This window comes from Lachnoclostridium sp. An131 (assembly GCF_002160825.1).
In the GTDB taxonomy this organism is placed as follows: domain Bacteria; phylum Bacillota; class Clostridia; order Lachnospirales; family Lachnospiraceae; genus Laedolimicola.
Genome location: NZ_NFLI01000002.1, coordinates 115,343 through 230,685, shown reverse-complemented (window position 1 = coordinate 230,685; position 115,343 = coordinate 115,343). Strand labels below are relative to the sequence as shown.

General features: G+C 51.1%; 98 protein-coding genes (1 of these 98 cut by a window edge). 4 read left to right on the top strand and 94 right to left on the bottom strand.

What is annotated here, in order from left to right:
- From purE to rfbB, 45 genes are all read right to left on the bottom strand, one after another.
- Nucleotides 1-157: the beginning of a 5-(carboxyamino)imidazole ribonucleotide mutase gene (gene purE, locus B5E77_RS02640; protein ID WP_087163839.1), read on the bottom strand. Its footprint begins 344 nt before the window's first position; the window shows 157 of its 501 coding nt (coding positions 1-157); its start codon is at nucleotides 155-157; the stop codon falls past the left edge of the window.
- Nucleotides 158-272: 115 nt separating this feature from the next.
- Entirely contained in the window at nucleotides 273-2,348 is a 2,076-nt protein-coding gene (locus B5E77_RS02635) for an aminopeptidase (RefSeq protein WP_242963558.1), read from the bottom strand.
- A 12-nt stretch (nucleotides 2,349-2,360) separates the two neighbouring features.
- Entirely contained in the window at nucleotides 2,361-2,672 is a 312-nt protein-coding gene (locus tag B5E77_RS02630; RefSeq protein ID WP_087163838.1) for a DUF6142 family protein, read from the bottom strand.
- Entirely contained in the window at nucleotides 2,653-3,126 is a 474-nt protein-coding gene (locus B5E77_RS02625; protein WP_087163837.1) for a VanZ family protein, read from the bottom strand. Before B5E77_RS02625 ends, B5E77_RS02630 begins: the two co-directional genes overlap by 20 nt.
- A 16-nt stretch (nucleotides 3,127-3,142) precedes the next feature.
- On the bottom strand, nucleotides 3,143-3,295 hold the full coding sequence (locus B5E77_RS17055; RefSeq protein ID WP_204248003.1) for a hypothetical protein: 153 nt from the start codon (nucleotides 3,293-3,295) through the stop codon (nucleotides 3,143-3,145).
- Between the two features lie 14 nt (nucleotides 3,296-3,309).
- Complete coding sequence (pyrE, locus tag B5E77_RS02620) at nucleotides 3,310-3,990, bottom strand: orotate phosphoribosyltransferase (RefSeq protein ID WP_087163836.1); 681 nt, start codon at nucleotides 3,988-3,990, stop codon at nucleotides 3,310-3,312.
- Between the two features lie 115 nt (nucleotides 3,991-4,105).
- Entirely contained in the window at nucleotides 4,106-5,020 is a 915-nt protein-coding gene (locus tag B5E77_RS02615) for a dihydroorotate dehydrogenase (RefSeq protein WP_087163881.1), read from the bottom strand.
- A 60-nt stretch (nucleotides 5,021-5,080) separates the two neighbouring features.
- Nucleotides 5,081-5,851 carry a dihydroorotate dehydrogenase electron transfer subunit gene (locus B5E77_RS02610; protein ID WP_087163835.1) on the bottom strand — a complete coding sequence of 257 codons (771 nt, stop codon included), beginning with the start codon at nucleotides 5,849-5,851 and terminating at the stop codon, nucleotides 5,081-5,083.
- Nucleotides 5,848-6,783 (bottom strand): orotidine-5'-phosphate decarboxylase, encoded by a 936-nt coding sequence (pyrF, locus tag B5E77_RS02605; RefSeq protein WP_087163834.1) that lies wholly within the window; start codon nucleotides 6,781-6,783, stop codon nucleotides 5,848-5,850. Before pyrF ends, B5E77_RS02610 begins: the two co-directional genes overlap by 4 nt.
- Nucleotides 6,784-6,846: 63 nt before the next feature.
- The gene (hflX, locus tag B5E77_RS02600) at nucleotides 6,847-8,112 is read right to left on the bottom strand and encodes a GTPase HflX (RefSeq protein WP_087163833.1); all 1,266 of its coding nucleotides are present in this window, start codon (nucleotides 8,110-8,112) and stop codon (nucleotides 6,847-6,849) included.
- Nucleotides 8,105-9,082, bottom strand: coding sequence for a glycosyltransferase family 2 protein (locus B5E77_RS02595; protein ID WP_242963557.1), 978 nt, complete (start codon nucleotides 9,080-9,082; stop codon nucleotides 8,105-8,107). Before B5E77_RS02595 ends, hflX begins: the two co-directional genes overlap by 8 nt.
- A 71-nt stretch (nucleotides 9,083-9,153) precedes the next feature.
- Nucleotides 9,154-10,380 (bottom strand): LCP family protein, encoded by a 1,227-nt coding sequence (locus tag B5E77_RS02590; RefSeq protein WP_087163832.1) that lies wholly within the window; start codon nucleotides 10,378-10,380, stop codon nucleotides 9,154-9,156.
- Between the two features lie 29 nt (nucleotides 10,381-10,409).
- On the bottom strand, nucleotides 10,410-11,819 hold the full coding sequence (locus tag B5E77_RS02585) for an undecaprenyl-phosphate glucose phosphotransferase (protein WP_087163831.1): 1,410 nt from the start codon (nucleotides 11,817-11,819) through the stop codon (nucleotides 10,410-10,412).
- A 6-nt stretch (nucleotides 11,820-11,825) separates the two neighbouring features.
- Nucleotides 11,826-12,785 (bottom strand): glycosyltransferase family 2 protein, encoded by a 960-nt coding sequence (locus B5E77_RS02580; RefSeq protein ID WP_242963556.1) that lies wholly within the window; start codon nucleotides 12,783-12,785, stop codon nucleotides 11,826-11,828.
- Nucleotides 12,772-14,226 carry a glycosyltransferase family 2 protein gene (locus B5E77_RS02575; RefSeq protein ID WP_087163829.1) on the bottom strand — a complete coding sequence of 485 codons (1,455 nt, stop codon included), beginning with the start codon at nucleotides 14,224-14,226 and terminating at the stop codon, nucleotides 12,772-12,774. The genes B5E77_RS02580 and B5E77_RS02575 overlap by 14 nt, the downstream gene beginning before the upstream one ends.
- Nucleotides 14,227-14,236: 10 nt before the next feature.
- Nucleotides 14,237-14,911, bottom strand: coding sequence for a DUF4956 domain-containing protein (locus B5E77_RS02570; RefSeq protein ID WP_087163828.1), 675 nt, complete (start codon nucleotides 14,909-14,911; stop codon nucleotides 14,237-14,239).
- Nucleotides 14,912-14,979: 68 nt separating this feature from the next.
- Nucleotides 14,980-15,675 carry a polyphosphate polymerase domain-containing protein gene (locus B5E77_RS02565; protein WP_087163827.1) on the bottom strand — a complete coding sequence of 232 codons (696 nt, stop codon included), beginning with the start codon at nucleotides 15,673-15,675 and terminating at the stop codon, nucleotides 14,980-14,982.
- 31 nt (nucleotides 15,676-15,706) lie between these two features.
- Nucleotides 15,707-17,350, bottom strand: a complete 1,644-nt coding sequence (locus tag B5E77_RS02560) for a CotH kinase family protein (protein WP_087163826.1) — start codon at nucleotides 17,348-17,350, stop codon at nucleotides 15,707-15,709.
- Nucleotides 17,347-18,939 carry a CotH kinase family protein gene (locus B5E77_RS02555; RefSeq protein WP_087163825.1) on the bottom strand — a complete coding sequence of 531 codons (1,593 nt, stop codon included), beginning with the start codon at nucleotides 18,937-18,939 and terminating at the stop codon, nucleotides 17,347-17,349. The genes B5E77_RS02560 and B5E77_RS02555 overlap by 4 nt, the downstream gene beginning before the upstream one ends.
- A gap of 25 nt (nucleotides 18,940-18,964) precedes the next feature.
- Nucleotides 18,965-19,393, bottom strand: a complete 429-nt coding sequence (locus tag B5E77_RS02550; protein ID WP_087163824.1) for a GtrA family protein — start codon at nucleotides 19,391-19,393, stop codon at nucleotides 18,965-18,967.
- Nucleotides 19,394-19,430: 37 nt separating this feature from the next.
- Nucleotides 19,431-19,760, bottom strand: coding sequence for an EamA family transporter (locus tag B5E77_RS02545; protein WP_087163823.1), 330 nt, complete (start codon nucleotides 19,758-19,760; stop codon nucleotides 19,431-19,433).
- 1 nt (nucleotide 19,761) lies between these two features.
- The gene (locus B5E77_RS02540; RefSeq protein ID WP_087163822.1) at nucleotides 19,762-20,121 is read right to left on the bottom strand and encodes an EamA family transporter; all 360 of its coding nucleotides are present in this window, start codon (nucleotides 20,119-20,121) and stop codon (nucleotides 19,762-19,764) included.
- Nucleotides 20,105-21,046, bottom strand: coding sequence for a glycosyltransferase family 2 protein (locus B5E77_RS02535; protein ID WP_087163821.1), 942 nt, complete (start codon nucleotides 21,044-21,046; stop codon nucleotides 20,105-20,107). Before B5E77_RS02535 ends, B5E77_RS02540 begins: the two co-directional genes overlap by 17 nt.
- Before the next feature lie 21 nt (nucleotides 21,047-21,067).
- Nucleotides 21,068-22,249, bottom strand: a complete 1,182-nt coding sequence (locus B5E77_RS02530) for a hypothetical protein (RefSeq protein WP_087163820.1) — start codon at nucleotides 22,247-22,249, stop codon at nucleotides 21,068-21,070.
- Nucleotides 22,239-23,726, bottom strand: a complete 1,488-nt coding sequence (locus B5E77_RS02525; protein WP_140393126.1) for a hypothetical protein — start codon at nucleotides 23,724-23,726, stop codon at nucleotides 22,239-22,241. Before B5E77_RS02525 ends, B5E77_RS02530 begins: the two co-directional genes overlap by 11 nt.
- 119 nt (nucleotides 23,727-23,845) lie before the next feature.
- Entirely contained in the window at nucleotides 23,846-24,904 is a 1,059-nt protein-coding gene (locus tag B5E77_RS02520) for an acyl-CoA reductase (protein ID WP_442911323.1), read from the bottom strand.
- A 136-nt stretch (nucleotides 24,905-25,040) separates the two neighbouring features.
- Nucleotides 25,041-26,132: a LuxE/PaaK family acyltransferase gene (locus tag B5E77_RS02515; protein ID WP_087163817.1), complete on the bottom strand. Its 1,092-nt coding sequence runs from the start codon at nucleotides 26,130-26,132 to the stop codon at nucleotides 25,041-25,043.
- 39 nt (nucleotides 26,133-26,171) lie between these two features.
- Nucleotides 26,172-27,584 (bottom strand): AMP-binding protein, encoded by a 1,413-nt coding sequence (locus tag B5E77_RS02510; RefSeq protein ID WP_242963564.1) that lies wholly within the window; start codon nucleotides 27,582-27,584, stop codon nucleotides 26,172-26,174.
- Complete coding sequence (locus tag B5E77_RS02505) at nucleotides 27,568-27,807, bottom strand: acyl carrier protein (RefSeq protein ID WP_087163816.1); 240 nt, start codon at nucleotides 27,805-27,807, stop codon at nucleotides 27,568-27,570. The genes B5E77_RS02510 and B5E77_RS02505 overlap by 17 nt, the downstream gene beginning before the upstream one ends.
- Before the next feature lie 20 nt (nucleotides 27,808-27,827).
- Complete coding sequence (locus B5E77_RS02500) at nucleotides 27,828-28,805, bottom strand: transketolase family protein (protein ID WP_087163815.1); 978 nt, start codon at nucleotides 28,803-28,805, stop codon at nucleotides 27,828-27,830.
- Nucleotides 28,798-29,607: a transketolase gene (locus tag B5E77_RS02495; protein WP_087163878.1), complete on the bottom strand. Its 810-nt coding sequence runs from the start codon at nucleotides 29,605-29,607 to the stop codon at nucleotides 28,798-28,800. Before B5E77_RS02495 ends, B5E77_RS02500 begins: the two co-directional genes overlap by 8 nt.
- 1 nt (nucleotide 29,608) lies before the next feature.
- Nucleotides 29,609-30,355, bottom strand: coding sequence for an SDR family NAD(P)-dependent oxidoreductase (locus tag B5E77_RS02490; protein WP_087163814.1), 747 nt, complete (start codon nucleotides 30,353-30,355; stop codon nucleotides 29,609-29,611).
- A gap of 102 nt (nucleotides 30,356-30,457) precedes the next feature.
- Nucleotides 30,458-31,183, bottom strand: a complete 726-nt coding sequence (locus tag B5E77_RS02485) for a hypothetical protein (RefSeq protein ID WP_087307485.1) — start codon at nucleotides 31,181-31,183, stop codon at nucleotides 30,458-30,460.
- Between the two features lie 40 nt (nucleotides 31,184-31,223).
- The gene (gene rffA / locus B5E77_RS02480) at nucleotides 31,224-32,351 is read right to left on the bottom strand and encodes a dTDP-4-amino-4,6-dideoxygalactose transaminase (protein WP_087163812.1); all 1,128 of its coding nucleotides are present in this window, start codon (nucleotides 32,349-32,351) and stop codon (nucleotides 31,224-31,226) included.
- Nucleotides 32,348-34,051: a hypothetical protein gene (locus B5E77_RS02475; protein ID WP_087163811.1), complete on the bottom strand. Its 1,704-nt coding sequence runs from the start codon at nucleotides 34,049-34,051 to the stop codon at nucleotides 32,348-32,350. Before B5E77_RS02475 ends, rffA begins: the two co-directional genes overlap by 4 nt.
- Nucleotides 34,048-35,886 carry a hypothetical protein gene (locus B5E77_RS02470; protein ID WP_087163810.1) on the bottom strand — a complete coding sequence of 613 codons (1,839 nt, stop codon included), beginning with the start codon at nucleotides 35,884-35,886 and terminating at the stop codon, nucleotides 34,048-34,050. Before B5E77_RS02470 ends, B5E77_RS02475 begins: the two co-directional genes overlap by 4 nt.
- 25 nt (nucleotides 35,887-35,911) lie before the next feature.
- On the bottom strand, nucleotides 35,912-36,874 hold the full coding sequence (locus tag B5E77_RS02465) for a glycosyltransferase family 2 protein (protein ID WP_087163809.1): 963 nt from the start codon (nucleotides 36,872-36,874) through the stop codon (nucleotides 35,912-35,914).
- Nucleotides 36,862-38,814 carry a DUF6020 family protein gene (locus B5E77_RS02460; protein ID WP_087163808.1) on the bottom strand — a complete coding sequence of 651 codons (1,953 nt, stop codon included), beginning with the start codon at nucleotides 38,812-38,814 and terminating at the stop codon, nucleotides 36,862-36,864. The genes B5E77_RS02465 and B5E77_RS02460 overlap by 13 nt, the downstream gene beginning before the upstream one ends.
- 15 nt (nucleotides 38,815-38,829) lie before the next feature.
- Nucleotides 38,830-40,791 carry a glycosyltransferase family 2 protein gene (locus tag B5E77_RS02455; RefSeq protein ID WP_242963555.1) on the bottom strand — a complete coding sequence of 654 codons (1,962 nt, stop codon included), beginning with the start codon at nucleotides 40,789-40,791 and terminating at the stop codon, nucleotides 38,830-38,832.
- A 75-nt stretch (nucleotides 40,792-40,866) separates the two neighbouring features.
- Nucleotides 40,867-41,616: an ABC transporter ATP-binding protein gene (locus B5E77_RS02450; protein WP_087163806.1), complete on the bottom strand. Its 750-nt coding sequence runs from the start codon at nucleotides 41,614-41,616 to the stop codon at nucleotides 40,867-40,869.
- A 9-nt stretch (nucleotides 41,617-41,625) separates the two neighbouring features.
- Nucleotides 41,626-42,414, bottom strand: a complete 789-nt coding sequence (locus tag B5E77_RS02445; protein ID WP_275532748.1) for an ABC transporter permease — start codon at nucleotides 42,412-42,414, stop codon at nucleotides 41,626-41,628.
- A complete protein-coding gene (locus B5E77_RS02440; RefSeq protein WP_087163805.1) occupies nucleotides 42,401-43,222 on the bottom strand; it encodes a hypothetical protein in 822 nt (273 codons plus the stop codon). Before B5E77_RS02440 ends, B5E77_RS02445 begins: the two co-directional genes overlap by 14 nt.
- 18 nt (nucleotides 43,223-43,240) lie before the next feature.
- Entirely contained in the window at nucleotides 43,241-43,792 is a 552-nt protein-coding gene (rfbC, locus tag B5E77_RS02435; protein WP_087163804.1) for a dTDP-4-dehydrorhamnose 3,5-epimerase, read from the bottom strand.
- Between the two features lie 24 nt (nucleotides 43,793-43,816).
- Nucleotides 43,817-44,686, bottom strand: a complete 870-nt coding sequence (gene rfbA, locus B5E77_RS02430; RefSeq protein ID WP_087163803.1) for a glucose-1-phosphate thymidylyltransferase RfbA — start codon at nucleotides 44,684-44,686, stop codon at nucleotides 43,817-43,819.
- Between the two features lie 56 nt (nucleotides 44,687-44,742).
- A complete protein-coding gene (gene rfbB, locus B5E77_RS02425) occupies nucleotides 44,743-45,825 on the bottom strand; it encodes a dTDP-glucose 4,6-dehydratase (RefSeq protein WP_087163802.1) in 1,083 nt (360 codons plus the stop codon).
- Nucleotides 45,826-46,055: 230 nt separating this feature from the next.
- Between rfbB and B5E77_RS02420 the strand changes: the two genes are divergently transcribed.
- A complete protein-coding gene (locus tag B5E77_RS02420) occupies nucleotides 46,056-47,570 on the top strand; it encodes a DUF6056 family protein (protein WP_087163801.1) in 1,515 nt (504 codons plus the stop codon).
- Nucleotides 47,571-47,624: 54 nt separating this feature from the next.
- Here B5E77_RS02420 and B5E77_RS02415 read toward each other — a convergent pair whose 3' ends face one another.
- The 4 genes from B5E77_RS02415 to hydG form a co-directional block, all read right to left on the bottom strand.
- On the bottom strand, nucleotides 47,625-49,106 hold the full coding sequence (locus B5E77_RS02415) for a glycosyltransferase family 39 protein (protein ID WP_087163800.1): 1,482 nt from the start codon (nucleotides 49,104-49,106) through the stop codon (nucleotides 47,625-47,627).
- A gap of 17 nt (nucleotides 49,107-49,123) precedes the next feature.
- On the bottom strand, nucleotides 49,124-50,056 hold the full coding sequence (gene arcC / locus B5E77_RS02410; RefSeq protein ID WP_087163799.1) for a carbamate kinase: 933 nt from the start codon (nucleotides 50,054-50,056) through the stop codon (nucleotides 49,124-49,126).
- 254 nt (nucleotides 50,057-50,310) lie between these two features.
- Entirely contained in the window at nucleotides 50,311-50,583 is a 273-nt protein-coding gene (locus B5E77_RS02405) for a hypothetical protein (RefSeq protein ID WP_087163798.1), read from the bottom strand.
- Nucleotides 50,558-51,976 (bottom strand): [FeFe] hydrogenase H-cluster radical SAM maturase HydG, encoded by a 1,419-nt coding sequence (gene hydG, locus B5E77_RS02400; protein WP_087163876.1) that lies wholly within the window; start codon nucleotides 51,974-51,976, stop codon nucleotides 50,558-50,560. Before hydG ends, B5E77_RS02405 begins: the two co-directional genes overlap by 26 nt.
- Before the next feature lie 273 nt (nucleotides 51,977-52,249).
- Between hydG and B5E77_RS02395 the strand changes: the two genes are divergently transcribed.
- A complete protein-coding gene (locus B5E77_RS02395; RefSeq protein ID WP_087163797.1) occupies nucleotides 52,250-53,503 on the top strand; it encodes a DNA polymerase Y family protein in 1,254 nt (417 codons plus the stop codon).
- A gap of 14 nt (nucleotides 53,504-53,517) precedes the next feature.
- Here the strand turns inward: B5E77_RS02395 and B5E77_RS02390 are convergent, their stop codons facing one another.
- From B5E77_RS02390 to B5E77_RS02220, 35 genes are all read right to left on the bottom strand, one after another.
- A complete protein-coding gene (locus tag B5E77_RS02390; RefSeq protein ID WP_087163796.1) occupies nucleotides 53,518-54,282 on the bottom strand; it encodes a type III pantothenate kinase in 765 nt (254 codons plus the stop codon).
- 1 nt (nucleotide 54,283) lies between these two features.
- Nucleotides 54,284-56,392, bottom strand: coding sequence for a penicillin-binding transpeptidase domain-containing protein (locus tag B5E77_RS02385; protein ID WP_087163795.1), 2,109 nt, complete (start codon nucleotides 56,390-56,392; stop codon nucleotides 54,284-54,286).
- Nucleotides 56,393-56,570: 178 nt separating this feature from the next.
- Nucleotides 56,571-57,764 carry a hypothetical protein gene (locus tag B5E77_RS02380; protein ID WP_087163794.1) on the bottom strand — a complete coding sequence of 398 codons (1,194 nt, stop codon included), beginning with the start codon at nucleotides 57,762-57,764 and terminating at the stop codon, nucleotides 56,571-56,573.
- Between the two features lie 13 nt (nucleotides 57,765-57,777).
- Nucleotides 57,778-60,042 carry a M56 family metallopeptidase gene (locus B5E77_RS02375; RefSeq protein WP_087163793.1) on the bottom strand — a complete coding sequence of 755 codons (2,265 nt, stop codon included), beginning with the start codon at nucleotides 60,040-60,042 and terminating at the stop codon, nucleotides 57,778-57,780.
- Complete coding sequence (locus B5E77_RS02370) at nucleotides 60,039-60,416, bottom strand: BlaI/MecI/CopY family transcriptional regulator (RefSeq protein ID WP_087163792.1); 378 nt, start codon at nucleotides 60,414-60,416, stop codon at nucleotides 60,039-60,041. Before B5E77_RS02370 ends, B5E77_RS02375 begins: the two co-directional genes overlap by 4 nt.
- Before the next feature lie 287 nt (nucleotides 60,417-60,703).
- Nucleotides 60,704-61,777, bottom strand: a complete 1,074-nt coding sequence (locus B5E77_RS02365) for a glycosyltransferase (RefSeq protein WP_087163791.1) — start codon at nucleotides 61,775-61,777, stop codon at nucleotides 60,704-60,706.
- Entirely contained in the window at nucleotides 61,764-62,762 is a 999-nt protein-coding gene (locus B5E77_RS02360) for a glycosyltransferase family 2 protein (protein WP_087163790.1), read from the bottom strand. Before B5E77_RS02360 ends, B5E77_RS02365 begins: the two co-directional genes overlap by 14 nt.
- Entirely contained in the window at nucleotides 62,755-63,792 is a 1,038-nt protein-coding gene (locus B5E77_RS02355) for a glycosyltransferase family 2 protein (RefSeq protein ID WP_087163789.1), read from the bottom strand. The genes B5E77_RS02360 and B5E77_RS02355 overlap by 8 nt, the downstream gene beginning before the upstream one ends.
- The gene (locus B5E77_RS02350) at nucleotides 63,789-65,345 is read right to left on the bottom strand and encodes an MATE family efflux transporter (RefSeq protein ID WP_087163788.1); all 1,557 of its coding nucleotides are present in this window, start codon (nucleotides 65,343-65,345) and stop codon (nucleotides 63,789-63,791) included. Before B5E77_RS02350 ends, B5E77_RS02355 begins: the two co-directional genes overlap by 4 nt.
- Before the next feature lie 18 nt (nucleotides 65,346-65,363).
- Nucleotides 65,364-68,096, bottom strand: coding sequence for a DUF2142 domain-containing protein (locus tag B5E77_RS02345; protein WP_162609623.1), 2,733 nt, complete (start codon nucleotides 68,094-68,096; stop codon nucleotides 65,364-65,366).
- Entirely contained in the window at nucleotides 68,089-68,352 is a 264-nt protein-coding gene (locus B5E77_RS02340) for an HPr family phosphocarrier protein (protein ID WP_087163786.1), read from the bottom strand. The genes B5E77_RS02345 and B5E77_RS02340 overlap by 8 nt, the downstream gene beginning before the upstream one ends.
- A gap of 56 nt (nucleotides 68,353-68,408) precedes the next feature.
- Nucleotides 68,409-69,971 (bottom strand): CdaR family protein, encoded by a 1,563-nt coding sequence (locus B5E77_RS02335; RefSeq protein WP_087163785.1) that lies wholly within the window; start codon nucleotides 69,969-69,971, stop codon nucleotides 68,409-68,411.
- Nucleotides 69,937-70,836 (bottom strand): diadenylate cyclase CdaA, encoded by a 900-nt coding sequence (gene cdaA, locus B5E77_RS02330; RefSeq protein WP_087163784.1) that lies wholly within the window; start codon nucleotides 70,834-70,836, stop codon nucleotides 69,937-69,939. The genes B5E77_RS02335 and cdaA overlap by 35 nt, the downstream gene beginning before the upstream one ends.
- Nucleotides 70,837-70,860: 24 nt before the next feature.
- Nucleotides 70,861-71,874 (bottom strand): hypothetical protein, encoded by a 1,014-nt coding sequence (locus B5E77_RS02325; protein WP_204248001.1) that lies wholly within the window; start codon nucleotides 71,872-71,874, stop codon nucleotides 70,861-70,863.
- Complete coding sequence (locus B5E77_RS02320) at nucleotides 71,852-72,307, bottom strand: hypothetical protein (protein WP_087163783.1); 456 nt, start codon at nucleotides 72,305-72,307, stop codon at nucleotides 71,852-71,854. Before B5E77_RS02320 ends, B5E77_RS02325 begins: the two co-directional genes overlap by 23 nt.
- A gap of 91 nt (nucleotides 72,308-72,398) precedes the next feature.
- Nucleotides 72,399-73,133, bottom strand: a complete 735-nt coding sequence (locus B5E77_RS02315) for a ComF family protein (RefSeq protein ID WP_087163782.1) — start codon at nucleotides 73,131-73,133, stop codon at nucleotides 72,399-72,401.
- Entirely contained in the window at nucleotides 73,054-75,348 is a 2,295-nt protein-coding gene (recD2, locus tag B5E77_RS02310; RefSeq protein ID WP_087163781.1) for an SF1B family DNA helicase RecD2, read from the bottom strand. Before recD2 ends, B5E77_RS02315 begins: the two co-directional genes overlap by 80 nt.
- A gap of 152 nt (nucleotides 75,349-75,500) precedes the next feature.
- On the bottom strand, nucleotides 75,501-76,502 hold the full coding sequence (locus tag B5E77_RS02305) for a rod shape-determining protein (RefSeq protein WP_087163780.1): 1,002 nt from the start codon (nucleotides 76,500-76,502) through the stop codon (nucleotides 75,501-75,503).
- Nucleotides 76,503-76,842: 340 nt separating this feature from the next.
- Nucleotides 76,843-77,841 (bottom strand): lipoate--protein ligase, encoded by a 999-nt coding sequence (locus tag B5E77_RS02300; protein WP_087163779.1) that lies wholly within the window; start codon nucleotides 77,839-77,841, stop codon nucleotides 76,843-76,845.
- Between the two features lie 239 nt (nucleotides 77,842-78,080).
- The gene (locus B5E77_RS02295; RefSeq protein WP_087163778.1) at nucleotides 78,081-78,296 is read right to left on the bottom strand and encodes a hypothetical protein; all 216 of its coding nucleotides are present in this window, start codon (nucleotides 78,294-78,296) and stop codon (nucleotides 78,081-78,083) included.
- Nucleotides 78,297-78,848: 552 nt separating this feature from the next.
- Nucleotides 78,849-79,616, bottom strand: coding sequence for a DeoR/GlpR family DNA-binding transcription regulator (locus tag B5E77_RS02290; protein ID WP_087163777.1), 768 nt, complete (start codon nucleotides 79,614-79,616; stop codon nucleotides 78,849-78,851).
- A 13-nt stretch (nucleotides 79,617-79,629) separates the two neighbouring features.
- On the bottom strand, nucleotides 79,630-80,232 hold the full coding sequence (locus tag B5E77_RS02285; RefSeq protein WP_087163776.1) for a KpsF/GutQ family sugar-phosphate isomerase: 603 nt from the start codon (nucleotides 80,230-80,232) through the stop codon (nucleotides 79,630-79,632).
- Nucleotides 80,233-80,474: 242 nt separating this feature from the next.
- Nucleotides 80,475-82,955: an alpha-ketoacid dehydrogenase subunit alpha/beta gene (locus B5E77_RS02280; RefSeq protein ID WP_087163775.1), complete on the bottom strand. Its 2,481-nt coding sequence runs from the start codon at nucleotides 82,953-82,955 to the stop codon at nucleotides 80,475-80,477.
- A 153-nt stretch (nucleotides 82,956-83,108) separates the two neighbouring features.
- A complete protein-coding gene (locus B5E77_RS17180) occupies nucleotides 83,109-85,130 on the bottom strand; it encodes a 2-oxo acid dehydrogenase subunit E2 (protein ID WP_242963553.1) in 2,022 nt (673 codons plus the stop codon).
- A gap of 56 nt (nucleotides 85,131-85,186) precedes the next feature.
- The gene (locus B5E77_RS02270) at nucleotides 85,187-85,945 is read right to left on the bottom strand and encodes a DeoR/GlpR family DNA-binding transcription regulator (protein ID WP_162609622.1); all 759 of its coding nucleotides are present in this window, start codon (nucleotides 85,943-85,945) and stop codon (nucleotides 85,187-85,189) included.
- A 185-nt stretch (nucleotides 85,946-86,130) separates the two neighbouring features.
- On the bottom strand, nucleotides 86,131-87,168 hold the full coding sequence (locus B5E77_RS02265; RefSeq protein WP_087163772.1) for a galactose ABC transporter substrate-binding protein: 1,038 nt from the start codon (nucleotides 87,166-87,168) through the stop codon (nucleotides 86,131-86,133).
- A gap of 53 nt (nucleotides 87,169-87,221) precedes the next feature.
- On the bottom strand, nucleotides 87,222-88,193 hold the full coding sequence (locus B5E77_RS02260) for a sugar ABC transporter substrate-binding protein (protein ID WP_087163771.1): 972 nt from the start codon (nucleotides 88,191-88,193) through the stop codon (nucleotides 87,222-87,224).
- Complete coding sequence (locus tag B5E77_RS02255; protein WP_442911320.1) at nucleotides 88,190-90,013, bottom strand: cache domain-containing sensor histidine kinase; 1,824 nt, start codon at nucleotides 90,011-90,013, stop codon at nucleotides 88,190-88,192. Before B5E77_RS02255 ends, B5E77_RS02260 begins: the two co-directional genes overlap by 4 nt.
- Entirely contained in the window at nucleotides 89,994-91,604 is a 1,611-nt protein-coding gene (locus tag B5E77_RS02250; protein WP_087163769.1) for a response regulator, read from the bottom strand. Before B5E77_RS02250 ends, B5E77_RS02255 begins: the two co-directional genes overlap by 20 nt.
- 159 nt (nucleotides 91,605-91,763) lie before the next feature.
- A complete protein-coding gene (locus B5E77_RS02245; protein WP_087163768.1) occupies nucleotides 91,764-93,419 on the bottom strand; it encodes an ABC transporter permease subunit in 1,656 nt (551 codons plus the stop codon).
- A gap of 18 nt (nucleotides 93,420-93,437) precedes the next feature.
- Nucleotides 93,438-94,946: a sugar ABC transporter ATP-binding protein gene (locus B5E77_RS02240; RefSeq protein ID WP_087163767.1), complete on the bottom strand. Its 1,509-nt coding sequence runs from the start codon at nucleotides 94,944-94,946 to the stop codon at nucleotides 93,438-93,440.
- Nucleotides 94,947-95,124: 178 nt separating this feature from the next.
- The gene (locus tag B5E77_RS02235; RefSeq protein WP_087163766.1) at nucleotides 95,125-96,459 is read right to left on the bottom strand and encodes a substrate-binding domain-containing protein; all 1,335 of its coding nucleotides are present in this window, start codon (nucleotides 96,457-96,459) and stop codon (nucleotides 95,125-95,127) included.
- Nucleotides 96,460-96,675: 216 nt separating this feature from the next.
- Nucleotides 96,676-98,184, bottom strand: a complete 1,509-nt coding sequence (gene galT / locus B5E77_RS02230; protein WP_087163765.1) for a UDP-glucose--hexose-1-phosphate uridylyltransferase — start codon at nucleotides 98,182-98,184, stop codon at nucleotides 96,676-96,678.
- Nucleotides 98,185-98,215: 31 nt separating this feature from the next.
- Entirely contained in the window at nucleotides 98,216-99,493 is a 1,278-nt protein-coding gene (locus B5E77_RS02225) for a galactokinase (protein WP_087163764.1), read from the bottom strand.
- 381 nt (nucleotides 99,494-99,874) lie between these two features.
- Nucleotides 99,875-100,363, bottom strand: coding sequence for a QueT transporter family protein (locus B5E77_RS02220; RefSeq protein WP_087163763.1), 489 nt, complete (start codon nucleotides 100,361-100,363; stop codon nucleotides 99,875-99,877).
- A gap of 341 nt (nucleotides 100,364-100,704) precedes the next feature.
- Here B5E77_RS02220 and B5E77_RS02215 point away from each other — a divergent pair, with 341 nt between their 5' ends.
- Complete coding sequence (locus B5E77_RS02215; protein ID WP_087163762.1) at nucleotides 100,705-102,075, top strand: sodium-dependent transporter; 1,371 nt, start codon at nucleotides 100,705-100,707, stop codon at nucleotides 102,073-102,075.
- Between the two features lie 108 nt (nucleotides 102,076-102,183).
- Here B5E77_RS02215 and B5E77_RS02210 read toward each other — a convergent pair whose 3' ends face one another.
- The 3 genes from B5E77_RS02210 to B5E77_RS02200 all read right to left on the bottom strand — a co-directional run bounded on the left by B5E77_RS02210 (nucleotide 102,184) and on the right by B5E77_RS02200 (nucleotide 106,612).
- Nucleotides 102,184-102,747: a hypothetical protein gene (locus B5E77_RS02210; protein ID WP_162609621.1), complete on the bottom strand. Its 564-nt coding sequence runs from the start codon at nucleotides 102,745-102,747 to the stop codon at nucleotides 102,184-102,186.
- A gap of 143 nt (nucleotides 102,748-102,890) precedes the next feature.
- The gene (locus tag B5E77_RS02205) at nucleotides 102,891-103,319 is read right to left on the bottom strand and encodes an ureidoglycolate lyase (RefSeq protein WP_087163760.1); all 429 of its coding nucleotides are present in this window, start codon (nucleotides 103,317-103,319) and stop codon (nucleotides 102,891-102,893) included.
- The gene (locus tag B5E77_RS02200) at nucleotides 103,316-106,612 is read right to left on the bottom strand and encodes a DUF5107 domain-containing protein (RefSeq protein WP_087163759.1); all 3,297 of its coding nucleotides are present in this window, start codon (nucleotides 106,610-106,612) and stop codon (nucleotides 103,316-103,318) included. The genes B5E77_RS02205 and B5E77_RS02200 overlap by 4 nt, the downstream gene beginning before the upstream one ends.
- A 165-nt stretch (nucleotides 106,613-106,777) precedes the next feature.
- Here B5E77_RS02200 and B5E77_RS02195 point away from each other — a divergent pair, with 165 nt between their 5' ends.
- Complete coding sequence (locus B5E77_RS02195; protein ID WP_087163758.1) at nucleotides 106,778-107,626, top strand: helix-turn-helix transcriptional regulator; 849 nt, start codon at nucleotides 106,778-106,780, stop codon at nucleotides 107,624-107,626.
- Nucleotides 107,627-107,716: 90 nt separating this feature from the next.
- On the opposite strand, the gene B5E77_RS02190 is transcribed toward B5E77_RS02195, so the two are convergent.
- The 7 genes from B5E77_RS02190 to B5E77_RS02160 form a co-directional block, all read right to left on the bottom strand.
- Nucleotides 107,717-108,817 carry a substrate-binding domain-containing protein gene (locus tag B5E77_RS02190; protein WP_242963551.1) on the bottom strand — a complete coding sequence of 367 codons (1,101 nt, stop codon included), beginning with the start codon at nucleotides 108,815-108,817 and terminating at the stop codon, nucleotides 107,717-107,719.
- A gap of 100 nt (nucleotides 108,818-108,917) precedes the next feature.
- Complete coding sequence (locus tag B5E77_RS02185; RefSeq protein WP_087163757.1) at nucleotides 108,918-109,922, bottom strand: ABC transporter permease; 1,005 nt, start codon at nucleotides 109,920-109,922, stop codon at nucleotides 108,918-108,920.
- Between the two features lie 7 nt (nucleotides 109,923-109,929).
- Nucleotides 109,930-111,432 carry a sugar ABC transporter ATP-binding protein gene (locus tag B5E77_RS02180; protein ID WP_087163756.1) on the bottom strand — a complete coding sequence of 501 codons (1,503 nt, stop codon included), beginning with the start codon at nucleotides 111,430-111,432 and terminating at the stop codon, nucleotides 109,930-109,932.
- Nucleotides 111,433-111,599: 167 nt separating this feature from the next.
- The gene (locus tag B5E77_RS02175; RefSeq protein WP_087163755.1) at nucleotides 111,600-112,244 is read right to left on the bottom strand and encodes a corrinoid protein; all 645 of its coding nucleotides are present in this window, start codon (nucleotides 112,242-112,244) and stop codon (nucleotides 111,600-111,602) included.
- A 36-nt stretch (nucleotides 112,245-112,280) separates the two neighbouring features.
- Nucleotides 112,281-113,288, bottom strand: a complete 1,008-nt coding sequence (locus B5E77_RS02170; protein ID WP_087163754.1) for a uroporphyrinogen decarboxylase family protein — start codon at nucleotides 113,286-113,288, stop codon at nucleotides 112,281-112,283.
- A 35-nt stretch (nucleotides 113,289-113,323) separates the two neighbouring features.
- Nucleotides 113,324-114,388, bottom strand: a complete 1,065-nt coding sequence (locus B5E77_RS02165) for a uroporphyrinogen decarboxylase family protein (RefSeq protein ID WP_087163753.1) — start codon at nucleotides 114,386-114,388, stop codon at nucleotides 113,324-113,326.
- Entirely contained in the window at nucleotides 114,385-115,272 is an 888-nt protein-coding gene (locus tag B5E77_RS02160; protein WP_087163752.1) for an AraC family transcriptional regulator, read from the bottom strand. Before B5E77_RS02160 ends, B5E77_RS02165 begins: the two co-directional genes overlap by 4 nt.
- Nucleotides 115,273-115,343 lie beyond the last annotated feature (71 nt).

Genomic DNA, 115,343 nt, shown 5'->3' with positions numbered 1-115,343 from the left:
CCGCGCTCTTTGCGTACTCAAAAAATACATCCGGCTCCCTGTGAGCAGAAATGATCGTCATTTCAAACTCTACGCCCAGCTGCTCCAGCACCTCAGCCGCCTTTTTCATCACGGGCATATCAGAATCGCTGCCCATTACAATACCTACCTTTGCCATAACAGATACCTCCCTATAAATATTTATTAGTTTTACTTATAACTTCTTGCTTTTTATCATGTCACACTTATAAATGAGTTTACAGGCCCGGGCTTCATCTGTCAACAGGAAAAGCTCATTTTTCATCAAAGGGCCGGTTCAGCTCCTCCGTTCCCGGCAGGACAAAGCGTCCGTTCTCAATCAGCGTGATCCCGCTTCCGTCAGCCCGGACGACCCGGATGCTTTCCAGCTCGTCATACGGAATCGTAATATCTGTGTGACAATTGAAATATGCCTTTGACACATCCTCCTTCCGGAGCATCGAGCATTCATTGTCCTTGGCAATGATCCGCTTTCCGTCCGGATTATAAGTAGGATTATCCTCCGACCAGGAAAAACAGGTATCCCCCACCGCAAAATGAGGCCCCATCTTTTCTGCTATCAGAATCGGGAGCTTGGAAGCGATTCCATATTTCCCGGCCACCATATAAGCGGTCGTATTTGTGCCAATCGCAAACTCTCCAAGCGGCAGGGTCTCATGATTGAAGAGCACATTGTTCCTGATATACTTGCGGTTTTCCTCTTCCTCTTCAAAATTCGCGCAGGAATAGGAAGCGACCCGCCCATCCTGGAAGGTAAGCTCCAGATCCAGATATTTCAGATCATTCAGATAAACCTCACTTACGTGCAGCGTGCCTTCCGTACCTGTAAGCTTCGGTGAAGTAAAGACCTCTCCCACAGGAATATTCACATCCGCTACGCAGTTTTCGAAAATAGTCTCTTTTTCCGGATTCTCCACGCTCCAGAGCTGCACCTTCATATCCGTTCGGTTCTTCCCGGCCCCTTTGATATGCACATAGGCTCCCTGATCCAGAGCGTCGATAAGCTTCTGCTGAATCCCCTGATACAGGCGGTAATCCAGATTGTTGATCTTCACCGTCTCAGCGAAAATCTCTTCAAAATTCTCCCCTATCTCCGGAATCGGCCAGGCGATAATTGTAAAGCTCCTCTCATCTCCCGGAATGTACCGGTTCACCAGCTGCCCTGCCTCATTGTTGTACCAGACGCTCAGCTCCTGCTGCTTTTCGCTGAGGCGGAGAGCCTCGCTGCAGCTTTTGGGCAGAAACGGCCGTTCTCCGAAGATCTCCATGACAGCCGGCCCCGCATGGACCGCCGCCAGCTCCTTATATTCCTCATAGGCCGCGTGGAGTACAGACAGCCGGCGCTCTGCCAGCTTCCTGTCCAGGTAAAGGGCCGCATCCTCCTTGTGGTCAAACACATACTGCTTGCTGGGCGGAGTGCTGCAGTATCCCGGGTTTCCCTGGGGCCTGCGGCTGACGCTGTGCCGGGCCTCCCGGTAGATAATGCTTTGAAGCCCCATTTTTTCAAACTGAGCCACCGCAGCGCGGACCACCCGTTCAAATCCAAGCGAATAACGGATATTCACGGTCTTTTTCCTGCCCAGATCGATGCCTGCATTCTCAAACCCTATCCGGTACCCCTCTGTAAAGGTAGACGCCATGGCGTCAATCTCTTCCTGGGGAAGCCCTGCCAGAAACCGGCTCGTCCCAAGCTCATTTTCTGAAATGTATTCTCCGAAACGGTACAGATATCTGGGATCGTCCAGATCCGCCCCACAGATGATATCTCTTGCAAAGGAAAGAGAGGGATCCAGCTGCTCCCGGATCCGCTCTGGAATCAGCCGGTCGCAGTAATCGCTCACATACCAGTAAACCATTTCACGCAGGCTTTTCCCGGACGGAAGCTCTTCTTCAAATGCATTGTAGACTTCGATAAACAGCTCCGCTGCTATCGTTATATCTGTGTACCGCTGTTCCGCCGCCCAGGCGGTCATACCGCGTATTTCCGTGTAGAGAAAGCTTAGAATCTGTCCGTAATCCTCTCCCAGAAGCCGGACCGCATACGCTGGGCTGGCATAGCTCTGCTCATATGCTTCCCCGGCAATGTCTCCATAAAGCCTCCGGTTCTGCTCCTGAAGCTCCGAAAGGCTCATCTGCTCCAGCCGCCCTTCTTTCACATCCGCCGCCAGGCGCCCCGCTTCCAGAATAAAATCTGCTGTCCTCTGAAAATAATCATAAAAAGGAGCCGACACGGCGGTCTCCTCCTTCATCGCCTGTATCCGCTCCATAGAGAGCTCATATCTCTCCCGTATCTCTTCCGCTTCCTCCATACGGCTTCTCTCCAGCTCCATCTTCACTGCCTCCTACATTCCTATCATGCAAACCAGCACCCATCCGATAAACAGAACGCCGTTCAGAACCGCTCCCACCTGGGAGGTGAGATAATAGACGTCCTCTTCCTGAAAGCCTCTGACCGCCAGGACAAACCCTGTAATACTGGCCAGAAAAGACAGAATTCCCAAAAGGCCCACCATGCTTCCTGCCTCGCCCGACATTCTGTAAGCCATCATCAGGCAGACAGCCGTGAGAATGATGGATGCCGTTGCCAGTGCCAGGGACACAAGCCCCTGTCTGGTATGTTTTTTATCTGTAAATTTATAGCTTCTTCTCGCCATGCTTTCCCCTCCAGTACTGCCGGAGCGCCACAAATACCAGGTATCCGATGCACCCGCCGATGGTGTTCAGCAGCAGATCGTCCACATCGAAGCTGCCTACCCGGAATATCAGCTGCATCGTCTCTGCCAGCAGGCTTGTCGTAAAGGAAAGGATCAGGACACGAAAAAAGCTCTGAAGGCGCTCAAACAGCAGCGGCAGGCCACAGCCGTACGGAATAAATACCACAACGTTTCCGACCACGTTGATCAGCACCGCCGGCAGGCCAAGAATGTCGCGATACCGCAGGAAACGCCGGATCTCCTGGAACAGTACCAGATTGTACCGGTACTCTGCATGGAATTCCGTTCTCCCGTAGCTTTCCGAAAAAAACATGAAATAAATCAGGCACGCCAGATAAAGAACCAGCAGAACCTTCCCCCCTGCCTTAAGCTTCTTTATGGAATTTTTGCTCATTCTATCCGCCTTTTCTCTAAAAAATCAGATCGGATCGGGACTTCAGCAGCTTTGCTCCATTTATAATCATCAACACGCCGGCGGCCAGACCTGTCACCAGCAGAATAATTCCAAGAACCAGGCTGCCCGCCCCCGTATTCGTCATCGTCTTATATGCTTTTTCGTTCATCTGCATACCTCCTGCTATTTCACTCCATACTGATCGTAGTATGCGTCAATCGCTTCCTTTAATGCATCATCAATGATGACTTTTCCTTTGTATGGACGGTTATACAGATGCTCCACTACGTCTGCCATCGTTACAATGGCAGCTGTATCAAAGCCATAGAGATCCCGGATTTCCTCCAGAGCGCTCTTTTCTCCGCCCTTTCCTACCTCCATACGGTTCAAAGAGACCATCAGCCCCCGGATCTCCACATTGGCGGCTCCCCTTACTTTGGGCACCGTCTCCTCCATAGACTTGCCTGAGGTGGTTACATCCTCAATCATGATCACCCGGTCGCCGTCCTTTAAGCTGCTTCCCAGAAAGCTTCCCTTGTCCGCGCCGTGATCCTTTTCCTCCTTCCGGTCGGAGCAGTAGCGGACCTCCTTTCCGTACAGCTCGCTGTAGGCCACAGCTGTCACGACGCTGATTGGAATCCCCTTGTAGGCCGGTCCAAACAGCACGTCAAAGTCATCCCCGTAGACACCGTGAATGGCCTTCGCGTAGTATTCCCCCAGCTTTTTCAGCTGAGAACCCGTCACATAGGCGCCCGCATTCATGAAAAACGGGGACTTTCTCCCGCTCTTCAGCGTAAAGTCACCGAATTTCAGCGCCTGACAGTCTATCATAAATTCAATAAATTCCTGCTTATACTGTTCCATAGCCTTCCTCTCCTCCTGCTTCCTGTTCTATTTTCCAATTCTATCATAAGTTTCATATATTTTCAATTGAAGCAAGATATTCCATCCTCAGCAGCTCCGCACAGCTGCCGTCCGCTCACCCTGCGGAAACGGCTCCGATCAGCTCCCGGATATCCTCCACCTGATATTTCTTCATGTAATCCAGAATTCCCTCCGCCGTCTCCTTTGCCGCAAAGGGATTCGCAAAGTTCGCGGTGCCCACCGACACGGCTGTGGCTCCCGCCAGGATGAACTCCATGGCGTCTTCCCCGTTCATGATCCCGCCCATGCCGATGATGGGCAGGGATACCGCCTGGGCTGCCTGGTAGACCATCCGCACGGCCACAGGCTTTACCGCCGGGCCGGACAGGCCGCCGGTCTTATTGGCGATAGCAAAGGCTCTCTTATGAATATCTATCTTCATTCCCGTGATCGTATTGATCAGGGAAAGCACATCTGCGCCGCCGGCCTCGGCGGCGCGGGCCATTTCCGCGATATCCGTCACGTTCGGGCTGAGCTTCATAATAACGGGCTGCTTCGCATGGCGCTTTACTTCCTTCGTGATGGCCTCCAGGGCTTCCGGCTTCTGGCCGAAGGCGATCCCGCCCTCCTTTACATTGGGACAGGATACGTTAATCTCCAGCATATCTACCGGCTGATCTGAAAGGCGTTCCACCACCTCGCAGTAATCCTCTGTAGTCTTTCCGCAGACATTGACGATAATTTTCGTATCATATTGTTTTAAGAGCGGTATATCCCGTTTGATAAACACATCAATCCCCGGATTCTGCAGGCCAATGGCGTTCAGCATGCCGCTCTTCGTCTCGGCAATACGGGGCACCGGATTTCCGGGCCAGGGTACGTTCGCCACTCCCTTGGTAACGACAGCGCCCAGACAGCCCAGATCGTAAAACTCTCCGTATTCCGCGCTGGATCCGAAGGTTCCGGATGCGGTCATCACAGGATTTTTCAGCTCCACGCCTGCAAGATTTACACTTGTCTTATATTCCATCTCTTTATCCCCTTCCGGTCTGTCCGCGCAGTTCCTTCGCCTGCCGCAGACACACACCTCCTAGATCTCGATCTCCTCCGCCGCAAAGACGGGACCGTCCTTGCAGATCCGCTTATTCTTTACATTCGTATGCTCGTCCACATCCTTAGAGGTGCAGACGCAGGCCAGGCAGGCGCCGATTCCGCAGGCCATCCGTTCCTCCAGGGACAGGTAGCAGTCCATTCCCTGTTCTGCGGCGTAAGCCTTCAGAGCCCGCAGCATGGGCGAAGGACCACAGGCAAAGATCGCCTCTGCCTCCAGCTTATTCTCCCGGATAGCGTCCAGCACGTTTCCCTTCGTGCCCACGCTTCCATCCTCCGTAGCTATATAGAGGGCCGCGTTCCGGGAAAGCTCCTCCTTCAGAAACAAATCGCTGTTCCGGTAGCCGGACACCACCATCTTCTCTCCCGGGAGCTGCTTTGCCAGCTCCACCATAGGCGGAACGCCGATTCCGCCGCCCACCAGAAGCACCCTTTTATATCCCCGGTCCAGCGGAAAGCCGTTTCCAAGAGGGCCGACAAGCTCAAGACTGTCTCCGGAGCCGTAGCCTGAAAACTCTTTCGTCCCTGCCCCCGCAGTCCGGTACACGAGCCGGATCCTGCCGCTCTCCTTATCAATCTCGCAGATGCTGATAGGACGGGGCAGAAGCCTGCTCTCGTCGCGGCAGTAAACTGACACAAACTGCCCGGGACGGGCTTCTCCTGCGATATCGTCCGCATGCAGCCACAGGCTGTAGATATGCTCCGCAATCTCACGCTGTTCTATGATGACAGCTGTCTCCCTGTATTTCATAAAGGCCTCCTTGCTTCCAGCGCCTGGCGGATGTCCGCAGCCATATCCTCCACAGCCGCTCTCGAAGCGTCGCCAAAGCTCTCCGCCCCAAAGGACGCATATTTCTCCTGCTTATAGGCGGCAATGATTCCCCGGGAGGAATTTACGATAGCTCCCAGCCCGTCCTCATTGAAGAAATTCACCAGATCCTTTCCCTGGCCGCCCTGGGCGCCGTAGCCCGGCACCAGAATAAAGGTCTTCGGCATCAGCTTCCGGAGCGCCGCGCCCATCTCCGGATAGGTCGCGCCCACAACAGCGCCGATATAGCTGTAGGTATCTCCCATATGCTCCTCGCCCCATTCGGCTACCTTCTCTCCTACCAGCTCATAAAGGGGCCGTCCGTTTACCAGCTGATCCTGGAACTCGCCGCTGGAGGGATTGGAGGTCTTCACCAGAATGAAAAGGCCCTTTCCCTCCTCCTGACATACCTCAATAAACGGCTTCACACCGTCGCTTCCAAGGTAAGGATTCACTGTCGCGAAGTCTTCATCAAAGGGCACGTAGCATTTGCTTCCTACCTGCACCTTTCCCAGATGGCCTGCTGCATAGGCTGCGGAGGTAGAACCGATATCGCCGCGCTTGATATCCCCGATCACAACCAGATCCTTGGACTTGCAGTAATCAATCGTCTTTTTATATGCCTTCAGGCCTTCGATGCCAAACTGCTCATACATGGCAATCTGAGGCTTCACAGCAGGAATCAGGTCATAAGTCTTGTCCACGATCTCCTTATTGAACTGCCAGATAGCCTCCGCCGCGCCTTCCAGCGTCTCGCCGTACTCTTCAAAGGCTTTCTTCTGAATATGCTCCGGAATATAGGAGAGCATGGGATCCAGTCCCACTACAATGGGAGCCTTCGTCTTCTGTATCTTCGCAATCAGCTTGTTAATCATATTGATATCCTCCTTGGAATTATTACCATCATAAAATAAATGTACCTTAAACCCTCCGGATAGTCAAGCTCCTGCGTCCCCGGGCTGCTTCTTTCCTCCAGCATCCCCGGAAGGCGCGTAATACCGGATATAGATCCCGTCCTCCCTGTACTCCTCTTCAATAATCTGCCCATAGCGGCGCACACGCGCGATATCGCCTGCCTGGGCATAAGGATAGACCTTCTCTACCAGCACACAGCTTTCCAGCAGCGTCTCCTCCAGAAGCTCCCGAAGCTCAGAGAGCCCCTCGCCGGAAGCTGCCGAGATTCCCAGAATGCGGCTGGCCTTCAGATCCTTGGGAAGCTCCATATCCTTCGCCAAATCACGCTTGTTAAAAAGAGTGATGACCCGTTTTCCGGTGATCCCCAGCTCCTGAAGGGTCTCGTAGACTACCTCCATCTGCGTCTCCATCTGGGGGCTGGCGCTGTCCACCACATGAAGAATCAGGTCTGCATAGCGCGCCTCCTCCAGTGTACTTTTGAAGGCTTCCACCAGGTGATGAGGCAGCTTCCGGATAAAGCCTACCGTATCTGTCAGAAGAAGCTCCTGCCCTCCCGGCAGAACCGTCCGCCGGGTCGTCGGATCCAGCGTGGCGAACAGCTTATCCCGAGCAAGGATATCCGCCCCTGTCAGAGCATTCAGAAGCGTAGACTTCCCGGCGTTTGTATAGCCTACAATAGCCGCCACCGGAATAGAGCGTTCCAGCCTCTGCTTTCTTGCCGTGTCCCTGTGAAGCTGCATCTGGCGGAGCTCCCGGCGGAGACATGCCATACGGCTTTTGATCAGCCGCCGGTCCGTCTCCAGCTTCTTCTCTCCCGGTCCCCTCGTTCCGATGCCTCCGCCCAGGCGGGAGAGGGATTTTCCAAGCCCGGAAAGCCGGGCCAGGCGGTAGCCCAGCTGCGCCATCTCTACCTGAAGCTTTCCTTCCCGTGTCGTAGCATGCTTTGCAAAAATATCCAGGATCACAAGCGTCCGGTCCATTACCTTCAGCTCCAGCTCCTTCTCCAGGCCCCGGAGCTGAGCCGGCGTCAGCTCATCGTCACAAATCACTCCGTCCGCGCCCAGCTCCTCTGCCAGGGCGCGTACCTCCTCTATCTTACCCTTCCCGATGTAAGTGCCCGGATGCACAGACTCCCGGTTCTGAATCACGCGCCCCAGAACCACCGCGCCAGCCGTATCGGCCAGCTCCGCCAGCTCGTCCAGGGAGGCCTCCATATCCTCCTCCTGCGTGCTTACGCCAAGCAGGAGCACCTTTTCCTCCAAATCCTGATTTTCATACAGTTCAGCCAAAATCTTCCTCCTGCCGCCAGTAGGCCCTGTTCATTGTGCAGCGAAGCACCAGCCAGCGCGGAAGCCTCCGCCAGGCCTTTCCAAGACGATAGCCCAGATATTTGCAGCCGCTCTGCCAGGCCAGCTGCGCAAGCAGCCAGGGCTTCCCGATATGCAGGCAGTGGGCCGCCGTCCGTTTCACCAGACGGATTCCTTCTCCCTCTGAAGCGATTCCCGCGAAAATCTCCGGATGCTCCGCCTGAGACACCGCCAGATCAAAGTTGCGGTGGAACTGCTCCCGGCCGCTGTAATTATGGGAATGGATTACCTTTGCATCCGCCGCATAGGCAACCGCATATCCATTCTTTATCAGGCCGCCCGCATAGATCATGTCTTCATTGAAAATGGTTCTCTTCGCAAAGCCGCCCTGCGCCAGATAGGTCTCCCTCTCATACATCGCGCACACATTGGAACAAAAAAAGGTCTTGATTCCAAGCTCCGGCAGATCCTCCGCTGTCTTAACCCTGCTTTCCTCCGGATAGTTGAAGGCCCTCGTATAACGCTCCAGCTCCCGGCAGTCCGGCTTTGGAAGCTGTCTTGCATATGCCGCCTTCACACGTTTATCCGAAAAAGGGGAAAAAAGCCGTTCCACCAGATATTCATCCGCCGGAAGCGCGTCCTGGGTCAGAAACAGCAGATAATCTGCGTCCGAAAGCCTGGCCGCCCGATCCCGCGTGCCCCCATGATCGAATTCTTCCTTTTCCAGCGAAACGGTCTGAATCCCCGGCCGGCCCTCCAGCATTTTCTCCACATCCGTTTTGGAACGTGTATTCATCACAAGAAGCTTATGAACCGGCAGCGTCTGCCGTCCAAGTCTTTCCAGCAATGCTTCAAATTCCGCTCCGGGATTGCATACCGGTATAATCACATCGATCTTCATGATATTCTCCATTCCAGAAAAATGGACGAGGCGCATTCCTTCCCCGTCCATTTCTTATCCCTTCGTCTCGGCCGCTGAAGTTTCTTTCCGAAAAGCCGGAAGACCCAGATCCTTCTCCGGCCTTATTCTGTGCTGCTGCCCTCCGTCTCCTTTGCCGTCACGCCCGTATCTGCAATGATTCTGTCATTGATCTCAAGCACAGTCGGCGACGGATAATAATCATCCTCATCAAACAGGAAGCGATGCAGCTCTTCCACATTTGCCACCAGATCTGCCGGGACTACCATATCCTGCCCATCTATTATAATTCCGCCTTCCCGCATGCTTGGGAAACCGCTTGTCTCACCCAGCTCATAGGACATCATGCTGGCCGCCATTCCAATCAGCGTAGTCTTCGGAATATTTGTCGCTGCCAGCGGGAAGACCTCATCGATCATAGAATTGATCGTTCCCAGGCCTGCTGATTTGGCCTTTTCCACAATCTGCTCTATCACGCGGCGCTGACGCTCTGTTCTTTCATAATCATTGTTTCCGACCTTACGGATACGGCAGTAGGCAGTCGCCTGTACGCCGTACAGCGTCTGCAGGCCCGGCTCCTCTATAAAGCTGTTGTAGGGATTGACTTCGCCGTCCGCCTTCTCAGCGATCGCCGTCGTCTCATACATATAGCTGTTGATCGCCTCTACCTCTTCCTCTTTGACATCTATCTCCACGCCGCCCAGCAGGTCTACTGTTTTGATCAGCGCGGTAAAATCTATGCTCACGTAATACTTAATATTCAAATCCAGATTGGTATTCAGCATCTCCATGGCCTGCTTCGGACCGCCCTTGGAATAAGCGGCGTTGCATTTTCCATAGGTGTCGTCTGCCCGGTTCAGATACGTGTCACGGTAGACGGATACCATACGCACTTCCTTGGTCTCATTGTTGATGCTGGCGATGATAATGGTGTCGCTCAGTTCACCTTCGCCAAGGCTTCCGGGCGTTCTGGAACCGAGACCAAAGAGGGCGATATTCGTATAGCCCTTCAAAAGCTCTGCCGTGTTCTCATCCATATCCTCATTTGTGCTGACGTCACCGGGGTCAACGCCCAGATTCTGCAGCCTTCCAAGCTTACTCAGCACAAAGGCGCCGACGCAAAGCACCAGAATCAGTAGAAATTCCACAGAGAGTATCAGAATCAGCTTTCTCTTACGCTTTGCCTTTTTGATTTTTTTCTGCTCCTTCCGGCTCAGCTTATACTCATCATAGTCGTCCCGGTCTTTTCTCGTGCCGCGTTCCTTGGCCTTATATCTTCCGTTTCCCGAGTTTCTTTTTCCTGCATTTCTGCCTTTCGTATTGGTTGCCATAGCATATAACCCTTTCTGTTTCCCAACATTTAATAGGCGTTCTTGTTGATAAAGCCTTTGAAAATTGTCAGAAATAAGATTTTTATATCAAACCCCAGCGTCCAGTTCTCGATGTAATAAAGGTCATACTCGATCCGCTTTCGAATCGAAGTATTTCCGCGGTAACCGTTGATCTGTGCCCAGCCGGTCATACCCGGACGCACCTGGTGTTTAATCATATAACGCGGGATCTCTTCACGGAACTTCTCCACAAAAAACGGACGCTCCGGACGCGGCCCTACCAGGCTCATATCCCCTTTTAAAATATTAAACAGCTGAGGGAGCTCGTCAATGCTCGTCCTCCTGATGATTTTTCCTACCTTTGTAACCCTCGGATCATCCGGCACGGTCCATGCGCCGCGCTCTTTCTTCGGCGACTGTACGTCCATGGAGCGGAATTTATACATCCGAAACGTCTTATTGTGAAGCCCTACCCGCTCCTGAGTATAAATAAGCGGCCCAGGCGATGTCAGCTTAATCGCGATGGCCGTCACCAGCATAACAGGTGAAAACAGAATAATTGCGAAAACGCTTCCCACCAAATCCATCGACCGCTTCATAAACGCATTGAAGGTATTGGTCAGTGGCACATGGCGGATATTAATGACCGGGAGTCCCATCAGATCTTCCGTATAGGGGCGGGTCGGAATGATGTTATTGTAATCCGGAATGAATTTTGTATGCACACCGGATTTTTCGCACACAGCCACGATATGCTCCAGCTTGGAATACTCACTTAATCCCAGCGTAATCGCTATCTCGTCGGGCTTCGCCGCCTCCAGCACCTCCGCTATCTCTTCTGTCCGGCCAAAGACCTCGACTCCCCGGTATTTCATTCCAGACTGTACGTTGTCGTCCAGAATTCCCATGATATCATAGCCCCACTCCGGATTGGCCTTAATGCGGTCGATATACTCCTCCGCCGCCCGGCTGTAGCCCACGAGAATCATATGCTTCTGATTGAAGCCCTTTTCCCTTATATGCTGAAGCGCCAGACGGATAAAATTGCGGAACAGACATTCCAGAGCGATATTAATCAGATAAAACCATACCAGCATCAGACGGGAGAAGTTTGTCGTAAACTCCACATTATCCCTTGCCAGGAACATGGCCGTCATAAACAGAACGATACCGATGGTATTCGCCTGAATAATCTTCTCCACCTCTACGCGCTTCCGGCGCACGCTCTTCGTCGTATACAGTCCGAATACGGCATAAAGGATCAGATAGCCCGGGACAAGAAATACCAGCATGCTCATATAATGCCGGAACACAAATCCCGATACCCTGTTCAGCACCTGGAACTGCACTGTCCAGGCCAGCATATAAGACACTGCGATAATAAACGCGTCTATTATCACATGCAGCCGGTTAAAATGACGCTGGTTGTCCTTAATCACACTCTCTCACCCAAATCTTCTTGCAATATTAACCCACAATTCTATCTGAATTCTAACATATGAGGGCAGGTTTTTCCAATAAAACTTTACCCTTCCGCCTTTCCGGCCCATCCGCAGGCCTTCCAGCAGGCCGCAGGCATAGACGCCGCCCATTCCCTTTTTTGCGAAAAAAAGCAGCTTCAGCCCAAATCCGGCAGCAAGAAACGGCAGATTCACCAGAAGCTGAAAAGCCGGCATATTTTTCCAAATCAGATATACATTGTTACGGGAGCTTAAACGAACCTTGAACTCATTGTATCGGGAACCGCTTGTGCCGCTCCCCGCATGAAGAACCCTTGCCGCCGGAGCATACAGGTTCCGGTATCCCGCGATTCTCGCCCGCCATCCGATATCAATGTCTTCCAGGTATGCAAAATGCGCTTCGTCAAAATACCCGATTTTTTCAAAAATATCCTTCCGGTAGATAGCCGCGCCCGCGCAGGCCGCAAAGACTGCTCCCGGTCTTTCATAGTATGCCGTCTTTCGGTCCTTTCCTCTCGCAAAAGCCCAGCCCAGGGCACAGTAAAAATTGCCTGCATCGTCAATTTTTTCCGGATTATAAAGAGAAATCAGCTTCGCCTGAGCGGAAAAGGCCCGGCTGTCATGCGAAAGCGCATCCGAAAGCGCGTCTGTAAAGCCAGGGAGAACCTCTGTGTCATTGTTCAGAAGAATCACATAAGGGCGCGCAGCTGCCCGGATTCCTTCATTCACCGCCCGTGGAAATCCGTAATTCTGATTCAGGGCGATGACCTTTACCTGGGAAAAGCTTTCTTCCACAAGCTCTCTGCTCCCGTCCTCAGAACCATTATCAACCACCAGGATCTCTGCTCCGGGCGCGTCCTCCAGCAAAGCCTTCAGACAGGCCTCTATAAATCTTTTTCCATTGTAATTGGGTATCACGACAGATACCATCCTATCTGCTCTCATACATCACCGCCCAGGGCTCGTAATAAATGGGATACCCTTTTTCCTTCATCCGCCTGCAAAGCTCCGGAATGGACACGGTGCTTTCTTCTCCCAGGAGCTCCCTTCGAATCAGGAAGCAGTCCGTGGGGCTTTCCAGCTCCTGCTGCAGAAGAGCCCTGTGAAAATACCCGGAATACCCTGCCTTCAGTCCTTTGGTTCCCTGCGAAAACGGATCCTGCACTCCAGCCATGCGAATATCGCCGCAGAGCCTTCTGTCCTTCCCGTAGACCCGCGCGCAGGCCATACCTGTCTCCGGCCTCCCGCAGCAGGCCAAAAGCTCTCTCCAGAACCCTGCGTTTACCTTCGCTCTGCGGACACAGGTAAAAAGCACATAATCTTCCTCCCCCAAAATTGTTACAGAATTATTACATGCCTTATCATAATATACAACGTTTACTCCCGTTTGTCCATCAAAATTTTCAAAAGATTTTATTAATAATTTCGAACTGCCCGGATACTGCACCCTGTAAAATCCATAATTTTCCGTATCCAGGACCGTTCCCGTCTTTCCTGTGCGCTCCAGATGCGCCGCCACCACGCGTTTCCCCGCCTCATAGGCGTAGAGCTTGCTCTCGGGATTTGCCGCTGTGGAAGCCGCATGACAGCGCCAGGAATACAGTACCTTCGGAATGTGGACGATCTTTTGTGCCTTCTCCGTACAGCGGAATATGAAATCATGATCCTGGGCCCCGTCAAATTCTTCACGGAAGCCTCCTGCCGCAGCCGCGATCTCCCGCTTCACTGCAAAGAAATGGCAGATATAATTATTGCTTCTCAAATATTCCGGATTGAAATCCGGTTTGAAATGGGGCTGGAAATGCCGGTTCTGCTCCGGATCCAGCTTATCCTCATCCGTATAAACAGCGTCTGCCGGCTGTCCGTCGTTCAGCGCCCGCACGATCTCAAAAAGGGCCCCCGGAAGCAGCAGATCGTCATGATCCAGAAGGCCCACATAAGCCCCGGCCGCATTTGCCAGGGCCGCGTTTGTATTTCCAGAAATTCCAAGATTTTTTTCCAGCTTCTGATAGCGGATCCGGGAATCCCGCGCCGCATACTCTTCCGCTGTCCTCTTTACCTGTTCAGAAGGGCTTCCGTCCGCTATGCACAGCTCCAGATTCCCGTAGCTCTGCTTCAGTACAGATTCTATCATTTGCCGCAGAAAAGGCTCCGGCGTTTCATAGGCCGGTACCAGGATACTGATCAGCGGAGAGAAGGGAAACTCCGTTTCCCGCTGTCTCCTGTCCTCCTCCTGGTCGGGAAGCTGGTGGAAAAGCCACTCTTCGTATCCCTTTTCCGCCAGATTCCTCTCTCTTCTCTCCTTCACCTTCCGGTAAAGCCGAACAAATCCATACTGTCTTACAAAGCGCCAGGCGCGTCCCAGGGACCCGATCAGCTTCCGCATACATCCACCTCTAGAACGTCACTTCGCCGTCATGAGCGATGAGAGACGCAGACTGTACAGAGCCAAGGGCACAGACCTCTTTGACAAAGGCGCTCTCATCCTTCACCCGGACCTCCACAATCATGTCCATGCTGCTGCCGGAAATGTTGCGGGAACGCACCTTATAAAAGCGGCTGAATTTTTTTGCAATCTCCAGCACCTGAGACTCTGCCTCCGTGTCGGACAGGTTTACCACCAGCATCATGGGAGCTCTTGACGCCGGAATGTTCTCCAGCACAAGCACGAGCACCGTCACGACAAGGCAGGTCAGAAGCGCTACCTCGTAAAGTCCCGCGCCGCAGATAATTCCGATACTGATGGACCAGAACAGAAATACCAGATCCATCGGATCCTTGATGGCCGTACGGAAACGAACGATAGAAAGGGCGCCGACCATACCGAGGGAAATCACAAGGTTGGACTGCATAGCCAGGATAATCGCTGCCGTGATTACGGAAATCGCAGCCAGGGATACGTTGAAGCCCTTGGAATAGAAGGACTTCCGGGTCATCAGCCGGTAGATCAGAAAGATGTAGCAGGCCAGGATGCAGGTCACCGTAAAGGTCGCCATAATCCGGCCGGCCGAAATGTCCATGCTTGTAAAGCCCTCCAGGAATGAGTTTTTAAATACGTCTTGAAATCCCATGTATTATTCCTCCAATTTCTCTATATATGAATATCCGCTGCGTCTGCCTGCAGCCGTTATTCCCGTATTTAAGCGCGGATCCCCGAAAGAGAATACCGCCTGCAAAGATAGTATTTTGAAAAAGTTGTCTGCCGCAGATGCGAAAGCTGCAGATTCCGGTACAGGTAATCCGGAAGGAACTCATCGTATTTGACCTCCAGAATCTGTTTCCCTGCCGGCATAATCGGCCTTGCCGGCACCCTCTTCTCCAGGAAGGAGGCCACCGCGTTCGAAGACCGGATATTGCGGTCCAGCGTCACCCGCGTATTTCCCAGCTTTTCCACAAAAGGCGTTCTGTCATACTCTACGATCACCTTTGGCTTAAGCAGCCGCGTCTTCATCAGTAAATTCATCTTCTGAAGCACCGGGGGATAAGAGGGATCCGCCGGAAGCGGCCGGCCCGCCATCAGCTCCCGGCACTGCTCTTCCGTCAGCAGGCAGGAAAGCTTCTGCGTCATGCCGTGCTGCTTCTTTTTCAACTCCAGGCTGATACGCCCCGGATCCCCATTATAAATCCGGATACGGAATTTTTCCCTGGGGTCCGTCCCCATCTCGTTTTCCCGGTAATAAGTGTTTTCGAAATCGTCAAAATACAGGCTGCGGATCTGATAGGTTCCATCCGCCCCCGCATGGCGGTCGGGCTGAATCAGATTTCGTATCCGGTTTTCCAGGAGCACAAGCTGCGTCTCCGATACCAGGTATTTTATCTCATTCCGATAATCCACTCACACACTCTCCCTTCTCCAAGGCCTGCCCTTATTCATAGCCCAGGCCCATATATTCTTCCAGATTTCCATCAAAATAGTAATCCAGAATTTTCATACGGTAAAGCGCCATCCGGACAAACAGCTCATAATCCTGTCCGGAATTGCTGTCAGGCCAGCGTCCCGCGTCACGCGCAAGCGCTCCTGAATCCTGCACCTGATGCGCCAGCTCCCGGGTGGCCTCTGTCAGGCTTTCATCAGACAGGACGCCCCTTCGGAGCTCTTTCCATGTCTCCTCCACGTAGGCACGGGAGCCATCTACATCAAGCTCGATCAGCCGGTCCCCAAAGCTCCAGTTGATCCGCTCGGAGTAAAGGGCTGTATTGAGCCCCACATCCCACACATTTCCGCTCGTTCCGGCGCTCAGGGCGTCTCCCCAGGTGATATCCATATCCCAGGGGGCAAAATATATTTTCTGGGCATTTCCCCTGTTTTTTGCCACATAATACATGTTTTTTCCACGATTGTCAATTCCCAGCACTGCCTGAAGGTAAATCCAGACATCCAGCGCTCCCTCCCGGTCTGTAAGCTCCGACGCTTTCTCGGCAAATTCCTGATCGTCTGCCAGATCCCGGAGCTCAAGATAGGACAAAAGCGCTTCCCAGGAGCTTCTGTCAATCGTTGTATGGCTGCCCTTCAGCTCGTAGCCCGACAGCGTCTCCCCATATTCCTCCTGGTTCAAAAGCTCCTCTGTGGACTCGCTCTGAGGGGTCACAGATTTATAGGAATACTCCTCCTGTGCCGGCTCTCCTTCCTTCGTCCGGTCAAGCTGCTTGGAGTCCACCGGCTCCATCAGGACATAAAGCCCCCAGTACTCATGGTTGAAAAAGACCTCCACATAGGTCATCCGCGTGCCGAAATATGCTTCCGGAAATTCCTCCTGAGAAGCACCTATCTGCTGCCAGATATCGGCGCTCAGCTTATCCCTGATTTTTGAGGAATCGCTGTACATGGCGTTCAGCAGCCATTCATCATCCCTCCGGAGGCCAAACAGGGATTTTTTATCCTCTACAATCTCCCCGTCCTTATTCTGCTTCTTCAGGCTCAGCTTATACCCCTTCTTCTCGTAGGTGCGGCTGGTATTTCCTCGAATGTTCGCCTCCAGGATGCTGGAGGACGTCCAGTCCGTCTTGGTTTCGCTGTCCCAGAAATATACGCTGCCGCCGAAGACCTCCATGTCAGCCGTGGCTTCCGTCTCAATCGAAATGACAGGCAGCCCGGTGGCTGTCAGCCAGCACTCCTGGTACTCCTGGCCGCGCACAGCGTAGAACCGGAATTTTGTGCCGTTTTGTATGGCTTCCTGCTTATCCGAATCCGTGAAATCCTCCTCGAACAGAAGCGTCACATCCGGAGCGGCGCTGGCCAGCTCGCCGGTCTCCCAGCTTTCCGTCTCCATGTTCAGCGGAAGATAAAAGGTCGAGGTGTTTTTATCATAGGGGAGCTTTTCCCCGGAAAAGCTCAGCTCCGTAAAAAAGGGCTCCTCCGCTTCTGTATGCGTCGCCAAAAGCTGCGAAAGCTCTTCTGAGCTTCCGCGGTCCAGTATTACAGGCCCCCGAATCAGCGGCCATAAAAACAAGATTGCCAGGCAGAATGCCGCCAGTATCAAATTCAGGAAAAGAGCCCTCCGTCTTCTCACTCTACATATTCCTCCAAATCCAGATAAGCAAGCGGATCCTCCATCTGTTCATCCAGAAACGCCATCCGCCCGCAGGCCAGCTCCTTCAGGCTCTCATAATCGTCATTATGTCCCCCGTTTTCCCACCGGGCCTCATCACGCGCGAAGGCTCCGGAATCCACAACCTGATGTGCGTACGAATCGATCTGCTCCGTAAGCCACTCGTCCGAATAGACGGTCTGCCTTAGCTCCTTCCACCGGGCCTTCACCTTCTCCTGCGCATTGTCCACATTCAGCCGGATCAGCCGGTCTCCCAGCTTCCAGGCTATCCGCATGGTCAGGATTTCTTCTGAAAAACGGGTCCGGTTTCCCGCGTCAAAATCATGTACGTTTCCCCAGGTATAATCCATATCCCAGGGCATAAACCGTATCCGGTACTGTCCGTCCTCCCAGACTGCCGGATAGAAAATATTTCTCTGTATATTATCCATGCCGATGACCGCCTGCAGATACAGCCAGACATCCAGCGCATTGTCCACGTCAATAAGCTTCGGCATCTCTTCCGCAAAGACCTCGTCATCTGCGTCGAGATATGCCAGGTACGTATTCAGCACCTCAAAATCTTCCTCTGTCTGAGCCGTCCAGCTTCCCTTCAGCTCAAACACCTCCGGATCCTTCTGTTTATACAGATATTCCACCGGCTGCGCTTCATTCTCCCTGGTGAGATCCAGCTGCTTGTAGTCCACCGGCTCCATGAGCCCGTAGATCCCCCGGTATTCTCCGTTCTGGAACACTTCGATATATTCCATATGATATCCGTAAAAGCCCTGTTCGTCAATCTCCAAAGCTCCGGATTCATTCCAGATATCCAGAGACAGCTTATCACGCACCTTGCTGTCTTCGCTGTACATGGCATACAGAAGCCATTCGTCATCCTCCCGCATTCCCAGAAGAGAGACCTTATTCTCCCTGAGAGCTCCGCTTCCCGTCTGGTTTTTTTTGTACAGCGTGATTTTATATGATTTTTTGGGATTCAGCCTGCTGCTTCCGCCACGGATATGAGCGCTCATGACGCTTTCCGTCACCCAGTCTGTCTTCGAATCCGCCTCATAAAAGCGCATGCTTCCATAAATCTCATCATAGCGGATTTCTTCTCCCGTATCCGTATCGAGCACCAGCATCGGAAGCCCGGAAAACACCAGCGCATATTCCCGATAGCTCTCCCCGTCCGCTGCCAGCAGCCGGTAGCTTTTCCCTGTCCGTATAGCCTCCTGCTTGTCATCCTCCAGCGGATTGTCCAGCAGATATACCTTTACACCGGAATCCTTCGCGAGAAACGTGCCTGTCTCCCAGGCCGGGTTCTCCATATCCACCGGCAGGTAAAAGGTTCCGGAAGCCTTATCCCAGGGCAGCTCCTCTCCGGCAAATAAAAGCCCGGAAAGCAGCTCCTCCTCCGTCTCTGTCCGGCGCTCCTTGAGCGCTTCTGCTTCCTGTCCGGTCAGCGCCTGCGTCCCCATATCCGGCTCCTTCAGCGGAAAAAACACAAACCGCAGGCATCCGCAGATAAGCAGAAGCAGTCCGATTCCAAGCGCTGTCCTTCTATTCCGCATATCCACTCCTTTCCTTCTCCGGTTTTCAATGCTTCTCAATAAAAATCTTTCTCGTAATGAAATTATATACCATAACTATGGCTGTCGCAAAGATTTTTACAACCATATAAGCATATTGTGAATACGACGCGAGGGCCTGGCTCTGCTCCATAAGGCTTTCCAGCCAGGCGGTGCCTCCCCACATGCACAGCTGATTGATGCCCAGGCCAATCAGGCTTAAGATTACAAAGACAATAAACTGTACGGCCTTGTTGGCTCCTTTGTCCGCGTCAAACACAATTGTGACGCTTAAAATATAGTTCACGATCGTCGAAATCGTATAGGAACAGCCGCTGGAGATCAGCGACGGAATTCCCACCAGCTCTGTCAGGCCGACCATGATGGCATAGTCGATGAAGAAGCACAAAAAGCCTACAGCTCCGAATTTGATGATTTGTGCGAATAGTTTTTTCATGATTTTTCTCCGTTTTCTTTTTAACCCGTAAATAAATTTACAGGTTAAAAATTACAATACCTGCAATGATAATCACAAGTCCCAGAAGCTTCTTTTTTCCGATTTTTTCTTTCAGGATGAAATATCCCATCACCGAAACAAACACATACCCGCTGGCTTCCAGAACCGGTCCCAGCGAAAGAGGTACAAATTTATATGCATATACGGTCAGAAGGCTTGAAAGAAAAAAGAGGCCATACGCAAAGATTACCCTGAAATTCAGATACTCATCTATCCACCTGTCATATTTCCGGTCGGCGCTCTTTTTCAGCATAATCTGCGAGATCGAAGCCACCAGCACCGATCCCAGAAAGATTGCAATTCCCATACTATTTCTCCTCTTCCGATACCACCAAAAGAATTCCCGCAATGATGACGGCTGCTCCTATCACATTCATTACTGTGATATGTTCTTTAAACACCAAAGCGCCCCATACCACTCCCCAGATTACTGTAACCGCTTTAGACGCATAGGCAGTAATCAGGGGTAGTCTTTTGATGACCTGCTGCCATCCAAGCGCGTAAAGAGCCAGAATGAAAAGCACCCCTCCATAATACAGGACATACTCTCTGGATAAAAACGGCTGTCCTGCCGCCATTTTTGAGAAGATTCCACTCAGGGAATAAATCAGCAGAAGAAGCTGCAGTCCAAGAAATGTCATTTTTTCGCTTTTAGTCAGTTTTTTCATCGCTGCCTCCGATTGTCTCCCGTATCACATACTGCGGCGCATTATTGATACTGATATAGATTCTTCCGATATATTCCCCTATAATTCCAAGCAGAACCATGATAATTCCGCCTATAAACAGAATCACGGTGATCAGAGAACTGTAGCCAAGCACTGTCGTATAGCCAAGCAGTTTGCGCAGCACCATAACTACGCCATAGATAAAGCCTGCAGCTGCGCACAAAAATCCTACCACTGTAGCCAGCCGGAGAGGCTTGACCGAAAAAGCGGTGAAACCGTTAAACCACAAAGCAAGAAGCTTGCCAAGAGAATATCCGGATTTCCCTTCCATTCTCGCCCGGTGGTGTACTGGCACATTCGCTATATTCTTTGTACTTCTCAAAACCAATCCGCCTACATACGGATAGGAATTTCTGTACCGCAGCATCTCTTCAATGATAAATCTTCTCGCCGCGTAATAGCTGGTACATTTCAGTTCCCTGGGCTTTCCCAGAAGCACCTCTATCATTTTCTCATTGACCCAGCTTCCGAAGATTCGGAAATGGGACTGCTTGATCTCCGGATAACATCCGTATACCACGTCATATCCTTCTTTGATTTTATCGATCAGAAGAAAAGCCTCGTCCGCCGGCGTCTGTCCGTCGTCATCCAGTGAAACCACAATATCGCCGCTGCAGCTTCTGTATCCCGCCATCAGCGCGGCGTGCTGTCCAAAGTTGCGGGCCAAGGAAATTCCCTTCATATTGCTATATGTCTTTACAAGCTTCTGTATCACTCCCCAGACCTGATCCGGAGAATTGTCATTGACCAGAACAATCTCATAGCTGCATTCCGGCCTCTGCGCCATCGTAGTCCTCAGCTCATCCACAACCTTCTCTATGGTATGCTCTGAGCCATAACATGGTATTACAAACGATACGTCCATTTCTTTCTCTCCTTCACCGATCTATCCGACCGGAATAAAAAAAGTGCTTATGTAATAAATCCCTATAAACAGCTGCAGCGCAAAAATCACCCAGCCGCCCAGGACAAGGATTCGGTCCTTCAGATTCTGATAGTCATATTCCCGGTTGCGCTTCAAAAAATACCGGAATGTCATTACATACACCAGAAACGTCGCCAGCACATATCCCCAGCCAAAGTTCCCGTGATAGCGCCGGTAGCCTGTCTCCGCCAGCGCCGCCGCCTCCAGAAAACCGGCAAGCCACATAAAAAACGTCACCTGCATATCCCGCTCTTTCATGATACACAGATTGGTCAGAATAATATAAAGCGGGAACAGGTATCCCAAAAGCATGGAAAAGGGGATGCTGGGAGAAGACGCTCCCATAACATCAAACCAGGCAATTTCAATCCCGCCCTCTGCTGAGCTGGATGTGCCAAAGGATACGATCATCTGCCACAGCATTACACAGACGCACGGTACAAATGCAGAGGCCGTCTGAAAACAGAAGCCAAATGCTTTTCCTCTGGTTCGAATCAGAAGAATAAGCAGATAAACTGCCAGTCCCGGGACAGCAATCTGAACGAAGCTCGGTTTGGCCAGGTTGCAAAGCACCAGACACGCCGCCAGCAGAAGCCATGTCTTGGCACTAAGCCTTTTCTGCTCCTCTTCATACTCCTTTAAAACTCTCAGAATCAGCAGAAAAGCCAGAAAAGCGAAGGGTCTGACACAAATCGTCGTAGGGTTGTGCCAGATATTCGGTGTCACCTGGCCATTGTATACATCAGGATTGTACCATGGAATATAAAAGGGCCCCACAAGGAGTAAAAACCAGGTGAGCGCTGCAGTCCCCAGGCGTTCTTCTTTACACTCCTTTGCCAGATAAGAAAATACCAGCACGTAAGTGAAAGCATTTAAAAGACCTCCTGCAATCGCAGATGCCTCATAAGCCGGAGCTCCAGACAATTTCATAATTCCGGCCACCAAAAAGGCCCAAAAAGGATATCCGATTTCCTTCAATACAGGTCCAAGCCCGGACTGCAGAAGCAGTTCCGCATTCTCTGCATGTCCCAAATAATCGCTGTATGGATTTCTTACTGCTCCCATAATCACCTGATAGGTAATTACAAAAAGAAATACTGCAAAAAATGTTGCTGCAATCAGGCTTCTTTTTTCATTCTTCATAGCTGCGCTGCCTCTCATTTTTCAGGACCACAAAATACTCATCTTCCAAAAGGACCTTATGCCCTTCCTCCTCGAGCTTGTTTTTCATCTCTCCAGTATACTCTTCTCCCTGTGTAATAACTGCGTATCCTGCCGTTTTATTGATTTCCAGATCAAGCATATAATTTGAACCGTAACCGGCAGGCAGGGCCAGATATCTGAAATCCACATCTCCATAAGTGGCCACTGTATTTTCCCAGGGTTCCGCGTTTACATCCAGCTCAATCACCTCTGCCAAAGCTGCTTTCTCTTCTTCGATGATATTCTCATTCTGAGAAGCTGCAAACCTTTCATCTGCCATAGAGCTGTAATATCCCCAAACACTTGTAATCTCAAACACTGTCATCAACAGGATAAGAATTTTCAAATTTTCCTTTTTTACAAAGCTCAGATAGATCAGCGCCATAATCAATCCAGTATTGATTCCCCTGCACAATGTCCACTCCTGACCTGTATAAAGCGCACAATATCCTATCAGAAAGCCGGTCATAAAAAATGCCGCCTCATAACAGTAAGATCTGTTCTCTTTGAGCTGCCTTCTTTTTCTTATCAAATCAAACAGCAGAATAAACAGGATTACCAGGTAGTTGATAAAGAACCAGGACAAGACTCCGTAAGTATCCGAGGATACCGAAAGTATGGAAAACAAGTCTGCCGTTCTCAGATTCTGCATAAAGTTTTCCAGGAAAAAGCATAGACCATGATAAATTCCATTTTCTGAAATCTGTTTGAAAATAGTTGTAATAGTGGAATCAACATAAGGCGCGCAGACGCTTGTTACCAGCCTGTTTGCAATAACTGTTACAACACCGGTAACAGCTGTAATTGCCACGATTTTCCCTGAAAATAACAAAATCTGCTTTTTTCTATCTGCATTGTCAAACTGTACTTTCCTGAAAATATACCAGCAATACACCGGAACTACAAGTACAAAAACCAGATACACCTGGATTGCATAAAAAAGGAACAGCGCAAAGGCTATACATCCGCACAATTCCCTTCTGGAAAAACGCTTTTTTTCTCTTGTACAGCGCTCCAGCCATAGCAATGCCCCTGTCAAAATAACAGCCAGAGAATATCGCAGTCCTTCCGACATAGAAGTCAGGGAGTATCCGATAGTAATAAAGCTGCAGCTGTATAACAAAATTAACCACAGGGTCTGTGTAACAGAAGGCCTCGTCATAATAACTAACAGCAGCATCGCCAGACACAGAAAGAAAATATTTGCCAAAGCCATTGACGAAAGTCCCCAGCCGAATATTTTCCCAAAAGCCGCATAAGGCAGCAGCGGCGCAATCCCCCAGGCTCCCCAGGTACCTATCTGGGCATGCGTGCCATTATACCCATAATACCCCAGAGGCTTCCCATATTCAATCACTGCGGCTACCTGATTGTACCATCCAATTTCATCGTTCCAGACAGGCTGCAGAATAGACAATTCAAATTTAAATCCATTACAAAACAGAATGCATAAAACCCACAAAAGGGGAAGCAGGACTAAAACAGCATATAATGCTGTCTGCAGTTTTTTATGCCTCATATCACAATTCCTTCCATTTATGAAATATGGATAGTTCTGGTCAGCCTCTCATACAGATTATATCCATCCCAGATCAGATCAAAGTCCATGGTTTTTCCCACCGGAACGATACGGTCAATGCCGCGGACTCCTGTCTTCAAAAGCGGCAGAAACATCTGCGGATCACCGATGTAGGAAACCGTCTGGCAGTGAGTGTCATCGCAGACAGCTTTTAAATCGCGGATATCCTGGCAGTCATATTCATAAAAATATCCGGAATCTCCCCGGAAATCCATCAATCCTTCGAAAAGATGGTCCAGGGAAATCCTGACAAGCCGGTTATCGCCGCAGGATATCATATGTGTGCCTTCCTGGGCTGCCGCTGCCAGAAAAGCATTTGTCAGCTTGTTGACTCCCTGAATAGACTGAAATTCGTACTTTTTCTGAACTCTCTCCAGAAGCAGGCTCCAGAAACGTTCCTTGGCCCGGGCAGTCTGGGAACCGCACCAGACTACAAGCCTTGGACTGGTACAGGCATTCTGGTCCGTCAGATAAGTATCGTTATAAAAATCATCCACAATCCTCGGCTGATTATCCGCTGCCAGATAGGCGTCGCTGTCAATTACCGCCAGAGAATATCTGTCCGCAAAAGTAATTTCCGACGCTCTGGGGCCAAGCGGTGATTTTCTCAGCTCTGCGATTGTACGGTCGCCGCCCCAGACAATCCGGGTATCCGCAATAGAAGAAAGCGCATCATTAATTCTCTGCTCTCTCCCGTAACGCACAAAACAGATGTAGGGCCGGCAGGCCGGATACTGTTCCAGAGCCATATTTACCGCTTTGTTGATAATGGAAATCTGCGGAAAATCTTTAGACGGAATGCGGACCACATTGGCGTTCCCCGTCATAAAACCTGCCGCAAAGGAATAGGCATAATTGACTGCCACATTGGACGGAGCAATGTGGAAAGCCACTCCTCTTCCCAGGTGTATACAGTTCTCTTCTGCCTGGAAACGCTCTGCCAGCTTTTTCACTGACGATCTGCGAATCCAGAAGGCAAAGGTTACCACATCCGGATACAGCTTTGCTTCCGGCATGGAAAGAAGTGTTTTGGACAGGAAATTCAGGAACTCTTCAATTTCTCCGCAAAAAGGCTCCCGCGCTTCCACTTCCGGCATGTGTGCAAGAATCTCTTCACTGCCTGCCAGGTATTGAATTCCCTGCAAATTTTCTTTATCTAAACTTTTCTGCATAGGTATCGCTGCACCCCCGTATCTCAGCATTTTTGAGCCTGCCGATTACTTTGAAATATTTTCCTTTTCTGCCGCAGGGGCAGTCATCCTCTCCAAGCACCACTCCCTCATCCTCTGTGAGAAGCGAATGTCCCGGATAGGATTCCGGAAGGGTGGAAACCACCTGAATGATTCCCTTTTCCCCCATTTCACATTCTGCAAAATCCAGCGGCCGTCTTACAATCACATCAGAAAAATTGCTCGCATGAAGATGTCCGCACTCACATTCCATGTAAATGCAGCCTGTCTGCTCTACCATGCCGTAATAATCGTGTACATGGCGGAGACCACAGACCTCCTGCAGACGCTGCCCGAATTCCTGCGGACTGACAGCTTCGTTTATCAGCTTTTTCCAGCCGCCGCCATGAATCAGGACTCCCTCCGACAGATCGAAAGTAATGCCTTCCTCTTTCAGACGCACCAGCTCCTTATAAAAATGCTGCCAGATCATAAATGTAAAGCCAAAAAGAAAAATTCTCTGGCCCTGATACTTCTCAAGAAAAGCCTTCAAACCATCCACATCCAGCTTCATATCATCATCCAGAGCGTAGATTCGTTTTGCGCCGAAAATGGAAAATCCCAGAATCCCGGCTCCCCGGGCGGAAAACATCTGACGGTTTTTTACCACGGATGGACAGTCCAGAATAATCATGGGCATTCTGCTGCTTCCTGTAAAATCAGAAACGATTTTTACCATAACCTTCTGCTGATTTGCGGATGTTACCCGATCCAGATAGATTTTCGAGACGGCCTGTCCGGTCGTTCCCGAAGAGGTCATGGTCTTTACCACCTCTTCCTTCGGAACGCTTCGCAGTTCCAGTTCTTTAAAGAGGCGCACCGGAAGAAACGGCAGCTCTTTATAGCTGCAAAGCTTCTGGCTGTCATAGCCTGCGCTTTCCAGCATGTTTCTGTACTGGGGGCAGCTTTCTCTGTGTTTTTCTGTAAGCTCTCCCAGCCTCTCTGTCAGAAAGCGGCCTTTTTCCTCCTTATCTAAAGAATATGGACTTGTCTGCAGCATGTCTTCAAAATTCATCTTTCTGCTCCCTTACCTTTGATACAGGGCTGTATCTGACTACTTATAATATTTTTCCAGTTCCCTGTAAAGCGTTTTTCCGGCGTCATTTTTCGGAATGCTGTCTACGACAATCACCTTAAATGCCGCCTGGTTCAGTCCGGTCTTCGCAACCACAAACTCTTTCACCTGTTCCCCATAAGCTTCGTCTGTCACAAAGAGGTACATGTGGTCATCCACTCCGGCGCTGGCACATTCCAGATTTTCAAATTTTCCCTTGATCATCCGGTCCACTTCATCCAGGTTTACACGGTTTCCATATATTTTCAGAAATCTCTTTCTGCGTCCGACGATATAATAATAGCCGTCCTCGTCAAACTGCGCCATATCTCCTGTCTGAAGGAAGCCGTTTCTTTCGTCTCCCTTACTCAGATCTTCTCCGCACTCCGCATATCCCAGAGTCACATTTTCCCCTTCATATACCAGTTCCCCGGTTACATGGGGTTCCGTGACCGCTTCTCCATTTACATCAATCAAATGGAACACGCCTCCCGGAATGGCGATGCCCATAGACCCGCATTTTTCCACAGCCTTATCCGCGGGCAGATATCCCATCCGGGCCGTAGCCTCACACTGGCCGTACATGACAATAAAACGCTTGCCCTTTTCCGCCGCATATTCCGCGAATTTCTTGTGGAGTTCCGGAATCAGCTTGCCGCCGGCCTGTGTCATTGTCTTCAGATCCGGAAGATCCATACGGAAAAATCTCAGCTTATCCAGCATTTCATAGGTATAAGGCACTCCTCCGAAAGAAGTCGCCTTCTGCTCCTTCATAAAGGACCAGAATCCTCTCTCCATCATGGTCTTATCCGTAAGCAGGATTTCTGCGCCCACCAGCAGATGACTGTTGATAATGGACAGACCATAGGTGTAATTCATAGGCAGCGTGGTGATCGCCCTTTCCTCCTGGTCAAGTTCCAGATATTCCGCGATCTGACGGGTATTTACTTCAATATTTTTATAGCTTTGTCTGACAAACTTGGGACTGCCTGTAGATCCTGACGTGGTAAGAAGCAGACCCAGTTCTTCATAAAGAGGCCAGGACTTTTCATAGTCCGTCTTCAGCAGAGAGTATCCTCTGCTCTGATAAACGCACTGAAATTCGTGGAACTTTTCCGTCATTGCATCAGGCATCCACAGAAATGCCGGATTATACTTTTCCAGAAGCGCCTCCAGCAGTTCCTGATCCAGATGGGCATTCAAAAGAACCGGAACAATTCTGTTCTGTATAAAGCTCACATATCCGATGACAGAGCCTTCCGTATTGCTGCACATGGAAAAAACAAGGCAGCGTTTCCCAATCGCCGACGCGAGCCGCCCTGTCTCTTCTCCCAGTTCTCTGTATGTCAGCTGCGTTCCATCATCAGAACGCAGCGCAGTATTATCCAAAAACTCATTAAAATTCCACATCATATTTTTCACTCAGAATTTCCATTCCCTTTTCAAAAGAGCTGAAATCAATAATGTCATCTGTGTCCATCATAATATCAAAAGCATCCTCAAGAGCTGCCACAAGAGACATGTGGCCTACAGAATCCCAGGCTGCGATCCCGGAATACTGAAGTCCCTGTGTCTCTTCCTCCGTAATATCAAAGGTCTCCGTAAAAGCATTTACATATTTTTCTTTATTTGTCATTGCTGTTTTCCTCCTGCAATTTAATCCAACTTTTTATACGCGTCCGTGATTCTGTCCGCAATGTGACGGGCTGACAATTTATGATAGTCCAGCAGCCACGCATAGGTTCCCGCTTTTCCAAAGCTGTCCGGAAGTCCCATCATCTCCAGCCGGGTATCCTTATTGTACCTTGCTTTATATTCAGCCACAGCAGAACCCAGTCCTCCGATGACTGTATGCTCTTCAATTGTCACAACAAGTCTGTGCGAATCGAACACTTCTTCCAGAATCTCCTCGTCCAGCGGCTTCACCGTGCTCATATCTATAATTGTACAGGAAATTCCGTCTTTCTGAAGCTTTCTTGTGGCACGAAGAGACTCATACACCATGGTTCCCGTGGCCACAATCGCCACATCCGTTCCCTCTCTGACCTTTGTGGCTCTGCCCAGCCGGAAATCATAATTCTCCTTATACACAGGCTGGTTTCCATTCACACCCGTCAGCCTCAGATACGCCGGTCCCTTATGCTCCAGAAGAGCTTCCACAGCCTTTGCGGTCTCCGTGCAGTCCGCCGGCGATACCACAGTCATATTCGGAATCGTCCTTGCAAGCGCCAGATCTTCCAGTCCGTAATGGGTATTTCCCGCTGTTCCCATGCTCAGTCCGCTGGCGATTCCCACTACTGTCACATTCAGATTCATATACCCCAGATAGGTGCGAAGCACTTCAAAACACCGCATGGAAGCAAACGGCGCAAAGGATACTGCAAAAACCTGATATCCTGACTTCGCCAGTCCGGCAGCAATGGCAGTCATATTCTGCTCCGCAATTCCCACATTCAGGAACTGATCCGGATGATTTTTTTCAAAATCTCCCAGACCCGCGGAGTCCGCCACATCCGCCACAAGCACCATCAGATCCGGATGCTCACAGGCCAGTTCGTCCAAAACCAGGCCAAATGTCTTTCTTGAACTTATTCTTGACCAGAGGGCAACGTTTTCCGCCGAAATATCAATCATTTTTCAATTCCTCCATCGCCTGATTATACTGCTCCTGGGTAAGTCCTGCATGATGGTATTTCACCTGATTCTCCATGAAGGAAACGCCCTTTCCTTTTACCGTATCCGCCACAATCATTTTCGGCCTGCCATCCGCCGCAAGTCCGGCAAGGGTCTCATAGACAGCCCGGATATCATGTCCGTTTACCTCAAAGACTTCCCAGCCAAAGGAACGGAAGCTTTCCGCAATATGTGCCTGCGGAACGATTTTTTCCGCTTCCCCATCCAGCTGCAGGTGGTTATTGTCCATAATCGCAATCAGATTGTCCAGACCCAGCTTGGGCGCCTGCATGACGGCTTCCCACACGCTGCCTTCGTTGCATTCTCCGTTGCCAAGCAGGACAAATGTCTTTGCCTGTGTCTCCTTCTTTTTATCCGCCAGTGCCAGGCCGATGCCGAATCCCAGGCCAAGCCCCAGGCTGCCGCTTGACAGCTCAATTCCTATCTCATCATGCATCACCGGATGAGCCGGGAACATCCCGCCATTGTCTTCAAAGGTCATCAGCTCTTCTCTGGAAATCACGCCGGTCTCGCAGAGAGCCGCATACTGAACCAGGGCACAGTGGCCTTTGCTCAACACAAAATGATCCTGCTTCCCCGGTCTGTCCATAATTCCGCAGTAGAGCACAGCAACTATGTCAGCCGAAGAAAGAGCGCCGCCTATATGAGCCCCGCTGGCTCCTGCATGCAGAGTCATTTCCAGCATATTCTCCCGCATATTATGCGCAGCAGTTTCTATCCGTTTATATAATTCTGTATTCATTTCAATCACAGTCACCACCTCCATTCACTACAATGGTCTCTCCATTTACAAAAGAGGCTTCATCCGATGCAAGAAAAACAGCCACATTGGCGATCTCCTCCGCCTTTGCCATGCGTCCCATCGCAGAGGGAAGAAGCCTGTTTTCTCCTGCATTTTCCTGTACCGCTCGTCCCATATCCGTATCGGTCAGACTTGGCGCAATAGCGTTTACCCGTATTCCATACTGGGCTGTCTCTGCCCCCAGCACCGCCGTCCAGGCTTTCACCGCAGCCTTGCTGGTTCCGTATGCAGAATTTCCCGCCCTGACATTGAGTGCCGCAACAGACGACATATTAATAATACTTCCAGATTTCTGGCGCATCATTTTTCTCAGAATAAGCTGTGTCAGCTCCATCGGCGCAAATACATTAATATCAAATACCTCCCGGATCGTCTGCATTCTAGTCATTGAAAACAATCCGCCATGGGCAATCCCTGCATTATTAATCAGGACATCTATATTTTCTCCCGATTTCAGCACCTGTTTTATTGCCGCCTTCATCTCTTCACTGTCTGTCAGTTCAAAATAAACTGGTCTAATCCATACTCCATTTTGAGACGCAATTTCAGCCATCTGGGTCTCAAACTCCTCGCTGTGCTTTCTCGCACATGCCCAGATATTACATTGCTGCTTCGCGAAAGCTTCTACAAAAGCTTTTCCAATTCCTCTGTTTGAACCTGTAATCAGAACATTCTTTCCTGTAAGCATAGGCCTCTTCTCCTGAATTCTCTTTCTCACAAACTCAGTATGATTTTAACCGCTATTATCCCTGATGTCAATTCATACCGGTCGCTATCTCCGGGTATCTGTTTACTGATGCCGAATCAGCACATACTGCATCTCATTAATCCGGTAGCCAAACTGCAGATGCAGATGAATAATTGCCTGGTTATTGGACGAAACATGTGTCTTCACTTTTACATTCCCGCGCTCTCTGGCAGAATACAGATTCGTAAAAAGAGACAGAAAGCCAAGTCCAGCCCTTCCTCCATGATTCAGCATTCCTCCCAGGACAGCGTCACAGACTGCATTTTCCTTATCAATGTTTACTCCAAAAGCAGCTGGCGTATCTTTATAATATCCAACACATACATGTCCGTTCTGCTCGAGAAGATCCCGGGACCAGTTCGCGTACCGTTTTCCAGCCATTTCTTTTCCGAAATAAGGGTCTAAAGCTATGCGGTCAGTCTCAAAAATATCTCCCGATTCTATTTCTCTCAGAATACTCTCCCTCTGTTCTCTGTCGGCTTCTTTTACAACAATTTCCTGTTCAAATCGCCTGTATACAGCAGGAAGAGTCAGCTCTCTAAGCCCAATTTCCAGCCCAATACTCATCTCTATTACCTGATATCCCTGCTCCTGCGCACATAAAAGCAGCCCCGCGGCTCCTCCGGGAACCTTACATACAGAATAAGGAGTCTTAATTCCGGCAAGCGCTTCCTTCAGTTCCTCTCTGCTGTCCGATGCTGCACACTGAATCTCTGTCACATCCACACCCAGATTTCGCTTTTCCCAGAACGCATCTGTTATCTTCATTTTCTTCAGCCTTTCTCTTTCTGCCTTCTCAGACAGTGAATTATCTATAAAAGTTTCTGATTTTTTCACAGATGAATGCTATTTTCTCCTGCTCCAGTCCATAATACATGGGCAGACGCACCAGCCGCTCACTTTCTTTCGTCGTGTACAGGTCTTTCCCGGAAAACCGCCCATATTTCAGGCCCGCAGGCGCAGAGTGCAGCGGAATATAATGAAACACTGTCAGAATTCCTTCTTCTTTCATGTACGAGATAAAACTCGTTCTCTCCTCCAGATCCCGACACTTGATATAAAACATATGCGCATTATGTACGCACCCTTCGGGTATCACAGGCAGCTCTATCCTGCCGGATTCCTCAAGACCTTTCAGTTCCTGATAATACTGATTCCAGCTGGCCATACGGTTCTCATTAATCTCATCCGCAGCACAAAGCTGAGCCCACAGATAAGCCGCGTTCAGCTCACTCGGAAGATAGCTGTCTCCAAAATCCACCCAAGTATACTTGTCTACCTGTCCGCGGAAGAACTTGGAACGGTTTGTTCCTTTTTCACGAAGAATTTCTGCTCTCTCATTGTATTCCGGATTGTTGATCACCAGAGCTCCGCCTTCTCCCATGGAATAGTTTTTTGTCTCATGGAAGGAATAGCAGCCAAAATCTCCTATGGTCCCCAGCGCACGGCCTTTGTATGTGCTCATAACACCCTGAGCCGCGTCTTCAATTACAACCAGGTTATACTTGCGGGCGATTTCCATAATCGTATCCATTTCACAGGCTACCCCTGCATAATGCACGGCGATGATGGCTCTGGTCCGCTCCGTAATGGCTTCTTCTATCTTTTTCTCATCAATATTCATCGTATCCGGCCGGATATCCACGAACACAAGTCTGGCTCCTCCCAGCACTGCTGAGGTAGCTGTACTGGAAAAAGTATAGCTCGGGAGAATCACTTCATCTCCCTCTTTCAGTTCACACAAAAGAGCCGCCATGTCAAGAGCTGTAGTTCCGCTGGTCGTCAGCAGAACCTTCTGAGCCCCAAATCTCTCCTCCAGCCAGGCGTTGCATTTTTTTGTAAACGCCCCGTCCCCGCATATCTTATGTGACTCAATCGCTTCTTTGATATACTGTAATTCTGTTCCCACACAAGGGGGTACATTAAAAGGAATCATCGTCTTTCTCCTCCTGATATTTTAAATACTGGGACCTCCATTCCATAAACCGGGGCCGTATCTGTCTCTGTCCACTGGACATCCTCGTATTTTTGTTCATAGTATGCGGTAATTCTGCTTGATGGTGTATTGAAAATCAGATACACATTGTCATTTTCGATCAGAGCCGTATTCTCATCTTCAATTCCAAATTTCTTCAATCCCTGTTCATGTACCGGAAGAAACGTGGTCCATCCCCCCAGACTGAAACCATTATCAAGCCGCGCTTCCTTTCGAATATGGAAATTCTCTGTATACCCGGCTGTCCAGGTAGCAGGTATAAAGTACACCTGTCCGGGGTGTTCGCGATAATAGGACTGTAAAAGCTCATATTCCTGATTTGCCGCTGTACTCTGAAGCTGCCTTTCACGAATAACCGTAAACTGCCACGCTGCAGCTGCCAGCAGCACTATCAGGAGTCCCGCGGTCCACCCTGGGATTTTTTTTGCCGTCTCCGGTACTGTATTTCTCCGTTCCGAGAAAAAAACTGCAAGAGCCGCCAAAAATTCTATTATCAGCAGCGCCGCCATTACTCTGGAAGGCAGTCTTCCTTCATATCCCAGATAAAAGGTCAAAGCGCCTTCACAGAGCAGGAACCCGGCATTGACAAGCCACAGCGCCTTCTTCCGGTACCGAATACCTGTAATGATATTCAGCAGGACCAGAGCTTTCGCCAGAAGGTTCAGAACCAACGTCTCTTTTCCCAGCTCTCCCTGAACTGCAATTCGGACTCCCGCCATCACCCGGGCAGTCAGACTGTTCTGTTCTCTGTAACGCTGCTCCGCGTAATCAGCTATCTGCTGCATCTTCCCATTTTCCAGATCGTCTACAAATACCAGCTGATAGCGCTCTAAATTGACAACATCATATTCCTGAAGTCCTATGCTGTCATAAAACTCTCTGTTCTCCTCATATGGAGGCACACCATAATAATCATAAATAACCGAACGCGCAGTATTATAGTCTTTGTAAGATTTCCACTCTGCGCTGGAATAAGAAAACATTTCCAGAACCATGATTCCAGCCAGACCCACACAGGCGATGGAAACCATGAGCGCTTTCTTTTTAACAGGCTCCTTTTTGTAAAGGATAATCAGACCGCCAAATGGCACTGCCATCAGCAATACATTTTCTCTGACACAGAAGGAAATCCAAATCAGCAGAATGACCAGAGCCGCCATCCTATATTCCTTTTTCCCGCTGCTGTCATCCAGACAGTAAAGAAACACCGCGGTTCCAGCCACAATTCCTGCTACTACCGTAAACTGAAAACTAACCAGATGTCCCAGGCCTGTCAGTGCAAACACCGAAAGGAACAGGATGGACGCCGCCAAAAGATTTCTTCCTCTTTTTTCACAAATAGAAAGAATCTTCCACAAAATCAACGCTGCTGATAAAATCACAAATCCCATCCACATCAGGCCATACCAGTCGATCCCTGGAAAATATCTGTAAACCGCACTCAGCAGCGCTCCAAGCGCCGCTTTCACAAACACCAGATGATAATCAGGGCTCCCAGACATAGCCCCCGAAGCAATATCCCGCATGGCTACATCATCGTTGATGGCATAAGTCACCGGTATCATCAGAAAAACAACTGCCAGGAAAATAAAAAACAGGCCAAAAGATATGATCTTTTCCCTCTTCACACTCTTATTCATTTCCTTACCTCAAAATCATACACTTCAAACACCCTTTCTCCATAATCCAGGGTGTCCACCAGCTCCCGGCCCAGATAATCGTCTCCATAGATGCTGGTATAATAGCGGTCCATATACCTCATATTTACATTTTCTAATGATATCACATATACATAATCCTTTTCAACAATATCTGTCTTGGGGTCAGATATCCCAAGCTCCCGGCACTTTTCATCTTCCAGCGGAGAAAACGTATGCCAGCCGCCCACAGACAGAAGATTGGTAAAATCAAAATCCCGGCGCAGCGTAAAATTGTCCGTATAGGTCTCTATGGAAAAGGTCGTCATAAAATAGACGTTTTCCATATGCTCTGCCATATACCGGTTGACATCGAGGAATTCTTCATTGTAGCTGCTCCGCCAGCCCACAGTTCCTTCCACAGTCTTCCATTCCTTCACCGCTCCTGATGCAAGAATCAGCAGACATGCGGCCCACGCCGCCCAGCCGATCCAGCCTGTTCTCTTTCTCAAGCGGTCTGTACCTTCCGGCACTTTCGCCGCCTTTGCCTGATCCATTTCAGCTACCCCTTCAGGCCGGCCCGAGGCCAGGCCGTGCAGAATATTCCATCCAACTGCCAGCATGCTTAAAAGCTGCAGCAGAAACATTCCATAGCAGACCCGCTCCACGATTCTTCCGCGAAATCCCAGATACAGCCAGAACAGAGCAATAATTCCGTTTATGCAGAATGCCAGCGCAAATTCTCTCCGGTTCTTCCGCAGGCCCAGTATCAGCACTGCAGCTACAGAGAGATAAGCGAGCCAGCTTAGAGGAGCATACAGTTCATTGGTCAGATGCTCCCTCACCTTTTGCACGCCCATGTACAGGCGGTCGCGGGCCGAATACTGCTGATTATACTCTTCCTGCGCATTGACTGCCAGTTCATGCATTGTCTCACTGTAAAGATCATCACAGAGATACAGAGAATACCTCTGAAGATTCTCCACCTCCTCCGGAGATAATCCCAGCGACTCATAAAATTTCTGATTTTCCTCATAGTTTTTCAGACCGTAGTAATCCATGATCGTAGAACGGTCACTGTTATATGAGAGAAACTCCTGCCATTCCGGAGAACGGTAAGCCATCCGCTCTGTTCCCAGAACCCCGATGAATCCGAGTATGAGAGCCAGCAGAATGCCCCAGTGCCGCAGACCAAAGGGCCATTTTCGGGCCCCCAGCCTTTTCCACTGAAAAGAGCCGTATTTAAACCAGAAGCACAAAGCCGCTGCAGGAAGCACCATCATAAATACAGAATCACGTACGGACAGACAAAGAAGAAGGAGAAACACGGAGACTCCCTCTTCGCACAAATTCTGAAACCTGTTTTCTGTTTTTGAAGTATAAAACAGGAAAATTCCTGCCACTCCCGCAAAGGCGGCAGTCACTGTCCACTGAAATATGACCATCTGCCTAAGCCCGATACAGGTGAACAAAAGCAGCGCCGCCGCCGTATAGACGAGCTTCCAAACCAGAGACTTTTTCTCCACAAGTCCCCGGTACAGTATCACCGTCAGGCAGAGTAAGACGATTCCTATCATGACAATTCCGTACCAGTCCCATCCCGGCAGGACATGGTACAGCCCACTGATCAGAAGGCCCAATATATATTTCACAAAAATCAGGTGCGCATCCGGTGTGCCGGTGATGACACCTGCCGCCACATTCCGCATGGCCACATCATCATTGATGTCATAGATAAATGGCAGGCTCTGATATACCAAAATAAAATACACTGCCGTTATCAGAAACGCAAGCAAAAAAGCTGCCGCCATTCGGGCTTTTGTTCCCATCCGCCGCATATCTTTCCCTCCGGGCTTTCCGCACTTACTCTACATTCTCTGCCGCCGTCTCCGTTCTCTTCCTCTCAAAGCTGTCCTTTGCCTGAAGCAGGCGCATCTCAAAATCCTGCTTGTTCTTCTGCTCCATGCTCTGAAGCACCAGCCCAGCAAACAGCGATTGAAGAGCAGCAATCAGCACAAAGCCGCACACAATCAGAGTCGGAAAACGCGGCACAAGGCCCGTCTGCCAATACTCTATCAGTATCGGAATCAGGAAAACCACCGCCAGCACGGCCAGTATCCCTGAAAGCAGAGAAAAGAAAGCCAGAGGCTTATAATTTTTGTAAAGGCTCAGAATCCGGCTCAGCACCTTCAGCCCATCAGAAAACGTATTCAGCTTCGAGACGCTGCCCTCCGGGCGGTCCCGGTAATCAATCACCACATGATCCACCTGCATGTGCTTGTCCGCCGCATGGATACTCATCTCGGTCTCTATCTCAAACCCTCTGGAGAGCACAGGGAAGGTCTTCACAAACTGATAGCTGAAGGCCCGGTAGCCTGTCATGATATCCTGAATGTTCGTGTCAAAGAACCGGTTGATGCAGTTTTTCACAAAGGAATTGCCGAAATTGTGGAAGGGACGCTTATTCTCTGTATAATAGGTAGAGGAAAGCCGGTCGCCCACTACCATATCCGCCTGCTCCTCCACGATCTTTCGCACCATCTCGAGCGCTGCCTCCGCCGGATAGGTGTCGTCGCCGTCCACCATGAGATAGACCTCCGCGTCAATCTCCCGGAACATCCTGCGGATGACATTTCCCTTGCCCTGCTGGTATTCATGGCGCACGATGGCGCCGGCCTCCCGCGCCAGTCCGGCCGTCCCGTCCGTCGAATTGTTGTCGTAGACATAGACTGCCGCCTCAGGCAGCACCCGCCGGAAATCCTCCACAACCTTTTTTACTGTTTTGCTCTCATTGTAGCAGGGGACAAGCACCGCTATCTTATCCATACATACGTCCTCCGTTTATGATGTTCCATTTTCGGGCCGCTGCCTTCCAGTCTGCCGCTTTCCAGATTACCGTTTTCCGGCCCGCTTTCCCGGCCGCCTGCTTCCTTCCATACCGTCCACATCAGATAAAGCAGAAGAGGCGCGCAGGCGATGAACGGATAATGGTAGCGCATCTTCACCACAGGGCCGAGCAGATTTGTCAGGAAATACGCTCCAAAAGGAACCAGCACCAATGCCCTTTTCCACTGTTTTCCATAAAAGGCCAGCAGGCAGGCAAAAATCCACAGCCATGTGTAAACCCCAAGGTTAAACGCTGCCGCCACAACCGGTACCTTCTGAAAGGAGGCTTCGTTTCCGATTCTCCTGTAAAACTCCGAAAGAGCTGGAAGCTTCGATTCCATCTCCACATCCACATCCTCCCGGAAATCCTTGCAGTAATATTCAAAATAATCCCTTCCATTTTCCGTATCCTCTATAGAATTTCCGGGATACCAGTATCCAAAGGTATTCGCCAGGAAGGAATCTATATAAATCTTTTTATGTCTCATGCCTGCAGAGAGCCAGGCACGCAGGAAGGGCCAGGGATCCTCTGCAAATTTTTCTCCGTGAAAATATGCCTTCACCGGATCGGCAAACCGCGACAGGTAGGACTCAAGCCCCTCTTCATCTATAATCGAAAGAAAGGCTTCCTTTTCTTCCTCCGTCAGGCCCAGGTAGTCCAGATTATAGACCCGGGCAGCGGACTGCATCAGCACACTGCACATCTCCCTGGGATCGCTTTTTTCAATATCCAGGGCGCTGTACACAGGGCCATTATAAATTCCATACAATCCCAGACAAATCAGAATCAGCAGCAGCGTTTTCTTCCAGAACCGCCGAAACACGAAAATCAGGAAGGGAGCGCAGAGCAGAAATGTATGAAATCCATTATTGCGCAGGGCAAACAGGAAAAATACATTCACACAGAACAGGGCCTGCCGCTTCCAGGAAGCGAAAAACGCCTCCTTATCTTCCGCCATGCGGAAGAGCTGTACAATAAAGACTGCAAACACAGCCGTGAACAGCGAATCCTTGGTGGCGCAGAGCGCCATCAGCCCATTCACCGGATGGAAGCCAAGGAACAGCGCGGTTCCCACAAGAAGCCAGCGTGGGACCTTCCTCTGCCGCAGAAACAGGCACACCTCAGCATAGAGAGCCGCCATTGCAAGCATTTGTACCAGCGAATAAAGAAGAGCCCCTGCCTGATTTCCTGCCTGGCCGGAACCGGCCAAGGCATGGCCCAGCATCCGGGTCACGCCCAGCAGAGCCGTGTGCAGAATCGGATGATGGCCTGTCACATCTCCATCCACAAAAGCCGCCAGCTGCCAGCCGGAATCATAGGAGAAAATCCCCGGCCAGGCCGCCAGAAGCACCGGAACCCAGGAAAGAAACAGGATTCCTGCACAGAGCAAATAAAAACGCCTGTCAGAAAGCCCGGAAAGCCAGCCGGCAGGGCTCCTGGATAAGCCGGAAGCTCCATGTTTAAGGTCTCCGGCTTCTTCCCCTTTTGCCCCTGCTGCTCTGTCTGGCTTCTGCCGCGTCAGGCCTCTTAAGCCAAAGCCTGTGCAGATTCCGAAAAACGGAGTCAGGCACAGCACAGCCGGGAAGACGTATGAATTCCAAATGGTATCTGTATAATTCAGCGAAAAGCCAAAAGCTGTCATCGCTGCGAACAGGAGGCCGCCTGCCAGAGAAAACAGAATCAGCCGCCCCGATACATGACTGGCAAAAAAACGTACTCCCAGATACAGAAAAGCTCCAAAGACCGCCATTCCAAGAACGCTGTTTGAAAGCATCGTGCTTTCACCGCGTATCTGATACAGGAGGTTAAAACCATTTACAGCCAGAAAGGCTGCGAACGCCGCTATGATATTTCCTGTCCAAGACCGTTTTTCCGTCATGCTCTCTCCTGTCCGTTATTTAATCGTATAATCTGAATAATCCAGCGAGAAATTCGGATTAAAGTAGGGATCGCCCGCATCCAAATCTGCCTTCCATTTCGTCCGGAACAGATCTACCTCGTGCTGGAACCGCTTCATCTTTTCGCCTTCCTCCATGCCTCTTGTCTTGGATTCATAGTGATACAGCTCCGCAAAGGGAGTGAACACATTCAGATAACCCGCATGGCGCAGCTTCAGACAGAAGTCCACGTCATTGAACGCCACGCTGAAGGTCTCATCCAGACCGCCCACTTCATCATACTGGGCGCGGCTGACCAGGAGGCAGGCTCCTGTCACTGCGGTCACATCCTGCGCGTAGCAGAGACGGCCCATATAGCCAAGGTGCATCTTGTCATCCTTATAATGCGTATGTCCGGCTGCCCGGTGGGCTCCCAGCCCTATGACAATGCCTGCATGCTGAATCGTATTATCTGCGTAATAGAGCTTTGCCCCCACAGCCGCCACGTCCGGGCGCTGGGCGTACATCAGCATCTCTTCCATCCATTCTCTTGTGATGACCTTCATGTCGTTGTTCAGCAGCAGCACATATTTTCCGTTGGTAAAGGTTACGCCAAAATTATTGATACGGGAATAGTTGAAATCGCCCTCGTATTTCACTACCCGTACCTTCGGATTGTGCTCCAGCGCCTTGTAGTAATCAAAGATTTCCTTTGTCTCGCTGTTATTCTCCACGATGACAATTTCATAATTTTCATAGGTGGATTTATTGATGATCGACTCCACACAGCGCGACAAATCCTCCATATGATCCTTATTGGGAATCACGATAGAGATCAGCGGACGCTCCAGAAGCGGATACCGAATCCGGAAAATCGTCGGGAAGGCTCTGGTGCTCTCCACCTTCGCATCCATGCCGTAGACGTCCATAATATGGTCGTGGACAGCTCTTTTTGCCGCATCTACCGCATAGGTCTTGGCATTGATGTCCTGCGCGACAGACGCCTTATGGGATCTCCAGTAATAAAGCGCTTTCGGCACATGATACACCTGTTTTGCCTTGGCTGTCAGCCGCAGGATCATATCATGGTCCTGGCTTCCGTCGTATTCGCTCCGGAATACACCGGTCTCATCCAGTAAATGCTTCGAAAAAGCAGAAAAATGGCAGATATAATTATTCCCCCGCAGATTGTCGATCGCAAAATCCGGTTTAAAATGAAGCACGATCATGTGATCGATGCTGTCTCCCTCGAACGTAATCTCGTCGCAGTAGAGATAATCTGCTCCCGTCTCATTGATTGCCTTCGCATATTCATAAAGCACAGCAGGATGCAGGATATCATCATGATCCAGAAGGGCGATATAGTCTCCTGTCGCCAGCTTCAGGCACTGATTTGTATTCCCCGAGATACCCTCATTGTGATCAAGCACATGGTAGATAATACGCGGATCCTCTGCCGCGTACTTTCTGCAGATCTCTCCCACATAGGCATGCTCGTGATCGCTTCCGTCTGCCAGGCACAACTCCCAGTTCTGATAGGTCTGAGCCCTTACACAGTCCAGAAGCTCCGTGAGGAACTTCTCCGGCGTATTGTAAAGGGGGGTCAGGATGCTGAATTTCACCATGTTCGGAAAGACTGCCTCTCTCTGGCGCTTTGCCTCCTCCGGCGAAGGAAAGCTGGCCGTGCCATGGCGCTTCATGTTTTTGCGCTCCTGCATCTTGCTTCTGACTTTCCGCATCAGGCCCGGAATCGAGCCGTAACGCGTCAGCCGGTCCCGGGTTTTCTCATAAAAGTGAAGCCCCTTACGGAGCGGCGTCGCAAGCTTCCAGGCAAAGCTTCCCTTAATCCGGTCCAGCTTGAAGTTCAGCTCCTCTATCTCCTTTTCACATTCCTCTATTTTGCTTACGAGAACCTCAGATTTTTCTCTCTCCGCTTCGTAAAGCTTTTTATAATCATTCTGTAATTCCTGATTGTCCATGTTCTCCCTCACTGCTGCATCCATTTCCGCGGCAGACGGCCTGCTTATGCCGCCGCTCCTTTTCAAAGCAGCCTTTTACATCAGTTTCTCGCTTGGATCCTCATAGGCGTCGCAAACCTCCTCGGCCTCGCCCATCATCCGGATATGTCCTTTATCGATCCAGATAGCTCTGTTGCAGATTTCCTTCACCTGCTCAATGCTATGGGACACGAACAGCACCGTCGTATTCCGATCCATCATCTCCCGGATACGCTTCTTGCACTTATTCTGGAACTGGTAATCTCCCACTGACAGAATCTCGTCGATGATCAGAATATCCGCATCTACGATGGTTGCGATGGAAAAGCCAAGCCTTGCCAGCATACCGGAAGAAAAATTCTTAATGGGCACATCCACGAACCGTTCCAGTCCGGCAAAGGCAATAATATCGTCAAACCGCTCCTCCAGCATCTCCTGGGGATAACCAATCAGCGCTCCGTTCAGGTAAATATTTTCCCGTGCCGTCAGATCGTGGTCGAAACCCGCTCCCAGCTCAATCATGGGCGCTATGGTTCCCGTCGTCTCCACGCTGCCCTTTGTGGGCTTCAGCACGCCGGCTATGATCTTCAGCATCGTACTCTTTCCGGAACCGTTCATTCCCACCAGCCCCACAGAATCGCCTTTCCTCACCTCAAAGCTGATATCATTCAGGGCCCAGAATTCCTCATAGAAAAGCTGGTGCTTCAGCGCTTTGATCACATATTCCTTGATATTGTCCACCTTTTGTTTGGAGAGGTTGAAGCACATGGACACGTTATTTACTTCTATCGCATTCTCTATCTTCATAGCTCTCTCCTATATTTTCAGTATAAAGCTGTCCTGAGATTTTTTGAATACCAGGGAGCCCACAAGAAGTGCCACCGCGCACCAGATAAGACTCTGCACATGCAGAATGGCAGGAGGCGTCACCCCGTCCAGCACCACCGCGCGGAAAATTTTGATAAACGCCGTCAGCGGATTGGCGTTAATGATAAAGACCACCCAGCGGGGCGCGTCTTCCAGAATGGACATGGGGTAGATCACCGGCGTCAGATACATCCAGGCCGTAGTAATCACCGTGTACAGATGCATCAGATCCCGGAAGCTCACCGCCACCGCCGACAGAAACAGGCTGACTCCCGTGGAAAACAGCAGTACATAGAGCAGAGGAAGAACCGCCAGAAGAATCGTCGGCGTCACTCTCGACCGGGTCACCACCATCACAATCACCAGCGCAATCATGGAAGCCAGCAGATTGACGCCGCTGGACATCACCTTGGTGATGGGAAACAGATATTTGGGCACATAGACCTTTTTGATCAGCTCTCCGCTGTGGACAATGGAACCCATGGCAATGCTTGTGGATTCATTGAAAAAGTTAAACACCAGCTGTCCGCAGAGCAGGTATACAGGAAAGTTCTCCACCTCTCCATAGCGCTGAAAAAAATAGGAAAAGACAATAGACAGCACTGCCATCATCAGAAGAGGATTCAGCACCGTCCAGAGTAAGCCCAGAATGGAACGCCGGTATTTGGTTTTAATATCCCTCATCACCAGCTGGTTGATGAGGGCCCTGTATTTGACAAAGACACTAAGCAAGCTCACGGCGGTATCCTTTCTGAATCACACGGTTTATGACGGCAATCAGCACAAAGGCTCCAAGCCAGATCAGGCCAAAGCGCAGAAAGCTGAAGGTCAGCACCTGGTCATTGGGACGCGGCGTGGAGTAATAGGCATTGTTAAAGATGAAAAGCTCCGTACAGAGCGCGATATAGAGAGAGGCCAGAAAAGTCAGGATATTTCCCTTCCCAAGGATTACCTTCAAAGGGCCTCTCGCATCATGCTGCAGCTTCCAGAGGCCGGAAGAATAAATATCCTCCTCTTCTATCCGAAGCCTGCGGTTCTCCTTTTCCAGTGCATGCTTCTCCTTCATGGCTGCATCCAGCTTGCCGAGCAGCTGCTCCTTTTCCTTTTCGGACACGCTGTGCTTCTTAATCTCCTGCCAGTATTCCTTTTCAGCCAGGCCGAGCTCCAGAACCCTGAAGCTCACCTTCGCTCCGGTCAGCTTCAGGCAGAGAGCCTCGTCCACAAAAAACTTCGGATCCTTATGCAGATACACAAAAATCGGCTCAAAATCCACGTCGCTGTTTGTCTTGATTCTGGAAAAATCAATCGTTTTTGTTTCCCCATCCTCATAGGTCAGGGAGATATCCACCAGCTTCACCATGCTGCTGTCTTCCAGAAGGGGATCAAAACGGAACCCGCAGGTATGCTCAAAAACGCTCAGATCAAAATCCAGCGTTACTGTTTCGCCGGGAACGCAGGTATAAGGAACCGTCAGAGAGTCCTCCGGCCGAAAATCCTTTCCCGTATCGATAAAGACCTCCGCAGTCAGCTGTATATTTTCTTCCATGTTATCGATTCAACTCCTTTAGTTCCTGAGCTCCTTTAAGCCGCCCCATTTCTGATCCTTCTCTGACATGATAAGCTGCATTCCCTCGGGAACCGGCCATTCCACTCCGATATCCGGATCGTTCCAGATGATGCCGCCCTCGTCGTTCGGGTGATAGAAGTCCGTACATTTGTAGGCGAACTCCGCATAATCGGAAAGCACCAGGAAGCCATGGGCAAAATTCTTCGGAATAAAGAACTGCTTTTTATTCTCGGCAGAAAGGCGCACGCCGTACCACTGTCCGTAGGTAGGCGAGCCCGCCCGCAGATCCACAGCCACATCAAAAACCTCTCCGCTGACTACGCGGACAATCTTGTCCTGGGGATGGTTGATCTGAAAATGCAGTCCCCGCAGTACGCCCTTCCTGGATGAAGACTGGTTATCCTGCACAAAGGTCAGATCGATGCCTGCTTCCTTAAAATCGTTGTAATTGTAGGTTTCCATAAAATAACCGCGCTCGTCTCCGAAGACAGCGGGTGTAATGACCTTCAGCCCTTCAATCGGGCAGATCTCCACTGTTATCTTTCCCATTTTTCTTTCTCTCTCTCTGCAGAATTATAAACCGTTGGCCACATCTACCAGATACTGGCCATAAGCAGTTTTCAAAAGAGGCTGTGCCAGCTCCAGCAGCTGATCCCGGTCGATGAAGCCCCGGCGGTAAGCGATCTCCTCGATACAGGAAATGTACATCCCCTGGCGCTTCTGAAACGCCGCCACAAAATCCGCCGCATCAAGAAGAGCGTCGTGATTTCCGGTATCCAGCCACGCAAAGCCGCGCCCAAGGGTTTCCACCTGGAGCGTCCCTCTGCGCAGATACTCGTTATTAATGCTTGTGATCTCAATCTCTCCCCGGGCGGAAGGCTTCACGCCCTTTGCAATCTCGATGACATCATTGTCATAAAAATACAGGCCCGGAACGGCATAATTTGACTTCGGATGCTCCGGCTTTTCCTCGATGGAAAGCGCCCTGCCGTCCGCGTCAAATTCCACTACGCCGTACTCTCTGGGATCCTTCACGTAATATCCGAAAATCGTCGCTCCATGCTCCCTTTCTGCAGCTCTTTTAAGCACCTGGGAAAAGCTCTGTCCGTAGAAAATATTATCACCCAGCACCAGGGCAACCCTGTCGCCGCCGATAAACTCTTCCCCAATCAGGAAAGCGTCCGCCAGCCCTCTCGGATACTCCTGCACCGCATAGCTCATCTGCATGCCAAGCTGTGAACCGTCGCCAAAAAGATCACGGAACACCGGCAGATCACGGGGTGTGGAAATGATCAGCACCTCCCGGATCCCTGCCAGCATCAGCGTAGACAGCGGATAGTAAATCATCGGTTTATCGTAAACAGGCATAATCTGTTTGGAAATCGCCTTTGTAAGCGGATAAAGCCTTGTGCCGGCTCCTCCTGCCAGAATAATTCCTTTCATCACATAACCTCCGTATTCAACAGTTCCAAGGGCTGAGCGCCCTTTCCTCCTGCCTGCTATTTCTCCTGGTACATTTCCTCGTAATACTTCTGATAATCCCCGCTGGTTACGTTCTTCATCCAGTCCTCATGCTCGAAAAACCACTGAATCGTCAGACGGATGCCATCCTTGAACATGGTCTCCGGGTACCAGCCGATCTCCTCCTTGATTTTATCCGGCGCGATCGCGTAGCGGCGGTCATGCCCTTTGCGATCCTCCACATACGTAATCAGATCCGTGCTCACCAGCTTCTTTCTCGGATCGTCGTCCGGAAGCATCTCCTGGAGGGTGTCCAGAATGATATGGATAATCTCGATGTTCTGCTTCTCATTATGACCGCCAATATTATAACGCTCGCCCAGGCGTCCTTTTTCCTGAACCATATCAATGGCCTTCGCATGGTCATCCACATAAAGCCAGTCGCGCACATTCTTTCCGTCGCCATAAACGGGCAGCTTCTTACCCTGCAGCGCATTATTAATAATCAGCGGAATCAGCTTCTCCGGGAACTGATAGGGACCGTAGTTATTGCTGCAGTTTGTGATATTGGCCGGGAAGCGGTAGGTATCCCAGTATGCCTTCACCAGCATGTCCGAGGAGGCCTTGCTGGCAGAATAGGGGCTGTGGGGATCGATGGGAGTCGTCTCATAAAAATAGGTATCTCCCTCCTCCAGGGAGCCATACACCTCGTCCGTAGACACATGCAGGAACCGCTTGTCCTCCTTATAGCTTCCGTCCGGCAGCTCCCAGGCCTTCTTCGCAGCGTTCAGCATCACAAGCGTGCCCAGTACATTCGTCTCCACAAAAATTTCCGGGTTGCGGATGCTGCGGTCCACATGGCTCTCCGCTGCAAAATGTACGACCCGGTCAATATCATTTTCCTCAAAAATTTTTTCAATCGCCTCGCGGTCACGGATATCAGCCTTAATGAAGGTATAGTTTTCACGATTCTCCACATCCTTCAGGTTTTCCAGATTACCCGCGTAGGTCAGAGCGTCCACATTGATGATACGGATAGAATCTCCGTATTTACGGAACATATAGTGAATATAGTTGGAACCGATGAAGCCCGCTCCACCGGTAACGAGATAGGTTCTCATTTAAAATTTCCCTCCTGATTCGTTCATTAGCCATAATTGCGCAGATTATCACCGTATAATATGCGTAATTATGGTACTTTCAGCAGTAGTATATCATTAAACGGCCGGAAGGGCAACATTTTTAAGAGCTCCATTCCGTCTCTCTTCGCTTTTTTACTTGACCGGAATGTTGATTTGGTCTATTCTGACAATAGTATTTTCTAAATTTATATAATGCAGAAGAGGTATATATGAAAAATTTAAAATTAAAGCTTCCTGATTCACTGGCAGGAAGAATCTGCCTTGTGCTTGAAATCCTGTTTATTTTGAGTCTTATTCCCCTGCTGGTCATGGCATTTTATAATCATCCTGTAGGAGACGATTTTACCTATGGAATGGCGGCGCATTTCGCATGGGAATCCTCTCATTCCCTTCTGGAGGTAGTGAAAGCGGCTCTAACTACCGCCCGGGACTCCTGGTTCAGCTATCAGGGACCTTTCGTATCTGCTTTTTTTATGGCCTTACAGCCGGCAGTTATCAGCGAACGCTTGTACCCTCTGACTACCTTCATTATGCTGGGTGCTCTGATCCTTTCCACCAGCATTTTTTTAAAGGTACTTCTCAGGGACTGGTATCAGATTCGAAAAGAATATTGCCGTATCATTACGGTTACGCTTCTTTTTCTGTGTACACAGCTCCTTCCCGCTGCTTCTGAGGCCTTTTACTGGTATTGCGGCGCTGTACATTATATTTTCATGCACTCCTGCATGCTTCTGCTTTTTGCCTACATGCTGTCATGGCTGAAAACCACAAAAAAGAGCAGAAAAATCATCTATATGCTCTGCGCCTGTCTTCTGGCCTTTATGACAGGCGGAGCCAATTTTGTCACAGGCCTTCTTACGGCTGTGCTATTTGTCGTCTTTGCCGTTTTCTGTATTTATTATAAGAAAAAACAAGCCTGCTGGCTGGTCCTTCCATGGTGCATCAACCTGTCCAGCTTTTTTATCTGTGTATCAGCACCTGGAAATCTGGTTCGTGAAGAGGGTACTGCCGGCCTTATGGAACCTCTTTCCTCCATCTATCAGGCCTTCCGGTACTGCCTGAATTATATGGGTGAATGGAATAATTCCTTTTTTATCCTCGCCCTGCTTTTCCTGATTCCGATCCTGTGGAATGCCGTTTCCCATATTCAGGCCTCCTTTCCGCTGCCAGGACTTATCCTGCTTGCTTCCTTTTGTGTATTATCCAGCGCCTTCGCTCCCAACACCTACGCATTGGGAACCTCGGTTATTTTCGATCGCACGCTTAACATTATCATGATGACCTATTATATGCTTGTCATCTTAAACCTTTTCTATCTGTTTGGCTGGCTCCACAGCAGGCTGCAGGCTTACGACGTATCCCAGAGAGATTCACTGCTGTGTTTCTGGCAATCGTTCACAAAAAAATACCATAAGGTGTTTCTGGTGTCCATTTCTGCCAGTCTGATCTTCATGATATTTTTCACTTATCATCAAGATTTGGCCACTAAATCTGCTGTACATGATCTCTCAGAAGGCTACGCCCAGTCCTATCATCAGGAAGTGTTGCACCGCATTGCCCTTCTTACTATGGAAGGTGTCGATGAAGTCTGGGTTCCCAATTTTTCAGTACGGCCGCATCTTCTAGATTTGGAGGACATCTCGACAGATCCGGAAAATTGGAGAAATCAGGCTACTGCGGAGTGGTATGGCAAGAAAATAGTTCATCTGTCTATCGTATACTAGGCAAGAAAAAATCCCCGGTCCTTGACCGGGGATAGCTTTTGCTCAGAATCTACCTTACACTTTCCGGCGCACCGGAACTATACGCTTCAGCCAGCCGGCTGCTCCCTGCGCGCCGTCCACGCCCAGCAGCAGAAAGACAGGCACAAAATTCAGCAGATACCGGGACCGGGTCTCCCAGGCGAGCAGGAACAAAAATAAGCCGAATACTGCCAGCTGCATTGCCTGAATCTCCCGGATTTTTCCCCTTTCCAGGAAATTGCGCAGCACAGAAAGCAGGATTCCTGCCAGGAGCAGAAGCTGAACCGCACTGCAGTACAGATAAGTTTTTGAATAATCTGCCCCGTCATACAGTACCCAGGAATGAAGTGGGCTTTCCTTTACCGGCTCCCGTTTCAGCTTCTCCGGTGCAAAGTACACACCGTCACCCCAGGTAAATTCTATCTTGTCCTTTAAATGCTCCAGCATTCCGGAGACGCCGTATTCCTCCAGCGTATCGCGGATAAACTGCCGGTCTACTTCTTTTTTGGCCTCTTTTCCTTCTGTGGAGGCAGTCATCCAGTACACACCCGCATTGTAACCGCCGCTGTCTACCAGCCCCATCGCCAGCCAGTGCTCCATCGGAAATTCATTTTTCTCTCTGTCTGAGGCGTCGAAAAACGGCATTCTGGCGGGTACAGCGGTCAGCAGCATAACCAGACACACAAAGGGTGTAACCAGATAAAGGCTCTTCTTCAGCCGCTCTGACACTTTTTCCTTCTGAAGCCAGAGATGAATCAGCAGAGCCACCAGAATTACTCCAAGACTCCCCTTTACCTTATAACCGACTGCAAGCACCGCCGCTGTCAGAAGCAGCCACTTCGCATCCTTTTTCCGGTACTGATAAGAGAGAAAAGTGCCTGTCACAAAGGGAAGGGCAAAGGTATCCGTATAGAAAATCGGAGCATGCATATAGAACGGCATAAAGAGCACGCAGCAGAATATGATTAAAAAAGCGGTCCTGCTCCCATACAGCTTCTCCGCCAGAAAAAAGGTGAAAACCATTCCCAGCAGAATCAGCGCAATATTCAGCAGAATCCCCAGCGTTATATAGGAGCACAGGCCGCCGAACAGCTTGAAAAAGCCTGCCAGAAGCATACAGACAGCCACATTATTGGGGTACGTCGTAAAGTACCAGTTGCTGTTGTCCGAAAAGGCCCCATTCTCAGCTATCTCTACAGCCCCCTGGTAAACCGAACCGAAATCCCAGCTCGGATATACCTTAAGCTCCATGCCTGCGTAAAAGAGGCCCGCCGCCATCAGAAGCAGGAGAAGGCAGGAGAGGCCTCTCCAGAACCGTCCCGGATTCTGGAGACTCCGGGAAATTCTTCCGGTCAGATATACCATAAGGAGCATCAGGACAAGCAAGGCTGCCGCCAGAAGGCATACAAGCTTGCTGTGATTCATATAGGATGCCGCTGTAAGCCAGAGAACCGCCCATATTACTGCAAAAACTCCAGAGAATATGAGGAGCAGGCTTTTCTGTATCTTTTCTTCCATGTTTTATCCTTCCAGCGTTATCTGATAATGGTTCCGGCCTTCTCATGGAAGGCTTCCCTGGCCTTCGTAAGCTCTGCGATAACCGCCACGCGGCCTTCTCTGCCCGATACAAAGGAGGCTCCTGCCGCCATCTTCGGAAGAATGGAAGCTCTGGGGAACTGGCCCGCCGCCGCATATTCCTCTACCTGCTCCGGACTTACCACATCCAGCTGCTTTTCCCGTTCCGTTCCGTAGTTGATAGCCATTTTCTCCTGTCCGGTCAGAATCATCAGCATATCCGCATCCAGAAGCTCCGCCATCTTTCCGCTGGCGTAATCCTTTTCAATGACTGCGCTGGCCCCTTTCAGATGATTCCGCTGGCGCAGCACGGGAATGCCGCCTCCGCCGCAGGCAATTACAATCTGATCCGCGTCAAGCAGCGTGCGGATGGCTTCAATCTCTACAATCTCCTTCGGCTTCGGGGCTGCGACAATTCTCCGGAATCCTTTGCCCTCTTCTTCCACGACGAAATTGCCCTTTTCTTCCTCTGCAGCCGCTTCTTCTGCCGTCATATAGCGTCCGATCACCTTGATAGGCTCCGCAAAAGCATCGTCATACGGGTCCACTACCACCTGCGTGATAATCGTGCTCACCGTCTTCATAATTCCCCTGGAAAGCAGCTCCTCCCGGATAGCATTCTGCAGATCATACCCGATATATCCCTGGCTCATGGCAGAGCAGACGGACATAGGCGCAAAGGTATAATCCTGGTGCTCCTTTCCAAATTCATTCAGCGCCGTATGGATCATGCCTACCTGCGGCGCATTGCTGTGGCAGATTGCCAGCTGGCAGCCCTCCTCTACCAGATCTGCTACAGCCTTCGCAGCTCCTTTTACGGCAGTCATCTGTTCCGGCAGCGTCGTGCCCAGCGCTTTATGTCCCAAAGCAAGTACTACTTTTTTCTTTTCCATATCCATTTACCTCATTCGTTTTTTAATAGTATGACAGAAACAGCCGGCGTTTTCATAGTATGACAGAAACGGCCAGACGGCAGATTAAGCTTCCCGCCTGGCCAGGCTGTTTCAAATATTACATTTATTATAATGGGTCACTGCTAAAAAAGCAACGGGCCGCCGCAACATTTTGCGGCGGCCCGCCCCGTACTGCTCCGTGCCTCCCTGCATCTGTACCTCCCCGCAGCAGCGCTGCTTCCCCACAGAGGACTTCACCGGTAATTTTCTGTGCATTTCACGCACTTGCTGTCCCTGCTGCAGCGGAAATCATCTACCATATCATCCACCCGGGTGCAGGTTGCTTTCATAAACCGTACCGTGTGGACGACCTTTGAGGCGTCCACCGGACAGCGGGAGTCAAATTTCTGCGTATAATATCTGTCGTCCTCTTCCTGCTCCTGCCCGGGAACAGCTCCTGCTGCCTGCCGGTATTTTCTTGAAGAGGCCCAGAAGTCCTGACTAGAACCTGAAATCTCTTTTTCCATGCTCAATCTCCTCCAGATTGCGGGCTGCGATCGCGCGGATCTTGTCGCTGGATACCTTCTTCAGCTCCTCCGCAATGACCACCTCTCCCTTTCTTTTTGTATCCTCAGACGCATAATCTACCAGGTATTCCTTCAGCGTCATCAGTGCATTGGGCTGGCAGCAGTTGGCTATCTGCCCGGATTTCACCAGAGACATAAACCTGTCTCCTGTCCGTCCTTCCCGGTAGCAGGCTGTACAAAAGCTCGGAATACAGCCCAGATCCAGCAGCCAGTTTACCACCTCGTCAAGGCTGCGCGTATCGCTCACATCGAACTGTGCGGAGTTTTCCTCTTCCTCCTCCGGTTCCACATAGCCGCCGACGCTGGTGCGTGATCCTCCGCTTATCTGAGATACTCCCAGCTCGAGAACCTTCTCTCTCGTGGCCTTGGACTCCCGGGTCGAAATAATCATTCCCGTATAGGGAACTGCGATGCGTATCACTGCCACAATCTTCGCAAACAGGTCATCGGAAATAGCATTTTCAAAAGTGGAGGCGTCGATATCATCCGCGTTCCGGATACGCGGGACACTGATCGTATGGGGACCGACGCCGCAGGCCGCCTCCAGGTGCTCCGCATGCATCAGGAGCCCCACGAAATCATAACGGTACATATTCAGGCCGAACAGAACTCCGATGCCCACATCGTCAATCCCGCCCTCCATGGCCCGGTCCATGGCCTCGGTATGCCATGCATAATCGTGCTTCGGGCCTGTGGGATGAAGCTTCTCGTAATTTTCCTTATGATACGTCTCCTGGAACAAGATATAAGTCCCTATGCCTGCTTCCTTCAGCTTTCGGTAATTTTCCACTGTCGTCGCAGCAATGTTTACATTGACCCGGCGGATAGCGCCGTTTTTATGCTGAATGCTGTAGATCGTCTGAATACTCTCCAGCACGTATTCGATCGGGTTATTGACCGGATCCTCCCCCGTCTCCAGTGCCAGCCGCTTATGCCCCATATCCTGAAGGGCAATGACCTCCCTTCGGATTTCCTCCTGTGTCAGCTTCTTTCTCGCAATATGCTTGTTTTTTGCATGATAGGGGCAGTAGGTACATCCATTCACGCAGTAATTGGAAAGATACAAAGGGGCAAACATGACAATCCGGTTGCCATAAAATTTCTGCTTGATTTCTCTGGCCAGATGAAACATCCGCTCCACCAGATCCGGCTCCTCACATTCCAGAAGCGCCATGGCCTCCCGGTGATTCAGCCCCCTGCAGTCCGCCGCACGCTCTATCAGCGACTCTATGTAGGGACGGTTATTCTTATTTTCCTGGGCGAACTGAATCGATGCCAGGATTTCTTCATGGTCAATAAACTCCTCTGCGCGTTTCGATGCTGCGTTATACATGATGATAATACCCTCTTTCCTGTTCTTCCGGCGCAGATGCGTCTGGACGCTTTCTGCATATGGTTTGCCTGCTTTCGTGTTCCAGTGTACCGCGTTCGGCACAGGCTGTCAAACCGTCACTTTGTACCATTTACTCCTTGCAAACATACGTTCTGTTAGGTATAATATTGTTATCTCTAATTAACATAGGTAAGTGTCTTACTCCGCGCCGGCGCCAAAGGGGCAGCGCTCCTCATGCGCCGGCGCTGCCCAGACGGAAAGGAGGCGCTGCAGATGGCCGGACAGAAGCACCTTATTTTTCACATCGACGTCAACTCCGCTTATCTGAGCTGGACTGCCCTGGAAAAGCTGAAAAACGGAAGCGAAACCGACCTGCGGACCATTCCCTCGATTATAGGCGGAGATGAGAAAAGCCGCCACGGCGTCGTGCTGGCTAAATCTATCCCTGCAAAAAAATATGGAATTCAGACCGGGGAGCCTGTAGCAGCCGCCCTGCGCAAATGTCCCGGCCTCGTCATGGAGCCTCCCAACCACAAGCTTTACCGGCGTTACAGCCAGGCTATGATCCAGCTTCTCTCCGAAGAATTTTCTTCCGAGCTGGAGCAGGTATCCATCGACGAATGCTATCTGGATTTTACTTCCGTCTCTTCCCGCTATGCCTCTCCCGAAGAGGCTGCCGCGCTCATCCGGGACCGGATCCTGGAAGCCTTCGGCTTCACTGTAAACGTAGGAATCTCCACAGCCAAGGTTCTGGCAAAGATGGCCAGTGATTTCGAAAAGCCCGGAAAGGTACATACTCTGTATCCTGAAGAAATCAGAGAAAAAATGTGGCCTCTTCCTGTGTCCGATCTCTTCATGGTCGGCCGCAGAAGCGCGTCCAAGCTGGAAGGGCTGGGGCTTCGCACAATCGGAGAGCTGGCACAGGCAGATCCCGCCTTTCTGGCCGCACATTTCAAAAGCCATGGGAAGCTCATGTGGGAATATGCAAACGGCATCGATCCCTCTCCTGTTGTCACAGAAAAACAGGAGGCAAAGGGAATCGGGAACTCCACTACGCTTTCGGAAGATGTCACAGAAGCCGCAAAGGCCAATGAAATCCTGTTCTCTCTGTCAGAAAGCGTGGCACGGCGCCTCCAGAAGGCCGGCCAGCTGGCAGGAACGGTGACCGTGGAAATCAAATATTTTGATTTCACCAAAGCCTCACATCAGACGCAGACCTTTTCCCCTGTCAACCGTGCGGAGGATATCTGCCGTCTGGCCTGTTCCCTGTTTGACGAATTGTGGGACGGCCGGCCTGTACGCCTTCTTGGCATCCGTTCCTCGAAGCTTACTGCCAAAGATGAGCCCGTTCAGCTGTCCATTTTTGATCTTCCGCCGGCTGCAGGAAAAGAGCCAAAAAAAGAAGAGGCCACGCAAGCCCCTTCTTCTGAAAAGCTTCAAAAACTGGACGCTGCCATGGAAAAAATCCGCAGAAAGTACGGCGAAAACGCGGTGCACCGGGGCAGCCTGAGAACAAAGGATTCCTGAATATTCCCCATCTCCTAGGCATTTCTCCGATAAATGATTTTCAGCCCCTTCAGCAGCAGAGCGTCGTCCAGGCCGATCGGCGTACGGCAGTAGGGTATGATGTACTTGGCCATGCCCCCTGTCGCCACAGCCGTCACCTTCTGCCCAAGCTCTTCCTCCACCCGGGCAATCATTCCGTCCAGGCAGACTGCATTTCCATAGAGGGCGCCGCTCTTCATGCACTCCACAGTATTGCTTCCGATAAACTTCTTCGGCGGATCCAGGCTGATCTTCGGAAGCTGTGAGGTTCTGCTGATCAGGGCGTCCAGAGCGATTCCTACCCCCGGCATAATCATACCGCCTACGACCTGTTTCTTTTCATTGACTACGGTAAAGGTGGTCGCCGTTCCCATATCGATGATGACCAGCGGACAGCTGTACTCCTCCACTCCTGCCACAGCCCCCACTACCAGGCCGGTTCCCAGCTGAGCCGGGTTGTCTATCCGGATATCCAGTCCTGTCTTTACACCGGGACCGACTACCAGAATCTCACGTCCCGTCACCTTTGCAGCCGCACGGCGGATCACATTGGTCAGCGGCGGAACCACAGAGGAAATGATTCCTCCGTCCAGCGTCTTTCTGTCAATCTTATAGAGCTCCAGCACCGTTTTAATGCTGATGGCATATTCCAGCTCCGATTTTGTCCCGTCTGTATGGAGACGCTCCACAAAGACAATGTCGTCTCCCTGAATACAGCCGATTTCTATATTTGTATTTCCCACATCAATTGCCAGTATCATATCAGTCTACTCCTTCCAGGGACGCATCCGCAGCGCCTGGATCTGCCTGGTATTCCGGCGCCTTTCCAAGCATCCATGCGTCAAAGCCTGCCATTACCTTCGGAATCACGTAGTGGCTGCCTCCCCGTCCCTTCACATCCTCAATCATCATGGTAATCAGCAGCGGTTTGTCTGTGTCCTCCGTACAAAGCCCCACAAACCAGCCAAGCTCCGTGCCGGTCGTATCATCCTGAGAGTCCTTGAGCTCTGCCGTTCCTGTCTTGCCAGCCAGACGGTAACCGCTCCGGTATGCCTCATGAGCTGTCCCCTCCTCTGATTCGACCACCCGGTACAAATCATTTAACACAATCTGAGACGCTTCCGGCGTAAAGACATGTTCCTTCCAATAAGAAGTTTCCTGCCCTTCTGTCAGGTATGGGCGCACCATACTTCCATCGTTTACAAGAGCCGAGTACATGGAGGACAGATGAATCGGATTTACCAGCACCTTTCCCTGTCCGTACCCGCTGTCCGCAAGCTCCATGTCCGAGGTGATTTCCCCGTCCGTCCCATAGGAGGATGCCGTCAGCGCAAAGTCAAAGGGAAGCTCTTCTCCAAACCCGAGGGAATCCAAGCCTTCTCCAAAGCTCTCGGCGCCCATGCCTACAGCCGCCTTGGCAAAATAAATATTGTCAGAGTGAATCAACGCATTTTCCAGATTTTTCACAGAATAATCCTCCAGCGTCGTCACATAATAGCTGCCCCAGCTGGAATCCAGCTGCCAGCGGAGCCCGTCATTTGGAACCTCCGCCTCCGGGTCAAGTGTTCCCTTTGTCAGCGCGAGCGCCGCCGTCACCGGCTTAAAGGATGAACCCGGAACCCAGGAAGCCAGCCAGCGGTTGTATAAAGGCTGGGCCTCGTCCGCATTCAGCGCTTCCCAGGCGCTTGCAGTATAGCCCATCACAAAATCATTGGGATCATAGGCCGGGGTACTCACCAGCGCCAGCACAGCCCCGCTTACAGGATCCATGGCTGCTGCGCAGCCTTCGTCTCCTTCCATTTCCTGATAGAGATACTGCTGCAATGTGATGTCTATAGTCAGCACCACATCCTCTCCATCCTCAGGAGCCTTTTCCAGTACTATTTCCTTTACATCTCCCAGCTCATTCAGGATCTGAATCGAATAGCCGTCCTTCGGACGCAGCTGCTCTTCATAGACACGCTCGGCTCCCGCCTTTCCGATGATACTGTTCTGATTATACCCCTGTCCCTGCCGCTCCTCCAGCTCCTCTGCCGTGATATTCTGCACATAGCCTGTCAGCTGGGCCGCTTTCTCCCCAAACGGATAGTAGCGCACAACCGTATCCGTGATCATCACTCCCGGGATTTCCAGAAGCTGTGTTTTCAATTCTCCTGCTTCCTTCGAGACCGTGCGCAGAGGGACAAAGGTATCGTCCCGGACCCATCCCGCGCTCAAAGCATTTTCTATCTTCTCTACACTGATCTCCAAAAGGGACGAAAGCTGCTCGAAGGCAGCCTCCCGATCCTCCGGGAGCTTTCCGGGCACAAGCCCCACAGAGGACGCTACGCCTTCCCGTGCCAGCTCCACGCCGTTGCGGTCATAGATATTTCCCCGTTTCGCCTCCGTAGTTACCACGCGGACCCTGTCCGTATTCTGGAGATCCGGGAAGATATCCTGGCTGTCCCATTCCATCCTATAGGCGCCTTCCTCATCCTTTTTAAAAATAGCCACCATATGATCGAAGGACAGCTCGCCTGCCAGCGTCTGCATGGTAATCGAATACTCCACCCGCTGCGTATCCGCATCCTTCTCTTTTTCTTCATCCTCTGAAATTGTAACTGCAATATCCTGAGCCTCGATTCCGCTGTAGATATTCCGGTTGCGGTTTACAAAGGTCTCCTCGTCCGTCTCCGCCTTTGCTTCCTCGGAAAGGTAGGAGTACATCTCCTCATAATTTCCCTCGTTCAAAAGCTGAATGTATTCTGTCAGAAGCTGTTCCGGCTGTACCTGTTCCTTTCCGCACCCCGCCAAAAGGCAGAAGCCGGTCAGGATTCCGGCTGCCGCCGCTGCTTTTCTCATGTTTCCTTTCCCTGCTTTTCCTTTTTTCATGCTCTCTTCTCCCTCTGTCTCCGACAGATGATCAGCCTCCAGCCGGCCCGCCCGCCGGAAAAGCTTTCCTGTCCTCAGTGTAACATGTGCCCTGTCTGTATTACAAGGGCAGTTTTGTCAAATACCGCCGCTCCTGTGTCCGTTTGTTATCGTACTTCTATTCACCGCAGCTTTTCTTTCACAAAATTCCCCTGTAGAGATACCTTACGGGCGTTTCCGCCTCATTCTCCGGACAGAATACAGAGACGCTGTACCCTTTGACCTCTTCCGATACGTGGGCTCCCGGAAAGGACACGCTGCCGTCTGCATCAAGATAACGGATGCCCTCGGTACTGTAGCCCCAGCTCCGCTCTCCATAATACAGAATTCCATAGACATCCTCATTCCAGCCTTCCACAGTTTCCTGCAGCGGCAGCACACGCATGGCTTCCAGAAGAGGCCTCAAGTCCTTCTCCCGCTCAAATTCCATGCTCGCGGCTCCGCCAAGCCAGATCGTTATCCTGTCCGAATGGGCCGCATTATAATCAATCAGATAGCTGTCCACAAAATTTCCTTCCTCATCGTATCCTTTTATAAAGGTATAGAACGCCTCCACAGTACCGTCCGCCCGAAAATGCAGATTAAAGCTGTTCACAAGGCAGAGTGTCTCCGGGAGCTTTATTTTTGTCCGGATATCCTGAAGAATTCCGTCCAGCCCGTCTTCATAAATGTTATCGTGTACCAGGCGGACCCTCCGGCTGCGTCTGAGCTCGTCTACAGCCCAGGCTAGCCGGCCATTGAATGGAACCGCGCTCCAGGAAGTCCCCGCAGCGCCGAGCACCGTCACCGCAGCCAGCAGAAGCGCTGCAGGAATCCGCCAAAACTGCACCGCAAGGATCCCCTTCTGCGTCAGCTTCAGCTCCAGAAATTCCCGCTTCTGCTCGGAAATACTCTCTGTATCCAGCCATACAAACTGGTGCCGCCTCAGAAACAGAAAAATATGGCCTCTTTTCTTCCTGTACCAGCGCACATCACCCAGATCAAATACCTTCTGTTCTTCCGCCCCATTCTTCTCCTGGAGCACCGCTATACAGTTTCCTTCTATCTCAAATTCAGAGAAGACTTGTCTCAGGCTTCGCTTTCCATACACGTGCAGCTCAGCCAGGTACACGCCCAGATAAACAGCGAAAAACAGGAGGCAGGCTGCCAGAAGGAATAGATTTCTCCGGACTCCGCCGTGCAGGCACAGCCGCAGAAGGGCTCCCCAGGCTGTCACATAAACAACCAGAAACAGTGGACTGAACAGTCTTCGGGTCCACAGAAGCCCTCTCAGCTTCCTTTTCCAGCGGCGCACCGCCTGATCCGGGCGGCGGGTTTTCCGATTTCCTTTCATATACCTGTCCTTTCTACTTTCTTAACACCTCTCCCGTATAATTCCAGGTCGCGCCCAAATCCTGCGACTCATATCGCAGCTTGACTCCTCCCATTTCGGAATATTCCTCCATGCTCAGGTACACGCAAAGGCGGTCCTCTTTCTGCTCCGGCACATAGGCCATTGTATAATACTCCGCGTTCTCTGCGTCAGATCCTGGGAGGGCACACAGCTTCCAGTTCACCCCTCCATCCTCTGTCCGGTACAGCAATGGCCGCTGGGAGCTCTGAATCGAAATAAAGCCCACCTCCGGAGTCATGAATTCCGATCCTGTAAGCAGGGAATGAGAGCCTCCCGCGCCGAGAGCTGTCTCTCGCTCCACCTTGGTCCAGGTAACTCCTCCGTTCTCCGTCCGGTACAGGATATCTCCTTCCTGCCGCATGGCTCTGCCTGCTGTGAGAACCAGAAAACCATGCTCCGCATCCGGAAAGCTCAAAAACAGCCGGCGCACATCCGGATACTCATAGGTCACGACACTGGTCATCCATGTTTCGCCCTGATCCTTCGACCAGGTCACTGTCACCGGCACCTCCGGAGAGCCGCCGTAAGCGAAAGCGGTCATCTCTTCCGAGACTACATAGCTTTTCTCCTGTACGCCTGTAAGCGCCCCATCCAGCTGATCTCCCCGCGCCGTCAGCGCCTCCAGCTCAATCGGAACCTCCTTCCATGTCTCCCCGTCGTCCCAGGTAGCCTCCGTCACGCCGTCCCGGGTCCTTGCCCGGCAGACCGGCTGGTTCCAGAGATCGAGCTCCTGAAAGCCTGTATCAGCCGGAATGCCTGCCGCCTCACAGCCTGCCAGAACCTTTTCCAGCTCTGCGATTCCTGTCAGCTCGCTGATATTCCCTGTTTTGCTGATTCGTACTGCCCATTCAACGTAGAGATATTCTGTCCCATCGTCATATCCCCGCTGTACTCCCGGAAGCGCCCTCACCTCGGGAACGTCGTCCTTGTCCATCGTCAGATACCGGAAACGGACTGCACACACGGCCTCCTTCTCATTCTCCCCGAGGAGCGCTATGTCTCTCCCGTCTATCCATGCCCAGTCTATACCATCCGCCAAATCAGAATTCATCCGGCTTCCCAGCTCCTGGTCTCCAAAATACATGACAAAGCGGTATGCCAGAGCAAATGCCGCCTGTTCCGTACTCTGCGCGTTTTCCACCTGCCAGGGGCCTGAAGCGCCGGCGTCCCGGGCCTCTTCTTCCCCTGCATCCTGAGAAGAAGACCGGATATCTTCCCCGTTGGCTTCTCCAGAATCTCCCTCGTCCGCAGAATCCATGGTCTGCGCTCCCTGGCTCTGCGCAATGATCTCTATCATCTGCTGACCGGACTCCTCCGTAAAGTTATCCGGCAGCCCATAGCCCTCATAGATATTCTGCGGCTGACTGGCCTCGTACTCCGCCTGCGCCCTCTGGCGCCACTCATTTACATAATCCGCCGCCATCACAACCGTCACAGCGGACAATATCAGGCAGACCGCCGCTCCCGGAATGCCAGAACGCTCCCGCGTATCCTCGATCACGGCAAGCCTTGCCTTCATCACAGCCTTGCTGTTGTAAAAATACGCAGAGTACGGAAGCTCTTTTCTTTTTCCTTTCCGCAGGGATTCCAGCAGAAAATCCGCATAGGCCCTCCGGTCGGCTTCTGCCTTTCCTTCTATCACGCTCTGATCGCAGGCCACCTCCACATCCCGGAAGGCCGCCGCCTTCAGAAGATAAAAAAGAGGCTGAAACCAGAGCAGGCAGGTACCTGCCGCAAAAAGCAGCTTATACCAGAGATCCTTTTTCCTTACATGTGTGCACTCATGCAGAAATACCATATGAAGCTCCGCCCAGGTGTACTCCTGCTCTGGAACCAGCATAACCGGAGCGGCAAAGCCCAGAACCAGAGGCGTGCTGACTGCGCTACTCTGATACAGCGGCGGCACATCCGTACACCCCGCCTCCTCTGCTGCCTGCTGGCAGGCGCTCTGCATCCAGGATGCCTGTACCGGATACATTCTCTCGAGAGCCTTCTTACGGAAATGCTGATAAGAGGCAAGCTGCCGTATTCCCATAACCAGCACACCCAGCACCCAAATCACCAGAAGCAGCGGCTTCACCATATAAAATCCCATCCGCACATCAATGCTGATATCCATGTAAATAAACCTGTCAAAAAACCATTTATGCAGATACAGCATCCAGAGCAGCAGAAGAACCCACAGAACCTTTCGGTGCTTTGCCTGCAGCATTTTCATCCTCTCTCCTTTCTCTTCTGATTCAGAAAATTCTGAAGCTCATCCAGATCCTGATCTGTCAGCTCCTCTCCCTGTCCCAGAGCGGCTACAAAATTTCCTACGGAATTCTGATACAGGCGCTTCCAGATACTGCGGCTTTCCTCTCTGAGATATGCTTTCTTCTCGATCAAAGGCTCATAGACGTTGCTCCGGCCTTCCTTTCGAATCCGGACAAAGCCCTTTTCCTCCAGCCTGGACAGAAAAGAAAGAATCGTCGTGGCGGAAAGCTGCCTGTCACGCGGCATCCGCTCCTCAATCTCTGTTCTGGTCACAGGCCGCCCTGCATCCCAGATAATCATCATTAATTCCAGCTCTGAATCCGGCAGCCGTCTCATCTTATCACTCCCTTTTCGATCCTATATTTCCTGCAGATATCCCTGCCTGAAATTCGCTGTGCTCCGCACCGCCTTCCAATTTTATTCGGCAAATGCAGGATATCATTTCTTATATTCTACATTTGCCGAATGTTAATGTCAAGAAGAATGTTAATGTCAGGAAAAATCTGATAGTCCATCCTCATACCTGATATGATAAAAGCGGCGGCTGATGCGGTATAAAACCGCTTCAGCCGCCTGTTCTTCTATGACGCTTCTCTGATTTATTTTCTACAGGAACCCTGTCCCTACTGCCTTTTATATTCTCTTCCCAAATAATAATTCAGCTTAAAAAATACAAGCACAAGCCAGTAGCAGGCTGTATAATGCCCTTTTTTCATCAGCCAGATATAAAGCCGGATGGAAGCTGACAGCTTATCCATCGTATGGCGCTCCATGGCTTCCCGAACCTTCGGGTCCTCGCAGATCGCACGGACATGGGCTGTGACTGTTCTGCGCCCGGCCTTGTAATTCCGGTAGATTTCATTTTTGACGGCCAGAACCGTCATGCTGAGAAAGTCGTTGCGAATCTGAGGCTCGAAGTCATAGGCATCCTTATCTTTGCTGATCGCAAGGAGACGTTCCGACAAAAGCCGTACCTTGTCCATATAAGCTCCGTCATATTTTCCGGTAATGGATTTATGATTAATCCAGTAATGGTAAGGATAAAAATTCTGGAGAACGCACAGCTTCTGCGTGTCCAGAAGCACCGGAAAGGTAATCTGCATATCCTCTCCCAGAGCCACACTGTCGTCGCAGTATTTTACATTTGCACGCAGGATTTCCGTCCGGAACAGCTTCGTGACCCGGGCCGGCTGCAGAGTCCGCCCAAAGAAATAGCCGTCGTTGATAAGGGCCGGGAAAAGATTCTCCAGTTCTCTCCGGTTGTAAACCTCTTTTTTGAAATTTGAAATTTCCTCGCGCTTTGGAATCTTCGGATCCTCAAAATCAAAAACCAGGCCGCAGACTGTCATATCCGCCTGCTCGCGCTCTGCCAGGGCCAGCATCCTCTCATACATATCCGGATCGATCCAGTCGTCGCTGTCCACAAAGCCGGTATATTCCCCAATGGCCAGGGCCAGACCGGCCTTCCAGGCGGATGTCAGCCCGCCGTTTTCCTTATGGCATACCCGGATCTGCTCATACTGCGACGCATACGCGTCGCAGATGGCTCCGGAGCTGTCCGTAGAACCATCGTCCACCAGGATAATCTCCAGCCGCTTTTCCGTCTGCGCCAGAATACTGTCCACACAGCGCTTCAGATATTGCTCTACATTATAGACAGGAACAATCACACTGATTTTGTAATTACTGCTTTCCATTTTCACTCTTCACCCGATTCAAAAGCCTTCGATAGATTCCAGGGCAGGCCAGAAAAAGGCGGTAGCCGATCTCTGTGCGCAGCGGAAACCTGCCGTAGGGCCGCACCCGGCGCAGTCCCTGCCGGACAAGGAAACGTATTTCCTCCTGCTGCTCCTCGCTTCCCGGGAGAAAGTCCCGAAGACCAAAATAAATATCAATACTCCCGTCTGCAAATGCCTGAAGCCCGGGAAGCATCAGCTCCCGGTAGCCCTTTTCTTCAAAAAAGTCCAGGCGCTCCGCATTCGCCCGCACCCAGTCCATGCGCTTGGGGTTAAAGCCCCTTGTGATACTGGAAGGGGTGACAAAATATCCATACAGGGAGGAGTCCACAAAGGCCGCCTGTTTTACCAGATCATAGATGCGGTAGGTCGTGGCCTCATCCTCATGAATCCGGCCCAGCGGATACCGGATCTGCTCAAACAGCTCCCTCCGGTACAGCTTGTTCCAGGCCACTACGAAATAGGCCCCGTCCGGCCGGTACAGATTCGCCAGCATTTCACGTCCGCTGTACAGACTCACACTGCCGCTTCCGCGCTCCGGTACCGGCTCTCCCTTTACATACTCCCAGCGGCAGACGCTCAGGTCACTGCCCGTGTCCACGCAGGCCCGGTACAGACATTCCAGGAACTCCGGCGCCAGATAATCATCCGAGTCCACAAAAGCCAGATATTGGCCTTCCGCCGCTTCTATCCCTGCGTTGCGCGCGCCGGAAAGACCGGCGTTTTCCTGGTGAATCACCTGTACCCGGTCATCCTTTGCCGCATATGCGTCGCAGATCGCCGGGCAGTCATCCGGGGAACCGTCGTCCACCAGAATCACCTGTATCCTGGAATATATCTGGGCCAGCACCGAATCTACGCAGCGCCTCAGATATTGCTCTACCCGGTAAACCGGAATGATAACCGAAATCAAAGATTTTTCGTTTTCCTCTCTGTTTTCACTCATGCTTTCCGTCCTGCGGTTCTTCGCTTTCCTTCCCTCTGTTTTCCTTCTCTGCGATTTTCTGTCTGCTCTGTACCAAAGCTGCTCTCAGCTCACAGAGATCATAGGCCATCCTCACCCAGCCTTTGCGCATACAGAAATGAATCACCCTGTAATCCAGCGCCTTCAGGGCGGCCTTCCCTGCCGCGTCTGAAAGCTCCCTGTCCTTGCAGTAGCCCTCGATTACCTCCAGCTTCTCTTTTTTCGTTTTCTCCTGATCAAAGGGAAGGGCTTCTACCTCATCCAGCACATCCTGAAACAGCCGGGCATTGATCACGCCGCTTTCATCCTCATGTCCTGACAGCTCCCGGTAAAATTCCTTTGTTTCTTTCCAGATCCGTTTTGCCAGCTCCAGCCGGTCCGCTCTTTTCTGTGAGGAAAGGCTGGTTCCCGTATCATCCTGAATGTAATGGCACAGCGCTTCCTTCACGACTGTGATTCCATCCGTGCGCCTCAGATAGTCCAGGTTAAACAGAAGATCCTCCCCCAGGCTTAAGCTCTCGTCAAATCTTCCTGCCAGCTCCAGCCGGTATAATTTATTCCAGGGCATGTTCAAAAAGCCCTGTCCGTGGAGGGCCAGAAAATTTTCTTCCCCGCTCTGCCCGGGTACCTCCGGGATACGCACCACGTCTCTTCCCTGATAATGGTGATGGAAGCCGCAGATTGCGATATCTCCCTCACCTATTTCTTTTCGCATTTTCTCCGCCATGTCCGGTTCCACGTAATCGTCGCTGTCTGCAAACATCAGGTACTCTCCCTTTGCCGCCTCGATTCCCGCGTTCCGGGCGGAGGATACCCCTCCATTCTCCTTGCGGATCACGCGAATCCGGGCATCCTCCCTGGACAGAGCGCTGCACAGAGCCCCGGAGCCATCTGTCGATCCGTCATCCACCAGGATAATTTCCAGATCCTCAAACGTCTGCGCGCACAGACTCCTCACACATCTCTCCAGAGTCGTTATACTGTTATAGACCGGTACGATCACACTTATCATGACTTATCGCCCTCCTGTCCGCTCTGATGATGGAAGACTCTTGTTTTGATTACGTTAATAACCATACTTCTCTCTGTCTTTCTCAGAACTATAAAGAAATTCACCAGCAGGGCCAGCGGACCCGCAACAATTCCAATGCCAAACAGCTTTATCCAGCTGTCGATATTGACAAACAGTTCAAAAGGCAGCGCCACCAGGCAGACGGCCCCGATCGACACAAGCCCCAGCAGAATATCTCCGTAAAAGGTATACCATTTTACCTTCAGGCAGTAAGAGGCATACAGCGGCGTAAAGAAAAGATTGCGCAGCAGGTTGAAGATCGTGCTGACGCCTACAATCGCATAGACTCCCAGTTCCGGCGCTGTATCCAAAATAAGAAAGACCGATATAATCGTCAGTATCCCGCTTAAGATAATGACCATGGAGTTCAGCTTTACCCGTTTCAGAATCAGAAACACGTGGTAAAGAACCTGAATGCTGGCGCTGACAAAATAAGTTCCCACATTCAGAAGCGCCAGAATATACAGCTCTGTGGAATCCTGCGTCCCGCCTACCCAGAGTTCAAAGAAGCTCTTTCCAAATACGGTAAGGAAGGCAATCGGAATACTGATAATAAAAATCATAATCCGATCGGCGCTGGCAATAATATCCAACAGCTGTTTTTTATCCTTTTTGGCATATGCTATCGTCATCTGCGGATTAAATACCCCTGCAATCGTTCCCATCAGATTGGTGATCACAGAAGGAACCTGGCCTGAAATAGACACCGTAGTCATAGCCGCCGCGCTGATCATAATATTTGCTATCGTTGTATTCAATCCGTCCAAAAGGAGCTGCCCCAGCCTGGTTACAGAATTCCAGGCTCCCAGAGATACCAGCTCCCAGACCTTTTTCCAGCGGAAGTCTCGCAGCCGAAGCTTCATGTCCGGCAGAAGGCGCCTGGTAAACAGCACATTGGCTGCTGCCTGAATCACCGTAGAGGCCACGGAAGCACATCCCACATAAAACAGATAGGGCCGGAAGCAAAGATAGCATACCGCCAGCACAGCCAGGCGCACGATCTCGCCCAGCACAGTCGATATAGAGCTCAGCTCCAGCCGATCCCTGCTGTAGGAAGCGACACTGAATACAGAGGTAATGATGCTGATCGTAAAGTTCAGAAAAATGAAAAGGAACAGCAGCTGAATATCCGGAAGGCTGGCTCCCTCAGGTATCTGAAAGATCCTTCCCAGATAGACAATCACTACCAGCGCCGGAATCATAAAGACCGCCGCCATAATCACATTCGCAAAGAAAACAGAGGAAAAATACTGTCCAGCCTCTTCCTTTTCGTCTCTGTGAATCCGGATGGTAATAAAGCGGCTCGCCATGGTATTCAAGGCCGATACTACAATCTGAGCCGCCGACACAAATTTATTCGCAACGTCCGTAAAGCCATAGGCATTCGGAATCATACTCTCAATAGCCGGCACCAGCAGAAAGCTAAGCAGCATACTGATTCCAAACGCCATCAGCTGGGCCGTCATATTGATTGCGACACGTTTTTTATTCATGATGTTCTCTCCGTTCCGCTACAGCACAAGCACAGCCTTGATCAGATACATGACTGCAAGGAGCTGACCGATAAAGCCTGCGTACATAAGCCCCCGTTCCGCACTGCGGTCCCAGGTAAGCCTCGTATTCCGCGCAAGCAGCATCAGCGCCGGCATAAACGGAATAAAGTAACGTCCCTGCACGCCTTCGATAGACACATTCCCGTAGGGCGTCCAGGTCAGCAGCATGCCTGCCAGAATCACCCCCGCGCAGACCGCGCAGACAAAAGCAATCCAGCATTTCTGTCCTGTCCGGACGTACATGGGTTCCTCCTTTGGCTTCAGTGCGGACAGAATCAGCAGCAGCCAGAAAAGCATGGAGATCACTTCGGAAATTTCGATTTCCACCCATCCCATCTTCTGCCCTACCAGAGATTCCAGGTAAAAGGCCGTCTTATCGCTCAGGGTATTCGCCAGCATGCGGATAAGCTCCAGAGGCTGGGACAGGAAATAATGAATCGTATATCCCGCTGTCATGGAAGAGCCCACAGTAGCTGTAGCCTCTGTCGTCGTCGCAATGTAGCTGACAGTATCTGTGTTCTGGTTCAGGAAGCACAGCACAGGCAGCAGGAACAGTCCCAGAATGCAAAGGTTCCTGACCCGCTTCCCGCCAAACCGCTTCGCCGGTATCAGGAAAACCAGAAGCGCCAGCGGCAGATAGGCCCCGCTCTTTCCATACACCAGAATAATTCCGAGTATTCCAAGGCCCAGCATGTCCACAGGCTTCACCGCCTTCTCCCCAAAGGTCAGGGACACGCACCAGCAGATAAACAGGAAGCTTACTCCTGTAATCACCGCATCATAGGAAAAAGAAGTGCACTGCTGAAGATTCATAGGCAGAATCGACAGAAGAAACAGCGTCGTTTTTCCAAACGGCAGCTTTTTCATCGCAAAATATGCCAGTATCGTAAAGCCAAGAAGGTTGAACCACCGGCCCAGGAGCAGCATTGGCACCGTTCCCAGATGCAGAAGCCTGGCGAGCGTCATTCCCAGAACCGCCGGCAGATAAATAATCACAGGCGCTTCTGTCGTGGAGGTCGCGTCCGCTTCTACCAGCGTATCGTCCTCAGCCAGCGTAAACAGGCCGTCATAAATAAGCTTATAGTTTTCCAGGCTGGGACTCGAGGTGAATTCCAGCTGCGTATCGTCCTTCCGCTTGTAGCATTTATTCTCTCCTGCCGACTCAATTCCAAGAAGCGCATTGGAATGCCGGTAGGACATATCGATATGATAGGATTCATCCGGAGCCATGTACGGCGTCAGGACAAAGTTATAAATCACGCCCAGACACAGGATCGTAAAGACAAAGACCTTTTCAATCCGGCAGCGGCGCAGAAAGGCCAGATAATAAAAACCGGCTGCCACCACTTCCGCAAACAGGAACATGACGAAGAAATATTTCTGCAGGAAGAGATTGAAATACGTATGTGCATTCATGCTCAGCCGGTTCTCACTCTCTTCTCCGTTCACATAAAAGGTATTTTCCTCATAATATCCCGCAGGTGTCACAATCACCGAAAGTCCCGAATCCTGCAGGCCTTCCGAAAACTGCAGCGTAATCTCATAGGTATGCCCCTTCACGCCGCTCTGGGAATTGTCAAAGATGAGCCCCATATACTGGCCGTCAAGAAGCGTCGCGGCATCGATGTCGGCCGCGCAGAGAAGCTCTCCTCCCGCTTTGCTCTCTCCCTGGCCTCCGGACGCGCCCCCTGCTTCTGTCACATCCCGAATCTCCGCATGGATTGTGCCTTCTCCGTTAAAATCCTCACTTAAGTCCATACGGACTCCAAGCCCAACCAGCTCGTCCTCTTCTGTCGTATAATACTGTGTCAGCTCACAGCTCTCCGCAGTCACAGGCAGAAGCTCTCCATTATCTCTCATGACTACTTCCCGGTGCGTGCTGTTCATCGCCTCCCGGATCTGCACGTCATAGACATAATAGAATACCAGCGCCACGATCAGAAGCAGAAGCAAAAGCCCCAGCAGCTTTCTGTACTTTTTGTAAAAAGCCTGCGCCTTTCGCCGGAGGGCGCCGCTCTTTCCGCCTGCCTCTGCGGCATGCAGAAGCCCCGCCTCCGTCTCCGCACCGGGCTGTTCCGGCATTTTTCTTCCATACAGCAGGAAAAACATGCCCCCGAGAACAGCCAGCATCGCTGTGATCAGCAGCGGCTGCTTCACATAATGCACCTGAGTCCGGTACACTGCATTGTAGATCAGGTTCTGCTCCAATGCCTGTCCGTCCTGAGAAGAGCTTCCGCTGGTCTCATGTTCTGTATTCAGCCAGACATACGGTCCTTCTTCTATATTTTCCCCGGTAATCACCACCGTAATCTCCTGGTTTACCGGCTCTTTGTCAAACGTAACTCCCCAGAAGGCTTCCACGCCCAAATCTGCCAGCTCATAGGCTTCTGAAGCCAGAAGCTCCTCCGTCTGGCTGTCGTACGCCTCAATCAGGATCTCTCCGCTGCTTAAGCTTTTTCCATCAGCTGTAAAATAAAAAGAAAGCTGGCTGAGCGCCTGTCCTTCTGATTGATATTCAAAACGCAGTTCCGTTCCGTCAGTTATCTCTTCCGTCTTCAGTTTTAAGGAAGGCTTTCCGATCCCTTCAAGCCCTTGTGATTCCAGCCGGTCATGAGGAACCGCAACAGATATGACGAAATAGAGTATGCAGAGCACCGCATACCCTATCGCCCATTTTTTCTTATTACTCACCAAGTCCATTCTCCACGGCATTTACCATTGCAGCGAGCGCAGCCTGCTCATCCACGCCGTCACACTTAATCTCGATCTCATCCCCCGACTTTACGCAGGCGCCAAGTACGCTCAATACACTCTTGGCATTCGCCGTCGTCCTGTCAAAGGTAAAGGTGATCGAAGACTTAAACTGCATCGCGGTCTTGCAGAGGATTCCCGCCGGTCTTAAATGCAGCCCCGTTGGGTTCTGAATAACTACTTTCTGACTTACCATGCCGCATACCTCCTGTTTTCATGCTGTTTTTTGTATTTCAAGTTTTTGTATGTATCCTACTCTTCCGCAGAAGTGTTTCCAGATGAACTGCCGCTTCCGCCTGTATTGCTCCCCGAAGAAGTGCTGTCTCCGGAGCTTCCTCCAGAAGAGCTGCTTCCGGATCCGCCTCCCGCAGAGGAATCGCCTCCAGACCCGGAGGTTCCGGTCCCCCCGGAATTTTCAGAACCGGAGGAAGCGTCCCCGCCGGTTCCCGGCTCCTCCTCTTCGCCGGAACTGTCACCCGTCCCGGAACCGCCGGAGCTTCCGTTTGACGTTCCCGTGCCGGTGCTGCCCCCTGCCGTCGTTCCAGAGCTCTCTGAAGCACGCACAAGCTCAAATTCTATCTCTACATCATTCATCAAGCTGTACACATCGTCTGGCAGAGTGACGTCCAGTGTCTCCGTATAGGCCCCTTCTTCTCTGGAATACCCTGTCAGATCAAGCGTCACCGCTATCTCATCCGTATTCAGCTCAGCCAGTTCGGCGCTCGTGCCCATTACGACCAGCTCAACGCTTTCCAAATCACCAAAGTCTACCTCGTAGCCTCTGGGAACATTCCGCAGGCCGATATCTGAAACGGGAATTTCTACCGTTCTCCCCTGCTTTCTTTCTATTTCTACGACCACCGCAATGTTGGCCTCAGTATCGTCCACCAGACGGATTCCCTCTGGCAGATATGGTGTGATATCCACCGTCATCTGGAGATTTTCCGTGATTCCATCTATATTGACTGCCTCATCCGGTATCACAATCTCAGTCACATCTGCAATGGCCCCCGAGGTACCTGCTATCTCTACAGTTTCAGGCCTGTAGGAAATAGAACCGAAGCTGTAGGCCTCATCCGGGGTACCCGAATAGCCCACCTGCAACGGCACCGTCTTGGTCCGGAGCATCGTGACCACTACATCCATTCCTTCCTCTTTGCCCGTAAACTCCAACGTATTCAGCTCTGCAGTGCTTAACTGTTCATCGTTTCCATCGATCACTCTTAAGCTGCAGTGCACGGTGCTGTCTGAGGTAAGCGTCGATACCGGCAGCACAGCCTCTACCCTCCGAATCTTGGATACCACAGAAGCCGGGCCGCTGATCTCAATCATGCTCTGCTCGGGAACCGCCGTGCCAACCATATATCCATCCGGCGGACTTCCTTCCTGGTCCACGACTACATTAAATCTCTCTGTGGAAGCATCCTCAATGTTCAGGACCACATTTTCCCTGCTTTTGGTGATGTTTGCAGATTCCACCTTGCGGTTGCTGCAGGTGACCTCGATCCCCACCAGATTGCCGTACTTCATATTTTTTTCCATATCGGCCGTCGCGGTAAAATCATCTGCGGAAAGCTCATTCAGCACAGAACGCGGAGCTCTTACGCGGACGCTGATCACATCGCTGTTATCCTCAATCTGGTAAACCAGTCCCTGATCCGTCACCACATTCTCATTCAGCATCGTCACGCGAATCGGCGAATAATCCTGATAATCCACCGGATCCTCCAGATAAAGCACGATAAGCCAGAGCATCGCCGCCGAAACAATGGAAAGGAACTTAAGCCCCAGGTTTTTCGTCAGCAGCTTTTTCATGCTTCTTCACCCGTCCTTTCCACAGTCTGAATCTTCCCGTATCCTTTGTCTTATCCTGCGCCGCTGCCAGCTGCCTCTTCAGCTCCTCCTGTTCCAGATTCCGCTTCAGTTCACCCTGGGAGGCTGTCGACACAGCCCCGGTCTCCTCAGACACCACAATCGTCAGAGAATCCGTCACCTCGCTGATTCCGACGGCCGCTCTGTGCCGGGTCCCCAGCTCCTTGCTCAGGAACAGGTTATCCGACAGCGGAAGGTAGCAGGTAGCCGAGACGATCCGGTCTCCGCGCACAATCACAGCCCCGTCATGGAGCGGTGTGTTTTTTTCAAATATATTAATCAGGAGCTGGCTAGTCAGTACCGAATCCAGCGTGATTCCCGTTCTTTCGTATTCATTCAGGGGCGTCTTTTTCTCTATAACGATCAGCGCTCCGGTCTTTACCTTGGCCATCTCATATACAGCCTTTACGATCTCATTGACCGTCTTGTCGCTGAACCGCGCCTCTCCTTCCTTCGCACTGTCAAAATTAAAGATAGAGCTGATGATGTTCTGCTGCCCCAGCTGCTCCAGCGCCTTTCGAAGCTCCGGCTGAAACACGATAAGCAGGGCTGTTACACCCAGGCTGAACACATTCTGCGCCAGCCAGAGGATTGTATTCATCTCAAAATAAATAGCAATCAAAATAAAGACAAGAAGCACACCAAAGCCTTTCAAAAGCACCCAGGCGCGGGTCTTCTTGATCCACAGCATGATCTCATATATCAGGAAAGATAAGATGATGATCTCCACCACATCCGTAACGCGGATATTTGCCATACGGAAGGTGTCAAATAATTCAGTTACAACTTCAGGAATGGAAAATTTCATCGTACTCCTTCCTTTCTGCCATGTCTATCTGTTCTGTCTGTCCTGTCTCTCTGCCGGCCGCGCCGCCGGTCTTCTTCCCTGCTTCTCCTTTTTCCGGACTGCGGCAGTCTTTTTCTGCGGACTGATTTTTTTCACGGTTTTCTCCGGAACCGCAATCGTGATTTTGGGAACCGCCTTCACATAATAGTAATACTCGTCATCCTCAAACTGGACGTACTCTGTCCGGGAGTAGTCCAGGCTGAATATGGACACCTGAAGGATCAGGGCCAGACCCGCGGAAATCAGGCTGCCCACAAGAACCCCTGCGATTCTCGGCGAAATATCAAGGGCCAGGCTGCCGAACAGAAGAACGACTATATCTGTTACCGTACCCACGACAACCGCAATCGTCCAGGAGTAATCCACAGACATTCTGCGGATTACATAGACAATGATGAGTGTCAGAGAAAAAGCCGCGACAGTCAGAAGCATCTCTTTATTGTTTACCGCATTGTCGAGAAGATAGGTGATCTTCTCTGCCATCGTGCTGGTCTCTGTATTTCCGAGGATCGCTGTATTCAAATGAATATAGTGCAGCAGGAAATAGACGACTGTGCCGCAGGCTGCAGGAACCGCTGCCACAGGCGTCGCCACAAGCCCCATCGCAAGGGGGATCACATACGGAATCCGCAGGCCGAAGGCCAGCGGGGTCACAATCAGAAGATATCCATATTTCGGCGCTGTCCTGAAAAACAGCAGGAACATCAGCGCAAACAGCACAAAGGTGATAGCAAACGCTTCCAGAGAAAGAGAATACATGTGCACCAGAATCAGAAGCGCTCCAAAGACAGCTGTCATATTCAGCGGCAGGAACGAGCACATCAGCGCCAGCACCAGGGCAATCCCGGGATTCGTAAGTCTCGGCATAAAGCCCACATTGGCATTGATTACCAGAAATGTAATCAGCGCAAGGGCAAATTTCAGTACCGGGAAGATATAAATATCGTATTTTCCCAGAAACAGTTTCATCTTTTCTCTATATTCCAGTAAAGTCTTCATTTTCTTCCGCTCCTTCTGATGTAAGCTCGCTGCCCGCGCTTCTGGACTCTGTCTGATAGATATGCGACAGCTGCTTCAGAATATGATTGTATGCCGCCAGGCGCTTCTTATTCTGCTGATAGCGGTTGTAATATACCACATAGTGAATCAGCAGAAAGATTCCCAGCAGGCTCAGGTAGAGGAGCCCCAGCCCTCTTCCCATGGCCGGAAGATCCAGCCTGTTGATGTTGCTCATCAGGTATTCCATTTTATAAAAGGCCCACAGCCCCACACACAGGCAGAAGGCGGCAGTAAAAGAAACCCATGCGCCAATCAGCCGGAGACTGATATAATCTCCGCGGAAAAACCGGTTCATGGACAAAGCCTGCTTTCCTTCCCCCGCCTCAAACGAGGCAGCCTTCGCCATAAGTCTGACTTTTTCTTCGTTAACCATGTGTACCTCTCTTGTCTTTTCTCTGCGCACATATCCTGTTCACGCAGTATTTTGACTTTTCAGACTTCAGTATATCATGTCTCAGACATATTTAAAAGCCTCTTCCAATACAAATCGCCAAAAAATACACTTTTTCCGCCCCATGCTCAAGCAGCACGCCGGCGGCCGCGTCTATCGTGCTCCCTGTCGTATAAATATCGTCAATCAGCACTATTTTTCTTAATTTTACATCATTTTTCCGCACTTGAAAAGCATTTTTCAGGTTGGACCTTCTCTGTGCGTCGCTCAGCTCCTTTTGGGGGCTGGTCCTTTTTGCCCGGAAAAGGAGGCCGGTTTCCACAGGAATTCCCAGACTTTTTCCAATTCTCCGGGCCACAAGCTCCGCCTGGTTAAAGCCTCTTTTTCTCATTCTGCTTTTATGGAGCGGAATGGGAATCAGCGCGTCCGGCTCCCAGGAAAGCAGCGCCGTCCCGCAGCTTTTTATTAGCTCCTCCGCGTAAAAATCTGCATACTCCCTGCGGTTTCTGTATTTAAACCGCGCGACCGAGGCCCGCAGCAGCCTGTCATAAGGAAACACTGCCTTTCCCCGTATGTAAGAATGCTTCCTGCGCCCGCAGTCAGCGCAGTATTCCGTCTCTTCTTTTTCCAGAGGCTTCCCGCATTTTTTGCAGGCCGGTTCCCGGACATAGACAAGTCTCTGCCTGCATTCTCCGCAGGCCAGTATCTTATGTGAGCCTGTGAGTCCGTCACAGATCGGGCATCTGCGAGGATAGATAAGATTTGACAGCCTCGCAAAGGCCTGTATACCGTTTCTGTTCTGTTCCATTGTCCACCATAGCCTGGAAGGTCTCCGCGCTTCCCACCAGCGTCACGCAGGACCGCGCCCGCGTAACCGCCGTATACAGAAGATTCCGGTTCATCAGCGGCCGGGGCCCTGACAAAAGCGGGATCACCACGGCCGGATACTCGCTTCCCTGGGATTTATGTACTGTGATCGCATAGGCCAGCTCCAGCTCGTCAAGCTGCTTATAGGGATAGGAGACCATGCGTCCTTCATCAAATTCCACCGTCACCTCTTCCGCAAAGTCATTGACTGACCTTACAATTCCCATGTCCCCGTTGAACACGCCCAGTCCTCTGTCGACTGCTATTCCATAGCGGTTGCGCACTTCCCATTCCAGCTGATAATTGTTGCGTATCTGCATGACCTTGTCTCCGGTCCGCAGAACGCCTTTTCCATTTTCTCCATTTTCTCCGCCCGAAGCACCGTGCCCGAAGGGAATCTCAGGCTTGTCCGGCGCCTCCGGGTTCAGATACCGCTGCAGCACACGGTTCAGGTTCTCCACTCCCAGCACTCCTTTTCGCATAGGCGTCAGAACCTGAATATCCGAGATCTGCGCGTTCACATACCGGGGCATCTTTTCCTGCACCAGCGCCAGCACCACCCGCAGAATCAAGTTCGGATCCTGGCGTTTCAGGAAAAAGAAATCCCGGCTCTTATTATCCAGGGTGATCCTTTCCCCTCTGTTGATCTTATGTGCGTTTACAATGATATCGCTCTTAGCCGCCTGGCGGAAAATCTTCGTCAGCCGCACCACCGGGAAGGCTCCGGAGCGTATCAGATCCTGAAGTACGCTGCCCGGGCCGACGCTGGGAAGCTGATTGACGTCACCCACCAGAATCAGCCTGGTCCCCGGCACCACCGCCTTTAAAAGCGCCTGCATGAGATAGAGATCCACCATCGACATTTCATCAATGATAATCACATCTGCTTCCAGCGGATTCTCCTCATTTTTCGCGAAGACTGCCCTTCCTGACGCTCCCGCAAGATTATCCGGGCCGCCCGCAAGCTCCAGCAGCCGGTGAATCGTTCGCGCCTGGCAGCCCGTGGCTTCTGTCATCCTCTTTGCCGCTCTCCCTGTGGGGGCGGCCAGAAGAATCTCCATGTCCTCCGCCTCAAAGTACCGGATCATTGCGTTGATCGTCGTGGTCTTTCCCGTTCCCGGCCCCCCGGTCAGAATCAGCACGCCGTTTTTTACAGCCTCCGACACTGCTTCCTTCTGACGCTCATCCAGCTCAATTTGGGACTGCTGAGAGATCCTGTGGAGCCTTGTGTCAATTTCTGTATCGGAGGTCTCCAGGGAAAGATTCAGGCGGCAGAGCATCACCGCCGTGCTGAGCTCGGCGTAGTATGCCGCGGCACTGTACACAAACGGTGCCTCTTCCCCATTTTCATCTGGCAGAAGCTTGCGCACCAGCTTTCGATCCATGTTCAGGTCTGACAGATGCCGCTCCACAGCTTCCAGAGGAACGCCCAAAAGCTCGGACGTCCTGGACAGAAGCATCTGCTCCGGCAGGCAGGTATGACCCTCTCCGGCAGCAAAAAGCAGGGTGTACAAAATTCCGCTCCGAATCCGGAAATCCGAATCCTCCCGGATTCCCACTCTCTTCGCGATTTCATCCGCAGTCCGAAAGCCTACCCCCGCAATATCATCCGCAAGGCAGTAGGGATTTTCCTTTATGATATGGTATATTTCCTGTCCATACTGCTGATAGATCTTCACAGACAGATTTACGGAAATCCCATATTCCTGAAGAAAGATCATCGCCTGGCGCAGATCCCTCTTTTCCTCCATCTGTTCCGCAATCTCCCTGGCCTTGCGCTCGCTGATTCCCTTAATCTCAGCCAGGCGTTCCGGCTCTCTCTCCATGATTTCAAAGGTTTTGGCCCCAAAGCGCCTGACGATCCGAGCCGCCAGCGCCGCGCCAATCCCCCGGATCGCTCCGCTTCCCAGATAACGTTCCATGGCAAGGGCATCCTTTGGCGCCTTCACCTGGGAGCTCTCTGCATGAAACTGCTGTCCATACAGGGGATGCTCTGTATATTCGCCTTCCAGTTCCAGCAGCTCCCCTTCGCTTATGTAAGAAAAAGTTCCCACCACTGTGATCTCTTCCTCATCTGCCGCGAGGTTCAGCACCGAATAACCGTTGTCCACATTTCGATAGATAATATGTTCTACATAGCCTTCCAGTTTCATCATACACCTATAAAAACGGCATGACAGAAGAATCCTCCGTCATGCCCCTCATTTGTATCTTTTTCTGTGCAGCTTCCACGGCAGACATGCGCGTCCTGCGTAAGTACCTCCCGTGTAAGCTTCCCCATGCTCTCAGTCATGAGAATACGGATAGCTTACGCATGCAGATCCTCACGGTTGCCCGCCATAAATTCCACAAACTTTCCTGTTCCAATCGCCACGCACTTCATGGAATCCTCCGCCGTCATCGTATTGATTCCGGTCTTTTCCTCCAGAAGCTCTTCCAGGCCGCGCAGAAGCGCTCCTCCTCCGGTCAGAACGATGCCGCGGTCCGCGATATCCGCCGCCAGCTCGGGCGGAGTCTTCTCCAGCACGCTGTGAACCGCTTCCACAATCTGCATGGTCGTCTCGCGGAGAGCCTCCTCGCAGTCCTCAGAGGTCACCTCCACGGTCTTGGGAAGACCCGTCACCAGGTTACGGCCGCGTACATTCATACGCTCCACCTCTGCTCTCGGATAGCAGGTTCCCACCTTTATTTTGATATCCTCTGCGGTTCTCTCACCAATCAGAAGATTGTGCTTTTTACGCATGTAGCGCACAATCGCCTCGTCAAAGTCATCGCCGGCCACCTTTACCGATGTGCTGACTACCGTGCCTCCCAGAGAAATCACAGCGATATCGCTGGTTCCTCCTCCGATATCCACGATCATGTTTCCACAGGGCCTGGAAATATCGATGCCGGCTCCGATAGCGGCCGCAATCGGCTCTTCAATGATCAGAACCTCTCTCGCTCCCGCCTGGTAGGTCGCGTCCTCCACGGCCTTCTTCTCCACCTCTGTAACGCCGCTGGGCACGCAGACCGCGATGCGCGGTTTGCGGAAGGTCTTCTTTCCGGTAGCCTTCTGAATAAAGTAACGCAGCATTTTCTCCGTCACCGTGTAGTCAGAAATAACGCCCTGGCGAAGCGGACGCACTGCAATAATATTGCCCGGCGTTCTTCCCAGCATCAGGCGCGCCTCCTCACCGATGGCGCGGATCTTATTCGTATCTCTGTCAAACGCTACTACGGACGGCTCCTTGAGCACAACGCCCTTTCCATTTATATACACCAGAATACTCGCGGTACCCAGATCAATTCCGATATCAGTCCCTGCCATGATTCACAATCCCCTTTCTCGCTTTTCTCTCAGTTTCTTCCTATGATTACATTCTTTCACATTTATCAGCAGTTATTCAGGCATCCGGCCTCTTTCCTGTAAAACAGCCATGGCTCTCTGCCGGAAACCGTCCCATCTGTCTATGACTTTATATAGAAGGCGCGTCGTTCACAGCCTGTCCCGGCCCTGTATTTCAGCCGCAGAAGACCCCTGCATTTACGCCAATCTATATTATATACAATAGTTGCCAAAAAGAAAAGCACTTTTTTTCTAAGCGGGGAAAATTAAGCAGTTCTTAAGGTTCCAGGCGTATTTAAGCGGCTTCCAGGTGTTTCTGCTGCTAATTTGCTGCCCAGAGGCCGGCCAGCCATTCCACCGCTTCCCGGAGCCTGGCCTTCTGCTCCTCTGTACAGTCTGCAGTCTCCTGCGCCAGATTCAAATCTGCCATGTCATATCGTTTTCCCGCAAGGAGCCTTTCCAGCTTTTCCGGCAGGTCCACATCGAGGGCGTCCGAATACACCTTAATCTCACTGATATGCATCGCATGGAGCTTCAGCCAGACCTCTACTTCTCCCCAGTCAAACCGGTGCGTATAGGAGCTCTCACACTCCGGAGATTTGCCATATCTCCATTCCCAGGAGGCATAAAGCTCATATGTCTCCTGCACCTCAGGATTGTCAAGCTGTGCCGGATCAAGCTCTGTAAAATCTCCGTAAACCTCCAGAAAGCTCTCCTTCAGCGCCTGGCGCATTGCCTCTACCGTAACCGCAGGATTTAAGTCCTTCAGATTGCAGACCCGGGACCGGACGGATTTCACACCTTTGGCTTTCATCTTTTCTTTGGAAGGCGTCAGATAACGGCCAAGCTGCGACACATCCACATCCACCATCAGCGTGCCGTGCTGAATATTACATCTCGAGTTTTTGGAAAAGGCATTGCCTGAAAACTTAAACCCATCCTCTGTAATAATATCATTCCGTCCGGAAAATTTCGTCTCTATGCCAAATTTACGGCAGGCTGCCTGCACCGTCCGAAGCTGCCGATCCAAATCATACCGTTCCGGTGACGCCAGAAAGGTAAAGCACAGATTTCCCAAATCCTGATAGACAGCGCCTCCGCCCGTCGTCCTCCGGGCCAGAAAGCCCCCTTCCTCCTCCAGGAGCTGCGCCCGGCACTCCCGAATCGCATTCTGGTTCCTTCCTATTACTACCGTATGATCATTCTGCCAGAGATAGAGAACCATGTCTCCCTCTCCGATACGGTCCGCCAGGTATTTCTCCACGGCAAGATTCCGCCAGGGGTTCCAGGTATACGTCTGCAGAAAATAATTGTTCGCCATTTTTGTCTCTCCTTTGTCAGCTTCTTCAGCATATGCCGATTTCTATGGTTACTTGGCAGCAGGACCAGCCGCCTTCTGCCAGCCGCAGGCAAAAGGCAGAAGGGCCGGTGAAAACCAGACTCCTGTTTTCTCCGGCCCTTTGTTCATTTTACATGAAATTCAGGACTAACACAACTTTTAATTATCCTTTTCCCTCACTGCCGCAAAAGAGGAAAGCCTCCGGCACCTTATCTTAAGCCTTACAGCAGTCTGGCCGTCTCAAGCATAGACTGGTACAGCCGGCAGAACTGCCGGTATTTGCGCTCATACCGCTCCGATTCACAGGGAACGTAGCTTTTTTCCGTTCTGTTTCCCAGGGCAGCCAGCTCCCTGTATTTCTCCGCATCCGCCCCTTCGCCTGCTGCCGCTATCATCGCCGCGCCCAGGCAGGCGGCCGGACAATCAGCTACCTCCATTGCGCATAAGGCTTCTATAACAGCCGGAAAGGTTCTCGCTCTTACCGCCGCCAAGCTATACCAATCACCGAAAAAGCTCACAGAAATCCAAAAAGAGTTTTCTCAGCTTACCCCCGGAAAATATATCTGTCCTTTTCACAAAGACAAAAAACCGGGAGTTCTCGAAAGCTGAGCACAACAAACTCTGTCCCGGGGGGGGGCTGCGTTTTTCGCACCTCCCGGCCGCACTTTTCTTTAAGGAAAATATTTTTTTCTTTTTCTTCTTTTTCACTCTGTTTTTACTAAAAAATACCGTATTTTATTATGTATATTTGTGTTTTTAAAAATATACAGAAAATATTATTGACTATCGTTTTTCCTTTTTTATAATTAAAACAAGAAAATCTTTACCTAAAAGGAACACAGACCTTTTTATGAATTAAACCAGGCATCCTTCCAGGACATCAGGAAACTGCTCTTTGGAGGCTTTGATATTTGCGTGAACTTTTCCCGTTAATATCATTTCCGGAAACAATCCTGACAGGCGGCTTTCAGAGTACAAAGGAATGCACTTCACACACGTTCTACGTGCATTCCTTTGTACTCCAGCTCCCGCAGGCTCTCTTCACTGCAATTTCTGTCGGTGACAAGCCGGACCGCCGCATCAATTCCATGAAGGTATGTGAATCCCGTACGCCCTATTTTGGTATGATCAGCTACGATCAGGATCCCTCTCGATCGTTCCATCATAATGCGGTTGACCGACGCTTCCTCTGCATGAAACGTTGTGATACCGCCGGAAACGCTCACTCCATCTACAGAAAGCACCGCCCAGTCCGCCTGATACCGCTGCAGCTGCTTTTGCGCGTCCTCCCCAAACGTAAATCCGTTCTGCACGTTAATTTCTCCGCCCAGAAGTATCACGTGTACGGAGGGAAGCGTTCCCAGTTCGGCCGCTACAGCCAGAGAGTTGGTAACGACATTCAGGTTTCTCCGTTTTTTCAGCGCCCGCGCAAGGCAGCGCGTTGTTGAGCCGGAATTGATAAACAATGTACATCCATCCGGAAGCTGCTCCGCCGCATACCTCGCTATCGCCCATTTTTCCTCGTCCTCACTGCCTGCATCCCAGCCTTGCGCAGCAGGCCGCGGCTTCATGATAGCCCCTCCCTGGACACGCTCCAAACGTCCATCCGCTTCCAGTGCATCCAGGTCTGTACGTATCGTTACAGGTGTCACTCCCAGCTCCTGGCTCAGCTCTGTGACCAGTACCCTTCCTTTTTCCTTCAGTATCTCCAGAATCCTGTTTCTTCTGATGTCAATTTTCAGTCTCCCGTCTGCCATTTTATCTCTCCTTCTACAGCGCCTTATGATTCAGTCTTTCTCCTACAGCTCCACCCGGATGGATTAAGGCAAACTGCTCCTCCTGATAATCCGTCTCCTCAATAAGGGCCGCCTGCAAAGCGTGAAAAATCATGCACAAAGCAGTCGTACTGGTCGTTCCCTGCGCGTTGTATTTGTCGGTCTCCCTGTTCACATGCTGCTTCAACACCACATCCGCTCCGCCGGCCAGAGGAGAGTCCAAATTTTCTGTCACTGTGATCACAGATACTCCCTTTGCTTTGCAAATCTCCAGAATCGGCAAAAGCTCCTTCGTCTTACCTCCGCGCGAAGCAAACACCATCACATCGCCTTTCTGCAGAAAGCCTGTTGCTCCATGCACCGCTTCCGCTGGCGATATGAAGCGCGCAGGCCTTTCTATGCAGCACATCAGATGAGCAAAATGCTGACAGATAATACCTGAATGTCCACATCCAGAGGCTCCAATTCTTTCAGCCGACGCCAGCAGCCTCACCGCATTGCCAAACTGCTCCTCATCAAAATATGCCTTCATCTCTTCAATGCACGTCTTCTCAATCTCATACGCTGCCAGGGCAGCCGCCTTTGCTTCTGCTTTCATAGTCTTTCTCCTTAATTCCGTCTTTATAGGTCACATTGTTTATATAAAAGAAAATATCATTTTCTTTTTGACAAGTCAACTATCTTATTGCAAAGTTTTTATTTTTGCAGAAAAAAGGGCAAAGGACTGAACTCTGGCCTCCGCCAGCCGTTCTGTCCCTTGCCCTCTATTTATTCGCCAACAGCCATTTGCCTGTCTGCCTTTTTATTCAGCTGCACAAGCTGTCATACACCCGTTTTCCCTTACACACCCAGCTTCAGCTTTCTCATCTGCTCCTCAGCCGTCACATTCGTCACCGGTGTATACCCCTTCAGCGGAACCAGCTTCTCGTTGATGGCATCCAGGATCCACTCCTTCTGCGGGAAGAAATACTTGTCGTACTCAAAGGGAGGTGTGATCCAGTTCTGAGCTCCTACTACTGCAGGCGGTGCATCCAGGTAATCGAAGGCAAGCTCAGTGATGTTCTTTGCCACCTCATCCAGGAAGCTTCCTCTTGCGCAGGCGTCAGAAGCCAGCACAACCTTTCCGGTCTTCTTTACAGACTCAATGATCTTGGTGTAATCAAGCGGAACCAGGCTGCACAGGTTAATCAGCTCTGCAGACAGGCCATATTTCTCCTTCAGCTCCTGTACTGCGTCATAAGCTCTGTACAATGTGGCGCCGATAGTCAGGACTGTAATATCAGATCCTGTCGTAATAACATCCACATCACCGAAGGGAAGCTCATACTCTTCCTTCGGAACGCCGCCCTCGTGGAATTTCTCGCCTACGTCATAGATTCTCTGGCTCTCAAAGAAGACAACCGGATCGGTTCCGTTCAGGGCCGCCTGCATCAGTCCCTTCGCCTCATACGGTGTGGCCGGGAAGCATACCTTCAGTCCCGGTACATGAGCACACATGGAGGTCCAGTCCTGAGAGTGCTGCGCGCCATACTTGGAGCCTACCGATACACGCAGAATCAGCGGCATCTTCAGAATTCCGGCGCTCATGGCCTGCCATTTCGCCATCTGGTTGAAAATCTCGTCGCCGCAGCAGCCGATAAAGTCACCGTACATCAGCTCGATTACCGCGCGGCCGCCGCACATGGTGTAGCCTACGCCGGTTCCCACGATGGCTGATTCGGAAATCGGAGAATTGAACAGTCTGGAGTAGGGGATTACATCAGTAAATCCACGGTATACGGCAAACGCGCCGCCCCAGTCACGCACGTCCTCACCATAGGCAATCAGGGTCGGATCCTCATAATATTTATTGAGCATAGGCTCAAAAACTGCATCACGGATGTTATAACGCTTCATAGAGCTTACTTCCTGTCCGTCCATATAATGCGTGCGGATCTTTTTCTGGATATCCCGGTAACGCTTGCAGTTCTCCTTCGGTCCCATAACAGACGGTTCCCTGCCCGGATCCATGTTGCGCTGCTTTCCGTTGTTGAACATTACGCGCTCGATGATAGCCGGGTCCTTGTCAAAATCAAGGTACGGAGACGCTTCCTTGTCAGCTGCCAGACGGCAGATGCGTGCCATTCTCTCTTTTGTCTTTGCCCAGATTTCTTCAAATACGCTGTCATCTGCTACGCCCGCCTCTACCAGAGCCTTGCGGTATGTCACCAGCGGATCCTGAGCCTTCCATGCCTCAATCTCCTCTTTGGTACGGTATGCGTTCTGGTCGGAGGTAGAATGGCCAAGCAGCCGGTAGGTCACCACATCCAGGAATACCGGACCCTCACCGCTCTTAACCAGAGGAAGCTTACGGCGGTATGCGTCAATGACTGCCAGCGGATTATAGCCGTCTACACGCTCTGCGTGGAGCTGGCTCTCCGTCACGCCTGCGCCCATACGCGCAAGCTCGCCGTAGCCCATAGTCTCGCCGCAGGTCTGGCCGCCCATGCCATAGGAGTTATTATTGATATTGAAGATCAACGGCAGTCCGCCCTTTCTTCCCTCTTCCCAGAGCGTGCGGTACTGATCCATAGTCGCGAAAGAAAGAGCCTCCCACACGGGACCGCGTCCCATAGAACCATCACCCAGGTTTGCTACAACTACACCCTCTCTGTCATTACATTTTTTGAACAGGGAAGCGCCCGTAGCAATCGTCGCAGAACCGCCTACCAGAGCGTTGTTCGGATATACACCAAAGGGGAGGAAGAATGCGTGCATGGATCCGCCCAATCCCTTATGGAAACCGTTTTCGCGGGCAAACAGCTCTGCAAGCGCTCCATATACCAGGAACTCAATAGCCAGCTCTTTCACATCGCCCTCTGCCTTGCTGACAGTCTTAATGGCCTTGAGGGTCTTTCCATCAAAGAAGTTCTCCATAATATCGAGAAGCTCCTTATCCTCCAGCTTCTGGATGCAGGACAGGCCCTTGGCCAGAATCTCACTGTGGCTTCTGTGGCTTCCGAATGTGAAGTCCTCTTTGCCAAGCAGATAAGCCTCTCCTACCGCTGCAGCCTCCTGTCCAAGAGACAGATGAGCCGGACCCGGATATGTAGTCTCCACATCAGCGTATTTCGCCTGAGTCTTAATCTGGTTCAACATATCCTCGAACTCACGGCAGATCGTCATATCACGGAAAATACGAAGCAGATCTTCCTTTGTATAGTTTCCTTCATCCAATTCTTCCTGTACGGATTTTTTGTACACGTTGATCGGAATGTCTTTGAATGTGATTTTTCCTTCAGCACGCATTTTGTCCGGATCAACAAATATTGACTTTGGCATGTTCTTTATCTCCTTTTTATAAATTTCAGGCTGCCTGTACAGCCCGTTGTTTCACTAAAATGGCAGGGGCCAGGAACGGGACGTATCCGCCCCCGGCCCGGAAGTTGGTTGGCATTTTTGTTTCCCGAGCAGGCCGCCGCGGGAAGCTTCTGTTTATTTCATCATCAGAAGTGAAAAATTCTCCAGTGCACTGCACAGCTCTTTCATAAAGCGGGAGGCAGGAGAGCCATCCACCGCTCTGTGGTCATAGGTCAGGCACAGCGGCATCGCCTGGTAGGGCTTAATCTCCCCATTCACTTCCTTGATGCGGGTAATCGTTCCGCATACGCCCAGGATCCCCACCTGAGGCGGATTGATAATCGGAGTAAACATCTCAACTCCGAGAGAGCCCACATTGGATACCGTAAAGGTAGCTCCAGCCAGCAGATCCGGGGTCGCCTTTCCTTCCTGGCAGAGCTTTGCGACACGCTTCGCTTCTACGCTGATCTCTGCAAGGCTCATCTCGTCCGCATGGAAAATCGTCGGAACAAACAGGCCCTTAGGAGTATCTACAGCCATACCGAGATTTACATGTGTATATTTACGCAGTACATTCTCTTCCGGCATAGTCGCATTCAAATCCGGATGATTCTTGATCACGCGTGATACAGCGAAAAGAATCATGTCGTTCAGCGTAATGTTCGGCATTCCCATCGCTTCGCCATTGGCCTTGATCTGCTTTCTCAGCGCAAGAATCGCTGTCGCGTCGAAGGAATGGCAGTTCGTCAGCTGAGCCATCGTGCTTAAAGACTTCGTCATACCCTTCGCCGTCGCTCTTCTGACGCCAGAGAACTTCACATCCACGTATTCTGCCTCCGGAGCAGCCTCTGCGGGAGCCGCTGCAGGTGCAGGCGCTGCTGCCGCAGGTGCCGCCGCTGCCGGGGCTGCCTGCTGAACTGCCGCAGGCGCGGGCGCGCTGGCTGCGTATGCCTTTACATCTGCTTCGATAATCCGTCCGTGCGGGCCTGTTCCGGCTGCCGCCGTAGCGTCTACTCCAAGCTCTCCCGCTGTCTTTCTTGCTCTCGGGGAAACCTTTGCGTCCGGATTTGCCGGGCCGGTGGCTGCTGGAGCCGCCGCAGGTGCGGGAACTGCCGTCTGTGCTGCCGGAGCCGCTGCTGCTGCTGCAGATGCCGCCGCAGGTGCGGGTGCTGCAGGCGCCGTTCCATCCTTCAAGCCCTCAATGCTGTCTCCAGGCTGGCCTACCGCGCACACAGGAGCCAGTACCGGAACCTCATCTCCATCCTGATAGAAGATTTCCAGAAGCTCACCTTCTGCTGTAGATTCGCATTCAAAGGAAGCCTTATCTGTCTCATATGTAAAGAGTACATCGCCCACATTGACGTGTTCTCCCTTTTTCTTCAGCCACTCGGTAATCACGCACTCCTCTACCGTGATTCCCGCTTTCGGCATGATAACGGTCTGTGCCGCATGTCCTCCCGCCGCAGGGGCCGCTGCCGCTGCCGGAGCCGGGGCTGCCGCAGGCGCAGGTACCGCCGCAGAGGCTGCAGGCGCCGTTCCATCCTTCAAGCCCTCGATGCTGTCTCCAGGCCGGCCTACCGCACACACAGGAGCCAGTACCGGAACCTCATCTCCATCCTGATAGAAGATTTCCAGAAGCTCACCTTCTGCTGTAGACTCGCATTCAAAAGAAGCCTTGTCCGTCTCGTATGTAAAGAGCACATCCCCCACATTGACATGATCTCCCTTTTTCTTCAGCCACTCGGTAATCACGCACTCCTCTACCGTGATTCCCGCTTTCGGCATGATGACAGCCTGTGCCATATTGCCTCCTGCTGCAGGCGCAGACGCCGGTGCTGCCGGGGCGGGTGCAGACGCTGCTTCCGGGGCCGCTGCCGCTGTCTCTGTTCCCGCGCCGCGGAGTCCGGAAATGTCATCTCCAGGCTGGCCAATTGCACATACATTGGTCAATACAGGAACCTCGTCTCCATCCTCATAAAAGATTTCCAGAAGCTCGCCTTCCGCCGTGGATTCACATTCAAAAGACGCCTTGTCTGTCTCATAAGTGAAAAGAACGTCGCCCACATTGACGTGGTCGCCCTTTTTTTTCAGCCACTCAGTAATCACGCATTCCTCTACTGTGATTCCTGCTTTTGGCATCACTACACCTACTGCCATTTTTCTTACCTCCATCATTCTAGTTTCATTTATAATTATTTATATTGCTCACTTTTTCAAAGGATCCGGGTTCCTGCCCGTTCCGCGCGCTGCATCAGCTCCTCCGGAAGCCTGCCGTCGCTGACGATGTAATCTGCATCCTCCACATTTCCAAAGGTATAGGGAAGAATCTTTCCACATTTGGAGCTGTCCATCAGGATCACCTTTTTCCCAGCCTTCTGAATCATCAGCCGCTTGACCAGCATTTCATCCTCTTTGCCGCAGGTGAAACCGCCTTCGTCCGTATAGCCGGACACTCCCAGAAAGGCCGTGGCTATGTTAATCTGCTCCAGCATCTGCAGAGTACTCTGTCCCGATACCGCCTGGTTAAAGCGGTTCAAGGTTCCGCCGCACATATGGATAGCCGGCATCGACAGTCTCGCCAGCTCCAGGGCAATATTCGGTCCCGTTGTAAAAATATTGACATCCATATCCGGCATCGCCTGAGCCAGCGCCATGCTTGATGTACCGGCATCCAGAAAAACCGCGCTTCCCGGCTCTATCAGCTTCAGAGCCTTCGCTGCCATCTCCCGCTTCGACTTCATGTTCGTGTGCATCCGGGCTTCCAGCTTGGCTTCTGTAATGCTGCTTCCCTGAACGGCCGACACTGCTCCTCCGCGGGTCCGGTTAATGACGCCCTCCTGTTCCAGCTTCTCCAAATCCCGGTGTATTGTCATTAAACTGACATCAGGAAAAAGAGCGCTGAGTTCCTTCACTGTCACAGCACCTTTTTCCTGAATATACTTACCTATCTTCTCCCGCCGAAGCTGGTTCATAGCGCGTACCCTCTTGTTATGATTTGTTATGATCATCCCGTTTTCTGTAACAGATTATAACATTTTATAACATCCGAGTCAACATATATTTTTAAGTCGAATCCCTGCTGCAGACTGACAGGGAACGAAAGAGAGCGCCGGAAATTCCGGCGCTCTCTTCTGTCTCAGGGCCTCTGTCTCAGGGCCTATCTGCTTCGAAACAAAAATTCACTCACATTCCCTTTCGTCACCTTATCGTAAGGAAGATACACGCATCTTTCATTCTGGAACTCAATCTCATCCATGCCCTCTCCTGTCAGAAGCGCCACAGAAATCCTGGCCATCGCCCCCGCCTGCCCTTCCTTGTCGTTGTAAACCGTTCCTGCCAGCTCAGAGTCCTTCACTGCCTGCAGTCCGGCGTCCGTTCCGTCGATTCCAAAAAATACAGGCAGCGCCGATTCTGTATAGTTCAGGCTTTTATAAGCATCAATAGCTCCAAGAGCCATGTCGTCATTGTTGGCAAGAACCAGCTCTATCTGGTTGTGGTACTGTCCAATCAGCTGCTCCATACGATTTTCCGCCTGCGCGCGGTTCCAGTTCGCCACCTGATAGCTCAGCTTCTCCAGCTCAATTCCCTGGCTGGTCAAGGTCTCTACCACGGTCTCTGTACGGATGATGGCATCCTGATGCCCTACCTCACCCTCCAGTATTACATACTGAATTTTTCCATCCTTATTCCGGTCCACCTGGCTGTCCGTTCTTATCAGATCCGCCGCCAGCTCGCCCTGCATGGCTCCCGACTCCTCCGCTTCTGCGCCTACATAATAAAGGCCATCCCACTGCATCAGATCCTCCGCAACCGGCTCTCTGTTGAAGAAAATAATCGGCACATCATTTTCCCTGGCCATATCAATAATTTCTGACGGATCTGCCCGGTCCACCAGATTGACGCAGAGAACATCGCAGCCGGCGCTTATCAGCTCCTTTACCTGATCATCCTGGGTTCTCTGCGAGCCTGCCGCGTCCCGAACCATGACCACCGTCTCCGCTCCTTCTCCCTGAAGCTCCTTCAGCTGTTCTCTGAAGCTGTCAAGCAGCTCGTTCAAAAAGGTATCGCTTTGATTATAGTAAGCCACACCGATGTAGTTTTTCCCCGGGTCTTCTGTCTTCTGCTCGCCGCACGCGCACAATAACCCGCACACGGCTATCAGAAGCCCCGCAGCAATATTCCGTCTGTTCCTCATATTTCATGCTCTCCTGTTCTCCGGCTGCCCGGGAAGCTGCCCGCTTCTTTCTGCTACTGGCTCATCGTAAACAGAATTTCCTGGCCCTTCTGTGAAAACAGTGACTCTCTGCGGAGAACCGTATAGGAAATCCTTCTGTCCTGCGTCTTATAAAAAAGCTCCTCCAGGCTGTTCGCTATCTCGCTCATGCTCTGATAGCCTACGCTGAACTCATCCGGCATCACCAGGCATTCCACAATTCCCTTGTCCAGATAGTAGGCCGCCTGTGTGGAATGACCAATCCCGTACAACGGTACTCCTCCGTTTTCCTCTGCCCAGTATTCCCCTGCCGCCGTCAGGCTGCTGTCATCCAGCGCCGCTATAACATCCACCTTCGCCTGCGCTCCCAGGTAGGCCTCTTCTCCGCCGTCAAATTTTCCGGCCACATGCCAGCTTACGGTTACTCCCGTATCCTCAAGAGTGTCCGTAAAGCCTTCCATGCGCTCAGCTGTCATCACAGAATCTGTCGTCCATGAGACGATCCCCAGCGTCTTGCCTTCCAGCTTCCTGCTGTAATCCTTCAGAATCTCTTCCGCCAAAGCAGCACCCAGCTCATAGGGAGACGCCTCCGTCACAGGAAGCGCAGAGTCTCCGCCATCCGCCGAAGCATGGCTTCCCACCAGCATTACCGGAACCTTTTTCTTTATTTTCTCCAGCATCTCCTCTGCTCCCTGCTCCGGTACAGGCTGTACGATGACTGCATCTGCCCCGTTGTCAATCTCAGCTTCTATCAGCTCCTTTTCTTCTTCCAGCGTCAATACGCTTTCGGTGCCGACTACCACAGCTTCGACCCCCCGCTCCTGGGCCGCCTTCCGGATTCCATATTTGAAGGCCGCCCACTGGGCATCGTCAGAATCACGGATAATCACAGATACCCTGCCGATCGTGTCCCTGTCCCTTCCTCCCAGCATCATCACAGCAAGAATCAGAACCAGTATGCCCAGAGCTGTCTCCGTTATGATAAAATATTTTTTACTTTTATTCATTCCACCCTTCCTTCTTCCAGAAGCTTCGTTCCCTCTTCTGTATATGGAACCGCCGGAATACGGATAAGAACTCTGGTTCCCTCATCCAGCTCGCTTTCGATAGAAAGCCCGTATTCATTTCCAAAATAAATCTGGATACGCCGGTTCACATTCACCAGTCCTACCCCGGATCCGCGCTTGTGAATCCGGCTGCTGTCCGTCAGCACCAGACTGGCCTCCTCCTCAGACATCCCGATTCCGTTGTCCGTCACAGAAAGCAGGATCTGCTCTCCCTCTTTTCTTCCCTCTACCCGGATCTCCCCATTTTCATCCAGGCCGCTGACTCCATAATTGATCGCATTCTCAAGAAGCGGCTGCAGAATCAGCTTTACAGTGCTGTAGGAGTAGATCTCCGGCTCAACATCAAACTCGATAGAAAACGTGTTTTTATATCGGATCTTCTGGATATTCATGTAGCTCTGCGCATGCTGGATCTCGTCCCTGATGCTGATAATCGTCCGTCCCTTGGAAAGGCTGATACGAAAGAGCCTTGCAAGCTGAGAGATCATAAAGACCGCATCGTCATTGCGCTCTCCCTCTACCATCCAGGTAATGGATTCCAGGGTATTATAAAGAAAGTGCGGATTAATCTGGCTCTGAAGGGCATCCAGCTCACTCTTTCGCCTCTCATTCTGCTCCAGGACAATTTTTTTCATCAATTCCTCGATCTGCTCATAGGATTTTTGGATAGAATGGCCCAGATGGCGAATCTCCTGGGGCCCGCCGATATAAATCTCCGGCTTTTCTCCAGCCTCATACTCTCTGACCGAATCGTTCAGCCTTAAAATAGGCCTGGAAATCCCCTGGGATGCAATGCGGTTGACTACAGCCAGCATCATGAGCATCAGAAGCATCAGCAGAATGATAAAATACCGGATATCAATCATGCCGTACGTAAATGCGGAATACGGAATCACGCCTACCAGCTTCCAGCCTGTATAGCTGATGGTATTCACAACTATCTTACGTCTTTCGCCCTGAAACGTCTCATCATAAACTCCATCCTTGTAGCCTGCCGCAATCTCATTATTTTCACTGCTGATCTTATCACTGATCTGAATCCGGCGCGGATGATAGATGATTTCCCCGCTGCTGTCGCACAGATAATAATACTGTCCGTTTTCCGTCACATTGATCTGATCCAGCATTCTGGATATCACAGAATAATCCATATCCACAAGCAGGACGCCCAGCTCTGTTTTTCCATCCCTTGTGATCTCTATGGCCCGGCTCAGAGAAATCACCCAATAGTAACGAAAGGTATTGTCGTCAAAAAGGTTCTGAATATGCGGAGTCGAAAAATGCATATTCTCTACCTCAGCCATGGCCTGCACAAACCATCCCTGCTCCGTAACATTCAGATTTTCCTTCTGGGTAGCTACCGGCTCTGCCGCCAGGAGGCTTCCGTAATTATTATAGACCACAATACTCTGCAGACTGTCCCTGTTTGCCTCATAGAGAAGATTGATCCTGCTCTGAATATCCTCTCCATAGCTGGAAAAATCGTTCTCTTTGATCAGATAGTAATAGGCTGTATCTGATATCTGGCGCATATTCACCAGATAATCCTCCAGGCTTTCCCCCGTCTGCTCCATCAGCCTCCGCGTGCTCTGGATCGTCTCCTCCCTGGTCGAGGTCGAAAAACGCAGATACAGCACGATTCCCAGGATCAGCATGATCGAAATCGAAATCACAGAAAAGCTGAACATAATCGTTGACTGGATTCCACGGGGTTCCAGCCTTCTCACATTCTTTAGAAGCTTATCTTTCACTCTCTCCATGCTCCGTTCTGTACTTGGAAGGCGACACGCCGAACTGTCTTTTAAACACATAGCTGAAATAATTGGCGTCGGTATAACCGACCTTCTTCGCTATGATATAGCTTTTCTCATTTGTTTCCAGAAGCCACCGGGCCGCCTGGTCCATACGGTAGTCCGTCAGATAGCTGATAAAGGAGCTTCCTGTCTCCTTCTTGAAAATCGTAGAAAAGTAAGAGTTTGACACTCCCAGCTCTTCACAGACACTGTCCAGGGAAAGACCGGCATCCGCGTAATTATCATGGACATATTCCTGGGCCCGCAGCACAAAGGATTTCGTAGATTTGTTCCGGGTGCTGATTAGGCTCTCCTGAAAAGCCAGGCAGATATCCACAAACCACTTTCGCAAGGCGTCCGGCGCCATCTCAATCAGCCTGCTGTAGAGCTCTCCCATATCGCCGGAAAACGCATCTGTCTGAATATCATTGTTCGCGGCAAACCGGTACAGCAGACTCACCAGCTCCATCACGGCAATATGATGATACTGCAGGGATTTGGTCGGCAGAAAAATATGGTTCATATATTTATTTGCCTCTTCAATAATGTCCTCCTTGGAATTGAGACGGATCATTTTAAACAGGTTGGAAATCTCCGCATCATTCACCGTCTCAAAGCCGCCCGTCTCCTGAGGCGCAATCTCTCTGATATTGATTGCTCTGGACGTGCCATAAATAGCACGGTAAGAGACAGCCTCCCTTGCACTGCTGTAGGACTGAGACAATTCCAGAATATTGGAGCAGACCCATCCGACGCCTACGGTCACTACCGCTCCAATGATACGGCGGGCATACCTGCAGAAACGGTCGCACTCGTCTGTCAGCTCAGAGACGTCGTTTTCATTCTCAAGCTGAGCCAGCATCACCATATTTCCCAGATAGGTAAACCGCTTTGCCTTCCACTTCTCTCCCAGATATTCCTTTGCCTGCTTCTGTACCGACATAGCAAGAAGCACCGGATTCATATTTTTTTCCACCTGCGTAGACGAGGTATGAATCACCAGGCAGCAGTAATACGGGCCTTCAAACTCAATCTGGTAATCCCGCAGATATTTTTCCACCTCGTCTCCGCGGATCCGGCCTTCGATCAGTGTCGTGTAAAAATTTGCCTTCAGGAAGGGCAGCGACTCCATATAATAGTTTTTCAGCACCGCCGCGCTTCTCTTCTCACTGATTTCCTGATCCAGCTTAATTTTCAGCGACGTAAATACGTTGGTCAGCTCCACAGAATTGACCGGCTTCAGGATATATTCCTCTATCTCAAGATGAACGGCCTCTTTCGCATATTCAAACTCATCGAAGCCCGTAAAAATCAGAACCTTTGTGGCGGGGAAATCTGTCTTGATGCGCTTGGACAGCTCCAGGCCGTCCATATACGGCATTTTGATGTCTGTCATCACCACATCCGGCTGGTATTCCTCCACCATCTCCAGGGCCTTCACTCCATTGTTCGCATAGCCGATAACAGAAAAGCCAAGCCCTTCCCAGTTTATCTTTTTCTGAATCACCTGGATGACCTCTTCCTCATCGTCAACCAGAAGCACTGTATAAATGTCCATTCTTTTCTCCATCTCTGATGCCGCGTATCGTTTTGGGCTGGTTACTATTATAGCAAATCCGTATCAGCGCACAAGGGAATATTTTTCATTTTTCCTGATATTACAAAGGAATCCACTCCGCCTGTAACCGGCAGGAGTGGATTCCCTTCGCAAAAAGTCTTATTTCTTCTGTACGTACTTCAGACAGTCAAGCATAACTGCTACCAGAATGATAATACCAGAGAATACGAACTGCAGGTTCGTATCGATACCAAGAATTGTCAGGGAGTAGGTAAGGGCTGTGAAAATCAGCACACCGACTACCACGCCTGAAATCTTACCGATACCACCGGTAAAGGATACGCCGCCTACTACGCAGGCTGCGATAGCGTCTGTCTCCCAGCCCTGTCCATAAGCAGCAGAACCGGAACCAACCATTCTCGCACACTCCAGCCAGGAACCGAAGCCATAAAGAATACCCGCAAGAATGAAAGCGCCAATTGTCACCGCAAATACGGAGATACCGGAAACTGCTGCCGCCTCGGCGTTGCCGCCTACTGCGTACAGGTTCTTTCCGAATGTGGTCTTGTTCCAGATAAACCATACAATCGCTACTGCCGCTACCGCCCAGAGAATGATGGTCGGGAAGCCGTTCACTCTCGGGATAATCATGGCCGGAATAGACTGCTCAATCGCGCCGAAGGACACACCCTTTGTCGCATAGGTAACGAGGCCGAAGATCATCAGCATGTTCGCCATCGTGGAGATGAAGGGATGCATCTTAAACTTGGCTGTAAAGAAGCCCGCCAGAGAGGTAAAGCATGTACACAGCAGGATACACATAAACAGCGCGAAAATCATTCTCGCCGGAATCGGCCAGCCGGTGAAATCGAAGATGTGCCCGAAGACACCGCCGGTGTTCACACCCTGATGCATGATGATCGTAGCCGTCGTCATACCCATACCAACCATACGTCCGATGGAAAGGTCGGTACCTGCCAGCAGGATCAGGCCTGCCACGCCGAGGGCCAGGAACATTCTCGGAGACGCCTGCTGCAGAATATTCAGCACATTGTTGTAGGTCAGAAGCGGAGTACCCTTGATAACCGGCGTAATCACGCACAGCACGATAAAGATCAGGATAATCGCTATGTACAGACCATTCTGCAGAAGGAAGGTTCTGCGGTTGAAGGTATACTTGTAATTTTCCCACTTCTGGCTCATGGTCTGGCCGAAAGTGAATTTCGACATGCGCAGCATATCGATCAGATGATACTTATGAGCAAAAGCGGCATGTCTTCTGTCCTTGATCTCCTGCAGGGCTTTCTGGTAATCCATCTTCGCGTCAAACTGACGATTCTTATATACATAATTCTCGTCCTTGATTTCCTGATGGTCGGAGAGCTTGGACATCGCAGCCTGATGCTCCTTCTGGAGCTCTGCCAGCTTCGCGTCGTAAGCTGCCTTCGCGGCTTCCTTCTCATACTTCGCGCTCTCGCATACCGGCTCATAGTATTCTTTGTCAAAATGCTCTTTGATGTAGTTTTCAGCGTCTGCAATCAGCTTCGCGATCTCATCCTTATTCTTGGACTCGATCTCTTTTGCCTTGGAAAGCTCTCCCTGAAGCTTTGCTATGGAAGCCTCGTTTTCTGCCTTGCTGCGGCTCTTGTCTCTCTTCAGAGAATCGATTCTGTTCTGAAGGGACACTACCCTGTCTGTGCCGTCCACTCTCAGGGCATTGATCTTTTCCTGTATGCCGCCCACATAATCGTCAATCGGCTTGCGCAGTTCCATTTCCCGCTCGGCCGTAAGAATCTTTTCATTTCCTGTTGCCATATCTATCGTTCTCCCTCGTTATAGGTATTTTGCACTGAGTCTTAACAGCTCTTCCTGATTGGTCTCTTTCGTATTTACGATTCCGGAAAGATGTCCGTTCGACATGACGCCGATCCGGTTCGTGATACCCAGAATCTCCGGCATCTCGGAGGATACCACGATAATCGTCTTTCCCTGTTTTGCCATCTGGATAATCAGCTCGTATATCTCGTATTTGGCTCCTACATCGATTCCTCGCGTCGGCTCATCCATCATGAACACCAGAGGCTCACGCTCCAGCCATTTTCCAAAGATAACTTTCTGCTGGTTTCCTCCGGAAAGGCTTGTGATCATATCTTCCGGTCCCATACATTTGGTATGCATGACCTTGATCTCTTTCGTTGTAGCCTTCGTCATCTTCGTGTCGGAAAGAGCCGGTCCTGTCTTGTACTGGTTTAAGTTGGCAATCGTGGTATTGAACGTAAGGTTGCCCTTCAGGAACAGTCCGTTGGCCTTTCGTTCCTCAGTGATCATGGCAAATCCATGTTCCATGGCTTCCTTGGCACTGTTGAAGTTCATCAGGCGGTTATTGAAATATACACGGCCGGCCGCTCTGGTGCGCACTCCAAAGATAGTCTCCAGAAGCTCCGTACGTCCCGCTCCAACCAGACCGTAGAGTCCGAAGATCTCTCCTTCTCTGACATCAAAGGTTACATCCTGCAAATGAGGCTCGAACTTTGTGGACAGGTGCTGAACGGACAGAATCACGTCGCCCGGCGTATTATCCACCGGCGGGAAGCGGTTCTCGAGAGAACGTCCTACCATGGCGGAGATCAGCTCGTTCATATTCGTATCCTCTGAGCTCTTTGTCATAACCAGGTTGCCATCCCGGAGTACGGAAATCTCATCACAGATCTCAAAGATCTCATCCATCTTATGAGAAATGTAAATCAGAGCAATTCCCTGCTCTTTCAGCATCCGCATCATCTCAAAAAGCTTATTTACCTCCTGGACGGTCAGGGAAGAAGTCGGCTCGTCAAGTACAATCACCTTGGAATTGTAGGAGATAGCCTTGGCGATCTCGCACATCTGCCGCTGTGACACAGACATTTTCCGCATGGGCTGTGTCAGATCGACCGTCATGCCAAGTCTTCTGAAAAGCTCGGAAGCCTCTTTTTTCATTCTGCCCTCGTCCACGATTCCCATGGAATTCTTCGGGTAGCGTCCAAGGAACAGATTATCAATCACGTTTCTTTCCAGACACTGGTTCAGCTCCTGATGAACCATCGCGATGCCGTTCTCAAGGGCATCCTTCGGTCCGGAAAAACTTACTTCCTTTCCGTCAAGGAAGATCGTCCCTTCGTCCTTCTGATAGGTACCAAAAAGACATTTCATCATCGTTGACTTGCCGGCACCGTTCTCGCCCATCAGTCCCATAACCGTTCCGCGCTTCACATCCAGATTGATGTGATCGAGAACCCGGTTGCGGCCGAAGGACTTGCACATTCCGCGTATCGATAAGACAACGTCATCCCTCTTATCTGCCATTCTCTTTACTCCTGTATCTATAGATTGGTTGAAAACACTCTTTTCCCCGCGGCAGGCAGGAGCCACGCACGCTCCGGCGGCCGCAGATTCCCTCTGAAAGATTATTAGGGAGAATCTCTTCTCCCCAATAATCTTGTCCGTTATAATTATTTATTTCACTAAATAATCTTTCTGGATTTTACTGGCTAAGCAGAGATGTGTAGGAAGCTGCATTGTCTGTCTTAACCATGTTGATTGCGAAAGCATCATACTGGCTCGGATTTCCGAGACGGTTTGTGATGTTGGACTCTGTCTGTCCGTCTCCGCCGATGTACTCAACGTTCAGGTTCAGAAGGTCGTCGTAGTTCTGCAGCAGCGGCTGATAGGTAGCGCTCAGGAAGTTATCAGCTGCGTTGTAGATGTTCAGCCATACGTTCTTGGTCGGATGGGTCTCTGCATCAAGCTGGTTGGATACCGGTGCGTATACAACGGTGGAATCCAGGAAATCCTGATAGTTCTCAGCAGTAACGGCTACGTTCAGTGCGTAGTAGGAACGCTGCTCCTCATTGTAGGTAAATACATCCGGAGTCAGTACGTTGCCTGCCTCGTCAGCGGTTCCGATACCTGTGTCAATGTCTACGCCGTCAAGTGCGTTACGAAGAACGCGAAGGGTCAGGTAAGCCTGTACGTCTGCGTGCTGGCTGATGGTTCCGCCGTAGCCCTCTGCGATAGCTGCTACAGCGTCGCTGTTAGCGTCGTATCCGAAAGTCGGTACGCCTTCTGCCTTGGACCAGCCGTTGAACATCGCCATTCCCATACCATCATTGTTGGATGCTACGATGTCGATCTGATCTCCAAAGGATGCGGACCATGTGCTGATAGCGTTTCCTGCGGTAGCTGCGTCCCAGGTAGCTCCTGCGGAGTTCTTCATCTCCTGAGAAGCCAGCTCACGAACGGTGTAGGTAGTTCCGTTGATCTCAAGAGTTCCATCCTGAACATAGGTGGAAGAACCGTCTGTATTGGTTCCAACCGGAGTGCTGTCGATAGCTCCGTCTACCTCTACAGCTGTTCCAAGAGCGGAACGAACGCCTCTGGTACGTGCGATGGAGTCGTTGTGTCCGATATCGCCGACAGCCAGAACGTATCCGATAACGCCGTCGCCGTTGCGGTCGATGGTATCGATATTAGCCTCGATGTAGTCTCTGATCATGGTTCCCTGCAGCTCAGCGCCCTGATTTGCATCGAATCCTACATAATATGTATTCTCATTGAAATTCAGAGCTGTCATGTCCAGTTCTCCGGTGGAGCTGTTGGACGGCTGACGGTTGAACCATACCAGCGGCTTGTCCGCATTTGCAACCTCGCCAGCTGCTGTGTCGGTAGACTCTGCAGCATCTGTGGTCTCTTCCGTGGTCTCCTCTGTGGTCTCTGCAGCATCTGTAGCTGTGTCTGCGGTATCACTTCCGCCGCCGCAAGCGGTCAGGGAAAGTGCCAGCACTGCTGCGAGAGTCAGTGAAAGTAACTTCCTTTTCATAAAACTTGTTCCTCCTTATCTAACGATGTTTTCGTTGATGTGAACAGTATATACGATATCTGGAAAATAGAAAATAGAATATTTTTCACTTTTCATTAAAATTTTAATGGTTCTTTTATCTATTTTGAATAATATTCCAGGTGAGCTTTTCGCAAAAAAATGGACAGAACCCATTCTTTTCGGGGATTCTGTCCATTTTTGCCGTATATCTGAAAATTATCGTATCGTCTCGATGAACCGGTCGAAAGCCGCCTGTCCCTCTTCCGTCCGTTTATACACGCCGGCGCATTCCAGCACCCTTGCAAATACCTTTCCTATCTCCTGCTGCACGAGCCCGTGGATGCTCTCCGGCGTAACCTCATACCGCTTCATCCAGTCCTCCGCCCAGTCCGCGTGCTTCTCCAGCGCTTCGTCTGTCCGAAGGTCTTTTCCTGCCAGCACATATTCCTCCAGCTGCGCCATTTCCTTCTTCAGTCTCGCAGGAAGGACTGCCAGGCCCATGACCTCGATAAGGCCGATATTTTCCTTCTTAATATGATGATACTCAGCATGAGGATGATAAACTCCCATCGGATGCTCTTCTGTCGTAATATTGTTCCGGAGCACAAGGTCCAGCTCATACAGACCGTCCCGCATCCGCGCAATCGGCGTAATCGTGTTATGCGGCACGCCGTCCGTCTCGCTGTAAATGAAAGCCGCCTCGTCCGTATAGCATCTCCAGCTCTTTAAAATATGATCGGCAGCGTCCGCAAGCTGCTGCGCATCCGCGCCCTGAAGGCGGATCACAGACATCGGCCAGCGGATAACGCCCGCCGTCACATCCGGATATCCTGACATCGTAAAGTATCTCTCATAAGGAGCTTTGGCCATGGCAAATACATAATTTCCGCCCTGGAAATGATCGTGGCTCAGAATAGAGCCCCCTACAATCGGGAGATCGGCATTGGAACCGGCTGTGTAATGTGGAAACTGGCGCACAAAATCAAGAAGCTTTACAAAAGCGGCCCTGTCAATCTTCATCGGAATATGCTCTTTATTAAAGATAATGCAGTGCTCATTATAATATACATAAGGAGAATACTGCAGGAAATACTCCTCCCCATTCAGCCGGATCGGAATAATCCTGTGGTTCTGCCTGGCCGGATGTCCGTAATGTCCTGCATAGCCTTCATTTTCCCGGCACAGCAGACAGCTGGGGTAGCCGCTTTTCTTCGCCTGGCCCGCCTTTGCGATATCTCTCGGATCCTTCTCCGGCTTGGAGAGATTGATCGTAATATCAATAGGGCCGTACTCCGTATCAGTCTCCCATTTCTCGTCCTTCGCAATGCGGTCCCGGCGGATGTAATTGGTCGCCTGGCTGAATGCATAGTAGTCATCTGTCGCCTCTTTCGGAGAAGCCTGGTATTTCTCCCAAAATCTCTGCTGCACCTGGGAAGGCATCGGCGTCAGGATTCCCATAATCTTCGTATCAAAGAGATCCTTTGCTGTGATCGTGTCGTCTTCCAGAAGCTTTTCTTCCACCGCATATGCCAGCATATCGTCCAGAATCTCATGAACAGGCCGCTTCTGCGGAGGAAGCTCTTTCTTTTCATATTCATCCAGGCCGAAAAGAGAAAGCAGCTGATTCGTCACAAAAACCTCATCAGCAGGAGCCACCAGCCCATTCTCCATTCCGTATGCCATCAGTTCCCCTATCAGTATAGTAATGTCCGTTATTCTTTCCATGCTCTCTCACGCTTTCTTTATTCGATGCCTGTTATAAAACCTTCATTCCGCCGTATTTACGGATCTGCAGTACGCTGCAGGCTCCCTCACCAAAGGTCTGATCCATCACCTTCTTATATTCCGCCACAGCTTCGTTCTTTACAAAAGCCTGGATCGTTCCGGCAAAGCCGCCTCCGTGCACACGACTGACTCCATTGCCGCCCAGAACCGCCTCGCTGACAGCCAGAGCAACGGAAACGTTCTGGTGCTGCACATCATGATTTGTATACACATTCTGCAGGTACTTGAAGGAGGAATCTCCGGAAGCCTTCACCGCACGCAGAAACGCCTGAAAATCTCCGGCGCGCAGAGCTGCTACCTCTTCCCGCACTCTGGGATTCTCCGTCACAAAATGCACTGCCCGGAGGAAGGCTCTGTCTCCCGCCTTCTCACGTACCTCAGCAGCCTTCTCCAGAAGCTGCGGCAGCGTCACATCATGCAGCACTTCTTTTCCGAACACAGCGGCCGCCGCGCGCATCTCTCTCGGCACAGCCGCGTAGTCATCCGTCAGATCCGCATGAGAGCCCTTTGTATCGGTAATGCAGAGGCTGTACCCGTATTCCTCCAGATCACAGGCAACACTCTCGATCTTCGGATTCTTCTTGTCTGCAAAATCAATATGTACGAGATTTCCCACAGAGCTTGCCGTCTGATCCATCAGGCCGCAGGGCTTGCCAAAATATACGTTTTCCGCATACTGCCCGATGATAGCGATATCCACCGGAGAAATCTTCATATCATTGTAAAGACCGGAAACAATCGTACCGATAATCGTCTCAAAAGCCGCTGAGGAAGAAAGGCCCGCCCCAATCAGCACGTCGCTGGTAATGTAAGCCTGGAATCCGCCGATCTGCCCGCCATGCTCCCGAATTCCCGCAAGCACGCCCTTGATCAGGGATTTCGTCGTCTCCTTCTCCGACTCCTTTTTCTCCAGATCATCCAGAGAAATCACAATTTCCGGAGCGTTTCCAGACACTACCCTGACAGCTCCGTCCAGCCTTCCCACGATTCCGATGGCGTCCAGATTGATCGATGCGGCAAGCACCTCTCCGTTCTGGTGATCCGTATGGTTTCCTCCGATCTCGCTTCGTCCGGGAGCGCTGTAAATCTCCACGTCTCCGCAGCCATACAGCTTCTCATACCTGGAAATGGCGTCCACATAGCGCTGTCTCTGATAATCTATCACTGCCTCGTCAATATAAATGTCCTTCAGAAGTTCATCCTTCGCTCCGCCTGCAAAAAGCTCTTTCAATTCCTTTGTCGTTTTCATGCGTCTACCCTCGTTTTCTTTCATAAATTTCCACCGGATGAGCCCCGGAGGATGCTGTCTTAATTGTAAACCATTCCCTGAAATAAGCCAAGACAAATTTGCCCGATCAAAGAAAATCTAAGATTATCTAAGAAATTCTAAGAAAATTTTCAGAAATATGTCTCCCGGCACAGCCGCTGGCAGCCCGCCAAAATCGCAGCCCGGCCGGAAGCGCACACAAAAAAAGAAGCCCCGGCCGTTTTCCATCTGGCCTGAAGCTTCTTTTCCCTTCGTTTCTTCTATACGCTATACAGATGACAGGATAGACTCCCATACTCCCGATCCCCTGTCCGTTCCAGCTCGAAGCATTTGCTGGCCATGGGGCCCGGAGCTCCTGTACAGCTACGCCGTCTTAAAGATCACGCTGCGGTACCTGTCCAGAACAGCCACCAAAATGAGCCCCATAATTCCGCAGGTTAAAATCTCTCCAATCCCTACGGTTCCCATCAGGAACGGGATGCTGAAAGGCTCACCATACCCGTATTTTAACACCCACGGCACGATCAGCACATTGGCAAGAATCGGGGGAAGGGGCGCTAAAAGCCTGCTCCTGCCGCGAAGCATATATGTTCCTGCCGCGCCGATCAGAGTCGCCGCGCTTCCGCAGATGACGTCTGCAACGATTCCTCCGCCCAGCAGATTCGCAATCAGGCAGCCGATAAACAGTCCCGGAACCGCTGCCGGCGTAAAGAACGGCAAAATCGTCAGCGCTTCTGCGATCCGTGTCTGAATGGCTCCGTAGCTGATAGGCTGGAACGCCACACAGAGCGCCACGTAGATGGCGGCAATCATAGCCGCCTGGGTAATAAACAGCACCTTGTTTGTCTTCATATTCAGTTCTCCTTTAGTTTTGTTTTACGAGTGGAAGGTCTCGAACACTCGATTCATTTAACGCCGGAAATCGGCGGCAGGCCCGAAAAGACCTTGGTTTTCATGGGCTTATCTGCGTGTCACAGAATAACACAGGGGAGGGGAAAAGTCAAGAGCTCCTGGCGGCAGTGACAGCGTCTCTTGATCGCGCCACCGCGTCAAAGCTCTGAATTGACGAAGTTTCTGTTCTCTGTTAAGATACGTATGTACGTCTTTCTATAAGAAGAAAGCGCTTAATTTATGCCTGCAGAAGGGCTTGAATTCCACTGGCTGCGGGCCGAAAACTGAGGGAGAATGAGAAAATGGAAAAACGAGAAACATTTGCGTCCCGGCTGGGCTTTATTCTGATTTCAGCCGGATGCGCCATCGGGCTCGGCAACGTCTGGCGTTTTCCGTACATCACCGGAAAGTACGGTGGCGCCGCATTCGTACTGATTTACCTGTGCTTCCTGGTCATTCTGGGAATTCCGATCATGGTTATGGAATTCTCCGTAGGGCGCGCAAGCCAGAGATCCGCCGCAAGAAGCTTTCACGTGCTTGAGCCGAAGGGAACCAAATGGCACCTGGCCAGCTACGTAGCCATTGCCGGCAACTATCTGTTGATGATGTTCTACACAACCGTCGGAGGCTGGATGCTCTCCTACATCGTTAAAATGGCTGCAGGAACCTTCACGAATCTTACTCCGGACGAGGTAGGCGGCGTCTTCAATAATATGCTGGCCAATCCCGGAGAGATGACCTTCTGGATGGTGATAACCGTCGTGGTAAGCTTCGGCGTCTGCAGCATGGGGCTTCGAAACGGCGTAGAGCGTATCAATAAGGCCATGATGAGCCTGCTTTTTGTGATCCTGATCGCCCTGTGCATCCGCAGCGTCACCCTGGACGGAGCTGCAGAAGGCCTGAAATTCTACCTGGTTCCTGATTTCAGTAAAATGGCTGAAAACGGCATCGGAGAGGCTGTCTATGCAGCCATGGGGCAGTCCTTCTTTACCTTAAGTCTCGGAATCGGAGCCATGGCTATCTTCGGAAGCTACATCAGCAAGGAACGCCGGCTGACCGGTGAGTGTATCAATATCTGTATTCTGGACACAACCGTCGCACTGCTTTCCGGTCTCGTTATCTTCCCGGCCTGCTTCGCCTTTGGCGTGGATCCCGGAGAAGGCCCCGGCCTTGTGTTTGTAACCCTGCCGAACGTCTTCAACCAGATGCCCGGCGGCCGCCTGTGGGGTTCCCTGTTCTTTGTATTTATGAGCTTTGCGGCCCTTTCTACCGTAATTGCTGTATTTGAAAATATTATCAGCTTTGCGATTGACCTCTGGGGCTGGAGCCGGAAAAAAGCCATCCTGGTAAACCTGGCTGTCATTCTGGTTCTGTCCATGCCCTGTGTGCTGGGCTTTAATGTATTAAGCAGCATTCAGCCGCTGGGCGCAGGAACCACCATTCAGGATCTGGAGGACTTCATCATCTCCAATAACCTGCTGCCTATCGGAAGCGTGCTTTATCTGCTTTTCTGTACCAGCCGCTATGGATGGGGATGGAAGAGCTTCATTGCGGAGGCTGACGCCGGAAAGGGCGTTAAATTCCCGAAATGGGCCAGATTTTATGTGACTTATATTCTTCCGATTATTGTAATCGCGATTCTGATCATCAGCTATATTCAGAAGTTTGCGTAAATCATACCGTTTCGCGGTAAAAACTGAGAAGGATAGAATAAAAACAGGCGCAGAAAGCAAACCGCTTTTCTGCGCCAAAAATATATTGAATTGGTCAATTCTTCTGTTTTATGAATATTCCCACGCAAGTCCGCTGTCCATAAGCCAGCAGTTGAATCTGCCGGCAGAACACAGAAGCCTGCAATATTCCCCGCAAATCCATGCCAGATGCAGCCGCCCGGCCTGAGTCGTCACTCCATGAAAGCTTCCAACGGCCTGGCCGTTATACAAAATTCTCCCATCCTCCGTAAACGTGACAAAGGTGGCAGGCTGTCCGCTTTTCACACACTCCAGAACCGCCTGCTTAATCTGCTGCAGGTTCGGCAGTGCGTCTGCGCGCGCGCAGTCTTCATTAATCCGTTTCACATTGGCTGCTTCTTCCGGCGTCATCTGAGCAATATCACCAAACTCACGGCGGCACTCAGGGCAGACAAAATGGTGCGGAGTGGGCTCTCCGGCGTCGACAAAGCGAAATGCAGTGCCGCCGCAGTAAGGGCAGGACCGGTCAATCCGCACGGGTGGAAGCGGCTTTTTGTCTCCCCCATTCAAGGTACGGCGGATTGTACGTCCAATGACGGCTCCCGGTATAACGCCCAGAACCACAACCATAAGTATCGCTATTAATAAATTCATCACTCAACTTCCCCTCCGCTTTGTATTCCAAAGCCAAATTACAATTATTGGCACAATTATACATCCATTGATGCCATAAAGTCAATTTATCCTTCAAGGGGAGCGGCGCTGAAACTGCTGGCGGCCTTTGTTGCATGTACCCGCTATTTACCGCTGTCGTCTGTCAGGAATACAGACTTGGGCACCGCATACTCGTAAAACTCGGACGGCACCTCCAGATTCTCGGTGATCTTCACCTGAGCCTCCGGCGTCAGCGCCATCACCTGATGCCAGACGCCCTTTTTCAGGCAGACCGGTTTGTCCAGCACGAAAGCTCTGTAGTTTTCCGGATCCTCATGCTCTGCTGCCAGAAGCACTGTGATTCCTTTCAGGGGTTCAAAGCTTTCCTTGGAAGTGGGATGATTCTCTACCACCTTAATTTCTTTGGAGGAGTAGCGGAATACCGCTACCCTCCATGGCTGGTCTGTTTCCGTATCTACAATATAAAAAGTGTCACCATAATTTTCCGGAAATTCCAGCACAGTCCCGTAAGCCTTGAAATTTTCCGCGGTAATACTCTCCAGTCTTATCATGACAGCTCTCCCTTCGCCAGCTCCTTATAAATCCGGCAGTTCTGATGATTGAAGTCATACTCCAGAGCTTTATCAAAGTCCTTCACGGCAGCTTCCGGATTCGCAAGTCCGATGTTCGCAAGTCCCATCAGATAATAGCAGTGAGCCTTGTTTCTTCTGTCCATGTCGTCTTCGAAAATCAGGAAGTCCGGAAGAGATACTGCGAAGAAATCGTTCTTTACCTTATCGTTCAGGTGGCGCTCACCGTAGTCCATCAGCTTATTGAAGCAGGCAAAGGCTTCCTTCGTCTTTCCAATCTTCTGCTTTGCCAGACCCTTGTAAAGAATCATGTCCGCCGGCTGATCGTAATAATACATGGCTCCGGCCGGCTCGTTCTCTCCAAGCTCCGCAAGCTCAAAGCATTCCTTCGCACCTTCCTTGCCCAGGGCCTCTTTTACCGTTCCCAGGTAGTAATAGATGTTATTGTCCTTGGTTCCCTCCAGCTTTCCTTCTCCAAGGTTCTCGGGATATACCAGAGCCTTTTCCAGTTTTTCTTCTGCTTTGCTGTAATCGCCTGCCGCGATGTCTTTCTTCGCCAGCTCCAGAAGCGCGATCTTATACTGTCCGGAGATACGTCCTTCTGCTCCCTCCCAAGGACGGAAGGAATGGCCCATGATAATCTCATATGCCTTTTCCGGCTTTCCTGCCAGATTGTAGAGGGTCACATACTCCAGCATCACGTCGTCACGCTCTGTAATAATATCCTTATGGCTCTCATACAGCTCCAGCCGCTTCTCGAAATCGACGCCCAGCTTCTTGTAAAGCTGATCCAGCTCCAGAAGCACTCTGGCGTCCGTCTCATCCAGCGAAAATGCCTTTTCAAGCTCTTTCTTCGCCTTCTCCGGATCATTCTGCTTATTGTAGTAAGCCAGAGCCAGATTTCTGTGTACGGTGGGATAGCTGTCATCGAGCTGAATGGATTTCTCCCAGAGCTCTGTAGCTTTTTCAAACTGCAGTTTGTCATAGAAGAGGCATCCCAGATAATAATATGCCTTGGCTCCGTCCGGATTTTCCGCAATGGCGGTCTCCAGAACTGCGATATCCTCCAGCTTGTTCGGGAAGCAGTACCGCGGACAGGTTTCTTCTGCCTTCTTAAAGGCTTCCTTCGCCTCATCCTCTCTTCCCAGCTTCAGGAGATACGCGCCTCTGTAATAGAAGAGCATGGGCCATTCCTTCGTACAGCCTTCCAGAACCTCCACAGCCTCTTCATAGAAGCCTGCCTCTGCGTAATCGCGGGCCGTCTGAAGATAGCTTTCGTGGAAATCACGCATCAGCACCTTCATTTCTTCCAGTCTGGCTTCTTTTTCTTCTGCAGACGCGTTCAGAACCGCCTCGTATCTGGATACGTAATCAAAGGGATCTGTTTTCAGGTTCTCCGCGATCCATGCGCAGGCCTCTTCCTTTCTTCCCAGAACCCGGAGCACCGCCGCCTTCAGGCCGCGTGCCTTGATGTTGTGGGTGTTCTTGATAAGTCCCTTTTCCACAAAGTCCAGAGCAAGCTCATACTCTCCTCTTCTGCAGGCGATAACAGCCAGATAGTACCAGGACATCTCCTGCTGCTCATTCGTCCAGGTCGCCTTATAGAAGCTGTCATAAGCCTCGTCATACTTCTCCTGATAGAACTGGCTCAGTCCCAGATTGTAATAAGACTCGCTGTCATAGGGGTTGGGGCTTCTCCAGGTCAGGCGCTTAATCGCTCTCCTGAAGTAGACTTCCGCCTCTGCGAAACGGCCTCTGCGGAGCAGCAGCATACCGTAGGCATTGTTGATACGGATATCGTATTTGTCACGCTTCAGGCCTTCCAGATAATAGGGATCCGGCAGATAGGTGGCATGACGATGCTGCTCGATATGCTGAGCCGTCAGCAGCAGCTCTTCATTCGTCATGATCTCTTCCGGCTCCTTTGCGGCCTCAGCAGGCTTTGCCAGCTCCGGAATGGTCTCTTCTTCCGGCTGATACTCTACCAGAAGTCTGTCGCCCGCGTAAACCAGCACATGAATATCCTGAGGCTTCTCTGCTCCCACCGGGATATCCTTCTCATAGATATCTACCGGGGACAGCAGCGTCTCTTCCTGGTATACCTCTTCGCCCTGCTTCTTCACCACGATACGGGCATTCTCATAGCGCTCTGTGGCGTAGACTACCACATGGATGTGATCCTCTGCAGGCTCCAGGTTCAGAGCCGCATGGATAGACGCATTCTTTACTGCTCCCACTTTCTTATAAGGCATGAAATACTGCTTGAAGGTCTTCTCCTCAAAGGGCTTCAGCCAGGTGAAGTCAGGCTGATTCTCGGTAAACACACCTGTCATCAGCTCGATGTAGGGACCGTCCTCGTCAGTCAGGTTTCTGTCCCAGGCCTTTCCGAAGTCTCCGCAGCCCCAGGTCCACTGCTTCTTTCCGGGAGAAATATGATGGTCCGCCACATGAAGCAGGCCTGCCTCTTTCTGATAATCATAACCGCCCACAAAATCATAGTCGGAATGCTCCGCCATATAGGAGGTGGGCACCGGAATATTTTTATAGCGGGAGATGTCTACTCCTTCGCTGTAATCATGCTTATAATATACACCCTTGGCAATAGGGAACCGGGATACGTCCCTCTTTCCATGGTCCATAACCGAATGTACATCCGGCGGGAAAATCGACTGGGTATAATCGTTGACCGCCACAGCCGGGTTCGCCCACCAGAGGAACGTCTGGGGCATGGAAGTCCGGTTGTAAAGCTGTCCGCGGATCTCTATGTAAGCCTTGCCCGGATAGAGGGTAAAGGCTGCGATTCCCTTTGTTCCGTACATCTGATCCACATCGTTTACCAGCAGGGTTTTGCTTCCGTCTTTATTCTCCTGAAGCTTATAATCTACCGGCATGTAAGTCGTAGGTCTGTGATGCTGGGGCCAGTTAAATTCGATTCCTCCTGAGATCCAGGGACCCGCAAGGCCCACCAGAGCCGGCTTGATCACATGATTATAATATACAAAATCATAATCATTGGTCTTGTCATAGGCCCTCTGTATTCTTCCGCCCAGCTCCGGCAGAATCATCACTTTGATGTACTCATTTTCCAGAAAGACTGCCTGATATTCCTTATCCGTCTTCTCTCTGCTGATCTTCTCTGTGGTGGGATAGGGATATACCTTTCCGCTGCTCCCCTGATACACTCTCTTTTCCAGGAACATAGGATTTTTGTCCGGTTCTCCTACCTCGTAGGTAGGGATCGTCACCCGCTCTTCCCAGATTTTTACTTCACCCATTTTCACGCATCCTTTCTTTCAGAATTATTTATCTTTTTTGTTTTATTATATCCGAGAGATTCCCTGTATTCATTAGCTTTTTTTGCTTAGACGTTTAAATAAATTGACAATCTCTTTTTGATTTCCTATAATAAATTCAACAACCCGTTTTAAGGAGAATTTCATATGCGTTCACAGGAAGCCAAAGTCTCTCCGGCCTCAGATTATTACGTATATGCACCAAGCGCTCTGGCCGCAAGACTCTATCTCTACCCCACCTCCGTGGGATATTTTTACTATGATGCCGGCTACCGGATCCGGCGGAACCGCTTCGACAGCTTTCTCATCATGTACATTTCCAGGGGAAACTGCAATATTACTATTCCAGAAAAATCTTTCACAGCCAGAGCCGGCCAGTTCGTGCTTCTGGACTGTTACCAGCCCCACAGCTACGGAAGCGCAGAACCCTGGGACGCTCTTTGGCTGCACTTCGACGGGAGGCTCGCCCGGGACTATTTTGAGGAAATCACCTCAGGTCACGATCAGGTCCTCGACACGGAAGGTTCCGACGCCCCCGTTATCCAGCTTCAGAAAATTTATGATGTATTCCGGACCTCTTCCACCATTCTTGAGGGAAAACTGTCCGGCTATATCACAAAGCTCCTGAACAATTTTCTGTATTCTTCTGAGGAAAACAGAAAAAACAAGGTATACGGCACTTCCATGGCTGACGCCATCTCGTACATCAACGAGCATTTTCAAAGCGACCTGTCTCTGGAACAGCTGGCGTCCGAAGCTAATATGAGCCCCTTTCATTTTTCAAGGGTATTTACAAAGGAAACAGGAATTACGCCCCACCAGTATCTGATCAAGACCCGCCTGTCCGCGGCAAAATATCTGCTGAAATCTACAGAGACGTCCATCAAGAATATCGCTTTCAGCACCGGCTTTAACAGCGAGACAAGCTTCTGCACCACCTTTAAGAAATGGGAAAACGTAACTCCCTCCCAGTACCGCCAGTCCATTCTGAACTGATTTCCTGCATCACATCAGAACGGGGGACTGCCTTCCGGCAGTCCCCCGTTCTGATGTGATGTTTTACTGTTCAGGTTTGATCCGTATGTATTATTCAGCGTCCTTGCCCATAACCTCTTTGTAGTCATCGGGAGTAACAACAACTGCGTCTACAGCTGTCTCCATCGGAACATCCTCGCCGTTGATCAGACCAAGAAGAACTTCTACAGAGCCTTCGCCTACTGCGGATGCCGGGAAGTATGCGGATGCCTTCATGCAGGTTCCGTCAGCGCCCTTGTTGTTCCACTCGTCCTTAGCCATGTATGCGCCAAGTCCAACTACGCAGGCGTCTTTGTCCAGGCCAGCGCTCTCAAGAGCACGAACCGCGCCGATACATCCCTCTTCATTTGCGCCTGTTACCAGCCAGGTCTTGATTTCCGGATGTCCTGTGATTACTGCTGCAGCAGCGGTATTTCCCTTGTCAGTGGTTCCGTCATAGTCAGCCTTGAAGATTCTTGCGGTATCGAACTCCGGTACCAGCTCGGTGAACTTGTCATACTCGCCCTCAGCACGCGGTACGCAGCTGGATACGGTGTCCATGGTCATGATCAGAAGACCTACTTCCTCGTTCTCAGCCAGGTTATTCTCTTTTACATAGTTAGCAAGCCACTCACCGTTTGCCTCGCCGATTACGTAAGCGTTGATGCCTACCCAGGGAGCCAGCTTCTCGCCTGCTTCATCCTGCAGAGCGTCGTCGGCAGCTACAACCGGGATTCCGGCCTCTTCACACTTGGTAACAACAGCCTGAGACATGGTCTGGTCCGGTGTACAGGTAACGATACCGGATGCGTTGTTTGCAATCGCGTTGTCAATCGCCTTCAGATACTCTTCCGGGTTCATCTTTGCGTCTACATATACGAACTCTCCGCCTGCTGCCTCAACAGCTGCCTTTGCAGCGTCGCCTTCATCCAGGAACCAGGTCTGGTCGCCTGCTTTGTAGATTCCGTAAACCAGCAAATCTCCGCTGGCTGCTGCGGTATCCTCTGCTGCCGCATCGTCTTCAGCCGCTGCATCGTCTGTAGCTGCTGTGTCTTCTGTTTCTGTAGCTGCTGCGTCATCTGTGGCTGCAGGTGTCTCTCCTGAGCTGCATCCTGCCAGCATACCAGCTGAAAGTGTCAGCGCCAGCATCATTGCTACTACCTTTTTCATCATATTAAGTTTCCTCCTTTTTTCCGCACATTTCGTGCTGTATACAAAGCACCTCTCCCGTGCAATGTTTCATTATTTGTCTGTTCTTTTTCTGACCTGTGCCTTACGCGTTTCTCTTGCTTGCCGCGATAAGCTCCTTCTCACGTCTTTCCTTTCTGATGTAGTCGAAGGTCAGAGCTGCCAGAAGCAGAGCTCCCTTTGCCACGCTCTGCCAGAAGCTGGGCACGTTTACCATGATAAGTCCTGTACCGAACGCCTGAATCAGCAGCACACCGAGTACGGTTCCGAACATGCTTCCCACGCCGCCTGCGAAGGATACGCCGCCCAGGATAACTGCTGTAATGGCGTCAAACTCCAGGTTTACGTTCGCAGAAGGCTGTCCTGCGTTCATACGGGCCGCAAATACCACTCCGCCGAGAGCGGTAAGCACACCGATGATGATAAATGAAATCGTTACAATTCTTCTGGGATTCAGACCTGCCAGTCTTGCAGCCTCAGCGCTTCCGCCGATGGCGTAGATGCTGCGTCCGAATCTTGTTCTCGCCAGAATAAAGCCGAAAACGATAAATGCAATAATGGTAATCCATACAGAAACCGGAATGCTTAAGAACCGGGCAGTTCCGATTTTGATAAAGCTCTGATTGCTGATGGCCACCGGACGGCCGTCGCAGATCAGCTGTGCGAAACCTCTGACCATGGTCTGGGTTACCAGAGTCGCGATGAAGGCCTCCAGCTTGATGCAGTTTACCATCCAGGCATTGAACAGTCCGCAGAGAACGCCGCAGCACAGGGTAAGGAAAATCGCCACCGGAATCGGCAGCCCCCACTGCAGGAACAACGCCACCGCCACGCCGCAGAAAGCGCACAGAGATCCGGGGGACAGGTCGTTCTGGCCCGCGATAATCAGGTAAGTATGGCCTACCGCCACGATACCGACCAGAGAAGCCGCCACCAGAAGGTTGACGAAGTTCGTCCAGGTCAGGTAGTTGGGATTAATCGCCGTAAACAAAATAAACACTACGATAATTGCGCCGATCAGCACCAGATTGTTTCCGCCCACAGCGGAGGCAAACCGTTTCAGCACATTTTCTTTTTTTGTATTTTCCATCTCACTTTCACTCCTTCTCGTCTATCATACCCATACTTAAGAGCTTCGTCTCTGTGGCATCCGCTGCCATGATCTCTCCGGATACCTTCAGCGATTTCATAACGATGATCCGGTCGGAGAGTCCCATGACCTCGGGAAGCTCTGAGGATATGAGAATCACACCCAGTCCCTGCTTCGCGAATTCACAGATCATTTCGTAGAACTCGGACTTTGCGCCTACATCAATTCCCTTTGTGGGCTCGTCCAGAATCAGCACCTTGGGATGAGTCGCCACACCGCGGGCTACGATACATTTCTGCTGGTTTCCGCCGGACAGCTCCACAATCTTCTTGTCCGGAGAAGGGGTCTTGATACGGAAATTCCGGATACCGTCGTCTGCCTCCTTCGCTTCCTTCTTCGCGCTGATGACGCCAAGCTTATTGGAATTCTGCTTCATCAGAGAAATATTGATATTTCCGGCCACGCTCAGGTTCGAAATAATGCCCTGAAGCTTTCTGTCCTCCGGCACAAGCACGATGCCGTTTTCCATGGCCTCCTTCGGGGAGTGGTTTACGATCTTTTTTCCTTCCAGATAGACTTCTCCGGTTCTCATGGGGTCTGCCCCGATGATCGCGCGCATGACCTCTGTCCGTCCTGCTCCTACCAGACCGGAAAATCCAAGTACCTCTCCCTTATGCAGAGTGAAGGAAACCGGTTTTACATAATCTGAAGAGACGTCTTTTACTTCAAGAAGAACATCTCCGATCTCTTTGTTCTTATCAAGCTTCGCATAGATATCACCAAGATCGCGGCCTACCATCATCTTGATCATATCCTTCTCTGCCGTCTCTGCCGTCACCACCGTGTCTATGTAGCGTCCATCTTTGAAGATTGCCACCTTGTCTGTGATCCTCCGAATCTCATCCATTCTGTGGGATACGTAGATCACAATCTTGCCCTGAGCTTTCAGCTTTTCAATCACCGCAAAGAGGCTGTCGATCTCCGCGTCGCTTAAGCTGGCCGTGGGCTCATCGAAACAGATAACCTTCAGATTGTCACGGCTGTATGCCTTCATAATCTCTACCATCTGCTGATAGGCAATGCTCAGATCCTTTACTTTCGTGGACGGCGAAATCGGAAGGCCGAAATCATCAATGATTTTCTGCGCCATCTGGTTCGCCTTTGCCGTATTGATCACCCCAAGTTTATTTGACGGCATTCTTCCCAGATAAATATTTTCAGCCACGCTCAGCTCCAGCAGAATCTGCCGTTCCTGATAGATGACGCTGATGCCTTCCTCGATAGCCTCCTGTGGTGACCGGAAATGCTTCTGTTCGCCGTTCAGAAGATACTCGCCTGCGTCCGGCTTGTAGTCTCCGTTCAACACCTTAAGCAGAGTGGATTTTCCCGCTCCGTTTTCCCCGAGAAATGCCAGCACTTCGCCTCCATAGGCTTTAAAGCAGATGTCATCCAGTGCCTTCACACCCGGAAAATACTTGGAAATATGTTTAAATTCCAAAACGCTTTCCATGTCCTTCTCCTTTCTGTATATTTATCTTTCTTGCTATATGATAACCAAAATCCGCCCAATATTCATTTTCTTTTTTTGCTTATTTGTTTAAAAAAATTGTGCTATATATATTTGAATACGGCAATTTATCCAAATTCAGCGCAGCCGTCGCCGCAGATACCTGTCACTTATGCCCGATTCTCAAGGACGCGCTTTTTCGCTACCTCAGCCGCAGACGCCGCGTCCGGCGTATAATAATCAGCGCCGATCTCGTCCGCGAACTCCTGGGTAATCGGAGCCCCGCCAATCATCACGATGTATTTATCGCGCAGCCCCTTCTCCTTCAGAAGGTCGATGGTTTCCCGCATATTATCCATCGTCGTGGACAGAAGCGCAGACATTCCGATGATATCCGCTCCCACTTCCTCCGCTTTTTCCACAAAGGTCTCAGCCGATACATCCACTCCCAGGTCAATGACCTCGAAGCCGGCTCCTTTATACATCATAGCCACCAGGTTCTTGCCGATATCATGAAGGTCACCCTTAACAGTGCCGAGCACGACTTTTCCTACCGCTTCATTTCCCACTTCCACCAGAAGCGGCTCCAGAATCGTCAATCCCACATTCATGGCTCTCGCGGAAATCAACACGTCCGGCACGAAGATCTCTTCTCTTTTAAATCTTCCGCCCACGACCGCCATTCCGGCCAGAAGCCCGTCGTTCAGAATCTCTCTGGGGTCATAGCCCTCGTCCACTGCCTGCTGTACCAGCGCCTTTACATTCTTTACCTTTCCCTTCTGCAGAAGCTCAGAAATTTCCTCTATAATCGCCATAGCCTTATTCCTCCTCAATCTTTTTCGCCCGCAGATTTATCTGCCGTAAAATTCTTTTGCCGCCTGGAAAAATGCCTCCAGATTCTCCATAGGTGTCAGAGGCGGAATGTCACAGCCGCTTGACAGTACAAAATTCTTATATTTGGAGCATCTTTCCAGTAACTCTGTGGTTTCTGCCTGAATCTTCTCCGGAGCGCCGTTTCTCAGTACGCCCACCGGATCGATATTTCCGATGATCAGACGGTCTGAGGGAAGGCTTTTCAACATCTCCTCAATATCGATGGCGTTTCCGAAGCTGTACGCCCGCACGTTCATTTCAGCCAGCTGCTTTTTCAGCGGCAGTACCGTTCCGCAGTTGTGATAGATGAACAGGCAGCTTTCATCCTCCACGGCAGCCCTCACGCGCTCCACGTAAGGGTTGGAAAACTCCTCCATCAGATCCGGGGACAGAAGCCCTGCCGCCGGCTCTGCCATGACGATTCCGTTCACTCCGGACTCCTTCAGGACCTTTGCGTAGGAAATCAGAAAGATCGTAACCTTTTCCAGCACCGTCTCCACCATCTCCGGTTCCAGGCGGCAGAGAATCATGATCTCCGTCATATCCAGAAGGCGTCCTGCCAGAGAAAAGGGGCCGGTGATGCCAGCCAGCACCGGGCGGTCTGTAATCAGCTCGCAGGCCTCCTTCATGCCCTTTACGCATTCTCCGGTCCGTCCCGCTCCCACCTCGGGAATCCGAAGCGCCTCCGCCTGATCCTCGTCCTCGATCATGGCTCCATGCATGGTTGGCACCTCGTCAGGGCTGTAGAGTACCTTCGCTCCGAAGGCCTCGGCCTCCACGGAGAGATCCATCAGGCTGAACGCCGCTCCTGTGGGAAATCTGTCTGCAATCGCCTTCATGCACAGAGCCTGCAGATGTCCGTCGCTTACCAGCTCTTCCACATTCTTTCCAATCAGCTGTGTCCCCGGAAAGGACAGAATCGGAAGCGCTTTCTTTTCTCCTTCTTTCAGCTGCTCCTGCAGCCACTCATCCATGTTATATTTCATTTTCATCTTCTCCTTCTATTCCCGCAGGCAACGAGCTATTTTTTATAGGTACGGCAGGCCTCCACATAGGCCAGGATATTCTCCAGCGGCACCTCCGGCTCCAGCATATGCGTCGGCGCCACGAAAAGCCCGCCCTTCTCTCCGGCGATATCCAGGTTTCTCCAGGTTGTCTCTTTTACCTCCTGGGGCGTACCCTTCGGCATTACTGTCTGGGTTCCGATGGTTCCGTGGAAGGAAATCTTATCGCCGTATTTCTTATAAATCTCTTCAAAATCCATGCACTCGCTCTGAATCGGATTCAGCACGTCGATTCCAGCCTCGATAAGATGCGGAATCAGCGGCTCGATAAAACCGCAGGAGTGGTAGAAAATCAGGATGTCCGGATTCACTGCCTTCACCGCGTCAATAATCTTCTTAAGCCGGGGCTTGATCCAGTCACAGTACAGCTCCTCACTCATCATAATCGTGTGCTGCATGCCGATGTCGTCTCCCAGAAACAGCACATCCACGCCGGCCTTCGCGTAAGACAGGGCACGGATCATGGACAGCTCCGTCACCTTATCCAGCAGGAACTCGGCCTTCTCATCCTCCATCATCATGTCGCAGAAGAGATTTTCCATTCCTCTCATATACCAGGCGCACTCCCAGATGGTCATCTGCATGTCGCCCAGGGCGATCAGATCCCGTTCCTTAATCTTCTTCACCTGCTCTGCCTGATGGGAACCGTCCGCATGGGCAAAATCCGGGAAGGGATAAGCCTCAATCTCCTCTACCTCCTGCATCAGCTCCATCGGATGACGCATATAGGTCATATGCATGCTGTTCGGGGATTTCTCATGGCCTACGCCCCAGAGATCAATATCAGCCCCCTCAGCCAGCGGCTTCTTCGCATAAAATTTCCGGTATTTCTCCACATCATGCTCCTGCAGTCTCAGGTCATCGACTCTGCGCCAGGGCATTCCAAAATATTCCTCATAATCCTCAGCGCCCAGCTCTTTTCTGCAGACCTCCTGCAGATGAGGGCACAGTACAAATTCCACCGGGACTCTCTCATACCCCTGCCGTCTCAGCAGGGAAAGGAAATTCTCTCTGTTCGTCATTTTAAATTTTCCTCCTCTTTCTCCTCTTCTATCGTGCATCGCTCTTCGGCTCTGGTGCCCTTCCACAGGTTCCGGTATTCCATCGGCGTCATACCCGTATACTGCTGAAATACCCGGCAGAAATACTGGGAGCTGTTGAAGCCCGTGCCCGCCGCAATTTCGGTCACCGTACCGGTTCCGGACCACAGAAGCTCCTTCGCCTTCTCAACCCGCAGCGAGGCGATGTACTGACTGCAGCTGATGCCCGTCTCCTCCTTGAAGCACTTGCGGATATAGCGGGAGCTGTACCCGAATTTCTCCGCCAGCTCTTCAATACTGATGTCATACGCATAATTTTCATTGATGTAACCGATGAGCTTTTCCATCCTGCCGCTCTTTTTCTGTCCATTTTTCTCTATCTGGGAGGACAGTTCCAGAAACAGCAGCAGAAAGAGCATTTTCATTGCCGTATCCTGAAGCTCCGCATTGCCGCCAATCCGGTAAAGCTTTCCGATTCCTTCAATCAGCTCCCGGATGTTCTCGCTGTCCGTCAGCTTGTGGTAGCGGGCCGGGCGGAACACCGCCAGACTCTCCTGCAGATCCTCAGGCGCCTCTACATAGTATTCTACCTGAGCGATCTGACAGCCTTCTCCTTTATCCACCATGAACCAGTGCGGAACTCCCTTGTACACAATAATGCTGTCTCGCTCCTTCAGAGGCACGAACTCTTCTCCGACACCCATAATGCAGTGACCGGATTTTATGTACACAATCTCTGTCTCTTTGTGGTTGTGCCGCTCAAAGCGGTAGCTTTTCAAAAAACGGAATACGCCTGCGTTCCGGACCTCCAGCTTCAGGGAATGTTCCATCAGCATTTGTGCAATTTTCTCTTCTATTTTGCTCATTTGTTACCTCTCTTCGTCTATAATACCCATCTCTTCCCCGCTTTTCTTCTATTTTGCGGTATAGGTTTCAT

Coding starts and splice junctions, on each gene's coding strand:
- B5E77_RS02635 (WP_242963558.1), bottom strand. CDS start 2,348: ATGGAGCTGGAGAGAAGCCGTATGGAGGAAGCGGAAGAGATACGGGAG.
- B5E77_RS02630 (WP_087163838.1), bottom strand. CDS start 2,672: ATGGCGAGAAGAAGCTATAAATTTACAGATAAAAAACATACCAGACAG.
- B5E77_RS02625 (WP_087163837.1), bottom strand. CDS start 3,126: ATGAGCAAAAATTCCATAAAGAAGCTTAAGGCAGGGGGGAAGGTTCTG.
- B5E77_RS17055 (WP_204248003.1), bottom strand. CDS start 3,295: ATGAACGAAAAAGCATATAAGACGATGACGAATACGGGGGCGGGCAGC.
- pyrE (WP_087163836.1), bottom strand. CDS start 3,990: ATGGAACAGTATAAGCAGGAATTTATTGAATTTATGATAGACTGTCAG.
- B5E77_RS02615 (WP_087163881.1), bottom strand. CDS start 5,020: ATGGAATATAAGACAAGTGTAAATCTTGCAGGCGTGGAGCTGAAAAAT.
- B5E77_RS02610 (WP_087163835.1), bottom strand. CDS start 5,851: ATGAAATACAGGGAGACAGCTGTCATCATAGAACAGCGTGAGATTGCG.
- pyrF (WP_087163834.1), bottom strand. CDS start 6,783: ATGATTAACAAGCTGATTGCGAAGATACAGAAGACGAAGGCTCCCATT.
- B5E77_RS02595 (WP_242963557.1), bottom strand. CDS start 9,082: ATGGACGGGGAAGGAATGCGCCTCGTCCATTTTTCTGGAATGGAGAAT.
- B5E77_RS02590 (WP_087163832.1), bottom strand. CDS start 10,380: ATGGCAACCAATACGAAAGGCAGAAATGCAGGAAAAAGAAACTCGGGA.
- B5E77_RS02580 (WP_242963556.1), bottom strand. CDS start 12,785: ATGAGAGCAGATAGGATGGTATCTGTCGTGATACCCAATTACAATGGA.
- B5E77_RS02575 (WP_087163829.1), bottom strand. CDS start 14,226: ATGCGGAAGCTGATCGGGTCCCTGGGACGCGCCTGGCGCTTTGTAAGA.
- B5E77_RS02570 (WP_087163828.1), bottom strand. CDS start 14,911: ATGGGATTTCAAGACGTATTTAAAAACTCATTCCTGGAGGGCTTTACA.
- B5E77_RS02555 (WP_087163825.1), bottom strand. CDS start 18,939: ATGCGGAATAGAAGGACAGCGCTTGGAATCGGACTGCTTCTGCTTATC.
- B5E77_RS02550 (WP_087163824.1), bottom strand. CDS start 19,393: ATGAAAAAACTATTCGCACAAATCATCAAATTCGGAGCTGTAGGCTTT.
- B5E77_RS02545 (WP_087163823.1), bottom strand. CDS start 19,760: ATGGGAATTGCAATCTTTCTGGGATCGGTGCTGGTGGCTTCGATCTCG.
- B5E77_RS02540 (WP_087163822.1), bottom strand. CDS start 20,121: ATGAAAAAACTGACTAAAAGCGAAAAAATGACATTTCTTGGACTGCAG.
- B5E77_RS02535 (WP_087163821.1), bottom strand. CDS start 21,046: ATGGACGTATCGTTTGTAATACCATGTTATGGCTCAGAGCATACCATA.
- B5E77_RS02530 (WP_087163820.1), bottom strand. CDS start 22,249: ATGAAGAATGAAAAAAGAAGCCTGATTGCAGCAACATTTTTTGCAGTA.
- B5E77_RS02520 (WP_442911323.1), bottom strand. CDS start 24,904: ATGCCGGAAGCAAAGCTGTATCCGGATGTGGTAACCTTTGCCTTCTGG.
- B5E77_RS02515 (WP_087163817.1), bottom strand. CDS start 26,132: ATGAATTTTGAAGACATGCTGCAGACAAGTCCATATTCTTTAGATAAG.
- B5E77_RS02510 (WP_242963564.1), bottom strand. CDS start 27,584: ATGATGTGGAATTTTAATGAGTTTTTGGATAATACTGCGCTGCGTTCT.
- B5E77_RS02505 (WP_087163816.1), bottom strand. CDS start 27,807: ATGACAAATAAAGAAAAATATGTAAATGCTTTTACGGAGACCTTTGAT.
- B5E77_RS02500 (WP_087163815.1), bottom strand. CDS start 28,805: ATGATTGATATTTCGGCGGAAAACGTTGCCCTCTGGTCAAGAATAAGT.
- B5E77_RS02495 (WP_087163878.1), bottom strand. CDS start 29,607: ATGAATACAGAATTATATAAACGGATAGAAACTGCTGCGCATAATATG.
- B5E77_RS02490 (WP_087163814.1), bottom strand. CDS start 30,355: ATGCTTACAGGAAAGAATGTTCTGATTACAGGTTCAAACAGAGGAATT.
- B5E77_RS02485 (WP_087307485.1), bottom strand. CDS start 31,183: ATGAAGATAACAGATGCGTTCTGGGAAAAGCGAAATCTGGGTGTGGAT.
- rffA (WP_087163812.1), bottom strand. CDS start 32,351: ATGATTCCTTTTAATGTACCCCCTTGTGTGGGAACAGAATTACAGTAT.
- B5E77_RS02475 (WP_087163811.1), bottom strand. CDS start 34,051: ATGAATAAGAGTGTGAAGAGGGAAAAGATCATATCTTTTGGCCTGTTT.
- B5E77_RS02470 (WP_087163810.1), bottom strand. CDS start 35,886: ATGCGGCGGATGGGAACAAAAGCCCGAATGGCGGCAGCTTTTTTGCTT.
- B5E77_RS02465 (WP_087163809.1), bottom strand. CDS start 36,874: ATGGATAAGATAGCGGTGCTTGTCCCCTGCTACAATGAGAGCAAAACA.
- B5E77_RS02460 (WP_087163808.1), bottom strand. CDS start 38,814: ATGACGGAAAAACGGTCTTGGACAGGAAATATCATAGCGGCGTTCGCA.
- B5E77_RS02455 (WP_242963555.1), bottom strand. CDS start 40,791: ATGGACAATCAGGAATTACAGAATGATTATAAAAAGCTTTACGAAGCG.
- B5E77_RS02450 (WP_087163806.1), bottom strand. CDS start 41,616: ATGAAGATAGAGAATGCGATAGAAGTAAATAACGTGTCCATGTGCTTC.
- B5E77_RS02440 (WP_087163805.1), bottom strand. CDS start 43,222: ATGGAAGAAAATATACAGCTGACTGCGGAGGTCTTTATCGATACGGGA.
- rfbC (WP_087163804.1), bottom strand. CDS start 43,792: ATGGGAAAGATAACAGTGGAGATCTGCCCGATTGAAGGGCTGAAGGTC.
- rfbA (WP_087163803.1), bottom strand. CDS start 44,686: ATGAAAGGAATTATTCTGGCAGGAGGAGCCGGCACAAGGCTTTATCCG.
- rfbB (WP_087163802.1), bottom strand. CDS start 45,825: ATGAGAACCTATCTCGTTACCGGTGGAGCGGGCTTCATCGGTTCCAAC.
- B5E77_RS02420 (WP_087163801.1), top strand. CDS start 46,056: ATGAAAAATTTAAAATTAAAGCTTCCTGATTCACTGGCAGGAAGAATC.
- B5E77_RS02415 (WP_087163800.1), bottom strand. CDS start 49,106: ATGGAAGAAAAGATACAGAAAAGCCTGCTCCTCATATTCTCTGGAGTT.
- arcC (WP_087163799.1), bottom strand. CDS start 50,056: ATGGAAAAGAAAAAAGTAGTACTTGCTTTGGGACATAAAGCGCTGGGC.
- B5E77_RS02405 (WP_087163798.1), bottom strand. CDS start 50,583: ATGGAAAAAGAGATTTCAGGTTCTAGTCAGGACTTCTGGGCCTCTTCA.
- hydG (WP_087163876.1), bottom strand. CDS start 51,976: ATGTATAACGCAGCATCGAAACGCGCAGAGGAGTTTATTGACCATGAA.
- B5E77_RS02395 (WP_087163797.1), top strand. CDS start 52,250: ATGGCCGGACAGAAGCACCTTATTTTTCACATCGACGTCAACTCCGCT.
- B5E77_RS02390 (WP_087163796.1), bottom strand. CDS start 54,282: ATGATACTGGCAATTGATGTGGGAAATACAAATATAGAAATCGGCTGT.
- B5E77_RS02385 (WP_087163795.1), bottom strand. CDS start 56,392: ATGAAAAAAGGAAAAGCAGGGAAAGGAAACATGAGAAAAGCAGCGGCG.
- B5E77_RS02380 (WP_087163794.1), bottom strand. CDS start 57,764: ATGAAAGGAAATCGGAAAACCCGCCGCCCGGATCAGGCGGTGCGCCGC.
- B5E77_RS02375 (WP_087163793.1), bottom strand. CDS start 60,042: ATGAAAATGCTGCAGGCAAAGCACCGAAAGGTTCTGTGGGTTCTTCTG.
- B5E77_RS02370 (WP_087163792.1), bottom strand. CDS start 60,416: ATGAGACGGCTGCCGGATTCAGAGCTGGAATTAATGATGATTATCTGG.
- B5E77_RS02365 (WP_087163791.1), bottom strand. CDS start 61,777: ATGGAAAGCAGTAATTACAAAATCAGTGTGATTGTTCCTGTCTATAAT.
- B5E77_RS02360 (WP_087163790.1), bottom strand. CDS start 62,762: ATGAGTGAAAACAGAGAGGAAAACGAAAAATCTTTGATTTCGGTTATC.
- B5E77_RS02355 (WP_087163789.1), bottom strand. CDS start 63,792: ATGATAAGTGTGATCGTACCGGTCTATAACAGTATAACGACTCTGGAG.
- B5E77_RS02350 (WP_087163788.1), bottom strand. CDS start 65,345: ATGAATAAAAAACGTGTCGCAATCAATATGACGGCCCAGCTGATGGCG.
- B5E77_RS02340 (WP_087163786.1), bottom strand. CDS start 68,352: ATGGTAAGTCAGAAAGTAGTTATTCAGAACCCAACGGGGCTGCATTTA.
- B5E77_RS02335 (WP_087163785.1), bottom strand. CDS start 69,971: ATGAAAAAGCTGCTGACGAAAAACCTGGGGCTTAAGTTCCTTTCCATT.
- cdaA (WP_087163784.1), bottom strand. CDS start 70,836: ATGAAATTTTCCATTCCTGAAGTTGTAACTGAATTATTTGACACCTTC.
- B5E77_RS02325 (WP_204248001.1), bottom strand. CDS start 71,874: ATGAAGACTTTACTGGAATATAGAGAAAAGATGAAACTGTTTCTGGGA.
- B5E77_RS02320 (WP_087163783.1), bottom strand. CDS start 72,307: ATGGTTAACGAAGAAAAAGTCAGACTTATGGCGAAGGCTGCCTCGTTT.
- B5E77_RS02315 (WP_087163782.1), bottom strand. CDS start 73,133: ATGGAACAGAACAGAAACGGTATACAGGCCTTTGCGAGGCTGTCAAAT.
- recD2 (WP_087163781.1), bottom strand. CDS start 75,348: ATGATGAAACTGGAAGGCTATGTAGAACATATTATCTATCGAAATGTG.
- B5E77_RS02305 (WP_087163780.1), bottom strand. CDS start 76,502: ATGGCAGGGACTGATATCGGAATTGATCTGGGTACCGCGAGTATTCTG.
- B5E77_RS02300 (WP_087163779.1), bottom strand. CDS start 77,841: ATGGCGAACAATTATTTTCTGCAGACGTATACCTGGAACCCCTGGCGG.
- B5E77_RS02295 (WP_087163778.1), bottom strand. CDS start 78,296: ATGGAGGTAGCTGATTGTCCGGCCGCCTGCCTGGGCGCGGCGATGATA.
- B5E77_RS02290 (WP_087163777.1), bottom strand. CDS start 79,616: ATGGCAGACGGGAGACTGAAAATTGACATCAGAAGAAACAGGATTCTG.
- B5E77_RS02285 (WP_087163776.1), bottom strand. CDS start 80,232: ATGAAAGCAGAAGCAAAGGCGGCTGCCCTGGCAGCGTATGAGATTGAG.
- B5E77_RS02280 (WP_087163775.1), bottom strand. CDS start 82,955: ATGCCAAAGTCAATATTTGTTGATCCGGACAAAATGCGTGCTGAAGGA.
- B5E77_RS17180 (WP_242963553.1), bottom strand. CDS start 85,130: ATGGCAGTAGGTGTAGTGATGCCAAAAGCAGGAATCACAGTAGAGGAA.
- B5E77_RS02270 (WP_162609622.1), bottom strand. CDS start 85,945: ATGAACCAGCTTCGGCGGGAGAAGATAGGTAAGTATATTCAGGAAAAA.
- B5E77_RS02265 (WP_087163772.1), bottom strand. CDS start 87,168: ATGAGGAACAGACGGAATATTGCTGCGGGGCTTCTGATAGCCGTGTGC.
- B5E77_RS02260 (WP_087163771.1), bottom strand. CDS start 88,193: ATGAATAAAAGTAAAAAATATTTTATCATAACGGAGACAGCTCTGGGC.
- B5E77_RS02255 (WP_442911320.1), bottom strand. CDS start 90,013: ATGGAGAGAGTGAAAGATAAGCTTCTAAAGAATGTGAGAAGGCTGGAA.
- B5E77_RS02250 (WP_087163769.1), bottom strand. CDS start 91,604: ATGGACATTTATACAGTGCTTCTGGTTGACGATGAGGAAGAGGTCATC.
- B5E77_RS02245 (WP_087163768.1), bottom strand. CDS start 93,419: ATGGCAACAGGAAATGAAAAGATTCTTACGGCCGAGCGGGAAATGGAA.
- B5E77_RS02240 (WP_087163767.1), bottom strand. CDS start 94,946: ATGGCAGATAAGAGGGATGACGTTGTCTTATCGATACGCGGAATGTGC.
- B5E77_RS02235 (WP_087163766.1), bottom strand. CDS start 96,459: ATGAAAAGGAAGTTACTTTCACTGACTCTCGCAGCAGTGCTGGCACTT.
- galT (WP_087163765.1), bottom strand. CDS start 98,184: ATGGAAAGAATAACGGACATTACTATACTGATAGGGGAACTGATGGCA.
- B5E77_RS02225 (WP_087163764.1), bottom strand. CDS start 99,493: ATGAAAACGACAAAGGAATTGAAAGAGCTTTTTGCAGGCGGAGCGAAG.
- B5E77_RS02220 (WP_087163763.1), bottom strand. CDS start 100,363: ATGAAGACAAACAAGGTGCTGTTTATTACCCAGGCGGCTATGATTGCC.
- B5E77_RS02215 (WP_087163762.1), top strand. CDS start 100,705: ATGGAAAAACGAGAAACATTTGCGTCCCGGCTGGGCTTTATTCTGATT.
- B5E77_RS02210 (WP_162609621.1), bottom strand. CDS start 102,747: ATGAATTTATTAATAGCGATACTTATGGTTGTGGTTCTGGGCGTTATA.
- B5E77_RS02205 (WP_087163760.1), bottom strand. CDS start 103,319: ATGATAAGACTGGAGAGTATTACCGCGGAAAATTTCAAGGCTTACGGG.
- B5E77_RS02200 (WP_087163759.1), bottom strand. CDS start 106,612: ATGGGTGAAGTAAAAATCTGGGAAGAGCGGGTGACGATCCCTACCTAC.
- B5E77_RS02195 (WP_087163758.1), top strand. CDS start 106,778: ATGCGTTCACAGGAAGCCAAAGTCTCTCCGGCCTCAGATTATTACGTA.
- B5E77_RS02190 (WP_242963551.1), bottom strand. CDS start 108,817: ATGATGAAAAAGGTAGTAGCAATGATGCTGGCGCTGACACTTTCAGCT.
- B5E77_RS02185 (WP_087163757.1), bottom strand. CDS start 109,922: ATGGAAAATACAAAAAAAGAAAATGTGCTGAAACGGTTTGCCTCCGCT.
- B5E77_RS02180 (WP_087163756.1), bottom strand. CDS start 111,432: ATGGAAAGCGTTTTGGAATTTAAACATATTTCCAAGTATTTTCCGGGT.
- B5E77_RS02175 (WP_087163755.1), bottom strand. CDS start 112,244: ATGGCGATTATAGAGGAAATTTCTGAGCTTCTGCAGAAGGGAAAGGTA.
- B5E77_RS02170 (WP_087163754.1), bottom strand. CDS start 113,288: ATGAAATATAACATGGATGAGTGGCTGCAGGAGCAGCTGAAAGAAGGA.
- B5E77_RS02165 (WP_087163753.1), bottom strand. CDS start 114,388: ATGACGAACAGAGAGAATTTCCTTTCCCTGCTGAGACGGCAGGGGTAT.
- B5E77_RS02160 (WP_087163752.1), bottom strand. CDS start 115,272: ATGAGCAAAATAGAAGAGAAAATTGCACAAATGCTGATGGAACATTCC.